Annotated in this window: 98 protein-coding genes and 1 pseudogene (1 of these 99 running past the window's edge); 59 read left to right on the top strand and 40 right to left on the bottom strand. The window is 57.7% G+C overall.

What is annotated here, in order from left to right:
- On the bottom strand, positions 1–582 hold the beginning of the coding sequence (locus B0B09_RS11790) for an ATP-binding protein (protein WP_076660030.1). It extends 2430 nt beyond the left edge of the window; the window shows 582 of its 3012 coding nt (coding positions 1–582); its start codon is at positions 580–582; its stop codon lies off the left edge, out of view.
- Positions 583–702: 120 nt separating this feature from the next.
- Between B0B09_RS11790 and B0B09_RS17980 the strand changes: the two genes are divergently transcribed.
- Entirely contained in the window at positions 703–873 is a 171-nt protein-coding gene (locus B0B09_RS17980; RefSeq protein WP_165689331.1) for a hypothetical protein, read from the top strand.
- Between the two features lie 43 nt (positions 874–916).
- Here the strand turns inward: B0B09_RS17980 and B0B09_RS11785 are convergent, their stop codons facing one another.
- Complete coding sequence (locus tag B0B09_RS11785; protein WP_076660028.1) at positions 917–1816, bottom strand: sugar kinase; 900 nt, start codon at positions 1814–1816, stop codon at positions 917–919.
- Positions 1813–2544 carry a GntR family transcriptional regulator gene (locus B0B09_RS11780; RefSeq protein WP_242654419.1) on the bottom strand — a complete coding sequence of 244 codons (732 nt, stop codon included), beginning with the start codon at positions 2542–2544 and terminating at the stop codon, positions 1813–1815. The genes B0B09_RS11785 and B0B09_RS11780 overlap by 4 nt, the downstream gene beginning before the upstream one ends.
- 148 nt (positions 2545–2692) lie before the next feature.
- Between B0B09_RS11780 and uxaC the strand changes: the two genes are divergently transcribed.
- From uxaC to B0B09_RS11690, 18 genes are all read left to right on the top strand, one after another.
- Complete coding sequence (uxaC, locus tag B0B09_RS11775) at positions 2693–4099, top strand: glucuronate isomerase (RefSeq protein ID WP_076660023.1); 1407 nt, start codon at positions 2693–2695, stop codon at positions 4097–4099.
- A 23-nt stretch (positions 4100–4122) separates the two neighbouring features.
- On the top strand, positions 4123–5103 hold the full coding sequence (locus B0B09_RS11770) for a TRAP transporter substrate-binding protein (protein ID WP_055294931.1): 981 nt from the start codon (positions 4123–4125) through the stop codon (positions 5101–5103).
- A gap of 67 nt (positions 5104–5170) precedes the next feature.
- Positions 5171–5680, top strand: coding sequence for a TRAP transporter small permease (locus tag B0B09_RS11765; RefSeq protein WP_242654417.1), 510 nt, complete (start codon positions 5171–5173; stop codon positions 5678–5680).
- A 1-nt stretch (position 5681) separates the two neighbouring features.
- A complete protein-coding gene (locus B0B09_RS11760; protein ID WP_055294927.1) occupies positions 5682–6962 on the top strand; it encodes a TRAP transporter large permease in 1281 nt (426 codons plus the stop codon).
- An 8-nt stretch (positions 6963–6970) separates the two neighbouring features.
- A complete protein-coding gene (locus B0B09_RS11755) occupies positions 6971–7276 on the top strand; it encodes a cupin domain-containing protein (RefSeq protein ID WP_076660021.1) in 306 nt (101 codons plus the stop codon).
- Between the two features lie 18 nt (positions 7277–7294).
- Positions 7295–8119 carry a 5-dehydro-4-deoxy-D-glucuronate isomerase gene (kduI, locus tag B0B09_RS11750; protein WP_076660019.1) on the top strand — a complete coding sequence of 275 codons (825 nt, stop codon included), beginning with the start codon at positions 7295–7297 and terminating at the stop codon, positions 8117–8119.
- The gene (gene kduD, locus B0B09_RS11745) at positions 8116–8859 is read left to right on the top strand and encodes a 2-dehydro-3-deoxy-D-gluconate 5-dehydrogenase KduD (protein WP_076660016.1); all 744 of its coding nucleotides are present in this window, start codon (positions 8116–8118) and stop codon (positions 8857–8859) included. Before kduI ends, kduD begins: the two co-directional genes overlap by 4 nt.
- The gene (locus B0B09_RS11740; protein ID WP_076660014.1) at positions 8831–10273 is read left to right on the top strand and encodes a mannitol dehydrogenase family protein; all 1443 of its coding nucleotides are present in this window, start codon (positions 8831–8833) and stop codon (positions 10271–10273) included. Before kduD ends, B0B09_RS11740 begins: the two co-directional genes overlap by 29 nt.
- Positions 10270–11442, top strand: a complete 1173-nt coding sequence (gene uxuA / locus B0B09_RS11735) for a mannonate dehydratase (RefSeq protein WP_076660011.1) — start codon at positions 10270–10272, stop codon at positions 11440–11442. Before B0B09_RS11740 ends, uxuA begins: the two co-directional genes overlap by 4 nt.
- Complete coding sequence (locus B0B09_RS11730) at positions 11435–12958, top strand: UxaA family hydrolase (RefSeq protein ID WP_076660008.1); 1524 nt, start codon at positions 11435–11437, stop codon at positions 12956–12958. The genes uxuA and B0B09_RS11730 overlap by 8 nt, the downstream gene beginning before the upstream one ends.
- A complete protein-coding gene (locus B0B09_RS11725; RefSeq protein WP_076660006.1) occupies positions 12955–14340 on the top strand; it encodes a family 4 glycosyl hydrolase in 1386 nt (461 codons plus the stop codon). The genes B0B09_RS11730 and B0B09_RS11725 overlap by 4 nt, the downstream gene beginning before the upstream one ends.
- Positions 14340–15224: a carbohydrate ABC transporter permease gene (locus B0B09_RS11720; protein WP_055294912.1), complete on the top strand. Its 885-nt coding sequence runs from the start codon at positions 14340–14342 to the stop codon at positions 15222–15224. The genes B0B09_RS11725 and B0B09_RS11720 overlap by 1 nt, the downstream gene beginning before the upstream one ends.
- 4 nt (positions 15225–15228) lie before the next feature.
- Positions 15229–16140 carry a carbohydrate ABC transporter permease gene (locus tag B0B09_RS11715; protein WP_084190827.1) on the top strand — a complete coding sequence of 304 codons (912 nt, stop codon included), beginning with the start codon at positions 15229–15231 and terminating at the stop codon, positions 16138–16140.
- On the top strand, positions 16140–17285 hold the full coding sequence (locus tag B0B09_RS11710) for an ABC transporter ATP-binding protein (RefSeq protein WP_076660004.1): 1146 nt from the start codon (positions 16140–16142) through the stop codon (positions 17283–17285). The genes B0B09_RS11715 and B0B09_RS11710 overlap by 1 nt, the downstream gene beginning before the upstream one ends.
- Positions 17282–18544 (top strand): ABC transporter substrate-binding protein, encoded by a 1263-nt coding sequence (locus B0B09_RS11705; RefSeq protein WP_076660003.1) that lies wholly within the window; start codon positions 17282–17284, stop codon positions 18542–18544. Before B0B09_RS11710 ends, B0B09_RS11705 begins: the two co-directional genes overlap by 4 nt.
- Positions 18545–18610: 66 nt before the next feature.
- Positions 18611–20116 (top strand): polygalacturonase PglA, encoded by a 1506-nt coding sequence (pglA, locus tag B0B09_RS11700; RefSeq protein WP_207552151.1) that lies wholly within the window; start codon positions 18611–18613, stop codon positions 20114–20116.
- Positions 20106–21161 carry a glycoside hydrolase family 88/105 protein gene (locus B0B09_RS11695; RefSeq protein ID WP_076660000.1) on the top strand — a complete coding sequence of 352 codons (1056 nt, stop codon included), beginning with the start codon at positions 20106–20108 and terminating at the stop codon, positions 21159–21161. Before pglA ends, B0B09_RS11695 begins: the two co-directional genes overlap by 11 nt.
- Positions 21161–22462: a pectinesterase family protein gene (locus B0B09_RS11690; RefSeq protein ID WP_076659998.1), complete on the top strand. Its 1302-nt coding sequence runs from the start codon at positions 21161–21163 to the stop codon at positions 22460–22462. Before B0B09_RS11695 ends, B0B09_RS11690 begins: the two co-directional genes overlap by 1 nt.
- 48 nt (positions 22463–22510) lie before the next feature.
- On the opposite strand, the gene B0B09_RS11685 is transcribed toward B0B09_RS11690, so the two are convergent.
- The 7 genes from B0B09_RS11685 to B0B09_RS11655 all read right to left on the bottom strand — a co-directional run bounded on the left by B0B09_RS11685 (position 22511) and on the right by B0B09_RS11655 (position 28245).
- Positions 22511–23983, bottom strand: a complete 1473-nt coding sequence (locus tag B0B09_RS11685; RefSeq protein WP_076659996.1) for a nucleotidyltransferase family protein — start codon at positions 23981–23983, stop codon at positions 22511–22513.
- Positions 23980–24660, bottom strand: coding sequence for a glycosyltransferase family 2 protein (locus B0B09_RS11680; RefSeq protein WP_076659993.1), 681 nt, complete (start codon positions 24658–24660; stop codon positions 23980–23982). Before B0B09_RS11680 ends, B0B09_RS11685 begins: the two co-directional genes overlap by 4 nt.
- 3 nt (positions 24661–24663) lie before the next feature.
- On the bottom strand, positions 24664–25410 hold the full coding sequence (locus B0B09_RS11675) for a glycosyltransferase family 2 protein (RefSeq protein WP_076659991.1): 747 nt from the start codon (positions 25408–25410) through the stop codon (positions 24664–24666).
- A 1-nt stretch (position 25411) separates the two neighbouring features.
- Positions 25412–26416, bottom strand: a complete 1005-nt coding sequence (locus B0B09_RS11670; protein ID WP_076659988.1) for a hypothetical protein — start codon at positions 26414–26416, stop codon at positions 25412–25414.
- 47 nt (positions 26417–26463) lie between these two features.
- Positions 26464–26859 (bottom strand): PqqD family protein, encoded by a 396-nt coding sequence (locus B0B09_RS11665; RefSeq protein WP_076659986.1) that lies wholly within the window; start codon positions 26857–26859, stop codon positions 26464–26466.
- Positions 26860–26928: 69 nt separating this feature from the next.
- On the bottom strand, positions 26929–27828 hold the full coding sequence (locus B0B09_RS11660) for a radical SAM protein (RefSeq protein WP_076659984.1): 900 nt from the start codon (positions 27826–27828) through the stop codon (positions 26929–26931).
- A 147-nt stretch (positions 27829–27975) separates the two neighbouring features.
- Positions 27976–28245: a hypothetical protein gene (locus tag B0B09_RS11655; protein WP_076659982.1), complete on the bottom strand. Its 270-nt coding sequence runs from the start codon at positions 28243–28245 to the stop codon at positions 27976–27978.
- 42 nt (positions 28246–28287) lie between these two features.
- Between B0B09_RS11655 and B0B09_RS11650 the strand changes: the two genes are divergently transcribed.
- Positions 28288–28950, top strand: coding sequence for a response regulator transcription factor (locus B0B09_RS11650; protein ID WP_076659980.1), 663 nt, complete (start codon positions 28288–28290; stop codon positions 28948–28950).
- The gene (locus B0B09_RS11645) at positions 28947–30299 is read left to right on the top strand and encodes a sensor histidine kinase (RefSeq protein WP_076659978.1); all 1353 of its coding nucleotides are present in this window, start codon (positions 28947–28949) and stop codon (positions 30297–30299) included. Before B0B09_RS11650 ends, B0B09_RS11645 begins: the two co-directional genes overlap by 4 nt.
- On the opposite strand, the gene B0B09_RS11640 is transcribed toward B0B09_RS11645, so the two are convergent.
- Together B0B09_RS11640 and B0B09_RS11635 are read right to left on the bottom strand one after the other, a co-directional pair.
- Positions 30283–31266 (bottom strand): YcjF family protein, encoded by a 984-nt coding sequence (locus tag B0B09_RS11640; RefSeq protein ID WP_076659976.1) that lies wholly within the window; start codon positions 31264–31266, stop codon positions 30283–30285. The two genes, B0B09_RS11645 and B0B09_RS11640, sit on opposite strands and share 17 nt — an antisense overlap.
- Entirely contained in the window at positions 31263–32675 is a 1413-nt protein-coding gene (locus B0B09_RS11635) for a YcjX family GTP-binding protein (protein ID WP_076659973.1), read from the bottom strand. The genes B0B09_RS11640 and B0B09_RS11635 overlap by 4 nt, the downstream gene beginning before the upstream one ends.
- 94 nt (positions 32676–32769) lie before the next feature.
- Between B0B09_RS11635 and truA the strand changes: the two genes are divergently transcribed.
- The 3 genes from truA (at position 32770) to B0B09_RS11620 (ending at position 39700) form a co-directional block, all read left to right on the top strand.
- Positions 32770–33537, top strand: a complete 768-nt coding sequence (truA, locus tag B0B09_RS11630) for a tRNA pseudouridine(38-40) synthase TruA (protein WP_076659970.1) — start codon at positions 32770–32772, stop codon at positions 33535–33537.
- A 143-nt stretch (positions 33538–33680) separates the two neighbouring features.
- Positions 33681–35450, top strand: coding sequence for an autotransporter assembly complex protein TamA (locus B0B09_RS11625; protein WP_076659968.1), 1770 nt, complete (start codon positions 33681–33683; stop codon positions 35448–35450).
- Positions 35447–39700, top strand: a complete 4254-nt coding sequence (locus B0B09_RS11620; RefSeq protein ID WP_242654414.1) for a translocation/assembly module TamB domain-containing protein — start codon at positions 35447–35449, stop codon at positions 39698–39700. Before B0B09_RS11625 ends, B0B09_RS11620 begins: the two co-directional genes overlap by 4 nt.
- A gap of 10 nt (positions 39701–39710) precedes the next feature.
- On the opposite strand, the gene B0B09_RS11615 is transcribed toward B0B09_RS11620, so the two are convergent.
- The 5 genes from B0B09_RS11615 to B0B09_RS11595 all read right to left on the bottom strand — a co-directional run bounded on the left by B0B09_RS11615 (position 39711) and on the right by B0B09_RS11595 (position 45253).
- Complete coding sequence (locus B0B09_RS11615) at positions 39711–40718, bottom strand: oligopeptide/dipeptide ABC transporter ATP-binding protein (protein WP_076659966.1); 1008 nt, start codon at positions 40716–40718, stop codon at positions 39711–39713.
- Positions 40718–41683 carry an oligopeptide/dipeptide ABC transporter ATP-binding protein gene (locus B0B09_RS11610; protein WP_076659964.1) on the bottom strand — a complete coding sequence of 322 codons (966 nt, stop codon included), beginning with the start codon at positions 41681–41683 and terminating at the stop codon, positions 40718–40720. Before B0B09_RS11610 ends, B0B09_RS11615 begins: the two co-directional genes overlap by 1 nt.
- A gap of 2 nt (positions 41684–41685) precedes the next feature.
- Positions 41686–42612 carry an ABC transporter permease subunit gene (locus tag B0B09_RS11605; RefSeq protein WP_055294876.1) on the bottom strand — a complete coding sequence of 309 codons (927 nt, stop codon included), beginning with the start codon at positions 42610–42612 and terminating at the stop codon, positions 41686–41688.
- A gap of 12 nt (positions 42613–42624) precedes the next feature.
- On the bottom strand, positions 42625–43548 hold the full coding sequence (gene oppB, locus B0B09_RS11600) for an oligopeptide ABC transporter permease OppB (RefSeq protein WP_076659961.1): 924 nt from the start codon (positions 43546–43548) through the stop codon (positions 42625–42627).
- Positions 43549–43618: 70 nt separating this feature from the next.
- A complete protein-coding gene (locus tag B0B09_RS11595) occupies positions 43619–45253 on the bottom strand; it encodes a peptide ABC transporter substrate-binding protein (RefSeq protein WP_076660644.1) in 1635 nt (544 codons plus the stop codon).
- A 308-nt stretch (positions 45254–45561) separates the two neighbouring features.
- On the opposite strand from B0B09_RS11595, the gene B0B09_RS11590 reads away from it, so the two are divergent.
- Positions 45562–46131: a hemerythrin domain-containing protein gene (locus tag B0B09_RS11590; protein ID WP_076659960.1), complete on the top strand. Its 570-nt coding sequence runs from the start codon at positions 45562–45564 to the stop codon at positions 46129–46131.
- 1 nt (position 46132) lies between these two features.
- Here B0B09_RS11590 and B0B09_RS11585 read toward each other — a convergent pair whose 3' ends face one another.
- Positions 46133–46495 carry a dihydrodipicolinate reductase gene (locus B0B09_RS11585; protein ID WP_076659958.1) on the bottom strand — a complete coding sequence of 121 codons (363 nt, stop codon included), beginning with the start codon at positions 46493–46495 and terminating at the stop codon, positions 46133–46135.
- A gap of 620 nt (positions 46496–47115) precedes the next feature.
- Between B0B09_RS11585 and B0B09_RS11580 the strand changes: the two genes are divergently transcribed.
- A complete protein-coding gene (locus tag B0B09_RS11580; RefSeq protein ID WP_076659957.1) occupies positions 47116–47868 on the top strand; it encodes a hypothetical protein in 753 nt (250 codons plus the stop codon).
- A gap of 146 nt (positions 47869–48014) precedes the next feature.
- On the opposite strand, the gene rpiB is transcribed toward B0B09_RS11580, so the two are convergent.
- Positions 48015–48464, bottom strand: a complete 450-nt coding sequence (gene rpiB, locus B0B09_RS11575; protein ID WP_076659956.1) for a ribose 5-phosphate isomerase B — start codon at positions 48462–48464, stop codon at positions 48015–48017.
- A 24-nt stretch (positions 48465–48488) separates the two neighbouring features.
- On the bottom strand, positions 48489–49298 hold the full coding sequence (dapB, locus tag B0B09_RS11570) for a 4-hydroxy-tetrahydrodipicolinate reductase (RefSeq protein WP_076659955.1): 810 nt from the start codon (positions 49296–49298) through the stop codon (positions 48489–48491).
- A 97-nt stretch (positions 49299–49395) separates the two neighbouring features.
- Between dapB and rbfA the strand changes: the two genes are divergently transcribed.
- Together rbfA and B0B09_RS11560 are read left to right on the top strand one after the other, a co-directional pair.
- Positions 49396–49791, top strand: a complete 396-nt coding sequence (gene rbfA / locus B0B09_RS11565) for a 30S ribosome-binding factor RbfA (protein ID WP_055685217.1) — start codon at positions 49396–49398, stop codon at positions 49789–49791.
- Complete coding sequence (locus B0B09_RS11560; protein ID WP_076659954.1) at positions 49791–50507, top strand: phosphodiester glycosidase family protein; 717 nt, start codon at positions 49791–49793, stop codon at positions 50505–50507. Before rbfA ends, B0B09_RS11560 begins: the two co-directional genes overlap by 1 nt.
- 18 nt (positions 50508–50525) lie before the next feature.
- On the opposite strand, the gene B0B09_RS11555 is transcribed toward B0B09_RS11560, so the two are convergent.
- Positions 50526–50930 carry an NUDIX hydrolase gene (locus B0B09_RS11555; protein WP_076659953.1) on the bottom strand — a complete coding sequence of 135 codons (405 nt, stop codon included), beginning with the start codon at positions 50928–50930 and terminating at the stop codon, positions 50526–50528.
- Entirely contained in the window at positions 50927–51565 is a 639-nt protein-coding gene (locus B0B09_RS11550) for a GDSL-type esterase/lipase family protein (RefSeq protein WP_076659952.1), read from the bottom strand. Before B0B09_RS11550 ends, B0B09_RS11555 begins: the two co-directional genes overlap by 4 nt.
- 108 nt (positions 51566–51673) lie before the next feature.
- Here B0B09_RS11550 and B0B09_RS11545 point away from each other — a divergent pair, with 108 nt between their 5' ends.
- From B0B09_RS11545 to B0B09_RS11535, 3 genes are read left to right on the top strand one after another with little or no spacing between them, the layout of a single operon-like run.
- On the top strand, positions 51674–52591 hold the full coding sequence (locus tag B0B09_RS11545; RefSeq protein ID WP_076659951.1) for a thioredoxin family protein: 918 nt from the start codon (positions 51674–51676) through the stop codon (positions 52589–52591).
- A 27-nt stretch (positions 52592–52618) separates the two neighbouring features.
- On the top strand, positions 52619–53260 hold the full coding sequence (locus B0B09_RS11540) for an LON peptidase substrate-binding domain-containing protein (RefSeq protein ID WP_076660643.1): 642 nt from the start codon (positions 52619–52621) through the stop codon (positions 53258–53260).
- Positions 53257–53439: a Trm112 family protein gene (locus tag B0B09_RS11535; protein ID WP_055294857.1), complete on the top strand. Its 183-nt coding sequence runs from the start codon at positions 53257–53259 to the stop codon at positions 53437–53439. Before B0B09_RS11540 ends, B0B09_RS11535 begins: the two co-directional genes overlap by 4 nt.
- Before the next feature lie 562 nt (positions 53440–54001).
- Here the strand turns inward: B0B09_RS11535 and B0B09_RS11525 are convergent.
- The 4 genes from B0B09_RS11525 to B0B09_RS11510 form a co-directional block, all read right to left on the bottom strand.
- Positions 54002–55234: a fimbria/pilus outer membrane usher protein gene (locus B0B09_RS11525; RefSeq protein WP_076659950.1), complete on the bottom strand. Its 1233-nt coding sequence runs from the start codon at positions 55232–55234 to the stop codon at positions 54002–54004.
- 39 nt (positions 55235–55273) lie between these two features.
- Positions 55274–55852, bottom strand: a complete 579-nt coding sequence (locus B0B09_RS11520) for a polysaccharide biosynthesis/export family protein (RefSeq protein ID WP_055294851.1) — start codon at positions 55850–55852, stop codon at positions 55274–55276.
- 128 nt (positions 55853–55980) lie between these two features.
- Entirely contained in the window at positions 55981–58368 is a 2388-nt protein-coding gene (locus tag B0B09_RS11515) for a tetratricopeptide repeat protein (RefSeq protein ID WP_165689328.1), read from the bottom strand.
- A 78-nt stretch (positions 58369–58446) separates the two neighbouring features.
- Entirely contained in the window at positions 58447–59124 is a 678-nt protein-coding gene (locus B0B09_RS11510; RefSeq protein ID WP_076659948.1) for a sugar transferase, read from the bottom strand.
- A 411-nt stretch (positions 59125–59535) separates the two neighbouring features.
- On the opposite strand from B0B09_RS11510, the gene B0B09_RS11505 reads away from it, so the two are divergent.
- Genes B0B09_RS11505 through B0B09_RS11495 form a run of 3 tightly spaced genes read left to right on the top strand, consistent with a single transcriptional unit; the run spans position 59536 to position 62861 of the window.
- Positions 59536–60381, top strand: a complete 846-nt coding sequence (locus tag B0B09_RS11505; protein WP_076659947.1) for an ExeA family protein — start codon at positions 59536–59538, stop codon at positions 60379–60381.
- A 39-nt stretch (positions 60382–60420) separates the two neighbouring features.
- Complete coding sequence (locus B0B09_RS11500) at positions 60421–61971, top strand: GumC family protein (protein WP_055294843.1); 1551 nt, start codon at positions 60421–60423, stop codon at positions 61969–61971.
- 17 nt (positions 61972–61988) lie between these two features.
- Entirely contained in the window at positions 61989–62861 is an 873-nt protein-coding gene (locus B0B09_RS11495) for a CpsD/CapB family tyrosine-protein kinase (protein ID WP_055294841.1), read from the top strand.
- A 76-nt stretch (positions 62862–62937) separates the two neighbouring features.
- On the opposite strand, the gene B0B09_RS11490 is transcribed toward B0B09_RS11495, so the two are convergent.
- Positions 62938–63588, bottom strand: coding sequence for a VPLPA-CTERM sorting domain-containing protein (locus tag B0B09_RS11490; protein ID WP_076659946.1), 651 nt, complete (start codon positions 63586–63588; stop codon positions 62938–62940).
- A 333-nt stretch (positions 63589–63921) separates the two neighbouring features.
- Positions 63922–65466, bottom strand: a complete 1545-nt coding sequence (gene xrtD / locus B0B09_RS11485; protein ID WP_242654412.1) for a VPLPA-CTERM-specific exosortase XrtD — start codon at positions 65464–65466, stop codon at positions 63922–63924.
- Positions 65467–65755: 289 nt separating this feature from the next.
- Here xrtD and B0B09_RS11480 point away from each other — a divergent pair, with 289 nt between their 5' ends.
- The 10 genes from B0B09_RS11480 (at position 65756) to B0B09_RS11435 (ending at position 84752) form a co-directional block, all read left to right on the top strand.
- Complete coding sequence (locus tag B0B09_RS11480; protein WP_076659944.1) at positions 65756–66331, top strand: hypothetical protein; 576 nt, start codon at positions 65756–65758, stop codon at positions 66329–66331.
- Between the two features lie 33 nt (positions 66332–66364).
- A complete protein-coding gene (epsE, locus tag B0B09_RS11475) occupies positions 66365–67576 on the top strand; it encodes an exopolysaccharide biosynthesis GT4 family glycosyltransferase EpsE (protein WP_076659943.1) in 1212 nt (403 codons plus the stop codon).
- A gap of 196 nt (positions 67577–67772) precedes the next feature.
- Positions 67773–69221 carry a hypothetical protein gene (locus B0B09_RS11470; RefSeq protein WP_076659942.1) on the top strand — a complete coding sequence of 483 codons (1449 nt, stop codon included), beginning with the start codon at positions 67773–67775 and terminating at the stop codon, positions 69219–69221.
- A 150-nt stretch (positions 69222–69371) separates the two neighbouring features.
- Positions 69372–70220, top strand: coding sequence for a hypothetical protein (locus B0B09_RS11465; protein WP_131825026.1), 849 nt, complete (start codon positions 69372–69374; stop codon positions 70218–70220).
- A 30-nt stretch (positions 70221–70250) separates the two neighbouring features.
- The gene (locus B0B09_RS11460) at positions 70251–71099 is read left to right on the top strand and encodes a glycosyltransferase (protein ID WP_076659940.1); all 849 of its coding nucleotides are present in this window, start codon (positions 70251–70253) and stop codon (positions 71097–71099) included.
- 122 nt (positions 71100–71221) lie between these two features.
- A complete protein-coding gene (locus B0B09_RS11455; protein WP_076659939.1) occupies positions 71222–77662 on the top strand; it encodes a type I polyketide synthase in 6441 nt (2146 codons plus the stop codon).
- Positions 77663–78655 (top strand): glycosyltransferase family 2 protein, encoded by a 993-nt coding sequence (locus tag B0B09_RS11450; protein WP_076659938.1) that lies wholly within the window; start codon positions 77663–77665, stop codon positions 78653–78655.
- Position 78656: 1 nt separating this feature from the next.
- A complete protein-coding gene (locus B0B09_RS11445; RefSeq protein WP_076659937.1) occupies positions 78657–83207 on the top strand; it encodes a MupA/Atu3671 family FMN-dependent luciferase-like monooxygenase in 4551 nt (1516 codons plus the stop codon).
- Positions 83207–83833 carry a 4'-phosphopantetheinyl transferase family protein gene (locus tag B0B09_RS11440; protein ID WP_084190824.1) on the top strand — a complete coding sequence of 209 codons (627 nt, stop codon included), beginning with the start codon at positions 83207–83209 and terminating at the stop codon, positions 83831–83833. Before B0B09_RS11445 ends, B0B09_RS11440 begins: the two co-directional genes overlap by 1 nt.
- Positions 83826–84752, top strand: coding sequence for a hypothetical protein (locus B0B09_RS11435; protein ID WP_076659935.1), 927 nt, complete (start codon positions 83826–83828; stop codon positions 84750–84752). The genes B0B09_RS11440 and B0B09_RS11435 overlap by 8 nt, the downstream gene beginning before the upstream one ends.
- Before the next feature lie 27 nt (positions 84753–84779).
- Here B0B09_RS11435 and B0B09_RS11430 read toward each other — a convergent pair whose 3' ends face one another.
- From B0B09_RS11430 to rfbC, 7 genes are read right to left on the bottom strand one after another with little or no spacing between them, the layout of a single operon-like run.
- On the bottom strand, positions 84780–86876 hold the full coding sequence (locus B0B09_RS11430) for an NAD-dependent epimerase/dehydratase family protein (protein WP_076659934.1): 2097 nt from the start codon (positions 86874–86876) through the stop codon (positions 84780–84782).
- 7 nt (positions 86877–86883) lie between these two features.
- Entirely contained in the window at positions 86884–87855 is a 972-nt protein-coding gene (locus tag B0B09_RS11425; RefSeq protein WP_076659933.1) for a glycosyltransferase family 2 protein, read from the bottom strand.
- A complete protein-coding gene (locus B0B09_RS11420) occupies positions 87852–89099 on the bottom strand; it encodes a glycosyltransferase family 4 protein (RefSeq protein WP_084190823.1) in 1248 nt (415 codons plus the stop codon). The genes B0B09_RS11425 and B0B09_RS11420 overlap by 4 nt, the downstream gene beginning before the upstream one ends.
- Positions 89056–89925, bottom strand: a complete 870-nt coding sequence (rfbA, locus tag B0B09_RS11415; protein ID WP_076659932.1) for a glucose-1-phosphate thymidylyltransferase RfbA — start codon at positions 89923–89925, stop codon at positions 89056–89058. The genes B0B09_RS11420 and rfbA overlap by 44 nt, the downstream gene beginning before the upstream one ends.
- The gene (gene rfbD / locus B0B09_RS11410) at positions 89922–90800 is read right to left on the bottom strand and encodes a dTDP-4-dehydrorhamnose reductase (RefSeq protein WP_076659931.1); all 879 of its coding nucleotides are present in this window, start codon (positions 90798–90800) and stop codon (positions 89922–89924) included. Before rfbD ends, rfbA begins: the two co-directional genes overlap by 4 nt.
- On the bottom strand, positions 90797–91834 hold the full coding sequence (gene rfbB, locus B0B09_RS11405) for a dTDP-glucose 4,6-dehydratase (protein WP_076659930.1): 1038 nt from the start codon (positions 91832–91834) through the stop codon (positions 90797–90799). The genes rfbD and rfbB overlap by 4 nt, the downstream gene beginning before the upstream one ends.
- Positions 91831–92400, bottom strand: a complete 570-nt coding sequence (rfbC, locus tag B0B09_RS11400) for a dTDP-4-dehydrorhamnose 3,5-epimerase (protein WP_076660640.1) — start codon at positions 92398–92400, stop codon at positions 91831–91833. Before rfbC ends, rfbB begins: the two co-directional genes overlap by 4 nt.
- Before the next feature lie 196 nt (positions 92401–92596).
- Here rfbC and rffA point away from each other — a divergent pair, with 196 nt between their 5' ends.
- The 3 genes from rffA (at position 92597) to B0B09_RS11385 (ending at position 96610) form a co-directional block, all read left to right on the top strand.
- Complete coding sequence (gene rffA, locus B0B09_RS11395) at positions 92597–93736, top strand: dTDP-4-amino-4,6-dideoxygalactose transaminase (protein WP_242654411.1); 1140 nt, start codon at positions 92597–92599, stop codon at positions 93734–93736.
- Positions 93737–94116: 380 nt separating this feature from the next.
- Positions 94117–95166, top strand: a complete 1050-nt coding sequence (locus B0B09_RS11390) for a glycosyltransferase family 2 protein (protein WP_076659929.1) — start codon at positions 94117–94119, stop codon at positions 95164–95166.
- Positions 95167–95245: 79 nt separating this feature from the next.
- Positions 95246–96610: an oligosaccharide flippase family protein gene (locus B0B09_RS11385; protein ID WP_076659928.1), complete on the top strand. Its 1365-nt coding sequence runs from the start codon at positions 95246–95248 to the stop codon at positions 96608–96610.
- On the opposite strand, the gene B0B09_RS11380 is transcribed toward B0B09_RS11385, so the two are convergent.
- On the bottom strand, positions 96562–97665 hold the full coding sequence (locus B0B09_RS11380) for a hypothetical protein (protein WP_076659927.1): 1104 nt from the start codon (positions 97663–97665) through the stop codon (positions 96562–96564). The genes B0B09_RS11385 and B0B09_RS11380 overlap by 49 nt on opposite strands.
- 307 nt (positions 97666–97972) lie before the next feature.
- Between B0B09_RS11380 and B0B09_RS11375 the strand changes: the two genes are divergently transcribed.
- Positions 97973–99049, top strand: coding sequence for a hypothetical protein (locus tag B0B09_RS11375; protein WP_076659926.1), 1077 nt, complete (start codon positions 97973–97975; stop codon positions 99047–99049).
- 144 nt (positions 99050–99193) lie between these two features.
- Positions 99194–100486 carry a glycosyltransferase family 4 protein gene (locus B0B09_RS11370; RefSeq protein WP_076659925.1) on the top strand — a complete coding sequence of 431 codons (1293 nt, stop codon included), beginning with the start codon at positions 99194–99196 and terminating at the stop codon, positions 100484–100486.
- 11 nt (positions 100487–100497) lie between these two features.
- Here the strand turns inward: B0B09_RS11370 and B0B09_RS11365 are convergent, their stop codons facing one another.
- Together B0B09_RS11365 and B0B09_RS11360 are read right to left on the bottom strand one after the other, a co-directional pair.
- Positions 100498–101304, bottom strand: a complete 807-nt coding sequence (locus tag B0B09_RS11365; RefSeq protein WP_076659924.1) for a WecB/TagA/CpsF family glycosyltransferase — start codon at positions 101302–101304, stop codon at positions 100498–100500.
- Between the two features lie 42 nt (positions 101305–101346).
- Entirely contained in the window at positions 101347–102591 is a 1245-nt protein-coding gene (locus B0B09_RS11360; protein ID WP_076659923.1) for a UbiH/UbiF/VisC/COQ6 family ubiquinone biosynthesis hydroxylase, read from the bottom strand.
- Between the two features lie 42 nt (positions 102592–102633).
- Between B0B09_RS11360 and B0B09_RS11355 the strand changes: the two genes are divergently transcribed.
- The 4 genes from B0B09_RS11355 (at position 102634) to B0B09_RS17975 (ending at position 108516) form a co-directional block, all read left to right on the top strand.
- A complete protein-coding gene (locus B0B09_RS11355; protein WP_076659922.1) occupies positions 102634–103962 on the top strand; it encodes an amidase in 1329 nt (442 codons plus the stop codon).
- Positions 103963–104107: 145 nt separating this feature from the next.
- Positions 104108–105283, top strand: a complete 1176-nt coding sequence (locus B0B09_RS11350) for an aminotransferase class I/II-fold pyridoxal phosphate-dependent enzyme (protein WP_076659921.1) — start codon at positions 104108–104110, stop codon at positions 105281–105283.
- Between the two features lie 12 nt (positions 105284–105295).
- Positions 105296–108214 (top strand): DNA translocase FtsK, encoded by a 2919-nt coding sequence (locus tag B0B09_RS11345; protein ID WP_076659920.1) that lies wholly within the window; start codon positions 105296–105298, stop codon positions 108212–108214.
- 14 nt (positions 108215–108228) lie between these two features.
- Positions 108229–108516: a hypothetical protein gene (locus B0B09_RS17975; protein ID WP_076659919.1), complete on the top strand. Its 288-nt coding sequence runs from the start codon at positions 108229–108231 to the stop codon at positions 108514–108516.
- A 455-nt stretch (positions 108517–108971) separates the two neighbouring features.
- On the opposite strand, the pseudogene B0B09_RS18235 reads toward B0B09_RS17975, so the two are convergent.
- Positions 108972–109610, bottom strand: a pseudogene (locus B0B09_RS18235) (RHS repeat-associated core domain-containing protein); the annotation flags it as partial.
- A gap of 112 nt (positions 109611–109722) precedes the next feature.
- Here B0B09_RS18235 and B0B09_RS11330 point away from each other — a divergent pair.
- Both B0B09_RS11330 and B0B09_RS11325 read left to right on the top strand, forming a co-directional pair.
- On the top strand, positions 109723–110130 hold the full coding sequence (locus B0B09_RS11330) for a universal stress protein (RefSeq protein ID WP_076659917.1): 408 nt from the start codon (positions 109723–109725) through the stop codon (positions 110128–110130).
- Positions 110131–110168: 38 nt separating this feature from the next.
- Positions 110169–111071 carry a DMT family transporter gene (locus B0B09_RS11325; protein WP_076659916.1) on the top strand — a complete coding sequence of 301 codons (903 nt, stop codon included), beginning with the start codon at positions 110169–110171 and terminating at the stop codon, positions 111069–111071.
- Positions 111072–111077: 6 nt separating this feature from the next.
- On the opposite strand, the gene B0B09_RS11320 is transcribed toward B0B09_RS11325, so the two are convergent.
- On the bottom strand, positions 111078–111659 hold the full coding sequence (locus B0B09_RS11320) for a hypothetical protein (protein WP_076659915.1): 582 nt from the start codon (positions 111657–111659) through the stop codon (positions 111078–111080).
- A 418-nt stretch (positions 111660–112077) separates the two neighbouring features.
- Here B0B09_RS11320 and rpsL point away from each other — a divergent pair, with 418 nt between their 5' ends.
- The 4 genes from rpsL to B0B09_RS11300 form a co-directional block, all read left to right on the top strand.
- Positions 112078–112449: a 30S ribosomal protein S12 gene (rpsL, locus tag B0B09_RS11315; RefSeq protein WP_055294782.1), complete on the top strand. Its 372-nt coding sequence runs from the start codon at positions 112078–112080 to the stop codon at positions 112447–112449.
- Between the two features lie 104 nt (positions 112450–112553).
- Positions 112554–113024, top strand: coding sequence for a 30S ribosomal protein S7 (gene rpsG, locus B0B09_RS11310; RefSeq protein WP_055294780.1), 471 nt, complete (start codon positions 112554–112556; stop codon positions 113022–113024).
- A 15-nt stretch (positions 113025–113039) separates the two neighbouring features.
- Positions 113040–115157, top strand: a complete 2118-nt coding sequence (gene fusA, locus B0B09_RS11305) for an elongation factor G (protein ID WP_055294778.1) — start codon at positions 113040–113042, stop codon at positions 115155–115157.
- A gap of 91 nt (positions 115158–115248) precedes the next feature.
- The coding region (locus B0B09_RS11300; protein ID WP_018590913.1) for a GTP-binding protein at positions 115249–115343 on the top strand (95 nt) is incomplete at its 3' end.

The following is a 115343-nucleotide window of genomic DNA, read 5'->3' as shown; positions in this document are numbered from 1 at the left end:
AAATAGGGATTGAGCTTCGGCAAAGCCTTTCAAGGTCTGGTTGCTGATCTCTTTGGTGGCGATGCTGCCGCGCAGCAGGGCCTTGGTGCTGGCCGAAATCAACACGGTGCCGGGTGTGGCCTTTTGCTGGATGCGCCGCGCAAGTGTGGTGACCATGCCGGTCGCCCGCGGCAGGTTTTCACGCCCTCTGTCGATGCGCACAGCGGCGTCACCTGTCGCGACCCCGATACGCAGCTGGATCGTGATGCCCTGGCTTGCGCCGGCGTTGATCTCATCTAGCGCGGTCATCGCGGCACTGACGGCCTTTGATGCCGCGAGTTCATCTGCGCGGGCGAGACCAAAAAGCGCGACAACCCCGTCCCCCAGATACTCGGTGACTTCGCCGCCCTGCGCCTCGACGATGCGGCGTGCCTGACCGTAGAATTCTTCGAGCCAATGTTCGAGATCTTCGGGGTCGGCTTTGCTGGCGATGCTGCTGAAGCCGACGATATCCATGAAAACAGCTGTAATCTGCCTGCGCTCACCTTGTGCGTGGCCAGATGTCTGTGATGTGGGAGCGCTGATCGCGTTATCTGTTCTCATGCGGTTGCCACTATATGCGTGTTTTTGCCGCTTCCAAGTGCCGAATGCATACGGACCCGCTTACAACCGCTGGGCGATCACCTTGGCCGCTCTGGAAAAAGGTTCTGCCAAGGTGGTGACATGAGCAGCGCGCGTGGATCGCTAAATGCCCCGCAGGGTGATCTTGCACCAGATGACCTGATTTCCAATGGTGTCGTGCTGAGCAAGGCCGCAGGACCAAGCGATTGCTGCACAACTGCGGAATGCCGCACATCTGTCGAGGCGTTCCTCGACACTAGTGGCGCGAGTTGACCGGACGCCGCTAACTTTGCGGATCAATGGCCAGAGATGATACTTACGACATCTCGACCAGCGCACCGCGTGACTGGATAACCTTTGATGCCAGCTGCGCGCCACTGCTGACGGCCTCGGAGAGTGGTTCACCACCGATGACCGATGCCAGAAAGCCTGCGTTGAAACTGTCACCGGCGGCTGTCGTGTCGACTACGGATTTCACGGTAGCAGGGTCATGCCACGCCATTTGGCCGCAGTCATAGGTGAACATCGCGTCCGCACCGTTCTTGACGATAACCGTCGGCGCGCCTGCGGTGGCATAGCGCATTGCGGTTGCTTCGGGATCGCCGTCTTCGAACCAGGTTGCTTCGTCTTCATGCGATGGCAGGACGATCGTGCTGATCGCAGCAGTCGCCATGATTTCATCGCGCATCTCTTGCGGATCGGACCAAAGCGCGGGTCGCAGATTGGGGTCGAAAACGATCTGACCGCCCTGCGCACGCAGCGCGACGAGGGCGTCCCGCAAGCGTGCGCGGTCTTCGGGCGGGAGGATCGCGAGGGTTATTCCAGAAAAATAGGCGTAATCGGCATCTTTGAGGACGGCTTCCAACACTGTCTTGTCCTGCGCCAGCGTGCGCGCAGCACTTTGTCCGCGCCAGTAGCTGAAACTGCGTTCACCGTTGTCCAGCTGAATGACGTAAAGACCGACACTGCGGTCATCGCGCTGCACGATATGGTCAACGCCAAGCCCTGCGGCGCGCAGGAAGGCCAGCATTTGTCGGGATGCAGAATCGCCCCCCAAGGCCGTAAAGTAATCCACCTGATGCTCCGCGCCGAGCAAGCCGCGCAGGTACCAAGCGGTGTTCATCGTATCGCCCGCAAATCCCATCTGGAACTGGCCGGTGATATCGGTGGGGGCCATTTCGATCATGCACTCACCGATGCAGACGGTGCGTGTCACGTGTCAGTTTCCTGAAAGAAGCTATGTTGCTGTTTCTTGACCTCGTCGATCAGGACGACAATGCGCGACAGGTGTTCTGTCATCGCGGCTTCGGCTGCATCCGCATTCCCCGCAGCGATGGCATCCAGAATCGCAATATGTTCCTGAAGCGCTAGTTGCTGGGATGTTGTGTTCAGTGACAACATGCGAATGCGATCCATATGCGCCTTGCTTTCATGGATCAGATCCCAAACGAAGCGGACACCGGCCAATTCACAGATGGCGATGTGGAATTCCTCGTCCAGCGCGTGAAACATGTCGCGGTCTTTTGCCGCGAAGGCGTCTTTTTGGCGGGCGATCAGACTATGCAAGGGGGCGAGGGCCTGGGCCGTTGCTGTCTCACATGCTTTGCGGCAGGTCTTGACCTCAAGTGCTGTACGGATGAATTGCGCGCGCAGCACAGCTTCTTCCGAGATCAGGCTGACGGTTGTGCCGCTTTGCGGGCGAATTTGCAGAAACCCCAGTTTGGCCAGCCGTTTGAAAGCTTCCCGAACGGGTTGACGCGAAACCCCCATCAACCTTGAGACTTCGGTTTCGGAAATCTTGGTTTGCGGGGGTAACTCCAGTGTCAGGATGCGTTGCTGGAGCGTGTCGAATACCTGATCTGCAACAGTGGGTTGTGGCTGCTGTCTGATCAAAGGCAAGGAAATGTCCATCGTCCCCGGTAGAATTGGACCGTTCATTGTCATGGCCGTCTCTCCATTCGGCAGGCTTTGTCCCAGTATCCTGCAGAAACTTCCAATATGCAACTAGGATATTAGTTGACAGGAATTTTGGCGCCAACTAGGATACTAGTTAACGACGGACCAAAAGCATGTCCGACGGCCGGGGGGATTGATGGCTTTACTTGACGAGAATCGTTTATTTCCGACGGATCCGGTGGTTCGTGGGCTGGCCCGTGAACTGTACGAAGGGGTCAAGGACCTGCCGATCATCAGTCCGCACGGCCATACCGATCCGCGCTGGTATGCCGAAAACGACGCGTTTCCTGACCCTGCTAAACTGTTTGTCACGCCTGATCATTATGTTTTCAGGATGCTGCATAGTCAGGGTATCGCCCTGGAAGACCTCGGTGTACCCCGCGTTGACGGCGGGCCGACGGAACAGGACCCGCGCAAAATCTGGTCGCTGTTTGCCAGCAACTATCATCTGTTCCGCGGTACACCGTCGCGCATCTGGATCGATCACGCGCTACAAGAGGTGTTCGGCGTGACAGAGCGCCTGTCGGCAGGGTCGGCGAACGCGATCTATGATCATATTGATGCCTGTCTGAAACAGGACGCATTTCGGCCGCGCGCCCTGTTTGAGAGATTCAACATCGAGGCGATCTCGACGACCGAGAGCGCCATTGATGATCTGAAGTGGCACAAGATGATCCGCGACAGCGGGTGGAGCGGCAACGTCGTGACGGCCTATCGTCCCGATTCCGTCATTGATCCGGAATTCGACGGGTTTGCGGACAACGTCGCAAAGATGGGGGACATGGCGGGTGAGGACGCAACCACCTGGGCGGGCTATCTGGCGGCACACCGCAATCGCCGCGCCTATTTCAAGCAGTTTGGCGCGACCTCTTCAGATCACGGTCATGCAAGCGCGCGCACCGAAGACCTGCCGCAGGATGAAGCGGCGCATTTGTTTGATCGGGCTTTGCGGGGCAAATGCAGCGCCGAAGAGGCCGACCGCTTTCGCGGTCACATGCTGACCGAAATGGCGCGTATGTCGCTGGACGACGGGTTGGTTCTACAAATCCATCCGGGCGCAGTCCGCAACCATGCAGCGGGCGTGATGGCGCGCTTTGGCCGCGACAAGGGATACGATATTCCCATGCGGACCGATTATGTCACAGCCCTCCGCCCGCTTCTGAATGCGGTTGGCGGAGAGGCCAGCTTGACCATCATTCTGTTCACGCTGGATGAGACATCCTATGCCCGCGAACTGGCCCCTTTGGCGGGTGTCTATCCCGCGCTGCGTCTGGGCCCGCCGTGGTGGTTTCATGACAGCTATGAGGGGATGATGCGGTTCCGTGAAATGGCGACGGAAACGGCCGGTTTTTACAACACAGTCGGGTTCAATGATGACACCCGCGCCTTTTGTTCAATTCCCGCGCGGCACGATGTGGCGCGCAGGGTTGATTGTTCGTTTCTTGCCACACTGGTCGCCACTGGCCGGTTGGGCAGGGATGAAGCGCCCGAGGTTGCGTATGACCTCAGCTACCGGCTTGCAAAACAGGCCTACAAGCTCTGACGAGCATTTTCTGGGAGGAAAAAATGACTTACACCAAGACACTCGCTGCGGCCTTGCTGGCCACTGTCGCGACCGTCTCTATCGCGTCCGCCTGCGAGACGACACTGCGGTCGTCCGACACGCATCCTGACGGGTATCCAACGGTTGCGGCGGTCGCGGAAATGGGGCGGCTTCTGGAGGAGCGTACCGGAGGCCGTTTGTGCATCGAAGTGTTCCACTCTGCCCAACTGGGTGAGGAAAAGGACACAATCGAACAAACACAGTTCGGCGTAATCGACATGAATCGTGTCTCGCTTGGGCCGTTCAACAACATTATCGAGGAAACGCAGATCCCGTCGCTGCCCTATATCTTCCGTTCGACCGCGCATATGCACACGGTCATGGACGGTCCTGTCGGCCAGCAGATCCTTGACGCGTTCACTGATCACGATCTGGTTGGTCTGGCCTTCTACGATGGCGGATCGCGCAGTTTCTACAATTCCGAGCGCCCGATCAGATCAATCGAAGATCTGGCGGGAATGAAGTTCCGAGTCATGCAGTCGGATATGTTTGTCGACATGGTTTCGGCGCTTGGGGCCAATGCCACACCGATGCCTTATGGTGAGGTCTATTCCTCGATCCAGACCGGCGTGATTGACGGGGCAGAGAACAACTGGCCGTCATATGACAGTTCAGGCCACTTCGAGGTGGCACCTTACTATACGCTCGACCAGCACCTGATCGTGCCCGAAGTCCTTGTCATGGCGAAATCTACCTTCGACGGGCTGAGCGCAGAGGATCAAGAGATCGTGCGGCAGGCTGCCAAGGACTCTGTCCCGGTCATGCGCGAGCTCTGGGCTGCGCGTGAAGCTGAATCCGAAGCACGCGTGCGTGCGGCGGGCGTCGAGATCATTGCTGATATCGACAAGACGCCGTTCATTGAGGCGATGGTGCCGGTCTACCAGAAGTATGTCACTTCGCCGGTGTTGCAGCAAATGGTCGCCGATATTCAGGCCACCCAATAATCGCACAATCGGCCCGCCGCTTTCACGTGGCGGGCCGGTTTTCACGGGGAACATCATGCAGCGGACAATGGAAAAAATAGCGGTCTGGACAGGGCATCTTGCCAGGCTTGCCTTGTGGGCCGCAGGCATCGGGCTTGTTCTGATGACCGTGCTGATCGCCGCGCAGGTGGTGTGGCGCTATGTCCTGAACGACAGCATTGTCTGGACCGAACCCGCCTCTGTTATGATCATGGGGTGGTTCATCTTTCTGGGTGCTGCCGTGGGTATCCGCGAAGGCTATCACCTGTCCTTTGACGTTCTCCTATATTTGCTCCCTTTGCGCGCCAAGCTGGTCCTGTTCTCGATTTCGGATATTGCTGTGACGGCTTTCGGGGCCGGAATGATCTGGTACGGATGGCAACTGGCTGCGCGCACAGCAGGTAATATGCTGCCAAGCTTGGGGATATCGGGTGCGTTCGATTTCGCGCCGATTGTCGCCGGTGGTGTTCTGATCGTTTTATTTTCTATCGAGCGCGTCTTCCGCCGTGCGGCGGGCCTGCCCACGGCGCGTTTCGGCGACGATCCGGGGCCTGCATAGCATGGAGCTGTATGTCCTCTTCGGGTCCTTCGTTGTCCTGCTGTTGATTGGCACGCCTGTTGCGTTCTGCCTCGGGATCTCCAGCTTTGCGACGATCGTCTATCTGGACCTGCCGCCCGTCGTGGTGTTCCAGCGGTTGAATTCCGGCGTATCAGTTTTTGCCCTGATGGCCATTCCGTTTTTCATCTATGCGGGCGATCTGATGGTCCGTGGTGATATCGCACGGCGCTTGGTGGCGCTTGCCAGCGGTTTTGTCGGGCATCTCCGCGGCGGTCTGGGGCAGGTCAATGTGCTTTCGTCCGTCATGTTCGGCGGCGTGTCGGGGTCTGCGGCCGCCGATGCCAGCGCGGTGGGCGGCCTGATGGTCCCCCAGATGAAAGAGCGCGGCTATGACGTGGATTACGCCGTCAATATCACGGTTGTGTCGTCGATTATCGCGCTACTGCTTCCCCCGTCACACAATATGATCATCTATTCGATTGCCGCAGGCGGGCGTATTTCCATTGCCGACCTGTTCACTGCGGGGATCATTCCGGGCTTCTTGCTGGCGCTTCTCTTGATGCTGACCGCATGGTGGGTTGCAAAGCGCAAGGATTACCCCGTCCAGCCCTTTCAGGGGTTTCGCATGATCGGCACGCTCTTTGTCTCGGCAGCACCGGGTCTGATCCTCGTGGCGATCATTTTTGGCGGGGTCCGTTCCGGTATCTTCACGGCTTCTGAATCGTCGAATATCGCGGTTGTCTACGCACTTTTGGTGACGTTCTTTGTCTATCGCAGTCTGAGCTGGCACGACTTCAAAGAGGCCACATTCGCCGCTGTCCGAACCACGGCAATGGTCCTTTTGGTGATCGGATGTGCCGCCTCTTTTGGCTGGCTGCTGGCCTATACCAAAGTGCCTGCTTCGATGGTCGCGCTGTTGCAGAACGTGTCGGACAATCCGATCGTGATCCTGCTGCTTTTGAACCTGATCCTGCTCATCCTTGGCACGTTCATGGATATGTCACCGCTGATCGTCATCACGACGCCGATCTTTCTGCCCGTTGCCACGGCCTTTGGCGTTGACCCGGTCCATTTCGGGGTGATCCTGATCCTCAACCTTGGCATCGGGCTGTGTACCCCGCCGGTGGGGGCCGTCCTCTTCGTGGGCTGCGCTGTTGGCCGGATTCCCGTCTGGGATGCGGTGCGCACAATCTGGCCCTTCTACGGGGCTGCGTTCTTTACCCTGATGCTTGTCACTTACATTCCCGCGCTGTCCCTGTGGCTGCCAGCGCTGTTCAGATGAGGCCCGCTATGTCCTATCCCGTCGTTCCAACCGACCCCGGCGTGACCCGCCAGATCCTTGCCGAGAACCCACAGCTTATGGTGGTGGCCTTTGAGTTCGACGCAGGTGCCGAAGGCAAACTGCACGCCCACCTCCATGTGCAGGCCACTTATGTTGAAAGCGGTTATTTTACCTTCACAGTTGACGGCACCGCGCATGAACTGGGCCCTGGCGACAGTCTTGTCATCCCATCAAATGCACGCCACGGTTGCATTTGCGCCAAGGCGGGCAAACTGATCGACACCTTCACACCCCGTCGCGACGATTTCCTCTAAACCAGAAAGATCAAGAATATGCTGAGAACTGAAACACGCCACGCCATTGATCCTGCCACGGCCAAAACGCTCGACACCGATCAATTACGCGACCATTTCCACGTGGCCGGTTTGTTCGCGGATGGCGAGATCAATCTGGTCTACAGCCACTATGATCGTCTGATCCTGGGTTCAGCGGTGCCAGCAGGCAAGGCACTGACACTGGACAAGGTCGAGGCGACGGGAACGGCCACCATTCTGGAACGCCGCGAAATGGGCGTGCTCAACATTGGAGACACCGGCACAGTCAGCGTCGGTGGTGAGGACTATGAACTTGAAACAGGCGAGGTCCTCTATATTGGGATGGGCGCTGGGCCGGTCACATTCGCCGGTGCGGGGCGGTTCTATGTGCTGTCCGCACCTGCGCATCAGACCTATCCGACAACCCTGATCAAACTTAAGGATGCCCGCCGCGTCGAGATGGGCGCGCGCGAGACCGCGAACGAGCGGGTGATCATTCAGTTCCTGCATCCCGAGGTCTGCAAATCCTGCCAATTGCTGATGGGCTATACGCAGTTCGCCGAAGGGTCGGTGTGGAACACCATGCCTGCGCATCTGCATGACCGCCGGATGGAGGCCTATCTTTATTTCCAGCTTCCCGAAAACCAGCGCGTTTTTCATCTGATGGGTGAACCCAGCCAGACCCGCCACATCGTGATGGCAAATGAGGAAGCGGTGATTTCGCCACCTTGGTCGATCCACGCAGGGGCCGGCACGTCGTCCTACACCTTCTGCTGGGCGATGGCGGGCGACAACGTCGATTTCACGGATATGGATATGGTCGCTATGGGGGATTTGCGGTGAGCAACCCCTTCGATCTGACAGGCCGCCGCGCGCTGGTCACGGGTGCCAACACCGGCATCGGGCAGGCGATTGCCCTTGGGCTGGCGCAGGCCGGTGCCGAAGTGATCTGCGCCGGGCGTCGCACCTGTGATGAAACCGTGGGCATGATCTCGGATGCGGGCGGCAAGGCGTCTTCTGTGCGGGTTGATTTCACTGATCCGATGGCGGGTCGGGGGCTCTTTGATGATCAGGCGATTGATATTCTGATCAACAACGCGGGTATCATCCGCCGCAACGACGCGGTCGACTTTACCGAAGAAGACTGGGACGCGGTGATGGACGTGAACCTCAAGGCGCTGTTCTTTACCACGCAGGCCTTTGCCAAGGCGGTCTTGGCGCGCGGCGGCGCCGGTCGCGTCGTCAACATCGCGTCGCTTCTGTCATTCCAGGGTGGTATCCGCGTGCCAAGCTATACCGCGTCGAAACACGGCGTGGCGGGGCTGACAAAGCTGCTGGCCAACGAATGGGCGGCCAAGGGGATCAACGTGAATGCCGTAGCCCCCGGATATATCGAAACCAACAACACCGAAGCACTGCGCGCCGATCCGGATCGCAACAAAGCGATCGTTGAGCGTATTCCGGCAGGCCGCTGGGGTGATGCCTCTGATATTGCAGGGGCTGCGGTCTATCTGTGTACGCCCGCAGCCGGCTATGTGCACGGTGCCGTTCTCAATGTTGATGGAGGCTGGCTTGCCCGCTGACGGTCAAACCCCAGCCGCCACGCGCCCCGCCACCGGGATCGTGCATCTCGGACTTGGTGCGTTCTTTCGCGGCTTTGGCTGTGTCTATGTTGCTGATGCCATGGCCGCGTCAGGGGGTGACTGGGGCATTGCCGGTGTGTCGCTCCGCAGCCCCGCGACCCGCGATGCGCTGCGCCTGCGCGATTGGCGCTATACGTCTGTGACGCTGGCACCCGAAGGCGAAGCGCCGCGTGATATCAGTGTTTTGAACGATGTGCTCGTCGCGCCGGAAGATCCCGAAGCGGTGCTTGCGATCATGGCCGATCCTGCCGTGCGGATTGTCACGCTGACCGTCACCGAAAAGGGCTATTGCCACAATCCGGCCACCGGAGAGTTGAACCTCGACCACCCGGATATCCAACATGATCTGACGCATGAGCTGCCCGTTTCCGCGCCGGGTTTTCTGGTGCGCGCGCTGGCACGACGCAAGGCGAATGGCACGGCGCCATTCACGGTGCTGACCTGCGATAACCTGCCAAAGAATGGCAAGCTGGTGCGCGGCATGGTCCTGCAACTGGCCAGCCGGATTGACCCCGCGCTGGCGGACTGGATTGCAGCCAAGGGCAAGTTTCCCTCCACGATGGTGGATCGGATCACCCCCGCGACGACCGACGCCGACATTGCGCGTATCGCGCTACTGACCGGCACACCCGACGCTGCCCCCGTGCTGCACGAGCCGTTTTCCCAATGGGCGGTTGAAGATGATTTCGTCGACGATGCCCGCCCCGCCTTGGAAGATGCAGGGGTCGAGATGGTTGTGGATGTGACCGCGCATGAGGACATGAAGCTGCGCATGCTGAACGGCACCCATTCCGCACTGGCCTATACCGGCTATCTTGTCGGGCACGAAACCATTGCCGATACAGTCGCGGATCGCGACTTTGCCCGTTACGCGCACGCCTTGTGGGATGAGATCATGCCCGCTGTCACAGCGCCCGAAGGCGTCAGTCTGACGGACTATGCCGATGCGTTGATGAGCCGCTATGCCAACCCTGCAATCCGCCACCGTACATGGCAAATCGCAATGGACGGGAGCCAGAAACTACCGCAGCGGATCCTTGGGACCGTAAGGGACAATCTTGATGCAGGCCGCAGCGTCGCGGGGCTTTGCACGGCGATTGCGGCATGGATGCGCTATGTCAGCGGGACCGATGAGGCAGGCAAATGCATTGATGTGCGCGATCCGCTTGCCGACCGCCTCTTTGCGCTTGCAGAGGCACAGAGCAGCCCCGCAGATATCGTCGCCGCCTTGCTTTCGGTCGAAGAGATATTCCCCGCTGATCTGGCCGCGCGTCTGCAAGAACCGGTGACACGCGCGGCGACAGTGATCTGGGACGAGGGCGTGCGCGCTGCGATCACGAGGGCCGTATCATGATCGAAAGCTGGCGCTGGTACGGTGAATTCGACAGCATCTCACTGGCAGAGGTGGCGCAGACGGGCGCACGCGGTATCGTTACCGCCCTGCACGACATCCCTTATGGCGCGGCCTGGCCACAAGAAGCCATCGCCGCACGTAAGCGCCAGATCGTGCAAGCGGGCTTTGACTGGGTCGTGGTCGAAAGCCTGCCAATCCATGAGTGCATCAAGAAAGGTGAGGGCGATCTGTCCGCCTTATTCGCAAACTACCGCCAGTCCATGGCCAACCTCGCAGCCGTAGGTGTGAAGACGATCTGCTACAACTTCATGCCGCTGCTGGATTGGACCCGCACCGATCTTGCCGCCCCCGTCACGGGTGGGGCCACTTGTTTGCGCTTCGATGCTGTCCGCATGGCTGCCTTTGAGATCCACATGCTGGGTCGTCAAGCGGCCGAGGCCGCCTATTCCGACGCCGTCCTTGCGCAGGCGGGGGCGTGGTTTCAGGTGGCGAGCGACGATGAGCGCAAGGGTCTTTTGTCGGCGATCATGGCAGGTCTGCCCGGGGCTTTTGACCGTTACGATATTGCTGGTCTGCGGGTTGCGCTTGCGGCCTACGACGGGATTGATCGTGCGGCTTTACGCGCCAACTACAAGAGGTTTCTGGACGAGGTTGTGCCCGCAGCCGAGGATTTGGGTATACGTCTTTGCGTGCATCCCGACGATCCGCCGCTCGACATTCTGGGCCTGCCGCGCATTGTCTCGGATGCCGACGATCTGGATTGGGTTTTGAAGGCTTATGACAGTCCTGCCAACGGGATTACGTTGTGTTCCGGCTCGCTTGGCGCAAACCCGAAAAATGATGTGCCCGCGATTGCGGCAAAGGTGGCCGACCGCATCCATTTTGCCCATCTGCGCAACGTGCGCAAAGACGCGGACGGATCGTTCGAGGAAGCCGCACATCTGGACGGTGACACCGATATGGTCGCCTTGATCCGCGTGTTGCTGGACGAAGAGACGCGCCGCCGCGATGCCGGCCGCGCGGATCACGCAATCCCGTTCCGGCCCGATCATGGCCACCATATGTTGTCGGACCTGACGCGCGATGTGATCCCGGGCTATCCGCTGATCGGTCGTTTGCGGGGGTTGGCGGAATTGCGTGGGGTGATAAGGGGGCTTGCGCATGCCTGAGCCGTTGATCCTGCACCCGAACGATACCGTCGCCGTTTTGACTGATCGCGCGCTTGTCGGTGCTGATCCTTTGGGTCTTGGCGCGCCTTTGCCAGCGGCGGTGGCATCAGGCCACAAGATCGCGCGGGTGGCGATGCCTGCGGGTGCGCCGGTCATCAAGTTCGGACAGTTTATCGGGCGAGCATCGGTGGCGATTGCCGCAGGCGAACACGTACACACGCACAATTGCGCCTTTGCCGATCGCGATCAGGATTATGCCATCGGTGCGGATCTGAAGGCAGCTTTAGCGGCTGTCCCCCAGATGGAGGCGCTGCGTTTCGCGGGATATGCCCGCGCGGACGGCCGCGTTGGCACGCGTAACTACATTGCACTGGTGGCCACCGTGAATTGCTCGGCCACTGTGATCCGCCGCGCCGCAACCGAGATCGAGGCAAGCGGACTGCTGGCAGATTATCACAATGTCGACGGAATCGTGGCGCTCGCGCATGGCTCCGGCTGCGGGATGGCGGACAGCGGACGCGGGTTCGACATCTTGAACCGTGTCTTGTGGGGCCATGCGACACACCCCAATGTCGGCGCGACAGTGTTCGTGGGTCTCGGTTGCGAGGTGATGCAAATTGCGCGGATGCAGGCGCAGTTCGGTGATGCGGGTACCGACCGCTTCCACGCGCTAACCATCCAGGACACCGGCGGCACACGTGCCACCATCGACGCAATCAAGGCGCATGTGACGCAGATATTGCCGGAGGTGAACGCAATCACCCGCAGCCAGCAACCGATGAGCGCGTTACGGGTTGCGCTGCAATGTGGAGGGTCAGACGGATTTTCCAGCATCACAGCGAACCCTGCGCTGGGCATTGCAGCCGATCTGATCGTCGCACAGGGTGGTACCGCGATCCTGTCCGAAACGCCCGAGATTTACGGCGCGGAACAGTTGTTGCTGCGCCGCGCAAGCAGCCGCGCGGTTGCTGACAAGCTGATTGCGCAGATCAGGTGGTGGGAAGACTATGCCGCGCATAATGGTGGTTCGATGGACAACAACCCCAGTCCGGGAAACAAGCAGGGCGGCATCACGACAATCCTTGAAAAATCGCTGGGGGCTGTGGCGAAGGCTGGTGCGACCCCGTTGATGGCGGTCTATGACTATGCCGAACAGGTTGCTGCGTCGGGCTTTGTTTTCATGGATACGCCCGGATATGACCCTGTGTCGGCGACCGGGCAGATCGCGGGCGGGGCCCAGATTGTTGTGTTTACCACCGGCCGCGGTTCGGCCTTTGGATCGAAACCCGCACCCACCATCAAACTTGCGACTTCGGACCGCCTGTTCAAACAGATGCCGGACGATATGGACCTGAACACCGGTGACATCATGTCCGACGGGATCAGTCTGGCGGAAAAGGGCCACCAGATATTCGATCTGATCCGCGCGACCGCTTCGGGCCAGACCACCAAGTCAGAGGCCTTGGGCCTTGGCGACAATGAATTCGTACCTTGGCAAATCGGAGCAGTGATGTGAGCGCAACCCCTGTTACCATAGCCTACATCGGTGGCGGCTCGCTGAACTGGGCGACCAAGCTGATGGCCGATCTGGCCCATGACACGACGCTGGCGGCACAGGTGCGGCTTTACGATATCGACCACGCGGCCGCGCAAAGAAATGCCAAAATCGGGATGCGTTTTGCCGATGTCTCCAAGGGAACGCCAGCGCGCTATGCGGCCGTGCCCTCAATGCAAGAGGCATTGAGCGGGGCTGACGTCGTTGTCGTATCAATCCTACCTGGCGCCTTCGATGATATGGCCTGCGACGTAGACATCCCCGCGCGCTACGGGATCAAGCAGGCCGTGGGTGATACCGTTGGGCCTGGCGGGTTTGTGCGGGCGCTGCGTGCCATTCCGATGATGATCTCGATTGCAGAAGCAATCCGCGCAAATGCGCCGCGCGCTTGGGTCTGCAATCTGACAAATCCCATGAGCGTGCTGACCGGTGCGATGTATCAGGCCTTTCCTGCGATCCGGTTGTGGGGCGAGTGCCACGAGGTGACGAAGCTGCGCCATCAGGTGGCGTGGATCGCGAACCAAGAGGCGGGCGCGGCGCGCTACAGCCACCGTGATGTTGAGGTCAACGTTCTGGGCATCAATCATTTTACCTTTGTCGATGCGATCGGCCTTGAAGGGCGCGATATGTTGCCCGCCTACCGCGCCTTCGCCGGTCAGCACGGCAACAGCGGCTGGTCCCCGCGCGAGATTGATCCGACGGACGAACATGATCTGTATTTCATGGACCGTAGCCGTGTGAAGTTCGACCTGTATCGCCGGTTTGGCATTCCCGCAGCCGCAGGCGACCGTCACCTGGCCGAGTTCATGCCGCAGGGCGAATACCTCGACGTGGCCGCAGATTGGGAATTCACGCTGACGCCGGTGTCTTACCGCATCCGTGACCGTGCAGAAAAACAAGCACGTGCCGATGCTTTGGCGGCGGGGCAGGGCGTGCCCTATGCCGACCGATCGGACGAGGCCCTTGTTGACCAGATCAAAGGATTGCTGGGTCTGGGCCAATTCGTCAGCAACGTGAACCTGCCCAACCGGGGGCAGATGGATGGTCTGCCGCTGGGCACGATTGTGGAAACCAATGCACTGTTCTCGTCTCTGGGTGTGACACCTTTGGTGGCGGGGCGGATGCCGGATGCTTTGCTGGCGATCACAGCGGATCATGCGGCGCGTCAATCTGCCTTGCTGCAGGCGGTTGCTGACGGGCGCTGGGACGATCTGTTTGATCTGTTCCGCACCGACCCGCTGGTGGTGCCACTCCCTGCGGAGACGGCGCGGCAAATGTTTGATGAAATGGTGCAGGCAACCGCGCATCATTTACCCCGTGATCTGTTGAAGGAGGCATCGTAATGGGTGGTGACAGCAAGTTTTTGGGGATGGCCTATGTTTCGCCTTACGTGATCGGGCTGTGCATCTTCACAGCGTTTCCGTTCTTGGCGTCGCTCTATCTGTCGTTCACCGATTACGATCTTTTGTCGACGCCGGAATGGGTTGGCCTTGATAACTACGAGCGTCTTTTCACCCGCGACCGGACGTTCAGCAAATCCCTGAGCGTGACACTGCTTTATGTGTTCATGACCGTCCCGCTCAAGCTGTGCTTTGCGCTGCTGGTGGCTGTGGTGCTGAACTACAAACTCAAAGCGATCGGGTTTTTCCGGACGGCCTACTATGTCCCGTCGGTTCTGGGGGGATCCATCGCGATTGCGGTCCTGTGGCGCTACATCTTTGCTGATGTAGGCCTTGTGAACATGGGGCTGACGGCCATCGGCATGGAGCCTGTCAACTGGTTTGGCGATCCGCAGAATGCCCTGTTCACCCTGACGCTTTTGCGCTGCTGGCAGTTCGGATCGGCGATGGTGATCTTTCTTGCCGCGCTGCAATCGGTGGACAGATCGCTCTATGAGGCCTCCAGCATCGACGGTGCAACCAAGTGGCAGCAATTCCGCTATATCACCGTACCGCTGATCACACCGGTCATCTTTTTCAACCTGATCATGCAGACAGTACAGGCGTTTCAGGAATTCAATGGCCCTTACATCATCACCAACGGTGGCCCGCTGAAATCCACCTATCTGTTGCCACTTTATATCTACGACAAGGCCTTCAAGAGCTTCGACATGGGCTATGCCTCGGCCATCGCTTGGGTCCTATTCGTGATCATCATGGTTTTGACCCTGATCGCCTTCTGGTCGTCGAAAAAGTGGGTCTATTACGCCGGCGACAAGAGGAGCTGAAACAATGGTATCCTTACCTGACCTAGAACCAATGCCCCTTGGCGAACGCACGCGTTCAGCGCAAGAGCTCAAGATCCAGCGCGCGCAGCGCCGCGGTGCCATCATCCGCTATGTGATCCTGACGTTGTTCGGCCTTTTGATGCTGTATCCTTTGATCTGGCTGGTGGGCGCATCCTTCAAAACAAACGAGGAAATCTTCAGCTCGGCGTCATTCTGGCCGGAAAATCCAACCGTGCAGGGGTATATCGACGGCTGGGAAACGTCGACGCCCTATACCTTCGGGCGGTTCTTTTTGAATTCGCTTTACATCGTGATCCCCAAGATGCTCGGCACGGCATTCTCGTCAGTGATCGTGGCCTACGGCTTTGCCCGATTTGAATTTCCCGGCAAGAAGATCCTGTTTGGCATTCTGATCGCGACGTTGCTGCTGCCCGATGTGGTTACGCGCATTCCGCAGTATCTGTTGTTCCGCGAGTTGGGCTGGCTTGACACCTATCTGCCGCTGTTCGTGCCGCAGTGGTTCGCGCTTGAGGCTTTTTTCGTCTTTATGCTGATCCAGTTCATGCGGTCGATCCCGCGTGACATGGAAGAGGCCGCGCGCGTTGACGGGGCCAACACCTTTCAGGTGCTTTGGTATGTCGTGATACCGATGCTGATGCCTGCCATCATTTCGGTCTGTCTGTTCCAGTTTATGTGGACCATGAACGACTTTCTCGGGCCGCTTATCTACATCTCTTCGGTCGAGAATTATCCCGTGTCTCTGGCGCTCAAGCTGAGCATCGACACGACCGAGGCGTTCAACTGGAACCAGATCCTTGCGATGACTGTGCTTGCACTGACGCCGTCACTGATCGTGTTCTTCATTGCCCAGAAATATTTCATCGAGGGCATCTCAACAGGGGGGGTCAAAGGCTGATGGCTGATCTTCAACTTACATCTGTCGAAAAGATCTATGGCGGCGGTTTCAAGGCCGTGCATGGTATTGACCTGCATGTTGCAGACGGCGAGTTCATGGTGCTGGTCGGCCCATCGGGATGTGCCAAATCCACAACGCTGCGGATGATTGCAGGGCTGGAGACGATCACGGGCGGTGAAATCCGCATTGGTGAAAATGTCGTCAATGATCTGGTGCCTGGCAAACGGGGTATCGCGATGGTGTTCCAGAACTATGCGCTTTACCCGCATATGAAGGTGCGACGGAACCTGTCGTTCGGACTCAAACTCAAACGTGAACCGTCAGCCAAAATTGAAAGCGCGACGAAAGAGGTCTCCGGTATCCTCGAGATTGAGGAGCTTCTGGACCGGTTGCCAAAGCAGTTGTCGGGCGGGCAGGCGCAGCGTGTCGCTGTCGGCCGTGCGCTCATCAAATCGCCCGAGGTGTTTTTGTTCGACGAACCTTTGTCGAACCTTGACGCCAAATTGCGTGCCTCGATGCGCATGCGCATTACCGACCTGCATAAGCGCCTCCGCGATGAAGGGCGCCCTGCGACCGTGGTTTATGTGACCCACGATCAGGTCGAGGCAATGACCATGGGCGACCGTATCTGCGTTATGAAAGATGGCCATATCATGCAGGTCGCCGATCCGGTGACCCTCTATGAGCGCCCCGCCAATGCCTTTGTTGCAGGGTTTATAGGGATGCCGGAAATGAACCTTGCGCCTGCGGTTCTGGCCAATGATGGCAAGCTGACGATCACACTTGCCGGTCAAACGATTGCGGTGCCCAAGGGGCTGGCTGAACGGCTCGAGCCGCATGAAGGGCCTGTGACCTTCGGCATCCGGCCGCAACACGTCGAGATCGTGGCTGCGGACACCGCCGATGCGTTCTCGGGGACGGTCCATAACATCGAGTTCATGGGACATGAAGTGAACCTGCATGTTCACGTGGGCGAGAGCAATTTCATTGCCGTTATACCGACCGATAAATTCGACACGGAAATCCAACGTGGTGACGCCGTCTGCCTACGACCTGACGGCGCACGTATTCATCTTTTCAACGCGGAAAGCGGTGCGAACATCTCACTTGCCGACCAAACCACTGTCATAGGGAGGAACACATGACATATTTCAAGACATTTATCGCAGCAGCACTTGCCACAACGACTGTGGCCGGTACGGCATATGCCGAGGAATTGCGGATGAGCTGGTGGGGGGGCGATAGCCGCCACGAGGCCACTCAGGCGGCACTTCAGGTTTGCGGTGAGGCGCTGGGCCATACGATCAAGCCCGAATTCACCGGTTGGTCCGGCCACTTCGAAAAGGTCGCCACTCAGCTGGCGGGCGGCACCGAGGCCGACATCATGCAGATCAACTGGCCATGGTTGCCGATTTTCTCGGAAAACGGTGACGGCTTTGCCGATCTGCGGGATTTTTCCGACACCATCGACCTGTCCCAGTGGTCTGACGAAGAGCTTGACGCGTCCAGCCGCAACGGTGCGTTGAACGGTCTGCCCGCGTCTGTTTCAGGCCGGATTTTCTTTTTCAACAAGACCACATTCGACAAGGCCGGTCTGGCGATCCCGACCACCTTTGAGGAACTGATGGCCGCAGGTCCTGTCTTTGCCGAAAAGCTGGGTGACAACTATTATCCTCTGGAAGGCATCGGACTCGATGCGTCTTTGCTGATCCAGATGATCGTGACCCAGCAGACTGGCCGCTCCTTTATCAATCCTGAAACCAACGCAGTTCAGTGGTCACAGGATGAATTGCAGGCCGGTATCGACATGTATCAGGCGATGGTCGACAACCACGTGATCAAGGGTTGGCCAGAGCGCGCTGCGCAAGGGAACATCGCACTGCATGAAAACGCTGACTGGACCTCTGGCCAGATCGCGGGCAGCTACCAGTGGGATACGACGTTCTTCAAGATCTCTGATCCGCTTGCTGAAGGACAAGAGCTTGTGCCTGCAGGGCTGTTGCGGGTCGCGGGTGCACAGAACGACGGGGTGTATCGCAAGCCCTCGATGGTGTTCTCGATTTCGGCCAATTCGCCGAACCAGCAGGCGGCTGCCGAAGTGCTCAACTGCTTGTTGACCCAACCCGAAGGGATTGCGGCAATGGGGTCGGCACGTGGCGTGCCATCATCGGATGTGGCCGCAGCGCAGCTTCTTGCGGATGGTGGTATTCAACAGATCCAGGTGGATGCGCAGAACATGGTGATGTCAGCCAATGCGCCAGCAATCAGCCCATTCAATGAAGACCCTGATGTGCGTGCCGGGATTGAAGACACGCTGGAGTTGTTTGCCTACGGTGAATTGGATAGCACAGAAGCCTCAGAAGAAATCCTGATGCTTGTGAATGAAGCGCTGGAAGACAAGTAAAAACAACTGCGGGCGCCGGTCTGGTCCGGCGTCCGCATCATGCCCCATGGCAGGAAGAAACCGAACGTGCTTAGCGCCCATTCAGTCACGCCTTACACGGTGACCATTCTTATCCACGCAGATACGGCGCGGTATCATCTGGAAAGGCCCGTCTCATGGCGCCTTGAAGGGACGGAACTGCGCGGCGTATCGGACATTGTTCCAGTATTTCTTGAAGGCCTCCTTCCAGACACGGTTTATACCTTCTGGGCAGGTGAGGAGAAATTGTTCTTTCGCACGGCGCCCTGTGCGGGTTTGATCGACGCGGCTGATTATGGCGTCTCACCCGATGCGGCAGACAACGCCTGCGCCTTTGCCGCGGCGGTAGCCGCCGTGCCAAAAGGTGGGACCTTGCGCCTGCCAGAAGGGCACATCGCCAGTGGCCCGGTATTTTTGAAATCAGACATGACCGTTTGGCTGCCGGAAGGCGCGAGGCTTGCCGCTATTGCCGACCGTGGTGGCTGGCCGATCCTGCCCGACCATGATGCTGACGGTCGCGTCGTCGGCACGTGGGAAGGGTTGCCCGCGGCAAGCTTTGCTTCGCTGGTGACAGCGATTGGATGCAAGAACCTGGCCATTACCGGGCGTGGGACGCTGGACGGTGGTGGCGATCGTGGCGATTGGTGGACTTGGCCCAAGGAAACCCGCGAAGGTGCCCGCCGCCCGCGCACGCTGTTTCTGGCCCATTGCACGGATATTCTCTTGTCCGGTATCACGGTGTGCAATTCCCCATCCTGGACTGTGCATCCCTACCGTTGCGACCGGCTCACTGCCACCGCCATGCAGATCACCAACCCTGCCGATAGCCCAAATACCGATGGATTTGATCCTGAAAGCTGTACGCAAGTGAAGGTGTGCGGGCTGCACATCAGCGTGGGGGACGATTGTATTGCGGTCAAAGCCGGTAAGCGTGGGACCGGAGAGGACACCCGCGTCGATCACATCGCCCCGACGCGGCATCTGACAATCGCCAACTGCCTGATGGAGGATGGCCACGGTGCGGTCGTCATGGGATCGGAGATGAGTGGTGATATCACGGATGTTGACATCACGCGGTGTGAATTCAAAGGCACAGACCGTGGCTTGCGGATCAAGACGCGGCGTGGGCGCGGTGGTCAGGTTGCCCGCATTGCGATGAATGATGTCGCGATGGACGGGGTCGGAACGGCCCTTGCCATCAATGCTTTCTACTATTGCGATGCGGACGGAAAATCCACGGAGGTCCAATCGCGCGATCCCGCGCCGGTTGATGACAGCACGCCGCTGATTGCCGACATTACTGTCACGAATGTCCAGTTGCGCGGTGTGCGCCACGCGGCGGGCGCATTCCTTGGTTTGCCCGAAGCGCCCCTGCGCGGGCTGCGCTTGACCGGCGTGACGGTGGGTTATGACGCCGACGCGGAGCCGGGCGAAACGCTTATGGCCTGTCATCTGCCCAGCGCCCGACACGCAGGATTGCTACACCGCTTCGCGCAGATCGAAACGGATGCCGCTTTGACAGATTTGCTTGAGGATATGACCGATGTTAGCTGAGTTTCTTGACGATTATGCGCGACGCTATCAACCCTACAAGGGGGGGAAGTGGTGCTATGAGGATGGATGCCTCTATCGCGCATTGGAGCTCTGGCACGTCGAGACCGGAGAGGCGCGCTGGCTTGATCATCTGCACCGGCTTGCAGATCCTCAGATCGGCCCTGAGGGGGACCTTTTGGGCTACGGGCTCTCTGATTACAACATCGACAACATCCTGCCTGGCCGCACGCTGCTGTATCTGTATGGGCTGACGGGCGAGGCGCGGTACAGGAAGGCCGCTGATTTGCTGGCGCGCCAGTTGCAGACACATCCCCGCACGCAAAGCGGCGTTTATTGGCACAAACACCGCTATCCATGGCAGATCTGGCTGGACGGGTTGTATATGGGTCAGCCGTTCCGGATTGCACATGCGCAGTTGAGCGGGGATGAAGCCGATGTCGCGGACAGCCTGGCGCAGCTTTCGACCGCGCTCGATACGCTTATTGATCCTGCAAGTGGCCTATATTGGCATGCCTATGATGAAGCCCGCGAGCAGCCGTGGGCAGACCCCGGAACCGGGTTCAACAAGGCGTTCTGGGCCCGCGCTATCGGCTGGCTGGCGATGGCATTGGTGGAAGTTGCGGATCTGGTGGGTGAGGATTTCGCCCCCTTGCGGGCGCGTACGGTCGCTCTTTTGGAGAAAATCGCGGCCTTGCGGGTTGCAGATGGCATCTGGCTTCAGGTCATCGACCGGCCCGATCTTGAAGGCAACTATCAGGAAACCTCGGCGTCGGCGATGTTCACCTATGCGCTGTTGCGCGGGGCGCGCTTGGGCCTGACCGACATCGCCGACGGTTTGGCCCCGATGGTCATGGATAAGGCGTTGCGCCCCAAAGCGGGCGGCGGGCACGAAATGGTCGAGATTTGCGAGGTCGCGGGTCTTGGTTGGTATGAAGACAGGTTCCGCGACGGCAGCCCGGAATACTACCTGACAGAGGCGCGCGTGAAGGACGACATCAAGGGCGTCGCTCCGTTGATGATGGCGGCGGCGCTGATGCAGCGCTGATGCGACCGCAGTTGACGGAAGACGCGGCGGACAGATTTCGCCGCGACAACGTCTTGCGTTACGTTGGAACGGCCGGGGCCGAGCGGGATGATCCGTGGTGCCCCGTGCCCCTTGATGCAGCGGGGCTGAGGCCGGACTATGTTGTTGGGCCGGGTGGCGGCTATGCATCTGTGCAAGAGGCGGTGAACCGTGCCCTGCAAGAGCAGCGTCATGGCCGCGTGGTGATCGGGGTGGCGGCAGGCGTCTATTGCGGACTTGTCTATGTGCCGCGTGCATCTTTCGCGGTGACCCTGATTGGCTTGGGGGCGTCTCCGTCCGATGTGGTTCTGGCCGAGAACATCGACGCTGAAATGCAGGGCCCCGAATATATCCGTCGCTTTGCTTCGCATTTTGCAAATGCGCCTGAGAATGTCGCAAAGCTCTATCGGCGCATCGCAGGTCTATCCCCGATCAGTACGGCTCATGCCTCTGTGCTGCGCGTCGAGAATGATGGCTTCCAGCTTTTGAATCTGACCGTACAGAATACCTACAACTGCGACCGCTCTCAGGGCGGCGATCTGGCTGTGAATGCCCTTGGGCAATTCCGTAATGGTCAACATCAGGCTGTGGCGCTGCTGGTGGCGGGGGCTGATCGTGTGCAGGTCCAGAATGTCGTTTTGAGCAGTTTTCAGGACACGCTGTATCTGCAATCCCCAACCAAGGGCGAAACGGTCCGCTCAAGCTTTGTCGACTGCGACATAGAGGGCGATGTCGATTTCATATTTGGCCAGTCGACGGCTTGGTTCGAGCGCTGCACCATCCGCACGCTGACCAGTCGCGCTGCGAAATCATGGGCCACCGCGCCGAGCACTGACTTACGCACCCCATACGGATTCGTATTCAATGCGTGTAACTTTACGCATGATGGCAAGGCCCAGCAGGGCCAGTGCTATCTTGGTCGGCAATGGTTTGAAGGGGTTCGCGCCACCCCGTTTGGCGCAGCGGATATTCCGGGTTACCGGGTCAATGTCGGGCCAGTCTCGTTCTTTGATCCGCCTGTCGGAACGATAAGTCGCGCAACACTCAATTCAGTTGGCAAATGTGTGATCCTCCGCTCTCTGATCGGGGACCACATCGACACGACAGCCCCGTGGGATGCATGGAGCGGCAATGAATGGAACCCCCGACATCGTCCGGCTCTTTATCGTGCATCAGATATGCTGAGCCCGCTCGCCGACTGGCTACGAGAACAGGGGCAGACCTATGAAGACATTTGCCCGGACATGCCTTTTCTGGCGGAATACCAGAACAGGACCGCCTGAGGCCGCACGTCCTTGCGCACCGCTTTCTGCAGTCGTTTGCGTCGTGTCTTATCCGTGCCTTTGGAAAGCTGCTGATCGGATGGAAAATGGTAGCGCCGCGTACTTGTCGTGGTCTTCTGCACCCAGCCCCTCTTCCATCAACTTTCCCGGCAGTGCGGATACTGTGATGGGTGGATCACCGGCCTTGATGTCGACCTGACCACGGAAACGCACCACAACATGCGCGGCCGTAGATCGGATATGGAATGCCTGAAGATGAGAGAGATTTCGGTCCTGCCCGTTCAGTTCCAGTTCGATGCGCCGGGGTTTGCGCGGTGAAGGCATCTCGAGCGTCAGGTTGAAGGCCCACACGCCGGGTCGAAGTTGTGTTGGCAGAGCGACTTGCTGTTCAAGTGCAGGAGTTGCATCGGGGGACGGCACCGCCTTCCAGGTAAGTGCCCTGAAAATCGGCGTGTCATGCGACGTGTCTCTGCCTGAAAACCGGATTCTCTCGACACCTTGCACGATACCTCTTGCGATCTTCTGTCCACGGTTCAGGGTATTGGTGTCCTTGGCCAGCAACATCGCGGATATCTGGGCCGCTTTGGAAAAGCGGCGCTGGCTGTATATATCGTCGAGAATGCTGTCGGGTATTTGTAGTCCCATTTCCTGCTGCAGATAGGACAAAGCGATGGCGGCGGGGCCAATAAGCCGTCTGGCCTTGATGATCTGTATGAACTTCGCCCAATCGACGCTTTCGCGGTCGAGAATACGCGCGGCGTCTACCAACCAGTCACTGTGGCTGTGGCCATCCCAGCCACCATGGCCAATCGCCATGGTCAATCGTTCTTCGACGCTCGGGATGTACATGGGCAGGCCATAGTAGCTGACCGGCTGGATGTCGTTGAGCAGCGCTTGGTCACAGGCGTCGCTTGAACTTGCCAGATGATAGGCCGAGCGATGCAGGTCGATATCACCAAAGCGACCCTTCTTGAAATTGCGGGCTCGGATGCTGGAAAGCCTTGCGCGCAGACCAAGCACGCTTTCACCACGGGTGCTTTGCCACCCGCCGGCGGCAAGTATTTCGAATGCTTTCTCAAAGTCGTCGGGATGAAAAAGAAGATCGAGATCGTAAGACGTTCGGCTTTTCTGTTCGTCCATGTCGAGCGCGACCCGGCATGCACCCTTGAGCAGGATGATCCTGAGGCCGGCATTCACCATCTCTTTCAACGCAGGGCGTGAAATCGCTATCGCCATCCGCGACCGTGTCCAGTTCAGACGTTGCAGACCGCAAAGCCGTGCATATTCGGGCATTTGCGCCAAACCATGCGCGAAACGCGTTGTGATCGCAGACAAGAGCCGATGTTCGGCGAATGTCGCATCATCCAGATCCGTCTCATTGAGCCAGTCTTTGATTGCAGCGAAGGCGGTTTCATCATTCAGGTGGATCGCCGCCGTGATCAGCTTGTGCCTGCTGCCATTGGGCCAGGCCCAGGATATATGCGGAAACCGGCGCGATGCGGACGAAGGTTGCGATGTCATTGATCCTGACTGCCCTTGATACGCTCTTGACGCCGCTGGATCGCCCGGTGCGCGACGGCAAGATATCCTGCGTCCTTGGTTGCATCACGGCCATAGGACAGGCTGCCGGGGATAATTCGCCGCATCACCAGGACATCATCTATGATCTTGAACGGGCAGCCAATTTCACGCGCCCTCGCAAGCCAGTCAACCATATCGCCGCGCCCTCCGGGCGGGTCGAAAATAGGGCCCACTTCCTCAAAAACCTTGCGCCTGAACACAAGGTCCGATCGTGTCAGGCCGGGACGCAGAGCACCAGACGTCATATCTGCCGTGCCGTGGTGAAACTGCCGGTGCTTTGCGAAGGCCAGCGTTCGGACGTCGCTTGCCTGTAGCAGGTCCAACTGTTGTTGCATCTTGCTGGGAAGCCAAAGATCGTCGGCGTCGATAGTGGCGACAATCTCGCTGGTTGTCGCACGGATGGCGCGTGTGCAGGCCCTGCCACAACCGGCGTTCGGCTGCGTCAGGACGGTGACGTCAGGCGATACCTCGCGTGCTATTTGGGCTGTGGCGTCTTCTGATCCATCGTCGACCACGATGATTTCGTTTGGCGGCACGGTCTGCGAAAGCACGGACTTTAGCGTCTCGGAAATTGTTTCGGCGGCATTATAGGCCGCGATGGCAACGCTATAGGTCATCAGTCATATCAACTCCGGTGGGAGCATAAGGTCGAACGTAGGCTTATGCAGTTTCCGCGTCGGATCCGCCTTGCGCCGCTGCAGGCTTTTCATGACGGCGCGCGCGAAGTACTTTCGCCCCAGATCGAAATCCTGTGTCATGCCGCCATCGTGCCGCAGGTAGTAATGACAGATCGTGGAGGTCTGGACGAAACCTGTGCCGGTTTCGAAAATACGCAGAAGATAATCTGTGTCTTCGGCCTGTATCAGGGTCTCGTCAAAGCGACCGATCCGCGTGATCAGACTGCGACGCATCAGGGCGCATGACAAATGAATGCCAGTGATTTCTTTCTGCGCGGCACCCTGCACAGGCCGCAGTGTAAGCGGGTCTATTTGCGTGGTCGCGACCATGTTTCCATAGGTCAGTGCGATGTCCGGCTGCGCTTGGAGAATTGGCATATCAGTGGCAAATCGATCGGCAGCGAGCGTATCATCGGAATCCAGAAAGGTCACAAACGCGGTTTCGTCGTGCAGGTTGTCGAGCCCGGTGTTCCGCGCTTTGGTTACGCCGCCATTATCCCGGCGCACAGCCCTGATCTCGGGATGACTGTCCGCCAGACTTTGGATCACATCCGGGGTCTGGTCTGTTGATCCGTCATCCACGATGAGAATATCCATATCCACGGCATTCCGCTCACGGATCAAGGACCTGATCGCAAGGACCAAGCTGTCGGGTCGGTTATAGACCGGGACGATCACCGTCGTCTTCATTTCAGATGCCTTCGATGAACTGGCGAATGGTGGAGGAAACCTCATCGGGATCACCGCCCAGATCAAGCCTGAAACAAGGCAAACGCCGTGATATTTCCGCAGCCGTTGCATAAAGCAGCGGGCGGTCTCCCGGGATTTGTGTGACGCCTGACGGGGCCAGCGCAAGAAAAGCCTCCTTGGCGGAAACCGGGTAAAGTCCGGTTTGCGCCTGTCCCGTTATGCGCGGGATAAGGAGTGCTTTCAGCGAAAGGCTGCTGGGAAGATCAGGCAGGCCAAGGTCATGGATGTAGAACTGGTATTTGTCCTGCCAGTTGGTCTTGGCCGGTATGGCTGGATGGTCGGTAAGGCCAACCCGCGCCAGCCCGTCCGCATCCTGTTTCAGCGTCTCGAAGAGAGGATAGGCACGCAGCGATGACGGTGTCACGAAGACGTAGTCGTCACCAACGGTGGTCAGCCCCGCCATAATCCCCGAAAGTACGGTGCCCGACTTGCCGGACCCGCCGGCGCCAGCCAGCAAGACGCCTTTGTCTGCGACACCAAGTGTGCCCGCATGGATCAGTGCCCCATCCCGCGAGGCAAGTTGCCATTGCAGAAAATTGCGCAATGGGGATCCAAGGTCCCATGGAGGATACTGGTCCGCCCTGTTCAGAATCTGAAGACCTGTCGCGGTTTGTTTATCGAAGACCTGCCAGTATGAAAGCGGGTGATAGTAGTGCATGCGGTACCGTGTCGGCGCGAGAAACGCCTCGACCTGCCGTTCTTCGAACTGCGCAGCGCGCCAGGCGATCGACGGACAATCGTTTTCACCCGCCACGCCGACAAAAATACGCGTCGATACGGCGGTGTCAGGGGTGTGTGACCAGATGGCCCGGTCCACTGCGTTCAGGTAGCCCTTTTGATCCGAGGAAACGGTGAATGTCTCGCCCGCCACGCCGTAGGTGCGGCTGTATCGTGCGCTGTCAAAGGCTGTCTCGGCCCTTGAAAACAGGCTTGCCAGATCTTCCAAAAGTGTTTGGGGGGTAAGGGACAGTCCCGACAATGATTGACCTGAAATCACTGGGCATCTGGTAATTTCGGCCATCCCGCGTTTTGGTCTACGTCGTGAATGGGGTCAGCGACGATCAGGTCAGAAAGATCGTCATAGGCTTCTATCGTTGGCGGGGTCAGAAGGGATATGGATGCCGTGGGTGCACCCTCACCGGCAAGGTCATCCCGGATAATGAGTTCGTGATCAAGAAGCTGCGTCACAAAACCAGACGCCATTTGCTTTGTGGTGTCATCAGCGCTCAAGCCGGCGGCATCCTGCCCCGCGATGATGGCAGACCACAGTGCCGCACCTGATGCGTTCAGACCAAAGTATTGACCCGAGCGCAGATTCAGAACGACAAGATCGCCACCAAAGCTCTCATGGACGATATCCGGACCTGCTATTTTATATCGTTCTGTCATATAGTTACTCCGTCATTTCTGCCGCGACATTTGTCTAGCGCTTGCGCTGGACGCGTACAACTTCTCGTGTCAGCCCGCCCAGAGCGCACGAACCTTTTGCAGAATCCGCTTCGCTTTGCGAGGCGGCTTGACCGGCTGACGGCAGTCGTCGATCAATTGTATCGCGGTCTTGGATTTTTCCATAAGTTCAAAATCGATCATATCCCTGAACGGCACATCGAGGTCTGCTTTCCATGCTCTGCGGTCAAGGCCTGCCTGCTGGACCTGCTTTCCACAGGAACCGACGCAGTGTGCGCATGACTTCAGTGGTCCGGGCGCGTTCAGAAAGCGCAGCAGATCTTCTTGAAGTGTTGGGCCGTCAGAGATCTTGAACCCCTCTTCCTCGAGCTGTCCGCCCGTGAAACCGGGGACGTAAATGGATTGCGGACAACGATAGAGACGACCCTGTCGCAGCGCATGACAGCCCCAAACATTGGCCATCTTGCAAGCGCTCCAGATGTCTTCGACCAAACTGGTGCTTTCCGCCTTTTGCGACGAAAACGTCATGCGAAAATTGGGGTAACGCGAAACGTTCACTTTCGTACCGAACCGCTTACCCTTGCGCCGCAGCTCTTCAATCTTTGCATCTGAGAGTTTCGAAATTTCGTAAAGCGAGATTTCGATCTCATCCAGATCAACCCACCCTTCGTCAGGAAGGCGATCCAAGAACATCCCGTTCGTAGTCAGTTGAACGACGTCGCCAATCCCCGAACGCTTTGCGATCTTGATCAAGTCTACGATATTTGGGTTCAGAAGCGGTTCGCCACCGATCAGCCGCAACTTTTTGCAGTGATAGACCTCAGCAAGCAGCCCCAGAGAGTGCTCGGTTTCTTCGACCGTTGCATTCCATTTTTTCATGATCGGTGAAGCGTGATTGCATTGGCGGCAGGTGATATTGCAATGGTCGGCAACGATCACCTCAAGGTTCATTGGCGGAATGATCTTGCCCGCGTCTATAAAAGACAGACGCCTCGGCTTTAAGTCGGTATCACTCACTGCATACGCCTTCTGTTGTTTGCCGGACCGCGACCTACGGGCGACGTCTGTCCGCTTTTCTCATATCTCCTGCGAGCGCAATCAAGCTTCTTCCGGCCACGCAATATTCAAAATCTTGGAGCCGTACAAACCGTGGTCGGTAAAATACAAATCCAGCATCACCTCACGGATCGCGTATTTGATTGACTTGCGGAGACCAAAAGTCCGCTTTTTCTTTGGATTGTCAATCACAAGGCCTGTGCAGCCAAGTCCGCCTTCGGGTCTTGCCAATGGCGGGGTGTCTTCTGCGCATTTTGTGCTTTCGAATCCGCCACGTTCGCGTGCCACAAAGGACGGTGTCTGGTGACTCATATTCGCCCAAATTTTGCCACCTCGCGGCATTAGGGAAATAACATGCGAATCCTAATTGCCGAAGACGAGCCTGTGCTCGCCAGCCAACTAAAGAAAACACTGGTGTCCGAGGGGCTCACCGTTGACGTAGCGATCGACGGGGCCGAAGCGCAGTATCTTGGTGAAACTGAACCCTATGATGTCATTATTCTGGACCTTGGCCTGCCCATTCGGGATGGTCTGACGGTGCTGAAAAACCTGCGCAGTGGTGGAAATGATACCGCGATTCTGATCCTGACGGCGCGCAACGACTGGACGGACCGTGTGGATGGTCTTGATGCGGGTGCGGATGATTATCTGACCAAGCCTTTCCACATGGCGGAACTTTCGGCGCGGGTGCGTGCCCTGATCCGCCGCAAGGCCGGAAAAGCGACGCCGGTTTTCTCAAAGGATGATGTGACCTTTGATACCCGTAACAATCAGGTTACGGTCCAAGGTGTGCCAGCCAATCTGACGTCACAGGAAATCGCGGTGCTGTCCTATCTCTTCCACAACTCGGGTCGGCTTGTGTCGCGGACAGAGCTGTCTGATCATATCTATCAGCATGAAGGTGACCGTGATTCCAACACGATCGCTGTCTTTGTGAACCGGTTGCGCAAGAAGCTGGGCAGTAACCTGATCGAGACTGTGCGCGGCAGGGGCTACGTTATCAAAGCAACCGCATGACATCGTTACGCGCCCGCGCAGTGACAGGCGGCATCCTTTGGGCGGTCGCGATCATCGTTTTGGGTTTGGCAGGCCTGTCGTCCTATATGACATCACAGGCCCAGGCCCGTTTTCTTGATGTGCTGGAAACACGCCATTCGCAGGCGGTCGTTGCGGTTACAAACAACAGCGACACCACCGATGGTCTGGACCGCGCGATCGGTGATCTGGTGTATCAGGTGCCGCTGTCGGGGCAGTATTGGCAGGTCGAGACCGAGGATGGTAAGATCTATGCCTCGCCTTCGTTGGTAGAGGCGCGTTTGCCCGCGGCCATCGGGCGCTCGGAAGTTGCCCAACGGCGTGAGTTTCTGGGCCCCAATAACGAATCCCTCTTGGGCATTGGCAGGTGGGTCCGCGTCCGTGATGGCTCGCTTTGGCATGTGCAGGTTGCCGCATCCTTGCAGAGCTTTGATGAAGAGCAGATGGACTTGCGACGCACGCTTTTGACGGCCTTTGCTTTTGTTGCCTTCATGGGCGTGTTGGGTGCGTTGGCGCAGGTTGCGGTGGTGTTGCGGCCACTCAACAAACTGCGACAGGATGTTTCGGGCAAGTGGGAACAGGACGGCGGGATGAAAGTCGCCGACTATCCGGTTGAGGTTGCGCCTTTGGTGAATGACATCAACACCCTGATGGAGCGCAACCGCGATATCATGCGCCGCTCACGCAGGCAGGCTGCAGACCTCGCCCATGCAATCAAAACCCCGTCGGCCATCATGCGCAACGAGTTGGACATGCTCATGATGAACGGCCACGATGTGCATGAAGCCGTGGATGCGTTGGATCGGCTGGATGCGCAGCTTAAACGATCCTTTGCGCGGATGCGCGCGGATGGCACTGACAGCACAATGGTTGTCGCAACGCCGCTGGATGTCGCCCTGGGCCGCATGCAGCGTGCGTTCAACGCGCTTGCACAAAACGAGGGCAAGACATTCACCGCGAGTTTTGATCCCGGCATGCGTGTGCGCATGGATCAAAGTGACTTTGAAGAAGTGATGGGCAACCTTCTGGACAATGCGCTGAAGTGGGCCGCCTCTGAGGTGCGGCTAAAAGCGGACCTGACGAAAGACGGCCAGATCATGATTACCATTGCGGATGACGGCCCTGGTATTCCCAAGGAAGAGATCGCGAAGGCCACCCAGAGCGGGCAGCGGCTTGATACATCCAAGCCCGGTACCGGTCTCGGGCTCGCGATTGCGCATGATCTTGTGCATGCCTATGGCGGAAAGATCCTGCTGTCCAAGGATGAAGCCCTCGGTGGGTTGGCCGTGCATCTGCGTTTGCCTGTCGCGGCCTCTAAGCGCCCCGATTAAAGAGTCCGCTCATCGCACGGCTGACAAGGCCGCTGACCGAGGGTTTCCTGGCGGCATGGAAAGGCAGCGGGCGGCAGACCTCGATCGCGGCAACGCCGACGCGCGCGGTCAGTGCGCCATTGATGACGCCTTCGCCAAAGCGCCGAGAGACCTTTGACAGAACCCCGCCGCCGGCAACCGAGCTGATCAGATCATCACCTACAGCGACGGCACCGGTTGCGACCAGATGGGTCAGTACGGTGCGCGTCAGCCGCCAGCTGCCTAAGGTTCCGGCGCGGCCGCCGTAGATTTCTGCGATCCGCCGGATCATGCGCAGGTTCGCGGTGAGGGCCGTAAACAGATCAGCCAAGGCGATGGGGACGATGGCAGTGACAGTTGCGACCTGCCTTGCGGCGGCCTCGACTTCGCGCTGGGCGCGGGCGTCAAGCGGGGCAAGCAGTGTGGTTTCAGCAAGGCCAAGCAGGCCGTCGGCATCAAGCACTTCGTCGCGGCGGGCCGTCAGTTCAGCGCGTCCCCAAGCGGTGTCGTCGCGGTTGCCATAAAGCTTTTCCAGTGAAGCGATGACGCCGCGCGCCTCTTTAAGGTCGTGAGACAGCAGGGCGGATTGTGCCTGATGCTGAATGCGGTCGAGTTTGCGCAAGCGCCCAAAGGCTGCCAGTTCGCGCAGGGCGATGATGGCAAGGACGGCGATGAGCAGAACGACAAGCGCGGTTGCGATGCCGCCCAGAATGGGCGAGCGCGCCAGAAGTGTGTTGATGTAATCCCATGCGGCCAGTGACACCACAAAGCCCGTCAGGGCGATTGTGACAGACCAGAACCAGCGCGCGAGGCGTGAGGGGCGGCGCGCCGCGATCGCCGCGACCTGTTGCATGGCGGCACCATGCGGCACATCGGGCACGGCAGGGGCCATGTCGGGCTGTGCGGCTTCAGTGCCTTCGAGGTCGATCAATACTGGGCCGCGGGTCATAGGCGGTCTCCGAACAAAAACTGCGCGGCTTTATCCAGACGGATATGGGGTGGCCCGTCGCCGGGTTTGCGGGTCAGGGGCGCGGGGGCAAAGTTCATGATACTGTAATCCGCGTCCAGCCATTTGTCGGACCCTTCCCTTGCCGGTGCAAGCAGATGGGCAGGATCGTCAGGAAGCTTGCCGGGATAGAAAGCGGCTTGCTTATTGGTGTCGCGCAGGCGGCCGCGCACCACGTCAAGCGGGCCGTCCTTGTGATCAACCGTTTCTTCCACGGTCGTGCGCAAGGCGGCAATCGACATCGCGGCGGTCTGTGCGCCTGCGAAATCGGCGCGGTCCTTGGCCTCGCGCAAGAGCGCTTGGGTAATCGCGGTCAGTTGCGGGTGCTGGCTGTGGTGCAGGTGGTCGGCTTTGGTGGCGGCGAAAAGGATTTTTTCGACGCGGCGGCCTTGGAAAATACGGGTCAGGAAGGCGTTGCGCCCGGGGCGGAAGGCCCCGAGGATGCGCGCCATGGCATTGCGCAGATCATCAAGTGCTGCGGGTCCTGCATGGATCGCGCCCAGCACATCGACCAGCACGATCTGGCGGTCGATTTTGGCGAAATGGTCCTGAAAGAACGGGCGCACGACATTGCGCTTGTAGCTTTCAAAGCGCCGTTCGAACTCGCGGCCCAATGACCCGCGCGGATAGCGCGCGTCGGGCAGGGGGGCGAAGGTCAGGACAGGCGATCCGGCAAGATCACCGGGAAGCAGGAAGCGACCGGGTGAGCAATCGGAAAAGCCTGCTTCGCGGGCCTCTTTGAGGTGGGCGGTAAAGCGTTCGGCCAGTACCTGCGCTTGGGGTTCATCCAGCGCGACAGTGGGGTCGACACCTGCCGCAAGAGCCGCGTAATGGTCACCGCCAGGCCGACCTTTGGCGCGGTCCAATGCAGCCGTCGACCATTCCGCATAGGTTTGATCAAGCAGGCCAAGATCAAGCAACCATTCACCGGGGTAGTCGACGATGTCGATATGCACGGTGCGCGGGCCGGAGAGGCCTGACAACAGCCCGCTGGGCTGCACACGCAGGGAAATCCGCAGTTCGCTGATCTGGCGGGTGCCTTGCGGCCAGCTTGGGTCGGGGGCGGTCAGTTGGGTTAGATAGGTCTCGTAGGCAAAGCGCGGGACGGTATCGTCAGGCTGAGGTTGCAGATAGGCGGTGCGGATGCTGCCCGACGCTGCGGCCTCTAGCTGGGGCATGCGGCCGCGGTCCATCAGATTGGCCACCAGTGAGGTGATGAATACCGTTTTGCCCGCGCGCGACAGGCCCGTGACGCCGAGGCGGATCACCGGATCGCTGAAAGGGGCGGTCAGCGTGTGGCCCACACCCTCGATGGTGCGTGTGATCTGATCTGCGATTGTTGCGATAACCAAAGTCGGCCCCTTCAGTGCTTTGTTTGAAGATAGGCACGCTGTGACGGGATGTGTAGGGATTGATTTTGGCTGTTGCTCCCCCTAATCCGGTCCAATGCCCCGTTATGCCCTTCTTGTTGAATATTCTGGCGCACCCTTCGCAGGGTGGCAGCGGCAGAATGATCAGCCATCCGTACAGGGCGCGATTGAAGCGGCTTTGGCCAAGCTGGAGCCCCGCGACCACACGATTGCCGCCGCTGGGCGCACCGACGCGGGGGTCCATGCCACAGGGCAGGTGGCGCATTGTGATCTGGAAAAGGATTGGGACCCGTTCCGCTTGTCAGAGGCGTTGAATTTCCACCTCAAGCCGGCGCCTGTCGCGATTGTGGCCTGTGCTCAGGTTGCCGATGATTGGCATGCGCGGTTTGATGCACTGGAACGGCGGTATCTCTTTCGCCTGATGTCGCGGCGTGCGCCGCTGACGTTTGAGGCGGGACAGATGTGGCGGGTCAACCATCCGCTGGATGCAGCAGCGATGCAGGCGGGGGCGGATCAATTGCTGGGCCAACATGATTTCACGACCTTCCGCTCCTCGATCTGTCAGGCGAAAAGTCCCGTGAAGACCCTGGATGAATTGCGGATCGAGGTGGTGCCGCATGATCATGGCACCGAATACCGGTTTCATGTGCGGGCGCGGTCTTTCCTGCACAATCAGGTCCGCAGCTTTGTCGGCACGCTTGAGCGCGTCGGTGCAGGCGCGTGGACACCGGACGATGTCGGTGTGGCTTTGGCGGCAAAAGACCGCGCAGCCTGTGGGCCTGTTTGCCCGCCGCAGGGGCTCTATCTGGCGGGGGTGACTTACCCGGAAGACCCGTTTGCATAAGGTGGGCGCTCCAGAAGCCGCTCGACGCGGATGGAAAACATCCTATCATCCGGTTGTGATTGGAAAGTCGGGGCCGACACCTGTAGGCCACCCAACACGAGTGGAAAGAAAAGCCGATCCGACGTTGGAGGCGCGGTAGAAACATGTTGAAACGTTCCTGTGCGATTGTGCTTTTTTGTGCCAGTTCCGCTTCTGCGCAAGACGTGCGGCTGGTGACGGATGCCGCCGAAACCGCATTGAACGACGCGTCTCTGCTGGTTGCACTGGAAGCAGGGTCAGCGCCGCAAGACTATATCGCCGCCGCCCGTGCAGACTACCGCCGCTTGCTGACGGCGCTTTATGCGTCGGGGTACTATGGTGGGACAATCTCAATCACTGTTGACGGGCGCGAGGCCGCGAATGTCGCGCCGCTGGATGCGCCTGCTGCAATCAATGAGGTGCTGATCACGGTTGATCCCGGTCGGAGGTTTACTTTTGGCGATGTGCGGATTGCCCCGCTTCCGCCTGCGACGACGCTGCTTGATGATCTTGGCCCACGTCGGACTGCGGAGTCGGCTGTGATCGGCGATGTGGTGCGGGGCGGAATCAACAGTTGGCGCGATCTGGGTTATGCCAAGGCGCGTGTCTCCGATCAGCGCGTCATTGCGCGCCATGCGGATGCGAAACTGGATGTCGATGTTGCCCTCGATACCGGGCCGCGTCTGCGGTTTGGGCCGCTTTCGGTGTCGGGCAACCGCAACGTGGATGATGATCGTGTTCGTGAAATAGCGGGTTTACCTGTAGGAGAGGTTTTCTCGCCGCAAGAAATGGCCGCCGCTGAACGCCGTTTGCGTCGGACCGGTAGTTTTGCAAGCGTCGCGCTTTCCGAAGCTGACCAGATTGCTGCGGACGACACGCTGCCGATCAATGCGCAAGTGTCCGAAGCCAACCCCCGCAGGATCGGTTTCGGAATCGAACTTTCGTCGATCGAAGGTGTCACGCTGTCCTCTTTCTGGCTGCACCGGAATCTGCTGGGTGGCGCGGAACGTATCCGCGTGGATGCAGAGGTGTCCGGCATCAGCGGTGAAACCGGCGGCATTGACTACAGTGTGGGCGGCACGTTCACGCGTCCTGCAACTTTTGGGCCTGACACCGACTATTATCTGAGCGGCGAAATTTCGCGGCAGGACGAACCGGAGTTCCTGCTTGACAAGATCAGCGTTGAAACTGGCTTTTCACGGATCCTGAGCGATGATCTGACTGTCCGCGCGGGTGTCGGACTATTGCGGGCACGTGAAGAAACCGCACTGGAAACCCGCGAATATACGTTGTTCACCCTGCCCTTGGACGCAACACTGGACCGCCGCGATGAGCCCTCGAATGCATCAAACGGCTACTATCTTGATGTGAGCACCACGCCGTTCATCAGCACCGACGGTGAAATCAGCGGTGCGCGGTTTTATAGTGATGCGCGGGGGTATGTGACCTTGGGCGAGCAAGAAAAGCTGACACTGGCCGGACGTGTACAACTGGGGAGCGTTCTGGGTGCTGACCTGACCGAAGCGCCCGCAGATTTTCTGTTCTACTCGGGCGGTGGTGGTACGGTTCGCGGACAGGCCTATCAATCATTGGGCGTTGAAACAGTAGAGGGCCTTGAGACCGTGACAACAGGGGGGGCATCCTTCCTCGGGACACAGCTTGAGGCGCGCTATGCGATCCGCGAGAACATCTCACTTGTCGGTTTCTATGACGTTGGTCAGGTGGGTGCTGCGGCCTCGCCTTTCGAAGATGCAGAATGGCATGCAGGTGCGGGGGTTGGTTTGCGATACAACACTGGCATCGGGCCGATCCGTCTTGATCTGGCGACACAGGCCAATGGCGATAATGCAGGCCAGGACTTGCAGGTTTACATCGGTATCGGACAAGCGTTTTGAAACGATTTTTGATCATAGGTGCGCTTTGCGCCGCCCCTTTTACCGCGTCAGCACAAGAAGATGACGACGAGGGCTATCTGGCGGGTTTGATCGAGGAAAACCTGTCCGGTGTTAGCCGTCAGGTGAACATTCAGGGGTTCGAGGGCGCGCTGAGTTCCGAGGCAACCATTGACGTGCTGACGATTGCCGATGCGGAAGGTGTCTGGCTGACGCTCGAAGACATCGTACTGAACTGGCGACGAACAGCACTGTTGCGGGGGGTCATTGATGTCAGCGAATTGAGCGCTGCGCGGATTATCGTATCACGCCCGCCCTTGTCGGAAAACACGGGCCCCGCGCCGGAGGCACAGCCGTTTTCCTTGCCGGAACTGCCGGTCAGCGTGTCCCTTGATCAGCTGCGTATCGACAGCGTCGAGCTGGGCGAGGCGTTTTTGGGCGAACCGATCACGGTGTCGCTGAACGGATCTGCGCAGCTGGCGGATGGCGAAGGGACTGTGGCGCTCAACGCCGAGCGCTTGGGCGATAAATCGGGTGTCTTCGAGATCAACGGCAGTTTTGTGAACGAGACCCGCCTGCTCGATCTGTTCCTGAACCTTGATGAGGGGCCCGATGGCATTGTAGCGCGGCTGATTGATTTGCCCGGCAGGCCCGCAGTCAAATTGGAAGTCGCGGGTGCAGCGCCGCTGGACGATTATGCGGCGACTTTGGCAATTGCGACGGATGGACAGGACCGCCTGACGGGTAACTTTGGCCTGTCCAGCGCAGGGGACGCGCGCCGCATTTCGCTGGATATTGGTGGTGATATCAGCCCGCTGTTTTTGCCCGAATACCAAGGGTTCTTTGGCAATGACGCCAGCCTGTCTGCGCAGGTCGTGCAGGCGGCAGACGGGCGCATTGATGTGCAGCAGCTTGCGCTGGATGCGGGCCGCGTGGCGTTGATTGGCGCGGTACAGATTGACAGTGCGGGTTGGCCCGCGGTGATTGATCTGAACGGGGGCATTACCGCTTTGGACAATGATCCCGTTTTGTTGCCGCTCAGTGGCCCACGTACCTTTGTGGATGGCATGGATTTGGCGATCAGCTATGACGCGGCGGTCGCAGACACGTGGCGCGCTGATATCAGCGTTGCGGGTCTGGAACGCCCCGGTCTTGGGATTGATACGCTGCGCCTGCAGGGCGGGGGTTTGTTACGCTCTGGCGAAGGGGCGCAACAGGGACTTTTCACAGCTGATCTTGCCTATGGCGCGACCGGCCTGCAACTGGATGATGCAGGTGCGGCGCAGGCCTTTGGAGACGAGATTGGCGGCGAATTCAACGCGTCGCGCGTTGAGGGCGCGCCGATAGAGATCACGCGGTTCACGCTGGGTGGTGCCGGGCTGGACGCGCAGGCGCAGGCGACGATCGAGGGCGCGGATGCCGGTTTCCGCACCAATGCCACAATGAATGTCGGTATCGCTGGGTTGGGGCGGTTTTCCACACTCGCGGGGCGCGATATCGGGGGAGCGGCCGAACTGGCCGTGCTGGCGAATATGACGCCGCTGGATGGTCTGTTCAATTTCGTGGTGTCCGGGGAAACCAGTGATCTGTCTGTAGATATTCCCGAGGCAGACCGCATTTTGGCCGGCACGGGGACCTTCGCGGCGACTGCGGTGCGGGATACCGAAGGCACGCGGCTTGAGGGTCTGCGGGTAAACACTGATGCGGCCAGCATCCGTGCCAGTGCGGCGTTGACCAGCGACGGGGCAGATGCACGGATCAATGCAAGCCTGCGCGATGTCGCCCTCGTTCTGCCAGCGCTGTCAGGACCCGCCGCCGTGGCGGGTGACGTGACACGGCGTGCGGATGGCAGGATCGAATTTGCCCTGAGCGGTACCGGCCCTGCGGCGACATTTGAAACCAGCGGAACCGTTAATCCCGCTGAAACAGGGCAGACGCTCAACGCAGCCCTCGCCGCCGAGATCAGCGATCTGACGCGCTATGCCGGTTTGGCTGGGCGGCCCTTGGCCGGTGCTTTGTCGGTTGAGGGCAATGGTGTGCTGCTTGCGGATGGGCAGAGGTTTGACGTGGATGTGCGCGGTGAAACACGCGATCTGGTGACGGGTGTCGCGCGCGTCGACCCTTTACTGAGCGGCGACGGCAGTTTTACAGCGGCACTTTCGCATGTGGGTGCCGGACGGTTCGGGATCGGTGATCTGCTGGTCCAGACGCCTGCAATGTCGCTGCGCGGTGATGCAGATGTGTCGCTGACGGGCGCGAACACGGCGGATCTTTCGTTCCGGATCGATGATGCCGCCTTGCTTGATCCCAGCCTGAGCGGGCCGGTGACCGTGGACCTGACTGCTGTGCCTGCGCCGATGGATGCAACCGATGTGACGCTGCGCGCTTCGGGGCCGGGGACAGATGTGGGGCTGACCGCAACAGTGGCATCCCCCGAAAATGCGCGCGAAGTCACCGGTGATCTGGACCTGCAGGTCGAGAGCCTTGGAGCTTTTGCCACGCTGATCGGTCAACCGTTGGCAGGCAGTGTTGATCTGACAGCATCAGGGAGCCTGCTGCCTGACCTGACCCGCTTTGATACCCAAGTGAACCTGCGCAGCGAAGACCTGCGTATTGGCAACCCGACTGCTGACGCGCTTTTGGCGGGAACAGGCCGCATTAACGCGACTGTGTCATTCGCGGATGAGGTTCTGGCGGTGCGGACATTAGAGGTGTCCACCCGTGAATTGTCGGTCGTGGGCGCGCTCAACGGGGCGGCCGGTTTCGGTCAGGGCCGGTTCAACGCCAGTTTGCGCGACGTGGGCATTCTGACAGATCAGATCAGCGGACCGATCCGTGCGCGCGGGTCAGCCTCTTTGGATGAAAACGGCACGTGGGGCATTGATGCAACGGGCACCGGCCCGGGCGGGTTGAATGCACAGATTGTGGGGGATGTGAGCCAGAATGGCACGCTCGCGATTGATGTCGATGGCAGCGCGCCTTTGGCCTTGGCAAATACAGCGATTGATCCGCGGCGTCTCAGCGGACTTGCGAATTTCGATCTGAGTGTGAACGGACCACCCGCCCTGTCGTCTTTGGCAGGGCAGATTACCTTCTCGGACGGGCGTTTGGCCGCACCGAACCTGGGTGAGGCGCTGACGGATATTGCGGGTGGTATCAGTATGGCGAATGGCAGTGCGCAGATTGATTTGCGGACCCGTGTCGAAAGTGGGGGCAGTATTTCGATTAGCGGACCTGTTGCGCTGACGGCGCCCAATCAGGCAGACATCACGGTCGCGTTGAACGATATGGTATTGCAGGACCCCGACCTTTATTCGTCACGTGTTGCGGGCGCGATTAACCTCACCGGTCCGCTAAGCGGTGGCGCACGGATTTCAGGGCGATTGCAGCTTGGCGAGACAAATGTGCAGGTGCCGTCGTCTTCAATCAGTTCACTGGGCGATTTGCCCGATGTCCGGCATGTCGATGCCTCTGCCGCAGTCCGGCGCACGTTGCAGCGGGCCGGAGTGGTCAACGGCAACGGTTCACAGAATGCCGGTACGGGCGGCAGTGGACCGGCGTTTCCGCTGGATATCGTCATCAATGCACCGTCGCGTATCTTTATTCGCGGCCGTGGCCTTGATGCAGAATTGGGCGGGAGCCTGACAATTGGTGGCACCAGCAATGATGTGATCCCTGTGGGCCGGTTCGAGCTGATCCGCGGGCGGATCGACATCTTGCAACAGCGCTTTGAACTGGATGAGGGGACGGCTACGCTTCAGGGCGATTTTGCCCCGTTCCTGCGCCTTGTGGCGACCACGGAAACAGATACCGGCACAGTGATCAGCATCGTTGTCGAGGGCCCCGCCGGTGCGCCCGAGGTCAGTTTCTTGTCGGTGCCGGAACTGCCGCAGGACGAGGTGTTATCGCAGCTGATTTTCGGACGTGATCTGGAAAGCATCAGCCCTTTGCAAGCTGTGCAACTTGCCTCGGCCATCAGTACTTTGGCAGGGCGCGGGGGTGGTGCGCTTGACAGTTTCCGCCAACGGGTCGGACTTGATGATTTTGATGTGACCACCGACGACGAAGGCAATGCCGCCGTGCGGGCGGGGGCCTATGTGTCGGAAAACGTCTATACCGATGTGACGGTCACAAGTACCGGTGAAACAGAGATCAACCTGAACCTTGATGTCACCTCGGAGGTGACGGCCAAAGGCAGCGTGAATCAGGCGGGTGATACCAGCATCGGGCTTTTTTACGAGCGTGATTACTAGCGTTGCTTCGCTAGGTGCCGACTGCCAGGACTTGTTCTGCTTCGTGGAACGGGCAAGCCACAAGGTGGTTGCCGCCGATGTCTTCAAGCATGGGTCGTGCGCCCGCGCAGGAGGGTTGTGCCTTGGGGCAGCGGGTGCGGAACACGCAGCCTGAGGGGGGTGACAGCGGTGATGGCAACTCGCCCTCAAGGACGGGGCGCGGGCGTGCGCGTTCGAGTACCGGATCGGGGATCGGGACCGAGGCGATCAGCGCCTGCGTATAAGGGTGTTCCGGCAACGTCGTGAGTTTGCGGCTCTCTGCCATTTCCATCACGCGGCCCAGATAGAGCACCAGCGTGCGGTCACTGATGTGTTTTACCACGCTCAGGTCGTGCGCAATGAAGATCATCGACAACCCCATGTCGCGCTGCAATTCCATCAGCAGGTTGATCACTTGCGCCTGCACCGACACATCGAGCGCCGAGACGGGTTCGTCGCAGATGATCAGTTTCGGTTTCAGGATCAGCGCACGGGCGATCCCGATCCGCTGACATTGGCCGCCCGAGAACTCATGGGGATAACGGTTGATCAGATTGGGCAGCAGGCCGACCCGTTCCATCAATGCACCGACACGTTTTTTGACCTCGGCGCGGGGGGTGTTCGGCTCATGGGTGATCAGTGGCTCAGCAATGATCTCGCCCACGGTCATCCGCGGGTTCAGCGCGGCAAGCGGGTCTTGAAAGATCATCTGCACATCGCGGCGGTGCACGCGGCGGTCGCGCGTATCCATGTTGGCAAGGTCCGCGCCTTCGAAGAAGATGTTCCCGCCAGAGGAGGGGATCGTGCCGACGATGGCGCGCGCGAGTGTGGATTTGCCCGAGCCGCTTTCGCCCACTATGCCAAGGCATTCCCCCGGTTTCAGCTCGAACGATACTTCGGAAACGGCGTGTAGTTTGCGCGGTGGTGTCCACGGCCATGCGCCGGGTTTTGCGACATCGAAAGTGACCGAGAGGTTACGGACTGACAGAAGGGGGTCCATTATGCGACCTCGCTTGCGGGAAGGTGACAGGCACGGCGACGGTTGCCGGTGGTTTCCATCGCGGGGCGCTGGTTGCTGCAGTGATCAAGGCTGACCACGCAGCGCGGCGAAAAGGGGCAGCCAGTGGGCAGGTTCGACATGTCCGGCGGTTCGCCGGCGATGGTCAGAAGGTCGCCATCATCGCGATCCAGACGCGGCACGGCCTTGAGCAGCCCGCTGGTATAGGGGTGGGCGGGGGTGGCGAAAATATCATCGGTGGTGCCTTCTTCCATGACCTGCCCGCCGTACATCACCAGCGTGCGGTCGCAAAAACCAGCGACGACACCAAGGTCATGGGTAATCAGGATCACAGCGGTGCCGAAATCCTGACGGATATCGCCCAGTAGCTGCATGATCTGTGCCTGCACGGTTACATCAAGCGCGGTCGTCGGTTCATCCGCGATCAAAAGGCGGGGTTGGCACAGAAGCGACATGGCGATCATGATCCGCTGGCGCATCCCGCCCGAAAATTCATGCGGGTACATGGTGATCCGTGCACGCGCATCCGGGATGCGCACGGCGTCAAGCATGTGCGCTGATTCCTGCACCGCCTGGGATTTGCCGATGCCTTTGTGCAGCATCAGCACCTCGGCCATCTGGTCGCTGACCTTGAGATAGGGGTTGAGCGAGGTCATGGGGTCTTGAAAGATCATCGCGATGTCCTTGCTGCGGATCGCGTTGAATTCGCGCTGCGACATTTGCAACAGGTCCTGACCGTCAAAGCGGGCCTTCCCCGTGGCGCGCCCGTTCTTGGCCAAAAGCCCCATCGTGGCAAAGGCGGTCTGGCTTTTGCCGGACCCGCTCTCGCCGACAATCGCAAGGGTTTCGCCCTTGTCGATATGGAAGCTGACGCCGTTCACTGCGTTCACATCGCCATCGGCCGTAGTGAAGGTGACTTTGAGGTCTTCGATTTCCAACAGGCTCATATCTAGCGGTCCTTGGGGTCAAGCGCGTCGCGCAGACCGTCGCCGACAAAGAAGAAGGCGAAGATGGTGATGATGAAAAAGAAAAGCGGGAAGGCGATCTGCCAGTAATAGCCGAACTGCATGGTGCGCGAGCCTTCGTTGATCAAAGCACCCAGCGAGGTGGCGGGTTCTTGAACGCCGAGGCCCAAGAAGCTGATAAAGCTTTCGAAAATGATCATATTGGGCACCAGCAACGTGGCGTAGACGATCACGATGCCCAGAAGGTTCGGTACGATATGGCGCAGGATAATCTTGCTGGGGCGCACGCCGGTGGCTACCGCCACTTCGACGAATTCCTTGTTCTTGATGGTGAGTGTCTGCCCCCGCGCGATCCGCGCCATATCAAGCCAGGAGATCAGCCCGATGCCAAGAAACAGCATAAAGATCGAGCGGCCGAAGATCACCAGCATCAGGATCAGCACGAACATGAACGGGATCGACATCAGCACATCGACGATCCGCATCATGATCCCGTCAATGCGTCCGCCATAGTAGCCTGCGGTTGCCCCATAAAGCGTGCCGACGATGACGGCGACCAAGGCCCCTACGACACCGACCATCAGTGAAATACCGGTTCCCTGCACGGTGCGTGCGAACAGGTCGCGCCCGTTGCTGTCGGTGCCGAAATAGTGCCCTGTCTCAAGGGACGGGACGCCAAGGTATGCGTTGCTGCCGATCAGGCTGAAGTTGACGAAATCACCCTCGTATTGCGCGACAAGCCCCCCGAAGAGCGCAAAGCCTGCCACGGCACATAGCATGATAAGCGAAATCACAGCGGCGCGGTTGCGCAAGAACCGTGTGCGCGCATCGGCCCAGAGTGACCGGCCTTTGACCTCGGCCAGTTGCATATTTTCGGCAATGCCTTCGACGGCTGCTCTGTTGGGTAACATCACACAGCCCCCTTAGTAGCGGATCTTGGGGTCGATCCACGCGTAGAGGACATCGACCAGAAGGTTGAACAGGATTGTCAGGGTGCCCACCAGAATGGTGATCCCCATGATAACAGAATAGTCACGGTTGAAAGCAGAGTTCACAAAGAACTGCCCAATGCCGCCGGTGGAAAAGAACACATCAATGATAACAGAACCGGTGATCATGCCGACGAAGGCTGGCCCGAGATAGGATAGCACCGGCAGCATTGTGGGCTTCATCGCGTGTTTCCAGATGACGCGGCGCATCGGCAGGCCTTTGGCGCGGGCGGTGCGGATGAAATTGGTGTTCAACACTTCGAGCATCGATGAGCGCGTGATCCGCGCAATCGAGGCCATGTAGGATGTTGAGAGTGCGATCACCGGCATGATCAGGAATTGCCACTGGCCACCGTTCCAGCCACCACCGGGCAACCATCCCAGCCAGAGTGTGAAGACGAGCAGCAAAAGCGGGGCCATCACGAAATTCGGCAGGACCTGCGCGCCGATGGACACACCAACGGCGAAATAATCAACCCATGAGTTTTGTTTGATTGCGGCGGCAACCCCCAGTGACACGCCCACTGTGACGGCCACGATAAAGGACCAGAACCCGTAGGTCAGCGTGACCGGGAAGCCTTGCGCGATCACGTCGTTCACGCTGCGGTCTTTGTATTGGAAAGAAGGCCCGAAATCGAATTGCGTGACCACGCTGACCACGTAATTGACGATCTGCCTCCAGAACGGCTGATCCAGCCCGTATTTTGCCTCGATATTGGCAAGCACCTCGGGGGGTAGCGGGCGTTCGGAATTGAACGGGCCACCGGGGGCTGCGTACATCAGGAGAAAGGACAGGACGACCAATATCAACAGGGTCGGCACGGCCACGGCAAGGCGGCGGAAGACGAAGCTCAGCATGTCAGGGGTCCTCACAGAATGGGAAAACCGCGCCCCGTAAGGGTGGGGCGCGGTCCATCACGTCAAGCGATTACTCGGAGATCTTGTAGAGATCTTTGGAGTACCATGTCTGTTCAAAGTTCTCGTAGGGCCAGCCTTCGAGGTTCTCCGCAAACATATCGACTGCGGCGTAGTGGTAGATTGGAATAATCGGCGTATCCTGCGCGATGAATTCCTCAACGCGGTCATAGTTGGCTTGCGGGTTCGCGGATGTCTTTGCCTCGGCCAGCAGCGCATCAACCTCGGGGTTCACGTATTTGCTGTCATTATAGCCCGATTCCGACTGCATCAGGTCAAGGAAGGTCGAGGCCTCGTTATAGTCTGCACACCAACCGCCGCGCGCGACCTCAAAATCACCGTTCGAGCGGGCTTCGAGGAAAGTCTGCCATTCCTGATTGGCTAACGTGGTGTCGACACCCAGTGTCTGCTTCCACATCTGGCTGATTGCGATTGCAACAGAACGGTGGGAATCGTTGGTATTATAGACCAGATCAATGCTGAGCGGATTGTCAGAACCATAGCCGGCCTCGGTCAAAAGCTCGACCGCCATCGCGTTCCGATCGGCCTGCGTCATTGTCGCCATCGGGATGTCGGGTGTCTCGAAGCCAGCGGTCGCCCAGTGTGTAAACGTGTACGCGGCCTTCTGACCACCGGCGAGCACGTTGTTTACGATGATGTCGCGGTCGATGGCGAGGCTCAGGGCTTTGCGTACGTTGGGGTCCTGAATTTCAGGCGATGCACCGTCGCGCAGGTTGAACATGTAATAGTAGGAACATGCCATTGGCACGGAAACGGCCTGGTCGGGATATTGCTCCGAAAGGCGCGGGAACTGGCCTGCGGGCACGTCGGTCATGTCCAGTTCACCAGCGAGATAGCGTGTCAGAGCGACGTTCTCATCGGGCACCACCAGTTTGACCACACGTTCGATGATGGTGTTGTCGTTGTCCCAATACATCGGGTTACGCTCGCGGACGAGACGCTCTTGCGGGACAAACTCGGTCAGGACATAGGCGCCGTTGGATACCATGTTTTCAGGCAGCACCCAGTCGTTGCCGAATTCTTCGACGGTCGCTTGGTGGACGGGGAACGTTGTGCCATGTGTCAGCATTTGCGGGAAATATGGCAAAGGCTGTGACAGGCGGACCTCGAGCGTGGTGTCGTCGATGGCTGTGACGCCAAGTGTGGATGGCTCCATGTCACCTGCAATGACGGCGGCACCGTTTTCGATCGACATCAGTTCGATGTACCAGCTGTAGGGCGATGCCAGCGCGGGCGACGCGGCGCGCTGCCATGCGTAGACGAAATCACCGGCCGTCACCGTGTCACCGTTGGACCACTTTGCATTGTCGCGCAGCGTGAATGTATAAATCAGACCGTCGTCGCTGACCTCGTGGCTCAGTGCGACGCCAGGCACCAGATTGCCTGCGGCATCCTGATTGTAGAGACCTTCAAAAAGGTCGCGCACCACAGCGGCGCCATCCACGTCTTCGACCAGACCCGGGTCAATCGACGGGCTTTCATCACCCACGCGGTAGGTAAACGTTTGATCCGAAGCCAGCGCCTCGCCGGTCACGGGGTGTGTGGCGTGCGCATCTGCAAAGACCATGCCGGAGGTCGCAATCAGCACCGCGGCTGTTGTTACGAAAAGTCTGGATTTTAGTGCCATCATTTTTCTCCCTGAAGTTGCATCTTGGCGACGCAATCGTTGAAGTGTGAGCGTATCAGCTACGCCTCTGGCACTATCTTTTGTCTCCAAGCAGGAAATGGCAAGGTTAATCGGCAGTTGACCCCGCGACACTGGGTTCTACTTGGGGGGAAACGATAAACGCGCACAATTGTGACTTGAGTCACCATCAATCAAGAAATTTTCTAAGGTGGTCCGATGATTGTCTCCATGGACATACGGGGTGCTTGTGTCGGCATCACCCAGCAGTTTATGCCCAAAGATGCCCTGTTGTTTGGAAAGGCCTCTTTATGAAGAAACTTGCACTTGCCGAACGTGATGCCTTGCCGGACGCGTTGCGCGTTCTTCTGGCGGAATACCCGCGTGACGGTTGGGAGATGGACCCGGGTTTTGACGGGCTGATCCGGTTCTGGCTGGACCGCCATTTGATGTTTCGCAAGCTGATGGGCGAGTTGCGCACCGGGACTGAGGCGCTTTTGGACCGCAAGATCGAGGCGGATCGTTTCGCGGGGCTGACTTCGCGCTATGGTGGTATGCTGGTGAACGGGTTGCACGAACATCACACCATCGAAGACACCTATTATTTCCCGAAACTGGTGAAGAAAGACGCGCGGATCGCGAAGGGTTTTGCCATTCTCGACAAGGACCACCACGATCTGGACGAATTTCTCGCCGATTTTGTGGGACGCGCGAATGAGGTGCTTGGCCTGACAGCAAACCGCGACAAGCTGCAGACCGCGGCGGGGCATTTCCAGAACGAATTGGCCAAGCTGGAAGGCCTGCTTGACCGCCATTTGATTGATGAGGAAGAGCTGATTGTGCCGGTGATCCTGCGCTATGGATCACGTGATCTTGGCTAGATTATCGCAAGCGGAAAGACGCGCTGTCGCCTGCGCCCTGATCGACCGTAAACCGCAACCTGTCATCGCCACGTGCTTCGACCAGTTGGCAATTATAAGGGATCGGATCGCCGCCCCAGCTTAGCTCGCGGCAGAAATAGCCGTCTTTCCACGTCCAGTTGCCGACGATGTCCCAGCCGATTGCTGAACCCGCGATGTTTCCGTCTGGCGAAACACTGAGGCTGACGCCGTAGAAGAAATTGCTGAGCTCACGGCCCTCAACGAGCGAAACAAAAGTCGCCTCGTCTTTGACCGGAACATAGCTGTCAGCGAGCGCTGGCGCAGCGGCGGTGGCGAGTACCAAAGCCAAAATCGCATGTTTCATCGGGTCCTCCGCATGTCGTCGAACACTTTTTGTACGTGGCACCGTGCGATTTGGTTCACTTTAGAATATGCCTAGACATACAACGCTATTCTCGGTGTCCAAGAAGCTAAGGCTGTCCAACGAACATCGGGAAGTAGGTATCCCCGCAGCGCTCGAATCTTCAGAGCCCATGATCGATATCCTTTGCGCATTGCAGGCGCACTTAAATGTAGTCTGACGACGTAAGCCTAAGGCCAAGGTCACGTTCCATTCAGACAAATGGTCACAGTTCATTAGTACAGAGTGGCGTTCGTTCGTTGACAAACATAATTCAAATGCGAGCGGGAGCTGTTGCAGAAACTGTCATGTCAACGCCTTCGCAGAGAGCTTCGTCTAGCTCTTGAAACGGGAGTGGAACAAGCGGAGGACGTGCCTTACATGTTACGCGTTAATACAGAACGTCGTCGGCTATATTGAGACGGTCTATAATCCGACAAGCAAGCATCCGAACAACAACATGCCCTCACCAATTGATTATGAACCGAGAGAGTCGAATCTGAACGAGGCAGGTATTTCGGAAACCAACGGCACCTCAATCAGTCGAAAATGACATTTGCAGAATAAGCTATTGTATTAAAGCCATGAAAGCCATTGTATTAAGTTGTGACAAGTACCATCCGATGGCTGACAACATGATTCAAAGCTACAATGATTTGTGGCCCAATCATCCATTCACTTTTCGTGTACCTTACCAAGTTCATCCTAGCCTCTTGGTTCAGCGGCACGGTGAACTTTTAGAGCCTATCAATACTCCACCAGACATAAAGGGCACGCTTCTGGCCCTTTTAGAAGATCTACCTGATAATGAATGGGTTTATTGGTGTATCGACGACAAATTCCCAATTGCTCTGGATATTTCAGTGGTTTCTGAAATTTTTGAGTATGTGAGAAAAATGAATAACGAAAACGTCCAAGGCGTTCTTTTTTGCAGGTGTCGGGGATTACTAAAAGATCAGAACTTGAGGATGGATACTATTGTCGATGGGCCAGCAGGCACTAAATTCGTCGAACGAAAAAACTACTGGCAGTTCTGGATTCATCAATTCATGCGTGTGTCTGTGCTCAGAAATTTATTCCTGTCTTTTCCGGACGAAAATTTTAAAGCCAAAGAAATGGACACTTTCATTAAGGGTACCTTCACTGGTATCAAGAAGTATAAACGTAAACAGAAAATGTACCTTACACTCCAAAACTACGCACAGTTCGGTGAGAGCACCCATCGCGGAATGCTTACTTCTCTTTGCAATCAAAGCATGTTGGATAAAGGTATCGAAAATTCAACGAACATGGATGTTTGCGAGTTTTCGCCGATTATGGGCGATATGGAAACGTAGCTACTCTGAGACACTAATGCTTTGACCTTGCGTAACAAATTTGTTCGTAAACACGAATTGGATTACCTAGGAATTCCCTCTATAACCGGTTTGCCCCGCTTAGCAGATGTTGACACGTCATGCTGCGAAGGTCGGCTGGCGCCGCCTTACCCCTCTTCTATTGCAGTTATCATGTCCACGCGGGTTGCGTGGCGGCCACCTTCGAAATCGGCATTCAGGAAGGCATCGACGATATCGAGGGAAAGGGCATCGCCGATCACGCGTGCCCCGAGCGAGAGCATGTTGGCATCGTTGTGCTGCCGGATCATGCGTGCGGAAAACGCATCGGAACACACCCCGCAGCGCACGCCTTTGACCTTGTTGGCGGCCATCATGATGCCTTGACCGGTACCGCACAGAATAATTCCCAGCGCGCAATCACCAGAGGCGACACGCCGCGCGGCGGCTTCGCCATGTTGCGGATAGGGCGTGCTTTCGGGGGTCGTGGGCCCGATATCGACGGCCTCGTATCCCAGCGCCGTGATGTGATCGGCGATGGTTTGGCGCATGCCGATAGCGGCGTGATCAGAGGAAAGCACAATGCGTTTGTTGGTCATGGAAAGGTTGCCTTTTGTTGTCGGTTAGATGCCCAGAACGTCCATCATATCGTATTCACCGGGCGCTTTATCCTGGCCCCAGAGTGCGGCTTTTAGCGCGCCGCGTGCGAAAATCGCGCGGTCTGTCGCAAGGTGGCGCAGCACGATCCGTTCGCCAGCGGCCGCAAAGAGCACGTCATGTTCGCCCACGATATCGCCGCCGCGTATGGCGCTAAAGCCGATGTCGCCACGTTTGCGTGCGCCGGTGATACCGTCGCGCCCGCTGTCACTGACATCTTTGAGGTCCACACCGCGTCCTTCAGCGGCGGCTTCCCCCAACATCAGGGCCGTGCCAGAGGGGGCGTCTACCTTTTGATTGTGGTGCGCTTCGATGATTTCGATATCAAAGTCTTCGTCGAGAGCGGCTGCGACCTTTTTGGTCAGTTGCACCAACAGGTTCACACCCAATGACATATTCCCCGCCCGTACGATGACCGCATGGCGCGCAGCGGCGTTGATGGCTTTGAGGTCGTCGTCGGACAGTCCTGTTGTGCCGATCACGTGCACCGCGCGCGCCTGTGCGGCCAGACCGGCAAAGCCGACGGTGGCGGCGGGGGCGGTAAAGTCGATGACGGCTTGCGCCTTGGCGAAGACTTCGACGGCATCGTCGGTGACCGCAACGCCGACTGGCTGACCGCCTGTGGCGGTGCCGATATCCTGACCGATCCAGTCATGTCCTGTCCGTTCCAACACGCCGACAAGGCGGCATTTGTCCGAGGCCAGCACGGTTTTGATGAGCATCTGGCCCATGCGGCCCGATGCGCCTGTGATCACGATGCCTGGTCTGTCTGTCATGGTCCGTTTCCTTTATCCGTGCCTTCTCTTAGCGGCGGATTGCCGTGGACGCAAAGGCTTGCTTGGCAATGACGCGATCAAGGATTACATGAAGGCCATGGCAAAGAATGCAAACAGAGACGGCAAGGCCCCCACCCAGCGTATGTTGCGCGTGGGCGAGGTGATCCGCCGCACCCTATCCGAGGTCCTGCAACGCGGTGACGTGCATGACGATGAACTGGCGCGCATGTCCATTACTGTGGGCGAGGTGCGCATGACATCCGATCTGCGGATTGCGACGGCTTTTGTGCTGCCCCTTGGCGGGCAGGGCAAGGAAGAGGCGCTTGAGGCCCTGCGCCGCAATCGGCACGAAATCCGCCACCTTGTTGTCAAAGGTGGCACGATGAAATTCGCGCCTGAACTGCGGTTCGAGATCGACGGCACGTTTGACCAGATCGACGCGACCCGCGCTTTGCTGGCCAAAGATCACGTGCGGCAGGATCTGGACGACTGATGCGCTGGCTCGCTGTGGCATTGCTCTTTTGGGCGCTGCCGGCAGCGGCGGTAAGTTGCGAGGACGTTGATTATCTGGGGAACAGCTATACGGTCTGCACCGTGGATGCGACCCAAGAGGATTTGCGTCTTTTCTACAAGGATGTGGACGGTGGCGTGATTGGGAGCTTTGGCGCGCTGGAGGATCTGCCGTCGGTGGGCAGCCTTGCTTTTGCGATGAATGCGGGGATGTACCACGATGACCGCTCTCCTGTGGGTCATTACGTCGAAGGCGGTATTGAGACGATGCGCGTGATCCCGAATGCGGGGCCGGGGAATTTTGGCCTGCTGCCCAACGGGGTTTTCTGCATCACGGATACTTCGGCACAAGTCTATGAAACGCTCGCCTATGTCGCAAATGCGCCCGCCTGTCGCGATGCCACCCAATCAGGGCCGATGCTGGTGATTGACGGTGCGCTGCATCCGCGGTTCCTGCCCGACAGTACATCACGGTTTGTGCGTAACGGTGTGGGCACAAGTACCGATGGGGCGACCGCGGTCTTTGCGATTTCCAACAATAGTGTCACGTTTCACGAGTTCGGGTCTTTCTTCAAAGACTATCTGGCTATGCCGAACGCCCTCTATTTTGACGGCAAGGTATCGCGGCTTTATTCGCGCGCCCAAGGGCGCAGTGATTTCGGGTTCCAGCTTGGGCCGATGGTTGGCGTTGTCGAGTAGGGTGGGTTGAAACCCACCTTACCTGCAGCACAGGTCGATTACGTATTGCAGGTTCGGGCTTTGTGGGAGAGCCTTCGCCTGATCCGCTGTAAACCAGCCTGCATCAAGAGCATCATCGGCCGCACATGGCGTGCCATGTTCATAGGTACAGACCACCACCGCCAGGAGGTAGTGGAACAGCACCACACCGTCCGCGTCGCGTGTGATGACATCGAGGTTGGTCAGGTAACCCTGTGCGGTCGCGACGACGCCGGTTTCCTCGGCCAGTTCACGCACAGCGGCGTCGCGCGCTGTTTCGCCCAGTTCCACATGGCCACCCGGAAACCCCCATGTATTGGCGTTGGGTTCCTTTTTGCGTTGCACCAAAAGGAACCGGCCTTCGTGCTGCACAACGGCAATGGCGCCAAGTTTCGGATGCGTCACAGGCTTGCGACTTTCGCGGCTATCGCACGCCCCAGCGTGATGTGGTCCTGTGCTTCGAAATGCAGCCCGTCAACAGGACTGGGCCTGATATGCATGCCCGCATCCAGAAACGGCAGCCCCCAGTGATCGGCCAGTTGTGCAATCGCAAAGGGCAGGTCGCGGGATTTCGTCTGCGCACCCAAGAGCCCGTCACGATATGTTCCTTGTTCGAGTACGACCGCCGGGGCGATCAGCAGAATGTCAAAGCCGTTATGTCGCGTCTGGTATGGCTCGGAGCGGGCGATACCAACCAGCCCTGCGAGCCCCGCGACTACCTGATCCACGCTTGCGCCGTGATGAGTTTTAAGGTCATTCGTACCCAGCATGATGGTCAACAGATCAATCGGTCCCTGGCTTTCCAATGCGATCCGCAGCCCCAGCTGCCCATCCATATGCGCGCCCATCACAGGGTCTGCGCGGCTGGTCGTGCGTCCGGGCAGGCCGTCTTCGATCAGCGCCCAGCCTTCCCCGAGCTCGGAGAGCATCACCGTGGGCCATCGGGTCTCGGGCCCGAAGCGCCGGTTCTCACCCCGCGCATGCGCCGGAGGCGTGCCGTAGGTGTTGCTATCGCCGAACGTAAGGATGGTTTTTGTCATATCGCCAAGCTAAGCGCAGTGCTTGGTTTGGTAAAGCGGCATTGCCCCTTGGACTTATGGCGCCGAGCGCACATATAGGGGCTAACAGAAAGTTGAAGGAGACAGGCCATGCTGGAATTGGACGCAAATGCAAATGCAGGTGCCCCCGCTGATCTGATCAAGGACGGAACCGACGCAAGCTTTGCCAAGGACGTGATCGAAGCATCGCAGACCGTGCCGGTGATTGTGGACTTCTGGGCGCCATGGTGCGGCCCGTGCAAGACGCTGGGCCCCGCGATTGAAGCGGCGGTGACCAATGCCAAAGGGCGGGTCAAGCTTGTGAAAATCGACGTGGACGCGCATCAGGCCTATGCGGGCCAGTTGCAAGTGCAGTCGATCCCGACGGTTTATGCCTTCTATCAGGGCCGTCCTGTTGACGGGTTTCAAGGCGCTTTGCCGCCCTCCGAGATCAACGCCTTTGTCGACAAGATCGCAGCGCTTGCCGGTGATCCCGAGGCAGAGGGCCTGAGTGCGGCCATCGAGGCCGCAGAGCAGATGTTGGCGGAAGGTGCGGCAACCGATGCAGCCGAGACCTTTGCCGCGATCCTGCAGGAAGAGCCGAACAATGCGCCTGCTTACGCAGGTCTAGTGCGCGCCTATCTGGCGATGGAAGACGTTGATCAGGCCGAGGCGATCCTGAATGGCGCACCTGCCGAAATCTCTACCGATCCGCTGCTAGAAGCCGTTCATGCGCAGATCATGCTGGCGCGCGAGGCTGCGAATGCAGGGCCTGTGGCGGAATTGCAGGCGGCGGTTGAGGCGGAACCCGACAACCATCAGGCACGTTTCGATCTGGCAACGGCGCTGCATGCCAGCGGTCAGGTGGAAGAGGCCGTGAATACGCTGCTGGAACTGTTTCGCCGTGACCGGGAATGGAATGACGGTGCGGCCAAGGCCCAGCTGTTCAAGATTTTCGATGCGCATGATGCCAAAGATCCGATTGTACTGAACGGGCGGCGAAAACTTTCTTCGATGATATTTGCCTGACCACGGCTTCGGCCTAGATTGATGGTCATGACATCATCATATGATCTGCCTGACACAATTCCCGTCTTTCCGCTGCCGGGGGCATTGCTTTTGCCGCGCGCGCGTCTGCCGTTGCATTTGTTTGAACCCCGTTATCTTGCCATGCTGGATGATGTGCTGAAAACGCCATCGCGCTTGATAGGGATGGTGCAGCCGTATGATGCGCCCGGCAAAGGCGGGAAGCTGCATAGCATTGGCTGCGCTGGCCGTGTGATGGCGTTCTCCGAGACCGAGGACGGTCGCTATATGATTACCCTCGCAGGCATGTCGCGATTCCGGATTACGCAGGAAGTCGAAGGGTTCACGCCCTACCGCCGCTGCAACGTCAGCTGGCAGGGATTTGACCGCGATCTTGGGCCGGTTGAGCGCGACGACAGTTTCGACCGTGAGGCCTTTATGGAGGCGTTGGGCCGTTATCTTGTGGATCAGGGCCTATCGACCGATTGGGAAAGTCTGGGAGAGGCGGAAGACGAGTTGTTGATCAATTCACTTTCAATGCTTTGTCCCTTTGCACCCGAGGACAAACAAGCCCTGCTTGAGGCACCGTCCTTGACCACACGGCGCGAAACGCTCATGACGTTGATCGAATTCGCACTGCGTGGCGGATCAGGTGAAGAGGTGATGCAATGAGTGGGACAGCATTCGACCCCAAAATGCTCGAGGCGCTGGTATGCCCGTTGACACAAGGGACGCTGCGCTATGACGCGGACAAGCAGGAGCTTGTTAGCGAGGCTGGCAAGGTCGCATTCCCGATCCGCAACGGGATACCTGTCATGCTGGTGGATGAGGCGCGTCCGCTAGAGACGTAGCGGACTGTCCGCTGCCGCAGGTAGCGGGGCGGGTGTGAAGCAAAAAGCTGGTAAAATCGAGTTGCCCAGTGTTCGCGTGGTCGCGTCGTACACGTTAATGCAAAACAGAAAATCAGTTAGCTGCGTTGTGCCGCTGCATGCTTTTCCGCGCATTCTTGCCGCGGGACATGTACCCATAGAAGACCAGCAACAAAACCGATCATTCCGCCGACGATATACGCCAGAATTGCCAGAAAAATGCCAGCACCCGAGAGCAATGCAACAGTCGCTGCAACCATCCCTAAGGCTATTCCCAGTATGATATACAAGATGAACATCAACGGCTCTTTTCTGCTTGGCGGTATTCTCGCGCTGCTATCCCACCAACCTAGGCTGGCTTAGTGTCAAAACTTTGTTCCAATTCTGACGAGCTTGCAGGGCAAATACTAATATTTCATTAACTTCGTGTTGCCCAGCTTCTAAGCACGCTTTGGTTCTTGCGAAGATATAGGATGCAGATTGATCTTGCCAAGCGCACTGCCTCTGCTGTCCTGGAAAGGGCAGAAATCAGCCGATAAGGGTGTTATGGCTGGAAGGAAAATTGCCGATCAAGCGCCAAGAAGACTGACGTGCTGTCAGTCGCCACACCTGCATCTTCGCGGAAATCAAAGCTTGCACCGACGTTGACCTGCCAAAACGCGTTGATGCTGTAACCATAGCTTGCCGAAAGGCTACCAGTGGCAAGGACATCGCCTCCGTCAGGATCGCTTGTTTGGCCAAAATCAAAACCAACCTGCATGCTACTGACGGGGCTGAGTTCCTGAAGATAATTGGCGCTGAACGTCGTTGTGGCGCGGTCGTCACCCGGGGCAAGGCTGTGGTCTGCACTGAGGGTAATCTCGGCAGCGGGCAGCGGATAGCTGAAGGCAATTCCCCCGGTCAGGCGTATATCACCAAATTCATCTTCAACGGCGCCTAGTTCGCCCCGCAGGCTGCCATTGGGCAATGCATAATCACGGGCGACTGTGGCAGCCCAGAAGGTCTCATCCTCTTCATCACGCGACATGCTGATACCTGTTGTCAGTGCCCCGAGCGGGCGCGCAAAGGTCAGTGCGCCGGACAGCGTTGTGGTGTCTGTCGCTGGTTCGCCGGTGTCTTCCGACTGTGTATAGGACAGCCCGATATTGCTTGTGACGACTTCATTGATGTTCAGGCGCATTCCAAGTGCAATCGTGCTGGTGTCATTGTCCAACAGTGCGGCGCTTGCATCTTCGTAGCGGAGTCTTGTCTGACTGCCGCTCAGGCTGTAGCCCACCGGGGCGGTATCGCCCCATGTCAGCGCAACCGAAACCGTTGTTTGATTGCGGAAGCCGGTCCCGGTCAGATCATCAAAATCATCCGGCAGGACGATCACACCATCATCATTGATAAAGTCTGTGGCGTCGCGCAGGAACGCAATATCTTCGCGCCGTCCCTCGAGGGCGAAATCGAAAGAGGCATCAGCGCTGTTTCGGTTGTAGGCCAAACGCGCCACGATACCCTCATCTGCGAATTCATCTTCGGTCAAGCTGAATGCAGTGTCCAAATCGAACGACAGGCGTTGTTCGCGTGTTTCCGTCACCACCCCAAAGCTGAGGTCGGTCACGCTCTCGAACCCGTCTTCGGCCTCTGTCGTTTCAAGGTCACGGTCGGTTGAACCGACAAAGGTCTGACCCAAGCCAAATGTGAAGAACACACCGCCGGGTTCGGCCTCTTGCGCGGACGCCGCAAGAGGACAAAGGCAGGTCAAGAAAGCAAGGCTGACTACAGGTTTCATATTTATCCGCCCCCAAGCGGAAGCTAGGGGTCTGGGTTCTTACTCGAACAGTTTGCGTTGCGGAATGACGATGACGTCACCATCGCGCATCCGGACGGCACCGTTTTCGCTGCTGCCATCAAGGATGCTGTTGTAGTTGATCGTGTAGACGTCACTGCCGCGGCGCAACTGGATGCGTTTGACCGCAGCAAAGTTTGTAAAGCCGCCGAACTGGGCGATCGCCTGCATCAGGTTTGTGCCCGGCTCAATCTCGATCCGGCCAACAGTCGCACCTTCACCGACAACAAAGATACCGATTGTCCGCGGCTCACGTTCGGGTGCGAGCCCTTCAATGCCCACAAAAACGTTTGGAGGGCTGACAAAACTTGCGGCCAAACGGCTGGTCAAAGCGGATTGGATTTGTGCTGTCGTAAGCCCGCTTGCGCGAACGTTCCCCGTGCCGGGCAGTGCGATACGTCCGTCAGGTGCCACCAGCACCACGCGGTTCAAACTGGCATCTTCGGCCACTTCAATACGCAGGGTATCACCGGGCTGTACCCTGTATTCCTGCGCAAGTGTGATCGTGGAAAATAGCATCAGGGTCAGAAGCGACCCAAGAAGGGTAACAATACGGGACATAACGCGGCCTCTTTTTACAGTACAATGACGCGGGCAACACACTCCCGCTCTTGGAAAAGGTTAACCTATGCAGGTCAATTCCCCAACGTAAAAACACCGGAAAACATCGTAAAACGGCGATTTTTGCGCTATTGACCGAATTCGTTCAGTTTTGTGCGGGCAATATCGAACTGGGGAAGGGACTGATCACCAGCAAGCATTAATGCGCGCCGCAAATGGGTTGTCGCGTTTTCGGTTTGTCCCAGATCTGCGTAGACCATGCCAAGATGGTATTGGACTAGCGGATCATCGGGCAAACCGGCTGCGGCCGGTGCAAGATGGGTCAGGGCCTCTTCCGGATTGCCCTGACGATAAGCAATCCAGCCATAGGTGTCCTGAAACGCCGGTACCTCAAGATCACGCAAGCGTTTCGCGATCGCGGCAGCCCGGGCGAGGCTGGCGTCGTCTTTCTTATGGGTTGCGATCAAGGATGCAAGATTATTGGCGATGACCACCGCATCCGAGTTTGCCGCATACATCTCTTCATAGATCGCGATGGCGGCATCAATGTCTCCACGTTCCTCATACCGCGTGGCGCTGAGCCAGCGCAGATTGAGCGAGTTTGGAAGCGCATCAAGACCAGCCTCGAGCACAGCATCTGCTTTCGCGGGTTGGTCTGTCGCGACAAGAAGGTTGTAGAGACGCAGGAACGGGGCCTCGGATTGCGGCGAGGCGGCGATTATCCGGCGGAATGCCGCTTCGGAGGTTTCGAAATCGCTGTCCATCGCGAATAAGCTGGCGCTTAGCATTTGTAGTCTGTCGTCTTCGGGAAAACGGGTCAAAGCCTCATTGAGTGTGCTGCGTGCTGAGGCAAGGTTGCCGGCGAGAAGATGGATCTGCACCAGTTGTGTGACGGCTTCAACATCCCCGTTCCCCTGCTCTATCTCGGCTTGGAGAAAGGCAAGGCTGTCTTCAATTCTGTTCTGGCCGAGCAAAAGCGCGGCTTGCAGCGATGTCGCGGCTTTCTGCGCTGCTGCAGTTTGAATGGCCCTTAGCGTCGTGGCAATGCTTTGCGCTTCGATCCAGGCACCTTCGCCAAGCAGGATACCGGCCAGACTCGTCATCACGGCAACGTTGTTCGGATTTGCGGCGCGTGCATCCGTCAGGACCGAACGCGCGGCGGCTGTCCGTCCGTCTTCAAGCAGGAAGTTGGCATAGCGGATCGCCTCATCCGGCGCGCTATTTGTGACATCGACCGCCAAAGCAAGTCGTTCGCCGGCAAGGGCGCGATTGCCCTCACGCTGGTGGGCCTGCGCCATCAATGTCAGTGTTTCCGCGTCGCGCGGTTGCTGGCTCAGGGCCTGACGCAAAGCGAGGACCGCTTCACCGGCGCGATCATCCGCAATGAGCCATGTGGCATGCAGCTTCAGCGCATCGACGTTCGTTTCATCTTCCGAAAGGATCATGTCCACCTGCGCGCGGGCGGCGGCCTCATCACCTGTCGCGATAAGTAGGCGGGCGTAAGTATTGCGGATCTGCCGCGTCTGGTCCGAGGGCGCAGCATCTGAAAGCACAGCCTCAAAGGTCGCGATGGCCGCGTCCCTGTCGCCTGCTTCAAAACCGAGCGCTGCAGCGAGTGTGATATAGACATCTGCGTTCGGAGTACCCGCATTGGCAGCGGCGAGGCGGTCAAGCTCTTGCCGTGCAACATCTGGGCCTTGTGTGTTCTGCAAGAACCGGACGACAGCGATATGGCCGTCAATCCGGGCGGTATCCACACCCGCGAGTTCACGCAGGTACCCTTCCGCGCCTGCCAGATCGTCCTGCACAAAGTACCAACCAATGAGGGCTTGCTTCAGATTGGGATCATCGGGAAACAGCGCCACCATCCGCCTGAGCTGCTGGCCAATATTCGGCATGTCATCGATCTGCGTCAAAACCTGCAGGCGGGCTGTATGATAGGCATAGCTCTCGGGGTCACGTGCGAGCGCATGGTCAATTTCCGGCAAGGCGTCGCTTGGTGTGTCACTGCGCATCAGGTTGTCGATCACGACACGTCGCGCAACCTCATCGTCTGGGCTTGCATCCAACAGCGCCCGCGCGCGGGTTGCGGCCTGTGCAAGCGCTGTGGTGTCATTGATTTGCGTCGCGTCGCGGTAGGCAAGTGCCACAGCAACTGCCTGCGCGGCCGCGTTATCCGGTGCAAGAGCGATAGCGGCCTGACCATGACGACGCGCCTCGTTCCAGTTGCTGATATCAATGGCCGTTCTGGCCAGTATGATGCGGACGTCTGCGGTATCGGGGTATTGTTCGATCAGCCGCAGGTACTGGCTATAAGCTGCGCCGATATCCCCTTGTTCAAGGCGTATTTCGGCCAGCTTGCGCCGCGCGTCTTCATGGAACCCGTCATGTTGAAAGACATTCAGGAACTGGATCGCCGCGCGGTCCATGTCTCCGGCCTCAAGCAGCTCAAGCCCGGACTGGTAAAACGCGTCAGCCTTTTCTTCGTTTGTTTTGCAGGCTGAAAGCGCAGCCATACTTAGGCAAATCAGACAAACGCGCAGAAAATGTGGCATGAGTTACCTAGTGTACCGGCCTCACGTAAAGACCTTGGATTAATATCCGGTCCCTTTTACCACAACACGAACGGTCGCCAACAACAGCTTCACGTCATTCGCAAAGGACATATTGGCGATATAGGCGGTGTCAAAGCGCGCACGGTCCGCAAAAGTACATTCGTTGCGCTCGGATACCTGCCAGCTGCCGGTAATGCCCGGGCGTTGGGAGTAATAAGCAAGGCCAGGATAGAGTGTCTGTTGCTCAGGCAGCATCGGACGCGGGCCGACAAGGCTCATGTCGCCGATCAGGACGTTCCACAGCTGGGGCAGTTCATCAATCGAGCTTTTGCGCAAGAGCGCCCCGATTTTCGTAATCCGTGGATCGCGCTTGAGTTTCTGTGTCAGTGTCCATTCTGCAGCGGCTTCAGGGCTCTTTGACAGGTGATCTTGCAGTTTGGAGTCTGCGTTCACCACCATCGTGCGCAATTTCCAGATACGATAGAAGCGGCCATTCCTCCCTACGCGATCCTGCCGATAGAAGGCGGGGCCCCCATCCCGCTTTACCACCAGCGCGAGCACACCAATAAGTGGTAGGATAAAAGGAATTGATGCGACGACGCACAACACATCAAAGATGCGCTTCAGCCCAAGCTCATAAGGCCCCTTGATCGGAAGCGACGGTCCGATCAGTCTTGAATTCGTATGTTTTCTCGCGTCAGAATAATCTGTCGACATGTAATTGCTCACTCGTTAACCAAATTTACTCGCCAGAAATAACAACAAATTCTGCAGCACCGGATGACCGAAAAAAACTAGTCGCCCTGCGGTGCACTGGCAAAAGTTAATATATCATTAAACAATGATCACGTGAACCGGTCCTTTAGATTTCGAAGGTAAAAAAGAACGTTTTTCGCCATAGTTGGCGGTAGTGTGTTCACAATCTAACCAGTGGTTTTATAAAAGCATCATCATTGTTTCGACATGCGAACCAATGAGTCTATAGAATCGCCTTACCTTAGGGCAGTTTGCCAAAGTTTGAGGGTTCTGGTGGTCTGAAAACCGCTTTTCCTTTAGACATCATCGAGTGCCGAATCGTGTTTGTTTCGGATGTAGTTGGAACGAGAGTGACTGTGTTTCGGGGTCTGAATGAACCAAGCCATCAGTATCTACCTTAACCATTTCGGGTTGAGCGAACGCCCTTTTAGCTTGGTGCCGGACCCTGACTTTATCTATTGGTCACCTGCGCATGAGCGGGCCTATGCGATGTTCGAGTTCGGTCTTGTGACCCGTGCGCCGATCACGCTGATAACGGGCGAGGTTGGTGCCGGTAAGACCACGCTTTTGCATCACTTGCTGAAGTCGATCGATGACGAGCTTGTGGTTGGTCTGATCTCAAACGCACATGGCACGCGGGACGAGCTATTGCGCTGGGTTCTGCAATCGCTTGATCAGCCGGTGCCACCAGGGGCTGACTATGTCACGCTCTTCGGCCAGTTTGAGGAATTCCTGATTGCGACTTATGCCAAAGGTCATCGCGTTGCCCTGATTTTTGACGAGGCGCAAAACCTCAACCGCGAGTCACTTGAAGAATTGCGGATGTTCACGAATATCAACGCCAACAAGGATGAGTTGTTGCAGCTTGTCCTGGTTGGCCAACCCGAGTTGCGCGAAAATGTCCGCCATCCCAATCTGACGCAATTCGCGCAGCGGGTCGCCTCAAGCTTCCATCTGCCCACACTCGACGCCGAGACCGTCGCGGAATACATTCATCACCGCCTGAAAGTTGCCGGCGCCAAGGACGAGATCTTTAGCCCCGGCGCATGCAAGCGAATCTATACCGAGACCCGTGGCGTGCCGCGACTGATTAACCAACTCTGTGACTTTTCGCTACTTTATGCGTATACAGACGACAAACATAAGGTGAACGAAACTATCGTGAAACAAGTGCTTAACGATGGTGTCTTTTTCGGCGGTGGGGTGTCCGCGAGTTAGCAGTTTCTTGAGCCCGACCTCGCATGTGAATGGTAAACGATGGATCTTAAATTTTATCTGGCAGTCTTTTGGAGGCGCTTTCCATATGTCCTGATCCTGCTGGCCCTTGGGACAGCAGCAGGGCTGACGGTGGCGCTGACCCAGAAACCGATTTACGTGGCCGAAGCCCGTTTGGTTGTTGAATCCCAGCAGATCCCAGATGAACTTGCCGCATCTACCGTGCGCACTGATGCCGCCGAACAGTTGCAAATTATCCAGCAGCGTATTTTCACGCGGGATAACCTGCTCGACATGGCCAACCGCCTTGGGGTTTACACCGAAACCGATGCCACCGAAGACCGTTTGCGTCCTGATGAAAAAGTGGAGGACATGAGCGCGCGGATCAACGTTGACCTTGGCGGTCGGTCGGCAGCGATTATCGTAAGGGTCAGCTTCGACGATCCGCTGCCAGATCGCGCGGCTGCGGTGGTCAACGAAATCGTCACTTTGATTCTGCAAGAGAACATCGAGATGCGCACGACGGTCTCGGGACAAACGCTGGACTTCTTCGCGCAAGAGACAGAGCAGCTGGAGCAGGAACTGTCCCAGATGCGCGGCCAAATTCTTGCGTTCCAAGAGGCCAATCTGGAAGCGTTGCCGGATAGCCTCGAGTTTCGCAGGTCACAGCAAGCAGCAGCGGCGGAGCGCATTCTGGAGCTTGATCGTGAACGGATACAATTGCGTGAACGTCGCGACCGCCTCGTGCAACTTTTTGAACAGACCGGAGAAGTCGGCCTGCTTGGCGTCGCTGCGCGCACCCCTGAGGAGGCGGAACTACAGGATTTGCTGGATGAATTGACGCGTGCCTCGGCACTGCTTTCGCCTGACAATCCACGCATCGGAATTTTGCAGGCACAGGTCGCTGCATTGGAAAGAATTGTCGCCGCCCAACAGGCCGCTGCGAGTAACGGAACACTTGATACCGAAGGCGCGCCATTGACCCCGTTTGCTTTGCAGCTAGCAGATCTTGAGGGCCAGATCGCCTTTATTGACGAGCAAAAGGCACTTATTGAGCAGAATCTGGATGAGCTGTCGGCGTCTATCGCTGCGACACCCGGAAATGCGCTTACGCTGGCAACGCTTGAGCGGAACTTTGAGAACCTGCGGACACAATATGACCGCGCCGTACAAAACCGTGCGATTGCAGAAGTGGGCGATACAATCGAGGCTTTGTCCAAAGGGCAGCGCATCACAGTTATTGAACAAGCTATTCCGCCAACAAGCCCGACACGACCAAACAGACGTTTGATAGCGGCGACGGGCGTTGCAGCAGGTCTTGGGATGGGGTTTGGATTAATTGTCTTGCTCGAGCTTTTGAACACTGCCGTGCGACGCCCAGCTGATATTGTGGATGGTTTGAAAATCACGCCCTTCATGACGATGCCATACATCCGGACCCGCGGTCAGATTTGGCGGCGGCGGCTTCTTGTCCTTGCGGCTTTGGCTGTGGTCTTTTTGGGTGTTCCTGCGGCGGTTTGGTACATTGACGAGAATATCCAGCCGCTGCAGCCGATCTTTGACGAAATGCTGCGCCGCGTCGGTTTGGAATAAGGGTAGGGCGAGACGATATGGACAAGATACAAGCCGCAATCGCCAAAGCACGCGCTGCCCGCGAGGAAATCACCGGCAACGCGAAGACGAGCCAACGGCAATCCTATATCGCCAGCAGGCGCCGGGCCCTTAACAAAGAGCATGATGTCGCTATGGCTGACCGTGCCGCAATCTGGCAACCGCTTGCCACTTTTGCGCCACCGGCCAAGCAAATGGCAAAACATCGCGTCGTGACGTTCGAGACAGGGCCGCAATCGGATCAGGGTGTCATGGCTTTTGACAAGCTGCGTACCAAGGTGTTGCAGGAGATGCGGATCAATGGATGGCGCCGCCTTGCGATTACGTCACCCAGCGCAGACTGCGGGAAAACGACAGTCTCGATGAACCTTGCCTTTTCGCTGGCAAAACAGCCCGAGATATTCACTGTTGTCGCTGAAATGGACATGCGGCGTCCGTCGATGGCGTCTATCTTTGGCCTGTCCGGCGAGACCGGTTTTTCGACTGTCCTGGGTGGCCAGGCCGCGTTTTCCGACATCGCGAAACGCCCGCGGCCCAACTTGGCCTTTGGTCTGAATTACACACGCACGCGCAATCCTGCGGAGCTTTTGCAGAGTTCAACGGTGGGTCGCGCTTTGGCCGATATCGAAGAGCAGTTCGCACCGGACCTGACAATCTTTGATATGCCGCCGATGTTAAGCAGCGATGACACGATGGCCTTTATGGGTCAGGTCGATTGCGTGCTTTTGATCGCTGCCGCCGAGTCCACCTCGATCGGTGAAATCGACGTCTGTGAGCGTGATCTGGCATCGCAGACAAATGTAATGGGTGTTTTGCTTAACAAGTGCCGCTATTTGGACAAAGAGTCCGGCAGTGCCGGTGCCTATTACTAATCCAGTCGCTTTGGATCAGAACAACAAAAAAGCCGGCAGAGAGCCGGCTTTTTCTTTTCGAATTGTATGCGTGTACCTAGGCAGCGACGGTTTTGCGCCGGCGCAGCACCAATGCGCCACCAAGTGCCGACAGCAAGAGCAAGCTGCCTGCGGGCAGTGGGACCGCAGCCACATCAATGCGCACCACGATATCGTCAAAGTCGCGGTCACCGCGTGCGATATCGTCAAAAAGCACATAGAAGGCATTCGCACTGATCGCCACAAAGCCCATTGCATAATGGCGCGTTGCCTCATCGGCGACGCCATCGTTGTTGAACAAACCCGTCGCCCAAGTCGGGGCGTAGGTTCCGAATGCAAAGTCGAGGAAACCGCTCACGGCCTGCGTGACGGTCACGGTTGCATTTGTCGCGGTGTAAGTGGGGCCGCGGTTATCAAATACTTCTGTCCCCATGACAGCAGCATAGTTGCTGTTGCCGGCTTCGGCGCCAAGGTAAGTGTATGTGATTTGCGCCATACCACTCACAATATCGAGGAAAAGACCGTTTGATGCGTTCTTGCGCGACCCATCAATCATGTCGATTGTTGTGTTATTCAAAGAGCCCAAAACGTCGTTGTTCGTGACAACATGCGTCTGGCCTGTACCGTGCAGGCTCAGCGTTGCCGCACTTGCCGCCGTTGCTGTGAGTGCAACTGCTGTAATAACGCCTGCGAAAAATTTCTTGAACATTTGATCCACCATTAACCGTCAAAAACTGCGACGATACTAATTAACTTATCGTTAACACTATAGCGCCTCCTGGGTGGGCGGGTGCAAGGAGAAAGTAGTGAAATATGGCAATTTCGCCCATCTTTGCGTGCGGCTAGCATTTGGGAAGGTACTTTTTTACAACAATTAGTGTTTGGAGTGCGCATTGTGGCGCAAGGCGAAACAAATATGCTGAAGCCCCTGACATTTTCAAAAGCGCACTCTGAGTCGCAATGCCAGATCCGAACTGCGCCCAATCATGCCGTTATTGTGCTGGGCTGTGCTCTCTTTGCGCGTCTTGATGTGTTGCGGCGGCTAGGCGTCCAATCCCGGTACAAATCGCGGTAATATGTCAACTGTTTCACGGAACATGTCTTGCAGGCGGGCTTCTGCGTCTGCCTCGGTTTCGCCCGACATGATCGGGGTTGTCAGGCGCACCAACGCACCGTCCGTCCGGCCGATGGTGATGCTGTCCCACAGTAAATACATCTTCGCAGCAAAGTCCCACGCGGTGTGCCGTCCGTGTTGTTCAAACCAGTAATAGACCAGCATCCGCGTTTGGTCTCTTTGAATGACAGCGCGGTTGAGGTTGTAGGGCGCGGCAAGGCCCATTTGTGGCGCGATATCTATGCGGTCCAGTTTTGCGATCTCCCAACCGGCGCCGGGCAAGCATATCTCGGGCGAATGGATTCCGCCTTGGGTTTGATCGTCATACCACGCGATGAAGAGTTGCACAGGCGCGGTCCGGGCGCTGTGGGTGAAATGGACTGACAGGTAATCATCCGCCGCTAAATTCTCGGCGACATCGGGCGCAAGCACTTCCGGGATATCGCCGTCCCATGCGCCCAAACGCGCGGGGAAGACGGTAAAGGGTTCACGATCAACGGTGGTCGTTGCGGTTTGTGGTCGTATCTCCCATGCAATGGCCCCCGCGCCAAGCAAGAGGGCCGAGAAGATCAGGGCGCGTGAAGGCGCGATGAAGCGAATACGGGCAACCTGTGAGGCCCAGCCGGAGGTATCGAGGTCGAGCGCGTCAACAAGGCCCAGTCGTGAGCCCGAAAAGCGCAACATGACCCACGCAAGTAAGAAAAGCAGGACCACGCAGATCATGAAAATGATCCAGCCTTCGAAGAAATGTGTGAAGCCTTCAAGGTAGTCGAGGCCAACATAGTTCACCAGCCACCCCGCAAACGCGATCCGGACCGAATTCATCACGATCGTGATCGGGACTGCCGCGAGCAGCAGGACCGCCTTGTGCCAGACCGACCCTTTGAACAGCACCGCAAAGACATAGGAAAATGACATGATAGGGAACAGGTAGCGCAGCCCAGAGCAGGCCTCGGCGACGTGGAGCTTATAGACCCCCAGATCAATGATGTTGCCTTCCAGAAAGACGGGAACACTTAGCAATTGCAGCATCCAGACGCCCAACTCGGACGAGAACACCTGAAGCGAGGTCGAAATTTTGTAATAGATGACGCCCGGTAGCGGCAGCATATAGACCAGATGCAGCACAGGTGGCCAGAATTGCTTGCCCTGCTGCCACCCCCATGAAATCAGCAAAAGCGCACCAACCCAAAGAATGATCGCATAGGTAACGACTTCGTTGATCTGGCTTAGCTTGCCAAGTGCGCCAAGCGTCATTGCTACGAGCATGAGTGCAATACCCGGCCCACGGTCTGTGACCGGCGCAAGGTTGACAGGCACATCTTTTAGCTGCCGCAGAAAAAGCAAGAGCGACAAGACCGGGATCAGTGGACCGTGGCTATACTCGGGAAGTTCCCATGCAGCCAGCAAGGCATTGAACCCCTCATGAAAGAACACCAGCCCGGCAATGAGGAAGAGAACCAGCCAGAACATGCCTGTCGTCAAAAAACCAGTTGGGACGGAAGACAGATTTTGTTCTTGGGTCAAGGCCATCTGGAATCACTCGTAAACTGGAATCACTCGTAAAGTCGTATGCGTCTGCTGCTATCACATTCCTAGAGCAGTTAGATCGTGGCATAGATGATAATTATGCCATTTTTTGGGGCAACCCTTGCTGAATTGTGAGAGTACTTATGCATGATTGACGGCTTCATGCCTTCTTTCTCGCGCAGCTCTAGAACGCTAGGCTTGTAGTTTGGGCGGCTCAGGGTAAAGGAAACCGATGGGTTTGAATGGTCTTCTTGCGTGTATTTCTGCTGATTGGTCTCCGACGATCGGTGATCCGACACTGACAGGTTGGGTGACCGCAGTTGCATATCTGGCGGCAAGTTGTCTTTCTGCGATCGTGGCATACCACCATTCGGGCAAACTGCGTCTCTTCTGGTTGGGGCTTTTCGTCGTACTTTTGTTGTTGGCTGTGAACAAGCAGCTCGATTTGCAGTCCGCCCTCACGGCTGCTGGACGCTGTGCCGCTAAGGCGCAAGGATGGTACGAGAACCGTCGCTCTGTCCAGATTGCGTTTATTCTGGCGATTCTCGTGATCTGCGGGGTTGTCGCAGCAGGCCTGCTTTGGGTGATGCGGCGTGAAGTTTCCCTTGTCTGGCCCGCGCTTATCGGGATTGTCAGTTTGCTGGCATTCATTGCAATCCGCGCTGCGGGCTTTCACCACTTTGACCAGTTCATCGGTTTTGAAGTTGGCGGGGCCCGGATGAATACTTTCCTTGAATTGGGCGGCATTTCAATGATTGCTGTAAATGCATTCAGTCTCCTGTGGTTCAAGCGGGAAACTGAACGATAATGCCCCGGCTGCTTTTGTAGGAATGGAGAACCCATGACGAACCCAAGTCCCATCGGTTATCTGGTCCCAGAGTTTCCCAGCCAGACACATGCTTTTTTCTGGCGCGAACTGACCGCGATCGAAGCGGCGGGTGTTGGTGTTCATATATTTTCGACGCGCAGACCAAAGCGGGGCAGTTGTCCGCATGCATTTGCAGAAACTGCTATTTCACGCACCACCTATCTTTTCCCGCCAAACTGGGGCCGCGTTCTAGTTTTCTTGGCGCGCAAACCTGTGGCTGTTGGCAAGGCGCTGAAGTACATTGGGGGTCTGAAGGAAACCCCACCGCACCGTCGTGCGATGCTGACGGCGCTCATCGGATCTGCCGCTGAACTCGTCATCGCTTGTCGTGCAGCGGGGATTGAGCATGTTCATATCCATTCATGCGCCAATGCTGCGCATCTGGGTGCCTTGGCCAATATTCTGGGCGGTTTGCGCTATAGCTTGACCCTGCATGGTGATTTGCAGGTTTACGGGTCTGATCATCATGCCAAGATGGCGAATGCCAGCTTTGTCAGCTCTGTGACTGTGCCGCTGCAGACCACCCTGAAAGAAAAAGTTAACCCCGATGGGCACTATCCTGTGATCTGGATGGGCGTTGATACGGGCCGCTTTGTACCAAACACCACAAAAAGACGCAGCCTGCAGGATGGTAGATTTACCGCGGTAAGTGTCGCGCGTCTGAATTTTACGAAAGGGCACCATTTCTTTCTTCAGGCAATGGCGAAACTGCGTGATGAGGGGTTGCACATACACTACCTGATTGCTGGTGAAGGATCCCAAAGAGAGGTAATTGAGGCCGAGATTGTCAGGCTCGGATTGACTGAACACGTTGAAATGCTGGGCTCTGTTGGCGAGGATCAGGTTCTGGAGCTTTTGCAATCGGCAGATATGCTTGCCCTGACGTCGGTGTTTCACGGAGAGGCAGCGCCAGTTGCAGTCATGGAAGCAATGTCATGTGCCTTGCCGCCTGTCTGTTCCATTATTGGCGGGACAGCGGACATGATCGAAGACGGTGTTGACGGGTATCTGGTGCCACAAGAAGATGTAAGTGCTATCGCCGATGCGACACGGAAGCTCGTTTTGGATCCGGTTTTGCGCGACGCGATGGGCGCGCGTGCGCGGCAAACTGCGCTGAGACTCTTTGATCACAATACAAATGCGATGGCGCTTTATAATGAGATCGTTGCGGCGGGGTCTCGTTAGGGTGTGTCACGCGCTCGTGTGACGCTGGCGCGACTGCGCTATCAACCTGATGGGTTCTGATCCTTGAGTGCAAGAAAGACGTATCGGCATTCGAGGGGGAATGACCGTCGTTTTGCGAAACTTGGCAAAGCCCATAAGTGTGATATGAACTTTCAAACGAATTGCGACCTATCATCACAAGAGAGGTGCACCAGATATGGCAGCTTTCGCTCTCGTGTCTTGGCTATTTATCGCCATGATCTTTTTTGCGCAGAGAGCGATTGTTCCCGCGTTATTGATAGCGACAGTATTTCCTTACCTGTTTTTGCCGGAAGCCTTTGCAATCGAGCTTCCCGGATTGCCGGATCTGAGCAAGACGTCCGCGATCTCAGCGGGTCTTATCGCTGGTCTGCTTTTGTTTGGGGCCCGAAGCCGCAGCGCGGTTCAGTTGCCGGTTCTTAAAGTCGAAGGGCGCAAATTTCGGTTTGTCTTGTTTTCGCTGCTTGGTGCAGTTGTGATCGGGATTGTACTGACAGTCCTTAATAACGCTGAATGGCTTGTCTATGGGCGGGTTGTACTGCCGGCCATGAGACCTTGGGATGCGATTGGGCGGCTGTTTGATCTCATTATCCTTGCGACGCCGTTCTTCTTGGCGCGCAAGTATCTCGCCACACCTGAAACGCATCGTGCCCTGTGTAAGGCTTTGGTCCTGTCAGCTTTGGTTTACTCTCTCTTGATGTTGGTTGAGTTCCGATTGAGCCCGCAATTGCACAATTGGGTATACGGCTACCATCAGCATTCATTCTTGCAGCATATCCGCGATGGCTATCGCCCCATGGTGTTCTTGGAACATGGTCTCTGGGTTGGCTTCTTCATCTTTTCGGCAGTGATGGCCGCGGCAGCGCTTTGGAAGGCAGAAAAGAAGTCGAAATGGCTCTGGGCTCTGGCGTGGATCTTTATCATTTTGATGTTCAGCGAGAACCTAGGCGCTTTTGCCATCGGGGTGATGTGCCTTGCTGTATTTTTTGTTGCCAACAGAAAGATGCAGATTTTGTTCGTCAGCCTTCTTGCACTGGCGGTTGTGACTTATCCCGCGCTCAGGCAGGCCCAGGTCATTCCTCTTGATCGCATGATTTTAGCCGCTGGGAGCATTTCGGAGGATCGCGCCGGGTCGTTGATTTTTCGCATCAATAATGAAGATCGCCTGCTCGAACGTGTGGCGCAAAAGCCGCTTACAGGCTGGGGGAGCTGGGGGCGCGACCGGATATATGATGATACCGGATCGAATATCGTGGTCACCGACGGGCTTTGGATCATCATGCTTGGTGGATGGGGGTGGATTGGCTATATCGGCTTCTTTGGTCTGCTGGCCGCACCCTTGTTGTTCATGTCTGCGACGGCACGCCGAAAGGAGATGCCTCCTGAAACGATAGCATTGGCGTTGATTTGTGCGGGCAATCTCATTTACCTGATTCCAAACGCTACGTTGACGCCCATTGGGTTGTTGTGCTTCGGGGCACTGGCGGGGTTCGCTGAATTCGACCAGTTGAAGCAGACGGCCGATGCTGTGGATGAACCCCTTCAAACAAGCCGCTCAGCTTACGGATATACGCGGTTCCCGCAAAAGCAGACGCTGGGTCAAACGACAGCAGATCTTCAAAGCTGATGGGTATGCGCCCGTTGATCAGGGAAATCGCTTCAATTGCGCCATGATTCTGGAGTAATGTGATACGGGATTATCAAAGGTTTTACGGCCAGCAATCCGATCCGTGATCAGCTGCGTCGGAAATGGGTTCGTTTTAGAGTAGGAAGTGTTATGTCGCTTAGATTAAAGCCGTCTTTCATCACAAGCATCGTTATGGCGCTCATGGTTACGTTGGCTGCGATGGCGCAAGCGCAGGAAAGACCTCTTACACAGCGCGTTATCCAGTCAGGCCATAGTCTTACGGACGGGGTCCTGCCGCCGCTTGCAACACTTGTGAAGTTGGCGGGAAATCCGTCTGTCGTGATGGATAAATCGACTATCCCCGGTAGCCCGATGGAAATACGTTGGCGCGAGGCGCCAGGCTTTGATGCGCCTGACGCGCGCCATGATATTGCAGACTATGATACGCTCGTTTTGACCGAGCGCGCCTCTTTATCGAATACAATGCCTTATCACAATTCACTCGAGCAATCGCTGCTTTGGTTCGAAAATGCATGGACCAATGGCAATGGTGGGAATGGCGCAGAAACCATCCTTTACGCCACTTGGGTTGATATCGAGAGCGGCCCCGATTTCGACAACCCGCATAAGGACTCGGAAGGTAATATTCCCTTCCGCCAAAGACTGGACCTGGAAATGGCGCGCTGGGAAGAAATGCGCACCTACGTCAACGAAAACCGCCCCGAAGGTTCGCCTGAAATGCGTATGATCCCGGGGCCTTTGTTGATGGCCGCAATCTATGATGACATTGCTGCGGGTACTGCGCCCGGGTTGACAGATATTTCTGATCTCTTCGCGGACACAATTCACCTGAACGACTTGGGGGACTATTTTATCGCGCTGGCGCATTTTGCGGTGATCTATGGCCGTGACCCACGAGGTTTGCAAAACCTCGATGGTGTGACGCCGGAACAGGCACGATATATGCAGGATCTTGTGTGGAAAGTTCTGTCCGAGTGAGGCGTACTGCAGCTTGTCAAAGGGTCATCCTTGCTCACTGTCATTATCCCCAGTCACAATGAAGAAAACCACATCCCCGGGTGTCTGGATGCGGTGATCGCGCAGCGTGATCTGCCGCCCAACCATGGCGTTCAGGTGATCGTCGCAGCGAACGGGTGCAGTGATCGGACCGTTACGCTTGCGCGGCAAAAAGAACCTGCACTGAAGGCTGTAGGTTTTGATCTTGTCGTGCTGGATATTGCGCGGGGCAACAAGATGAACGCCTTGAACGAGGCCGAGGTTGTGGCCTCCTATGGCAACCGGATTTTCCTTGATGCCGACGTGATTATCGGGCGCAGAATGCTTGCCGAAATGGCAGAGATTTTGTCCAATGATGCACCCGTCTACGCCAGTGGGACCGTCCGCATCCAGCGCGCGCAAAGCCTGATCACACGGGCCTATGCCAAGGTCTGGACGCAGATGCCTTTCGTGCGGGACGGTGTGCCGGGCATCGGGCTTTATGCGGTAAACGCCAAGGGCCGTGCGCGGTGGGGCGCTTTTCCTGCGATTATTGCCGATGACCGTTTTGTGCGGCTTCAATTTGCCCCGCAGGAACGGCGCAAGACCCGCGAGACCCATGATTGGCCACTTCCGGAAGGGTTTGGCAATTTGGTCAACGTCCGCCACCGATGGCGTGAGGGCAACCTTGAACTTGCCGAAAAATACCCCGCATTGTTGGCCAACGACAGCGAGATCAACGCATCGGGAAGCAACATTCCTCTGCTGCTCCGTACGCCGTTTTCGTCAGCCGTCTTTGTCCTGGTTTATGTGGTGAGCACAATCCGGGCGAAACGCAGTCTCGGGGATGGCAGGGATGTCTGGCGCCGTGGCAGGAACTGAAAGGCTGTTGGGCGACAAGGAGGGAAAGGTAAACCTTCTTGTGACATCAAGAAAACTGACATAATTTGAACTATTATTGCTAGTATTTGTATTGCTTCTGTTCATGAGGCTGTTTGGTAGTTGTGTTGCCCCCATCACGAGATGATATCAATTTCGCCGAAACCGACATCGCCATTGTCGGCATGGCTGCGCATTTACCGGGGGCAGATACGGTTGCGGCCTATTGGGAAAACCTCAGGAACGGGATCGAATCGATCCGCCATTACAGCAAAGAAGAATTGCTGGCGGCGGGCGAGGCCGCGCATCGCCTGAACCGGCCTGATTACGTGCCAGCTGCGGCCCCGCTGGCGGGCTATCAGGACTTTGACACAGAATTTTTTGGCCTCTCCGCCAAAGAAGCCGCCATCATGGACCCGCAGCACCGCCGTTTTCTTGAGGTCGCATGGGAGGCGATGGAAAACGCGGGCCATATGCCGGAAAACGCGAAAGGCCCGATTGGTGTTTTTGCCGGCTGCGGTATGGGCAGCTATTTCTATTTCAACATCTGCTCGAACCCCAAACTGGTCGACAACGTGGGCATGTTCCTGCTGCGCCACACCGGCAACGACAAGGATTTCCTGTCCACGCGCCTGAGCCATATTTTTGACCTCAAGGGTCCGAGTGTGAACGTGCAGACCGCCTGTTCCACCTCTTTGGTGGCCACCCATTATGCCACGCAGGCATTGCTGTCGGGTGAATGTGACATGGCGCTGGCGGGCGGGGTCACGATTGAGCTGCCACAGGACCGTGGGTACATCTACAAAGAGGGTGAGGTGCTGTCGCCTGACGGCCATTGCCACGCTTTTGACCATCGCGCCCAAGGCACGGTTTTCGGGTCAGGTGCCGGCGTTGTTGTTCTGCGCCGTCTGAAGGATGCGATTGCCGATGGCGATCATATCTGGGCAGTGATCAAGGGATCGGCGATCAACAACGATGGCGCAGCCAAGGCCGGTTATCTTGCGCCGTCAGTAGACGGCCAGGCCGAGGCGATTGCCGAAGCGCAGATGATTGCCGAAACGCCTGCGGACACCATCGACTATATCGAATGCCACGGCACCGGCACCTATCTGGGCGACCCGATTGAGGTGGCCGCACTGACGCAGGCGTTTCAGGAAACCACGGACGAGGTGGGGTTCTGCCGGATCGGGTCGGTCAAGACCAACATCGGGCATCTGGATACAGCGGCGGGCGTGGCCAGTCTGATCAAGACCTCGCTCGCGCTGCATCACAAACAGATCCCTGCTTCTCTGGGCTATGAAAAGCCAAATCCTGCGATTGATTTCGAAACCTCGCCTTTTCGGGTGAACGATACGCTGACCGATTGGGTCAGCCATAAAGGGCCAAGGCGCGCCGGTGTGAATTCACTGGGGGTTGGGGGGACCAACGCCCATGTCGTGTTGCAGGAAGCGCCAGAGCTGCCGCCATCAGATGCGTCGGATTGGCCGTTTCAAATCCTGACAGTCTCGGGGCGCAACAAGGCTGCCCTTGATGCCAACTGTGCCGCTTTGGCCGCACACCTGCGCGCAAACCCTGACCAGCCTCTCGCCGATGTCGCGTGGACCCTGCAAAAGGGCCGTCGCGCCTTTGAGCGCCGCCGCGTGATCGTGGCCGAGACCCATGAAGACGCCGCAGCCCGGCTTGAAGCAAACGACCCCCGCCGCGCGTTCAGTCATACGGTCGTGGGTGAAGACCCCGATTATGTCTTCATGTTCCCCGGTGGTGGCGCACAATACGCCGGCATGGCGCGGGACCTCTACGAGACCGAGCCTGTCTTTGCGGAATGGATGGATCAGGGTCTGGCCATCCTGCAACCCAAGCTGGATTACGACATCCGCGCGCTTTGGCTGCCCGAACCAGGGCAGGAAGCCGCCGCTGATGCGAAGCTGACGCAGCCGTCCGTGCAATTGCCGCTGATCATGATCGTGGAATATGCGCTGGCGCAACTCTGGATGAGCTGGGGTGTGCAGCCTGCCGCCCTGACAGGTCATTCGATGGGTGAGAACATCGCCGCCTGTGTCGCCGGTGTCATGTCTTTCGAGGACTGCATCGGACTGGTTCATTTGCGTGGCAAGCTCTTTGATACCGTCCCTGCGGGGGGCATGCTGTCGATTGCGCTGCCTGCGGATCAGCTGGAACCGTTTCTGGGCGATGAACTGGATTTGGGCGCTGTGAACGCCCCGCAACTGAGTGTCGCAACAGGCGCGCAATCCGCGCTGGATGATCTTGAAGCGCGGCTGAAGGCCAAGGATATCGACTGCCAGCGCATTCCGATTGATATCGCCGCACATTCGCGGATGCTTGACCCGATCCTGAAGGATTTCGGCGATTATCTGCGGTCGATTGAGCTACACGCCCCGAAAATTCCGTTCACATCTAACCGAACAGGCCAACTGATCACTGACGCACAGGCGCAGGACCCCGAATATTGGGTCGGCCATTTGCGCGGTACGGTCCGCTTTGCCGATTGCCTGACCACGTTGGCGGAAAAAGACGACCGCGTCTTTATCGAAGTCGGTCCCGGCAAGGCGATGTCATCGCTCGCGGGCCAGCACGGGAAAGTCACTGCGAACCAGGTGATTTCCAGCCTGCGTCACCCTAACGACAATATTGCCGATGATGCGTATTTCATGGCGATGCTGGGCCGTGTCTGGGCCGTGGGCGGCACCTTTGACTGGGGCCAGATCTGGGGCGAAGCGCGGCGTTTGCGTGTGCCGCTGCCGACTTACGCGTTCCAGCACGCCGCCTATTTTATCGAACCCGGCACAGTGACGGCAGATCAGGCCAGCGAATGGCTGACCCGCAACACACCGCCCGATGAATGGGGTTATCGGCCTGCATGGCTGCCGCGTTATGCGGCATGCGATGTGGATGTGACCGGTGATCTGTCCGAAGCGGACAAGCAGACTTGGTTGGTCTTTGCTGATGATGCGGGACTGACCGCCGCCGCCGCAGACCGGTTGCGCGACGCGGGGCATGATGTGATCACGGTGCGGCCTGGTGATACCTTCGCGCGGGATGGTGAGGGGGGATATTTCCTTGCGCCTGAGCGTGGGCGTGAAGGCTATGATCTGCTGATAGCAGACCTCAACACCCGCGATTTGATCCCGACCCGTATTTTGCATGGCTGGATGATTACGGCGGATGAGAGTTTCCGCCCCGGTTCAAGCTTTTTCCACCGCGTGCAGGAACAGGGGTTCTATAGCCTGTTCTTCCTTGCCCAAGCGATTGGGGGCGAAGACCTGCCGGGCGACATCCACATGACTGTGCTCTCCAACGGCGCCGCCCAGCACAAGGGCGAGGCCCTGCCGCACCCCGAAAAAGCCACGCTTGCAGGGCCTGCACGTGTCATCCCGCGTGAATTTCCGCATCTGACGGTTGCGACGCTTGATCTTGAACTGCCCCAGCCTGAGACGCGCAAGAAGCGCCGGCTGGCCAAGGCCGATAGCGACCGTTTGGTGGGCCATATCCTTGAGGATGCGCTGGCCGATCCGGGCAATGGCACCGCATTGGTGCGCGGGGGGAAGCGGTTTGCGCTCACCTATAAACCTGCAGCGCTGATGGAATTGCCTGATGATGGCCCCTTGCCTGTGTTGGAAGACAAAGGTGTCTATCTGATCACCGGTGGTTTTGGTGGCATCGGCCTGACGCTGGCCGAGGCGCTGATCAAACGCTGCGGCGCGCGGATTGCGCTGTTGTCGCGCAGTGGTTTGCCGCCGCGTGAGGCGTGGGAGACGACGCTGAAGAATACTCCGCCGACCGCATCACTGGCGCGGCGCATCAGGGCGGTGCAGGCGCTTGAGGCGCTGGGCGGTGAGATCCTCTCGGTCGCCGCAGATGTCAGCAATGTGGAAGATATCCGCTACGCCCGCGCAACGGTTGAGGCCGCTTTCGGGCCGATCAACGGGGTGATCCATGCCGCGGGCCATATTGATGACGCGCCGATCATGGCCAAGGATGTGACTAGCATCGAAGACGTCTTCGCCCCCAAAATCCACGGCACCCAAGTGCTGGACGAGGTCTTTCCCGACGGCGATCTGGATTGGCTGGTGTTGTTCGCCTCAAGCTCGACTGCGACCGCCCCAATCGGGCAGGTCGATTATGTGGCGGCGAACGAATACCTGAATGCCTATGCCAAATCGCGCAGCGGCGGTACGACGGTGGTGCGTGCGATCAACTGGGGTATCTGGGCCGATGTGGGCATGGCGGCCGATGCGATGGAAGAACGCACAGGCGCCGCCGCCCCCGCCGAAGTGACCGATGTCAGCGCACCAATGCTGGATCACGCGACGTTTGACCGTGCGGGCGCGCGTGTCTTTACCGCGACATACACCGTGGCCGACCGCTGGTTTCTAGATGAGCACCGCACCAAGGCGGGTGATGCGCTTGTCCCCGGGACCGGCTATCTGGAAATGGCGGCAGAGGCGCTTCAAAGCATGGGTGAAACGGCGGCCTTTGAAATCCGTGATCTTTATTTCCTGCGCCCCTTTGCCGTTGGCGATACGGGATCGGTGGACCTGCGCCTGACCTTGCCGCGCAGTGATGCGGGCTATGAGTTTTTGGTGGAAAGCGGCACAGACGGGGCCTTTACCCAGAACGCACAGGCCAGTTTGCAGATATTACCAATGGGTGCGCCCGCGCCGCTAGATATTGCCGCCATCGCCGCGCGCTGTGCGGCACCGATTGAGGCGGGTGATCTGGGCTGGATTGCGTCACCGCAAGAGGCGCATCTGAAATTCGGGCCGCGCTGGCGCGTCCTGCAATCCACCGCCCTTGGCGATGGTGAAGGGCTTGCCACGCTGGCGCTGCCGCAGGCCGCGGCGGGTGATGCCGATACGGGGTACCTGCTGCATCCCGGCATGATGGATCTGGCCACGGGCTGGGCCATGAAGCTGATCAAAGGGTACACCGCGCAGCACCTTTGGGTGCCGGTGTCCTATCGGTCGGTCAAGGTCTATGCCCCGCTGCCCGCACAGGTGGTCAGCTGGGTGCGCAACGCGCGCGACAACACATCAGACAGCGACATCGCCAGTTTTGATGTCACGCTGGCCGCACCGGATGGGACGGTCTGTGTGGATATCACCGGATTTACGATCCGCCAGATGGCTGAGATGACGGGGTTTGGCGCGCAGGAGCCAGCCCCTGCAACGGTAGGGCAGGATGATATCGCGCGCCCCTTGTCGCCTGCCGAAGAACGGCTGCGCCATAACCTGTCGCAAGGCATCCGTGCCGAAGAAGGGGCGGACCTCTTCTTGCGCGCGCTCATCAGCCCGCATCAACAGGTGATCCTGTCGTCGCTTGATCTGGAGGCGCTGATTGCGCAGGCGGGCCAGAGCGATGAAGATGATGCCGAAGACGGGCAGAAATTCTCGCGCCCGCAACTGGATAGCGATTTTGTGGAACCCGAAGGCCCGATCGAAGAGCGGCTGGCGGGGTTCTGGCAGGACCTGCTGGGCGTCGATCAGATCGGCGCTGAGGACAGTTTCTTTGATCTGGGCGGGCACTCCTTGATTGCGGTCCGGCTCTTTGCGCAAATCCGCAAGGCGTTTGCCGTCGATTTCCCGATTTCGGTGCTGTTCGAGGCCCCGACAATCCGCAAATGCGCGGCCCTGATTGCCGCGCGTGGCGTTGCCGTCGAAGGCGAGGATGCACCGACCGGCGCCCCCAAAGCGCCCACCCGCCGTTTCACCCATCTGGTGCCAATGCATCAGGGCGAAGGCGGGCGCAAACCGCCCTTCTTCCTTGTGGCGGGCATGTTCGGCAACGTGCTGAACCTGCGCCATCTGGCGCATCTGATTGGCAACGACCGTCCGTTCTATGGTTTGCAGGCTCGCGGCCTTTTGGGCGATGAAGATCCCCACCGCACGATTGAGGCCGCCGCCGCTGATTACATTGCCGAGATGCGGCAGGTCCAGCCGCACGGCCCCTATTATCTGGGTGGCTTTTCCGGTGGCGGCATTACGGCCTATGAGATTGCCCATCAACTGCGCGCGCAAGGTGAAGAGGTTGCCGCACTTGTGTTGCTGGATACGCCTTTGCCGGTCCGCCCGACCATGGATCGCGGTGATCGATTGCGCACGAAATTGCAGGACATTCAGCGCGGTGGTCCGATGTATCTGGTGGACTGGTTCAAGTCGCGGATCGCATGGGAGATCGCCAAACGAAAGGGCCGCGAAGAAACCGCTGAGGAAGGCCAGCAATTTCACAATCTGGCGATTCAGGATGCGTTTCTGGAAAGTGTTGGTGCCTATCATGTCAAACCTTGGGATGGGACGATGGCTCTGTTCCGCCCGCCTTTGGTGCCGAAATGGACCGTTGGCGATCGCCTGATCAGTTCCGAGCGCACCTATCTTTATCCCGACAATGACTGGACCCAATTTGTACCGGGCTTGGATGTTTTCGAGGTGCCCGGTGACCATGACAGTATGGTCCTGGAACCTAATGTGCGCGTTCTGGCCGCCCGTATCCGCCGCTATTTGGAACGACCGGTGGGTGCTGCGACCCAATATAAGGAAGCTGCTGAATAGATGGCTGATCCGCGCATCCTGACAATCGTGCTGAACTACAAGACAGCACAGATGACGCTGGAAGCGGCAGACGCCGCGCGGGTGGCGATGCAGGGTTTACCGGGCGAGATTGTGATCGTCGACAACGACAGTCAGGACGGATCGTTTGAGACGATGGCGGCGCATGTCGTCTCTGCGGGCTGGGACAGGACCCGCGTGATCCAGTCAGGCCGCAACGGCGGCTTTGGCGCAGGGAATAATGTGGGTATTCGCGCGGGGCTGTCGGATGGCGGCAGGCCGGATTACGTCTATATCCTGAACTCGGACGCCTTTCCCAAACCCGATGCGATCCGCGTGCTTTATGACCATTTGAATACGATCCCGAGCACCGGTTTCGCCGGAAGCTTTATCGCCGGTGAAGACGGTGTGCAGCACACGACGACCTTCCGCTTCCCCTCAATCTGGAGCGAATTGGAAGGGTCCATCAATTTCGGCCCTATCAGCAAGGTGCTGAAATCCTATCGGGTGCCCAGAGAGTTGATGGAGACAGCCCCTGTCGATTGGCTGGCCGGTGCCAGCATGATGATCCGGCAGGACGTGCTGGATGAAGTCGGGTTGTTTGACGAGACATTCTTTTTGTATTTCGAGGAAACAGATCTGTGCCGCCGTGTGCAAAAAGCGGGGTATCAGGGTATGTTTCTTGCAGATAGCGTGGTCACACATCTGGGGTCTGTTTCAACGGGCATGAAGGAATGGCGGCGCGTGCCGGATTACTGGTTCGATTCGCGCTGGTATTACTTCGCCAAGAACCATGGGCGCGCTTATGCTGCCTGTGCCACGATCCTGCATTTGACAGGCGGCAGCCTGCACTGGCTACGCTGCAAACTGACCAGCAAACGCCATGGCGCGGCCCCGCATTTCCTGCGGACCATGGCTGCGCATGACTTTGCAGCAATGTTCAAACCTACGCGCGGGCGGCCTGTTCTGGCACGAACGCAAACCGGAGGAGAGTGACATGTCCACATTTCGCGCGGTTATCATCGGCAATGAATCCCTTGCCATGCAATGTGGCGAGATGCTGCGCGATGCGGGCCACACCCTTGCCGCAGTTGTGACGCGTAACGCGGATGTGGCGCAGTGGGCCAAGGATGCGGGCCTGCCGGTTGTGTCCTCTGACGATGATCTGTTGGAGGCCCTGTCGGGCCTGTCTTTTGACTGGCTTTTGTCTATCGCCAACCTTGATATGATCCCCGATGCCGTGCTGGCCCTACCTACGCGCGGGGCTGCAAATTTCCATGACGGCCCTTTGCCGCGCTATGCGGGCCTGAATGCGCCGGTTTGGGCGCTCTTGGCAGGTGAGGCCGAATACGGCATCAGCTGGCACTTGATCGAAGGTGGTGTGGATGAAGGCGGACTGCTGGCGCAGAGCTTTTTTGACGTAGCCCCTGATGAAAACGTCCTGACGCTGAACGCGAAATGCTATGCCGCCGCCATCGACAGTTTCGAGACTGTGATTGACAAGCTTGCCAGCGATGCCCCCGTCGTCACTGCGCAAGACCTGACGCAGCGGACCTATTTTGCCAAAAATGACAGACCGCCCAACGCCGCACGTCTGGATTTCACCCAAACTGCGCGCAAGATTATGACACTCGTGCATGCGCTGGACCACGGCGACTATTGGAACCCGCTGACCTGTCCCAAGATCGCGACGGATGCAGGTGTGTTCCTTGTGGCGAAAGCGGCTGCTGAAAAAACCGCGTCTGATGCGGCCCCCGGTACGGTGATTGCGGTGGGTGATGACAGTCTCACCATTGCAACGGCCACCGCGCCGGTCACCTTGCGGGGGTTGCGTGACGCGGTGGGGCGCGCTGTCGCTGTCGCAGATATTGTACGTGCCGGCGATGTGCTTCCAAAGCTTGTTTCCGAAGAAGCTGAGGCGCTGACCGCAGCGCTCAAAGCCACACTGAAACACGAGGGGACATGGCGCAAAGCGCTTGCGGCGATGACCCCTGCCAACTTGCCGCTGATCGACATGGGGGCGGGTGAAGGCGAGATTATCAGCCTGCCGTTGACGGGTAATGCCGATGATTTGGCCCGTGCGCTTGGGGCGTTGGGGGCCGCGTTGTCCGATGATCCTGTCACGCTGGCGCTGGGCGTAGCTCATGAACATCCCGGGTATCTGAATGACTGGGTGCCCGTAGGCGCGGACGATGATTTTGATGCCGCCGCCGCCCATGGCCCATTTGCCGCTGATCTTTGCGCCCGTATTCCCGGTGGCGTGGCGATGCCTGCCTTGGGCCTGTCCAAAGAGGGCCACATCAAAGGGACTGCCCTGACGGTGGCGGGGAACACGCTCTACGCCGATACGGGCAAGATGAGCGCGCAGGCCGCGCAATTGATGGCCGCGCGCCTTGATCATATGGCTGCACAGATCGCCAAGGACGGGACCCCCACGATCCTGTCCGAGGCAGAGCGCCAGACCCTTCTTTATGACTGGAACGCGACCGCCACGGACTACCCTGCCGACCAGTGTATCCATCAGGCATTTGAAGCGCAGGTCGCCCGCACCCCGGATGCCGAGGCGCTGGCCTTTGAGGGCGAAAGCCTGACCTATGCGGAACTGAACGCCCGCGCCAATGCGTTAGCCAATGTGCTGCGCGCCAAAGGCGTTGGCCCTGACGCGATTGTCGGCCTGCACCTGCGGCGATCCTCGGCGCTTTTGATCGGGGCCTTGGCGATCATGAAGGCAGGCGGTGCCTATCTGCCGATGGACCCTGCCTATCCCGCCGACCGGACCGCGCATTTTATTGCAGACAGCGGCACCAAAGTGATCGTCACCGACAGCGCGCTTGCCGCCGATTTGCCGCCCTCCGCCGCCGAAACCGTGCTGGTTGATGCATTGCCCGCAGGCACCGAGACGGGTAATCCAGATAGCGGCGTCACAGGCGCGCATCTGGCCTATATGATCTATACCTCAGGCTCGACCGGGAAACCTAAAGGCGTGATGGTCGAACACCGCAATGTCGCGAATTTCTTTACCGGCATGGACGACCGCATTGCGCATAACCCGCCCGGTGTGTGGATGGCGGTAACATCGCTGTCGTTTGATATTTCGGTGCTCGAACTGTTCTGGACCCTCGCGCGGGGCTTCAAGCTGGTGGTCTCTGGCGATGAAAACCGTGCGCTTGTCGCAGGTGAAGGCAGCGCGCCGGGTGTGGGTATGGATTTCAGCCTGTTTTACTGGGGCAATGATGACGGGATCGGACGCGACAAGTACAGGTCGCTTCTGGAAGGCGCGCAGTTCGCCGACAAGAACGGGTTTTGCGCTGTCTGGACGCCTGAGCGGCATTTCCACGCCTTTGGCGGCCCTTATCCCAATCCTTCTGTGACAGGTGCGGCCGTTGCCGCCGTGACCCAGAATCTCGCAGTGCGTGCGGGGTCTTGCGTGGCACCTCTGCATCATACTGCACGGATTGCCGAAGAATGGGCGGTGATTGATAACCTGACAAACGGGCGGACGGGGCTTGCCATTGCCTCTGGCTGGCAGCCCGATGATTTTGTGCTGCGGCCTGAAAACACGCCGCCCAAGAACAAGCCCGCGATGTTCGATGCGATCCGCGATTTGCGCAAACTCTGGGTTGGTGAAACGGTGGAATTCCCGCGCGCGAATGGCGAGATGCACGGTGTCGTCACGCAGCCGCGCCCTGTTTCAAAGAAACTGAACGTGTGGGTCACGACCGCTGGCAACCCCGAGACGTGGAAAGGGGCCGGCACCAATGGCTGTAACGTGCTGACCCACCTGCTGGGCCAAAGCGTGGATGAAGTCGCCGAAAAGATCGTGATCTATCATGATGCCTTGCGCGCGGCAGGCCATAATCCGGATGACTTCACCGTCACCCTGATGCTGCACAGCTTCCTGTCCGATACCCGTGACCATGCCCGCGAAATCGCCCGCGAGCCGATGAAGGACTATCTGCGCGCCGCTGCTGGCCTGATCAAGCAATACGCCTGGGCGTTTCCTGCGTTCAAGAAACCCAAGGGCGTCGAAAACCCGATGCAGATTGATCTTGGCTCGCTCGACGAAGACGAGATGGACGGGATTCTGGAATTCGCCTTTGAGCGCTATTTCAACGACAGCGGGCTTTTCGGCACGGTCGAGGATGCCATTGAGCGCGTGAAAGAGGTCAAGGCCATTGGCGTCACCGAGGTTGCTTGCCTGATTGATTACGGCATTGACGTGGATCTTGTATTGGAGGGGCTGAAGCCGCTGGCAAAGGTCGTGGCCGCCAGCAATCAAGAGGTGACACAGGGCGACTATTCTATCGCCGCCCAGATCGCCCGCCATAAAGTCACGCATCTGCAATGCACGCCCTCGATGGCGCAAATGCTGACCATGAACGATGAGGCGCGCGCGGCCCTTTCGGGGATCAAACATATGATGGTCGGGGGCGAGGCTTTGCCGGGCGCGTTGGCGGATGAGTTGCGCAGGGTTACCGGCGGGCATGTCGAAAACATGTACGGCCCGACGGAAACGACGATCTGGTCAACCACCCAAACCGCTGAAGCGGGCCAGGGTGCTGTGCCCATCGGCACGCCCATCGCGAATACGCAGGTTTACGTACTGGATGACGACATGCAGCCGGTGCCTGTTGGCGTTCCGGGCGAGCTTTATATCGGCGGCGCAGGTGTGACGCGGGGCTATTTCCAGCGCGATGAACTGACTGCCGAACGCTTCCTGCCCAACCCCTTTGCTGATGGGCGGATGTATCGCACGGGTGATCTGGCACGCTGGCGGCCTGATGGGCGGCTGGATTTTCTGGGGCGCGCTGATTTTCAGGTCAAACTGCGCGGGTACCGGGTGGAACTGGGCGAAATCGAAAGCATCATCGACCGGCATCAGACGGTCCAGCAATCTGTTGTCGTCGCGCGCGAAGACACGCCCGGGGTGGTCCAGCTGGTTGGCTATCTGTTGGCCGATGGCAAGGTGGACGAGGCCGCATTGCGCAAAGAGATGCTGCAATCCCTGCCGGACTATATGGTGCCGCGCCATTTTGTGACGTTGGATGCCTTTCCTTTGACGCCCAACAAGAAGATCGACCGCAAAGCGCTGCCGGCACCCGCCCTTGGGCAGGCCCCCGCTGCACCCGCGCCGGTCGTTGCACCCACGGCACCGGCAGCCCCTGTTGATCTGGGGTCAGAGGCCGAGATCAGCGACAGGATCGCAGCGATCTGGTCTGCGACGCTTGGTGTTCAGCAAATCGGCGCGAAAGACAGTTTCTTTGATCTTGGCGGGCATTCCCTGCTGGCCGTGCAGGTCCACCGCGAAATTCGCGCGTCGATGGGTGTGCAGAAACTGTCGATTACAGATATTTTCCGCGCGCCCACCTTGGGCGCATTGGCAAGGATTGTTGCGCAAAAGGCCGGTGCACAGCCCGCACCGGCGCAACCCGCCCCTGAAACGCCTCTGCCAGCGGCAGCACCTGCAACAGCGCAAGCCACAGGCAACAACCTGCAAGACGCGATGGCCCGCCGCCGCGAAATGCGTGAGCGCAGGCGTAATCGCTGATGGAAGGGGTCAGGGCGGCTTTGCGGCAGATGCTTGGCCCCCATGCCGGGATCGGTGTGACCGATCCGGCCCAAGACACCGCGCTTTGGGATGAAGAGGCCGCCGCAGTCGCCCGCGCAATCCCGAAACGGCGCACCGAATTTGCTGCGGGGCGCTGTGCCGCGCGCGCTGCAATGGCCGAGATTGGGTTTGCGCCCACCGCGATCCTTCAGGGACGTGACCGTGCCCCGATCTGGCCTGCAGGGCTTGCGGGATCGATCGCACATTGCGACACCTGCTGCGTATCTATTGTTGCTTTGCAAGAACACTATGCCGCGCTTGGCGTCGATGTCGAACCGGCAACGCCGCTTGCCGATGATCTGATCGCGGTCATCTGCACCCCGGCAGAACGCGCATGGCTTGCGGGTGAAACTGATCCGGGCCTTGCCGCGAAGATGATTTTCAGTGCGAAAGAGGCCGTCTATAAGGCGCAATATCCGCTGACAGGTAAGGTCATCGGGTTTGACGCGGTGACGCTTGAAATGATCGACTGTGCCTATCGTGTTGCGGGTAATCCCACCCTTGCAAACATGAAAGGTGCGATCTTGATCGAAGACGGCCTGATCCTATCTGTTGCCTATGTTTAAACGTATCGTGTTACGCGTTATTGCTCCCGCCCTCGCTGTCATGGCCGCACTTGGCCTCTATGCGCGCGATCCCGCGCCGCTGGACAAAGACACCTTCGAAGCGCTTTACGCAGAACCTGCCCCAAAACCTGACGGCCCACGGCAGGTCTTTCATATCGGTCATAGTCTCGTGGGGCGGGATATGCCTGCGATGCTTGCCCAACTGGCAGGTGAAGGGCACGACTATGCAAGCCAGTTGGGATGGGGTGCGACGCTGAAATCTCATTGGGAACCGGATGTTGCGATCAACGGGTTCGCCGAGGAAAACGCGCACGAAAAATACCGGGACGCGCATGAAGCGATGGAGTCCGGCGATTATAATGCGCTCGTGCTGACCGAGATGGTCGAGATCAAGGATGCGATCAGGTATTTTGACAGCCCAACCTATGTTTATCGCTGGACCGACAAGGCCCAATCCCGCGGTCTGCCAGTCTATCTCTATGAGACATGGCACCAATTGGATGACGCGAGCGGTTGGCTGTCACGTCTTGATCAGGATCTGGGTCTATATTGGGAAGATGCCATTCTGCGCCCGGCACTTGCACGGGCCGAGATCCCACGACCGGTTTACATCATCCCAGGTGGTCAGGTCATGGCGGCCTTCGCGCGCGCTTTGGAAGCACAGGGACCGGTGGGGCCTTTGGCAAGCCATGAAGATCTGTTCAGCGATGATATCCACTTCAACGACTACGGCGCCTATCTGATGGCGCTGACGCATTATGCGGTGCTTTATCAGCAAAGCCCTGTCGGGCTGCCGCACCAGCTTTCGCGTGCAGATGGCACACCTGCGGATGATCCGGGCGCAGAGGCCGCGCGTCTGATGCAAAACGTCGTTTGGGATGTCGTGACATCCCTGCCTCGTACGGGGGTGCGATCCTAGCCGCCGGTCTTGGGGCTGTCAGACTGATCAGAACCCAAACAAATTGGCATTTGTGATTGCGCCACGAACAAGCGTCTCGCGATCTGCGGCTGGAATCCAGCCCAGCTCGTTCTTGGATTTGGAAATATCAAATGGGGTAAAATGTGCGCGTGACTTCCAGTCTTTGAGCGAAGCACGCGACAACCCTTTGCGGCGCAACAAGGTGACCTTCATGGCATGTTTCACCAGATCAGCCACAAACAGCGCGTGGAGTGAACTGGTTGAGACAGCCAATTGCGCCCCCATCTGATCATGGATCGCGCTAAAATAATCGCGGGCTGACATAAGCGGTTCACCCACAAGATTATATGAACGGCCTTCAATCCCTTCCTTTTCCATCATGCGGATCAGGCCGTCCGTCAGATCATCGATCAAGACGAATGGCAGGATATTCCGGCCGTGCCCCCAGATGCGGACAGCGCCGGCACCGTGCCAACGCCCGATCCCCCAGTGTTGTAGGGGGCCGCCTTCGCCAACAACGATCCCGGGGCGCGCGATCACCAGCGGCAGGCCTTGTTCTGCATGCATTTGCAACAGGCGCTTTTCACATTCAGCCTTGGACCGTGCATAAATGTTGCGGTCGTTCATATCATTGCGAAAGCCGGTGTCTTCGGAGATCTTCCTGCGCGGGTCCGACATGTCGTATGATGCGATTGTGCCTGTATAGATCAGGCGGCGCACACCGGCTGTCATCGCGGCCTTTGCCACCCCGACACTGACATCAACATCGTTGGCTAGCGCATCTTCCCAAGTTTTGTCGGTAGATTTGGCTAGATTATAGACGGTGTCGATACCCTCCATCGCCTGCGTCAGGCCGTCTGTATCCCGCATTGACACCGCCACCGTTTCAACGCGGTTGGCGATATCGGCAAATGGGCCGGTCCTGCCGCGGCTCAGCACGCGCACATCGTACCCCCGTTTGACCAGATCACGGGTCAGCGCGCGTCCGATGAACCCCGTGCCACCAATGACCATCACCGTCGGTTTTGGGGTGCCCTTTGGCCGCGCAGGCACTGTTTGTGCTGGCATCATGGCCAATGCATCATCAATGCTTGTCATCACAACCTGCGCTGTTTTCATGTCAAATCTGGGATCGAGGGGCTTTTGATTGCGCAAGCTGTCGTAGAAGGCTCCGATCGCGCCAGCAAAGCTGAGTCCATATGGGGATTTTCGGTTCAGGGAGATCAACTGCCGTCCGAAGTTCACACCACCTTCGCGCAGATGCTGCCATCCCTGAGAAAGTTGTTTGCGCAATGGATTGAGAACCAGATCGGCGTTGTTTTCGCGGCGGACCACCAGTGTATCTGCGGCGTAATCAAACCGGGCCTGCGCGGTGGAACCCCTGAGTGTGACGCTGCGATCATCGACTGTTTCAACCAGCGAAATATTGAAGGTCACATCTACATCACCGGCGCGTGCCAGAATGCGCCATCCCTGATGCCGCGTTTCGCCGCCCGGCAGGGCGATCGGCTTGCTCAATGCCAGATGACATACTTCAACCTTGCCGAAAAGATCGGTCGCAAAGGCAAAAAGATGCGGCCCCAGTTCCAGCAAAAGGTTGCGCGGTTCCCGCAAGAGCCAAAGCCCGAATGGGCCCGACCGTAATGGCGGCAGTGGAAAACACCAATTGATCTCGGCCATGGAGATACGGCCAAGATTACCGCCCTGCGCCGCTTTTTTTAGGCGTTCATAGCTGGGCATCCCAAGAAAATTGTGTCCCGCAGCCATCAGCCGGTCTGCTTTTTGGCCCGCAGTGACCATTGCTGCCGTCTCTTTCGCAGAAACACCGACAGGTTTTTCAATAAAGCAATGCAGGCCCGCCGCGGCTGATTTCTCGGCCAGAGCGCGGTGGCTATCCGGAGGTGTCAGAATATGAACGGCATCAAGGTTTTCCTGCGCAACCATTGCATCGAAATCTGTGTAAGGCTTTGCGCCAAAGCTACTGCCCAAAGCATCGGCAGCACTAGCAGACATGTCGCAGACTGCGACGAGATCGACATCTGTCAGTGACTTGATGGTATCGGCATGCCAGGTGGCGATGTAACCCGCGCCAACGATCCCGACCCGCAAGGGTGCTTTTGCCATTTGGTCCTCACTTATACTCGATAATCGCCATGTCCGTGTGGCGCATGACACGCCAGTGATAGGTTAGCAGCCCAATCAGATTTGGAAACTTGGACAAACTCAGAAATACAGAGTGATGGACTGCCTTTCGCGGCGCAAGCCCGCTTGCCATCAGGCTGCGCGCCGTCCGGAGATAGGAAACCACATACAGCCCCAGCACCGGCAAGAGAAACCAGGCGGAGACACTCATCGCGACCACTGCCAACAAAGGCAAAATCGCCCCATAGACCCAAACCCTCTGACGGGCGCGCAGGAAATGTTCGGGGTGCAATGCGCCCACTTGCGCAAATCCATGCCCTGCGCGTACCGCACGCTGCCACCACTGTCCAAAGCGCATCATATCCGCGTCATGCAGCGTCATGCGCACTGGCAAACGATGCACGCGCCAATGCGCCTTGCGCACACGGATGCAAAACTCGTCGTCTTCTGCTGCAATGACATGCGGGTTGAAACCACTCACTTTTTCGAAGACAGACGCGCGCACCATCATATCGCCTCCGCAGGCGTCGATATCGCCCGCTGGCCTGTGCCACTCAACATCGGCAAGCGCGTTATAGACGCTGGCATCCGGATGGATTTCCGACCGCCATCCCGTGACGATCCCTATTTCCTCGTGCTGCATCAATGCCTCTGCACCAGCATCAATCCAATCCGGCTCAACCATGCAGTCCCCGTCGATGAACTGGACAAATTCCGGCACGGGATCGAGGGCTGCAAACCCTGCGTTGCGCGCCCTTGCAGCGGTGAAAGGGACGCTGAGGTCCAGCTCGACCACCTGCGCGCCCGCATCACGTGCAGCCTGCAGGCTGTTGTCGGTCGAGCCGCTATCCACATAGACAATGCGCGAGACGACACCTTGCAGCGACGCAAGACTGGCAATCAGACGCGCGCCCTCGTTGCGCCCGATGACCACCACGGCAATGTCGGGCGCTGCGGTCATGTGTCGGTCATTCCCGCGGGAAATAATGCACGCAGGCGTGCCGCATTCAGTGTTTGATCGTGCGCATCCGCAACGCGCGCGCGCCCTGCTTTGCCCAGTGCTGCAAGTGTCGCCGTTTCCGCCGAGAGGGCTTGTGCCACAGCGTCCTGCAGGGCGGGCACATCGCCTTCAGGAACGATCCAGCCGACCTCTGCATCGACGAGTTCCGGAATTCCGGTGATCTGCGTGGTCACAACCGCGCGGCCCATTGCGAGGCTTTCCATCAAAACGATCGGCAGGCCTTCGGCGAAACTGGGCAAGGCAAAGATGCGCGCGCCCTGAATGGCGGCGCGGACTTCATCACCGGTGCCCCAACCCGCCAGTGTCACGTGGTTCTCGAGGCCTAATTCGGCAACGCGCTTTTCGATCGAGGCGCGGTCTTCGCCATCGCCGATAAAGACAAGTTCAAGGGTCGGAAAGTCTTTGACCAGTGGCGCTACCGCTTCCACCAAAAGCGCCTGCGCCTTGGCCGGACACAGGCGGCCGACACAGACGATCCGCGCGTTTTCCGGTGGCGGGGTCAGTTCGAATTCGTCGAGATCAATCCCGCAGCGCACAACATGCACTTTGTCCGCACCGGTCCCGCCCGTCGCTGTCAGGATCACATCGCGCGCGTAATCGGTGATCGCGGCGACAAAGGCGGCATGTGCCACTTTCATCGGCAGGCCATTGGCAGCTGGATCGTCGAATTCATCTGGACCATGGGCCGTGAAACTGTAGCTGGGGCCGCCCATCCGGCGCGACAGCAAGGCCACCGCCGCCGAATTGGTCGAGAAATGCGCATGCACGTGATGGATATTTTTCGCTTTGGCGGTCTGCTTGAAAAACACGGCTTCGACGAGATAGGCCACGTTCCGGAGCCCCGTGCTGCCTGGCCGTGTGGCGAGATGTAGCATTGTCTTTGCCGCGCGGACAAAACCGATCGGGTTGGTAACGATCTCGGACACGGTGCGCCCCGCCAGCGCCAAGGCGCCCTGTTTGAGGATGTAGGTCGTCTTGCCAACCTCGTCGCGGTCACGCGGATCGACGGGTACTTCGGCCCAGTCGCGGATCGCAAAGCGGGCAACTGGCACGCCAGCCGCCTCATGCGCCTGAATTTCGCGGCGCACAAAGGTGGTCGACGTGATGGGGTAGGTGTTCATCAGATAGGCAAGGCCCATGTCAGAGCAGTCCGCGCAGATAGGCACCATACTCGGTCTTGGCATAGCGATCTGCCAGCGCGATCAGTTCCGCATCAGTGATCCAGCCAGCGCCATAGGCAATTTCTTCGGGGCATCCGGTTTGCATCCCTTGCCGGCTTTGCAGGGTGCGTACGAAATTGGCGGCGTCCAGCAGGCTGCCATGGGTGCCGGTATCAAGCCACGCATAGCCGCGCCCCATGGTCTCGACCTTGAGCGCACCCTCGGTCAGATAACTTTCCAGCAAGCTCACGATTTCCAGCTCGCCACGTGCGCTGGGCTTGATGGCGCGTGCGCGGTCGGGGGCGGTGCCATCGAGGAAATACAGCCCTGTCACCGCGTAGTTGGAAGGCGGCACATCCGGCTTTTCGATAATCCGTGTCACACGCCCGTTGTCGTCCATACCGACCACGCCATAGCGCTGGGGATCAGCCACGCGGTAGCCAAAGACGGTGCCACCTTCCGTCTGCGCGTCTGCGCTAGAGAGCAGTTCCGGCAGGCCGTGTCCGAAGAAAATGTTATCCCCCAGCACCATGGCCGAGGGCGCGCCATCCAGAAAGTCCTCGGCGATCAGATAGGCCTGTGCCAGACCATCGGGGTTTTCCTGCACCAGCCATGTGATCTGCAGGCCCCACTGCGCGCCGTCGCCCAGCAGGTTCTGGAATTGCGCCTGATCCTGCGGGGTCGTGATGATCCCAATCTCGCGGATGCCGGTCAGCATCAGCACCGACAGCGGGTAATAGATCATCGGCTTGTCATAGATCGGCATAAGCTGTTTCGACAGCCCTTGGGTGATCGGCCAAAGCCGCGAACCGGTGCCGCCTGCGAGGATTAGTCCTTTACGTGTACTCATACAATTGTCCTACGCGATGAGGTCCGTTGCGTCAGCATCTTTGCCAGTGCGCTGCGCCAATCGGGGCGCGCGATGCCAAAGGCGGCTTCGGTGCCGGTGCAATCAAGCCGTGAATTGGCGGGGCGTGTGGCGGGGGTCGGATAGTCTGCGGTTGTGATATCGGTGACGGTTACGTCGCGGTCTGCGATGTCAAAGATTGCGCGCGCGAAATCGGCCCATGACACATCGGGTGCGCCGCTGAAATGATAGATGCCGCTAGCCTCCTGCCCTGCGGCCAAGGTCTTGGCTATGGTCAAGCAGGCAGCGGCGATGGCATCAGCGGGTGTCGGGCCGCCGATCTGGTCGGCCACAACGGTGAGCGCATCGCGCGTCTCGGAGAGCCGCAGCATCGTGGTGACGAAATTTTTGCCGTTCGCGTCAAAGACCCATGCCGTGCGCAGGATCGCGAAGGTGCCGCCGGCGTGCGTCACACCTTTCTCGCCCGCCAGTTTGGTCCGCCCGTATGCGCCAAGCGGGCCGGTCGGGTCTGTGGGCTTCCACGCAGCACCTGCGCTGCCGTCAAAGACATAGTCGGTCGAGATGTGCACGAAAGGGATATTCTTGGCGGCACAGGCCTGCGCCATTGCGGTGGGGGCGTCGGCGTTGACGATCCGGGCTGTCGCTTCGTCGGTTTCGGCGGCATCGACGGCGGTATAGGCGGCGGCGTTAATGACAGCATCGGCGTCACTGGCGGCGATGATCGCGGCACAGGCGGCGGGGTTGGTCAGATCGGCAGCATCGCGCCCGAGTGCGGTGATCTCGACCTCCGCAGCAGGGCCAGCGGCGATGAGCGCGCGGGCGACTTGGCCTGTTCTGCCGAAAACCAATATCTTCATGCTTTGCCCAATCGCGCGCCGACACCGTCGCGGTCCAGAAGCGGCTGCCACCAGTCAGGGTTATCAAGATACCATGCGACGGTTTGGGCGAGGCCTTCTTCCAGCGTGACCGAGGGCCGCCAGCCCAGTTCCGTGCTGATGCGTGTGGGGTCGATCGCGTAGCGCAGGTCATGGCCCGGGCGGTCGGCGACATAGGTGATCAGATCGGCATGCGGGGCAGCATCAGGGCGGTGCTGATCGAGCAGGGCGCAAATCATCATCACCAGATCAATATTCCGCGCCTCGTTTTCGCCGCCAATGTTGTAGCTGCGGCCCAACTGCCCGCGTGTCAGGACAGTCAGCAGGGCATCCGCGTGATCTTCGACATAAAGCCAGTCACGCACGTTTTCGCCTTTGCCATACACGGGGATCGGTTTGCCATGCAGGGCGTTCAGGATCACGACAGGAATCAGTTTCTCGGGGAAATGGTAGGGGCCATAGTTGTTGGAACAGTTCGTCAGCACCACAGGCAGGCCATAGGTTTCCGCCCATGCACGCACCAGATGGTCACTGGCGGCCTTGGAGGCGGAATAGGGGCTGCGCGGGTCATAGGGCGTGTCTTCGGTGAACTGCCCCTCGGCACCAAGCGAGCCGTAAACCTCATCCGTAGAGATGTGGTGAAAGCGGAATGTGTCGGGTTTGCCTTGTGCGTCCCAATAGCTGCGCGCAGCCTCAAGCAGGGTATAAGTGCCGGTTATGTTGGTCTGGATAAATGTGCCTGGCCCGTCGATTGAACGGTCTACATGGGATTCCGCGGCAAGATGCATGATCGCATCAGGCGCGTGCTGGGCCAAAATACGGTCGACCGCGGCACGGTCACAGATATCGGCCTGTTCGAACGCATAAAGTGGGTTGTCCGCGACACTGGCGACATTGGCCAGACAAGCGGCATAGGTCAGCGCATCCAGATTGACGACGCTATGCCCCTCTGCCACCGCCTGCCGCACGACGGCTGACCCGATAAAACCTGCGCCACCGGTGACAAGAATTTTCATGTCGCATCCCTATAGGTGAAGGGTGATGTCAAACCGGCAAAGCTGGGCGCCGCTGCATCTTTGTCGGAAAGCACGGCGTCTTGCACATCTATCCCCCAATCAATCGCCAGATCGGGATCGTCAAAGCGGACAGACCCTTCTGTAGCGGGCGCATAGGCCGCCGAGCACTTATAGGCGACCATGCAATCGGCTGTGCGGGTGACAAAGCCGTGCAGGAAGCCTTCGGGAATGAACAACTGATTGCCTTTCTCGGCGGACAATTCGCACCCGACCCACTGGCCATAAGTGGGAGAACCCTTGCGGATATCGACAGCGACATCCCAGATGACGCCCTGCAGCACGCGGACAAGTTTCGCCTGCGCAGAGGGTGGCGCCTGAAAATGCAAGCCACGCACAGTGCCGATGTCCCGACTATAGGACTGGTTGTCCTGCACAAACTGCGTGGTGATCCCGTGCTGGGCCAGCGTGTCTGCGTTATAGGTTTCGCTAAAATGGCCGCGGCTGTCTGCAAAACGGCGCGGGGTAAGTTCGATGACGGCAGGGAGGCCTGTCAGGGTGATGATCATCAAATTTTCCACGCATACGCATTAGATACTCGGTTCAACCTTTTCTATAAGGTTTCATTGATCAAAAATCTATCGCCGGTTTAAGGTGATGATAGGGATGGAAAGCCGTTGATTGCTTTTCCTGCTCACAATTACTGATGTGTATAAGGCCGAAAACACGCTACAGAACTGGTAGAGCCCGTGAGGAGTGGACACCATGACGCGGAACATGACGCCCTTTAACAAGCCGTCCTTGGTCGGGGATGAAATAGCCAATATGCGCGATGCCATCGTGCGTGGCCAACTCTCGGGGGATGGTCATTATACGAAGGTTTGTAACGCGATCATTGCCCAAATGACTGGATCCAGAGCGGCGTTGTTGACGAATTCCTGCACCGCAGCGCTAGAGATGGCGGCAATCCTGTGTGATCTTCATCCGGGAGACGAGGTGATTATGCCGTCCTTCACTTTTGTGTCGACGGCCAATGCAGTCGTATTGCGAGGAGCTATCCCCGTCTTTGTTGATATTGACCCTCGTACGCTCAATATTGATCCTGAAAAAACAGCGGCTGCTGTTACGCAGCGCACAAGAGCAATAATAGCGGTGCATTATGCGGGCTTTCCTGCTGACATGGATGCATTGTCTCAGATCGCAAACGACCATGGTCTCGTGTTGATCGAGGATGCAGCCCAAGCCTTTGGATCAACCTACAAAGGGCGTCCGGCTGGCAGCCTTGGGGATATGGCGGCGTTCAGCTTTCATGAAACGAAGAATATTCTGTCCGGTGAAGGTGGGGTACTGACGTTAATGCGCCCGGATTTGCTGGAACGCGCCGAGGTGATCCGAGAGAAGGGAACGAACCGTTCGCAGTTTTCGCGTGGTCAAGTGGACAAGTATACATGGGTCGATATTGGCTCTTCCTTTTTGCCCGGAGAGTTGGTCGCATCCTTCCTTTATGGCCAGTTGCAACAGGCTGATAAGATTTTGGCGCGCCGGCTTTCCTTTTTTGACCAATATAACGACGCTTTCGCGGATCTTGCCGGATCTGGGCGTGTTACCCGCCCTGTCGTGCCGTCAGATACGACCGGCAATGGTCATATGTACTATCTGATGCTCAGAAACCGTGCGGACCGCGATGCCTTTATCACGCACATGCAGAAAGAAGGCGTGAACACACCTTTCCACTATGTTCCGCTTCATTCAGCGCCTGCTGGACTGAAATACGCACGCTTTGAAGGAAAGAGCCTGCCTGTGACAGATGATGTTTCAGCGCGCCTTGTCCGATTGCCGATGTTTTTTGAACTGGGCGAAGACATTTCCAAGGTCATCACAAGCGCAAGAAGCTATCTGTGTTGAAGGCGGGCAGGGAGAGCAGTTCGTCAGGGTCATTGCTCGCGGGCACGGGGATCAACAAAGCGGCATGCGCTGCGCAGCAAACCAGCTGTTGGGCCAGTATCCTTTACGAAAGGTGTCGTTCAGGTCACCGGCGTGCAACTTACTGACAAATAATGAATTTTCGTCTCTTGCGTAGGTTGTGGGTCTTAATATCACGGCATGAGCAATAGTTTTGTCGCATTTCCAGAAGTATTGTTGTGTGCAGCATAGTCCGCTATTACTGGAACCTACTGCGGAAAATTTGGCCGTAAGAAACCTCTATCTCAAGGAATGAGGCGTTAGCTTATGACAATTGCGCCAAAGGTATTGAAGCACATGCTTGTCAGGCAGTGCTGCGATTGATGACCAGATCACTATTCTCTCGGATCAGGGACAAGATCAGCGGAGTCTTCGTCACGACCTACGCCAAGGCATTGGTCGCGTTTCGGACGAAACATGTCTCTGGGAACAAACAGATCACCGTCGGAGCAGATGACGTTGTCTTGGTGAGTTTGGTGAAAGATGCAGAGTACTACCTTGAAAAGCTGATTGATCACCATCGTGCTCTTGGGGTGAAGCATATTCTTCTGATAGATAATGGCTCGACCGATAGGACCAGAGAGCTGTTCGTTGACGCGGATGATGTAAGTGTCTTTCTGAATACTTTGCCGGTCAAAAGATTTGAGTGCTTGTTGCGCTCTCGGATTGCGAGGCGTTTTGTGAAGGGTGGTTGGTTCTTGTTTGTCGATAGTGACGAATTAATCTCGTTCGGAAGGGGGCAGGGGCGGCACATCTCTCAGTTTGCCGCATACTGCAACATGCACAATTATGATGCGGTGATCGGTCAATGCCTCGATCTGTTTTCGCCATTCGCAATAGAAACGACAGCTGACTGGTCATACGCGGAAAGCGTGCACCGTTTTGATCAATATAGCTTGGAAGACATTTCGTATTATGACTACTTTGAGGCGGAAAACATAGATTTCTCGTGGTTTTTGAAAGGCAATGTGATCTCAAATCACGACATAAAGTTCATGTTTGGAGGCATTCGTAACGAAGTCTTTGGGGAAAACTGTTGCCTGACCACACATAGAATGGTCCGAAACACGGGCGGGATTGATCTCTACTCCCACGCGCATTGCTCGGGCAATGTCCACTGTGCGGATTTTGCCTTCTTGATCCAACACTACAAGTTCTGCGGCAACCTTCTGGAGCGTGATCTTGAGATTCAACGAAACATGGCCTGGGATCATGGCGAAAACGCAAAGCGGATATCGCGATTACAGAGTGAAGCCGGTTTTGTTATATCGGGGCGACATCAACAGCTTTTCGTTGATACAGAAGACTTGATTTCAAAGGGGTTTTTGGTGTGTTCCGATCGCTACCTGCAGCAGTTTCCCAAAATCGAATGAGTTATTTTTTGTCGCATTTTCTGAGACAGTGCATCAGGGGTGAAGGCCGGCTGATCCCAACTCTGACAAGTGACAGGCTATGTTGAGAAATCTTGTGAGCGGAGCTGGCGTTGGTGCCCGGCTCATCCGCAGTTCAGGTTGGATCACCGCAGGTCACTTCGCATCTCAGTTCATTCGGATGGGGTCAAATCTTATCCTGACCCGACTGTTGTTTCCCGAAGCCTTTGGCGTGATGGCATTGATCACCGTGTTTCTGGTAGGATTGACGATGCTGTCTGACATAGGCGTGTCGCTTTCAATCCAGCAAAGCCCAAGAGGTGATGATCCGGATTTCGTTGATACAGCATGGACCATCCAGATTATCCGCGGTGTCGTGCTCTGGATTGCATGTTGCTTTTTGGGCATCTTCGCCGCTTGGATTTATGACAACGAACAACTCAGGGCAATGTTGCCCGTTGCGGGCCTGTCATTGCTGGTTGCCGGTTTCAACCCAACGCGGATTGATGCCGCAAGTCGGCATTTGACCCTTAGGCGTGTTACGCTTCTTGATTTTGTCTCTCAGGTCATCAGCGTTGGTATGCTTTTGATACTCGCATGGCAGATGAAGACTGTATGGTCGCTGATCATCGGCGGTGTGCTTGGCGCCTTGGTACGGCTTTTCATCATGAATATGTTCCTGCCGGGGCCGCGCAACAAGTTGCGTTGGAGTCCCGATGCTGCTTCCGAACTGATCAAGTTCGGAAAATGGATCTTCCTGAGTACTTTATGTGGCTTTCTTCTGACGCAGGGCGACAAAGCCATTCTTGGGAAATACCTGTCTTTGACGACACTTGGTATCTACAACATTGGCTATTTCATGGCCAGTTTTCCGCAGGCTTTGTCTGCGCGCATCATGGGGCAAGTCATGATCCCGATGCATAGAGAGCGACCACCCGACGCATCCGCAAGCAATTATGCCAAGGTCCGCCAAGCGCGATTTGCAATGACGGGCTTCATCTTCGCTATGCAGTTTGCCTTAGCCTTCTTGGGCGTTTGGATTGTGGAGCTGCTGTATGATCCGCGGTTCCATGCGGCAGGAATTATCGTTGTCGCCATTGCGTGCATGAATGTGCCGTATCTCATTGGTATGACATATGACTTTTCAGCTTTGGGCAACGGTGATTCACGCGGCGTCTTTTATCTTCTCCTGATCAAGGCCACGGTGCAAACCATTCTATTCATCGCCGGAATGGAGTATTATGGACTTGCAGGGGCGGTGATCGGTGTATGGTTATCGCAGATCATCGTTCACCCTCTGGTTGCCAGACTCGCCTATAAACATGGCGCTTGGGATCCTTGGCATGATCTTCTGTACGGCGTTGTCGGGCTGAGCCTCACTGTTGCTGTGCTGTGGTTTCATTGGGACAGTCTCTCGGTATTGCAGGTTTTCGCGTCTGCCCAATAGCCGCGCCAGCGGTCTCGCAGCTCTGGCTTCATCCATACTTGTTGGTCTATCGCCCCTTCTGTGAAAAGATGGAAATCATGTCTAATTCCAACAGGCCGTTCTTGACTCAGAGCCCACTGCAACAGGTTCAACGAACGATCTGCCCATACATTCGCGAGCGCAGCGTCGGTATTGCGTAGTGCAAGACCCGAAATATAGGCCGTATAGGCCGCGCCGTACTCAGGCCCTGCGCGCCGCTGAAGCCTTTTGATACGCGCGGCAATACGAGACGAAAGTGTGCCTTTCAAATCTTTGCGCAGAGGCTCTAGTTGCATCGCGACGTCCTTAATCCCGGCCCCTTCCAGAACGCCCGGAAACATGCAGTTCATCTGATGCTGGTAAAATATCCGGGGACCATCCCAATAATGCTCAACGTTGTCTTCACAAGTCGTAATCTCGGTATGATGGGAAAGCACGATTGACGTCGCGAGTTGTTCGGCTGTGAACATGTCGCTGAGTTCGACGATGCGTTGCATAACAGAGATCGCGTCTGCGATATGGCCAGCATCCTGCGGGTCTATACCTACGACGCCGCTGTTATACATTTTTGTCGCAGGTGAAAACTTGTAGCCGCAAAGGTCGCCTCCACTGTTTGCCACTGCAGTCTCCCATTGATCCCACGCGGGGCTATCGATCAAGGGACCTTCACACCTGTTCATCAGGGTGCGACCGGGACCTACACTCTCGAAGAGGCGGGCGAGGTCTGTGTGAAATATGGTGTCGGTATCCATTTGTATTGTTGGGGCGCCAAAAACATCAAGCGCATGCGCAAGGATGTGAGGCTTCACCGCATGATTATATTTTCCGCCCAGCTGCCATTCATAAAGCATCTTCGGCGTCATCAGGAGGTGTTCGACAGGGAGGTCGGGCCGCATGTTGGCCTCATCGGCCGCCAATACAATTTGTATGTCCGCATGACGATCCTTCAAGAACCGGAACGCGGAGAGAATGCTGTAAGTGAGCTCCAAATGATAGGCGCGTCGATTGCCATACATTTGGAAAAGCAAAACCTTCAATGAACTTCCTCTCTTTGCCCCGACCACAAGCAAGGCTGAATATCGTCAAAATATATAATTTTGAAATGCTAGCATAATTGCGCAATGAGTGACTACTACGACAAGATAGCTGTTGCGCCTTCGCCAATGATCGGTTCCGCGGGTTCGCTTTAAACGCTCTCCTCTGGTTTGAATTGTGGCGTATCAATAGCCCAACGTGTTGCGCCGATACCGGCGTTAGGGTTACATGCGGCGTTGTGCGGTCATGCTGTAGAAACGTAGATGGTTTATGTTCTTCACGTAGAGCGCTGTAGCAGGACCGTGTTATATGAGAACTCTGCTTTTTTTCTTGTACGGATCGGTGGGGCGCGAGTACCATCTCGAGCTGAGTTACAGTGTCCTTTCAGCACAACAATTCTTGCGGCAAGATCCAGCTGATATAAGAGTGGTATTTGCTTCTGATCGCAGAAATATGCGGTCGGATCTCCCTGCCGAGCAGCTTCTGATCGAAGACCAAGTGATCCACGACTGGCAATTGGGAGGAACGTTTGCCCACGCGGCCAAGCAACATGTGCTAGCCTACGCGCTTGATCTGTTTGATACACCCATCGTCATGGTGGATGCTGATACAATATTTCGGGCACACCCTAAGTACCTTTTCGACCGCGTGGGGCCCGGCCGCGCGCTCTTGAACGAAAGAGAGCACTCTCTCGTCGACAGCTCTGCGTGGCGACAGTGGGAAGCATTGATACAGGACAGCGGCGGTGCTTTAGCGGGATACGAAATTGCGCCTTCGACGTTGATGTACAACACAGGTGTTGTCGGTCTGGATCCATCCGATGCGCACTACATGGCAGATGCAATCGCGATGATGCGGGAAATCGTACGCCTGTGCGATATGTTCACTGCAGAACAACTCGCAACTTCCATTGTCCTTACGCAACACACTGACGTTGCTACTTGCGAAGACTTAATCGAACATTATTGGGGTGGTCCACGCGCCTACTACCACTATCAGATAGCCAAATTGTTTCCCGAGGTGATGGTCGGCGAACCAATTAAGGGCGTGGAAGGGGACTTGCCACGCTTGCAAAAGATGCCACCAATCAAGCGCGTCAACAGTCTGCTCGCAAGGTTGAAACGTTTCCAGTTTGGTGGCGATAAGGAATATCAATTTGCATATGTGGCATACCGCAGCGCGCTTTCCTGCCGGCATAACGATCCTGCGCTTGCAAATGTCTGGGCGACGATGGCGCTGAATATACTTTTGTGGGGTGCGAAGAACCGGCTGCCAAAGGCCGAGACGGCATTTAAGGATTTCAGACCAGAGAAGCTTAAGGCGCAACAGTGGATGGGACCGCAATTGCAGCAGCGTTGGCAGGAGTACTGGAAGCAGCGCGCTTGATCATGCATTGCGGATCAGACGGCCGATGGTGGCCCGCTTTGCTTGCAAAAGCGCGATCTGTTCGAAGTGAGCAACGATCAATGAATTGCTCCAATCTGCCGCGCACTGTAGCCTTGAAATCAAATATAGTGATTAAGGTAACTAATGACACGTCCACTGCGCATTCTTGTTCTGGCCGAGCACTGTAATCCCGAGTGGCCTTCGTTGCCGATTGTTGGCTACAAATATGCGCGTGCACTCAGCAAAGTTGCAGAAATCACCGTCGTCACCCATGTGCGGAACCGTCAAAACATTGAGAAAGCGAAAGAGCTTTCTGATCGCGTTCGGTACATCGACAATGAATGGCTCGCAGCGCCGATGTATCGCCTTGAGCGTATTCTGCGCGGTGGAGATGAGGTTGCATGGTCAACGAGCCAGATTATGTCCTATTTGCCTTATCTTGCTTTTGAACGTCAGGCCTACACTGGTTTTCGTTCTGCGTTGAGCAACAATGAATTCGACATTGTGCATCGTGTCACACCCATGTCCCCGGCCATGCCCAGCTATCTATCCGGCCGTACGAACACGCCATTCGTTATCGGTCCGCTGAATGGCAACCTTGACTGGCCTGCGGCCTTTTCCGGAGAGCAGAAACGCGAACGTGAGGGTTTGCGCAAGCTGCGCGGTCTTTACCGCTATCTGCCTTTTGCGCGTTCGACCTACAAGAATGCGGCCTGTGTTATGGCGGGCTTTCAACATACGATAGATGATCTAAGATCGACGAACCCGGCAAAGATTGTACCATTCCCCGAAATCGGTTTTGACCCCGGTGTTTTTCATGCCAATGGCCGAACGGCCCCTTTCTCCGGTTCCGGCCCGAAACGATTCTTATTTGCGGGCCGACTGGTGCCCTATAAAGTACCAGAGGCGGTCGTGCGCGCTTTTGCGACGTCTGAGGTTCTGAAAGAACATACGCTGCATATTGTCGGAGATGGACCCGAGCACGCGCGACTGGCGCAAATCGTTTCTGCTGCAGGTGCCGAGGAGCGGGTGATCTTTGAAGGGCGCAAGACTCAAGCTGAGGTCGCTGATTTCATGCGTCAGTGCGATGCGTTTGTCTTCCCATCAATCCGAGAACTGGGGGCAGGGGTGGTGATTGAGGCCATGGCCTCTGGCATGGTCTGTCTTGTAACCAATTACGGGGCGCCGGGTGATCTTGCGTCAAATGGCAGGGGCGTTGCCATTGGCTTGCAGCCGATGGAGGGTTTGGTCAATGATTATAGGAAAGCAATGGAAAGATGCATTGCTGATCCCGAACCACATGCCACGATGGCACAAAAGGGTCATGACTATGCGCACAGCTACTATGACTGGGATGCGAAGGCTCGGTATACACTCCGCGTTTATGAAGCAATCCTTGGTGGCCGTGACCTGAGCAGCTTTACGGAGTATCGATAGCTTGGCTGCGCCTATGTTGGTCTATTGTCTGCCTTTGTGCCGCAACGCGCCATCAGCGCGGACCAAAACAACTGTGGCAGCACCGCGATGCACCGCGCGTATCGCAGGCCCAACCGCCTAGGGTTAGTCATAAGCCGCCACACCCATTCGGCCGCAATGAGACGAATGAATTTCGGCGCGCGCTTTTGCGTCCCCGCAATGAAATCCAGTCCGGCGCCGATGGACACAAACCCGACCGTGTCAATTTTTGAAACTGCATGCGCTGCGAAGAGTTCTTGCTTGGGCGCGCCGAGTGCGAGGAAGCACAACCCGATGTCGGCATTAGCGAGCTGTGTAATATAGCTATCTGCGAGGCTGCCTGACGGATCAAAACCCATCGGGGGGGACACGCACAAAGCAACGTCAAGACCGGCATGGCGGGCCATCAACGCGCGGGCTGCTGCTGTCAGCGTTTCCTCTGTGCTGCCCAAAAGCGCCACACGCACTTTCGTGGTGGCCGCCAGATCGCAAAGCGGTGCAATCAGGTCTGCCCCCGGCAACAGGTCGACGGGGGCGCCCGCAATACGCGACATCCAGACGATCGGGTTGCCATCTGCCGTGACATGGCTGTGTGCAAGATATGCTGTCCGAAACGCGGGGTCATCGCGCAATTTCACGACATGATCGAGGTTCAGCGTGGCGAGGGCAAAACCTTGCCTCCTTTCAAAACGGGTTTTCAGATCGGAAAGCAGGCTGTCCAAAGACGGCACTGTGACTGCAACTTTTCTCGGGGCCTCGTCCGTTAGCGCGCTTGAATTTGGCAACCACTCTACTTGCATTTGATCTTCACCATCGCCGTTCAGCGCAACACCTACCCCAGATCAGCGCATCAGTCGCGGTAAATCACCCGTCAGGCCCGCCGCTTCGCGGATAAAGGTGCGCCGCAATCCCGGGGCAGCGTTGACCAGACCCATGCCGATATCGCGCGCGGCGCGGAGCAGTGGGTTGTCATTGGAAAAGAGCCGGTTGAACGTGTCGGTTGCCAAAGCGAGTGTCGCGGTATCGAATCGCCGCCATGTCTGATACCGCGCCAGCGTTTGCGCACCGCCGATGTCTTCCCCGCGTGCGCGCGCGCTTTCCAGCACCTCGGCCAAGGCCGCCACATCACGCAGACCGGCGTTCAGGCCCTGTCCTGCAATCGGATGCACACCGTGGGCAGCATCGCCGATCAGCGCGGTGCGCTCTGCGATGAAACTGTTGGCAAGCGTCAGGCCCAAAGGATAGCTGAAGCGTGCGCCAGTCAGGCTGATCTGCCCCAGAAAGCTGCCAAAGGCAGGGCGCAGGGCGTCGAGGAAATCTTCATCGTTCATCGCCATCAGTGCCTGCGCGCGCGCATCGCTTTCGCTCCATACAATCGAACTGCGGTCCTTGGTCAGGGGGAGGATCGCCAAAGGGCCTGCGGGCATAAAGAACTGATGCGCGATACCGCCGTGGGGGTGTTCGTGCTTTACGGCGCAAACGACCGCCGTTTGCCCGTAACCCCAGCCCGTGCGCTTGATCCCGGCGCGCTCGGCGGTGCCGCTCTTGCGCCCGTCGGAGCCGATAAGCACCTTGCCGCTGATCTGCGTGCCGGAGGCCAGTGTGACCTGCGCCCCGCCGGCATCAACCGATTGGGCGACAACGGTTTCGCCCGACAGATGTGTAATCCGGTCGTCTTTTACCATGGCATCCAGAAACGCGCGGCGCAGGTGGCGGTCCTCGACCATAAAGCCCATCGGCCCTTCTTCGATCTCGGCATGGTCAAAATGCATCATCCAAGGGGACGGCCCTTCGCCGGCACGCCCGTCGGTCACCTTGATCTCCAGCATCGGTTGGGCGTTGTCGGCAATGTGCGGCCAGATGCCGATGCCGCCCAAAAGCCGTTTGGATGCCAACGCAAGTGCATAGCTGCGCCCGTCAAAACCGACCCGTTTACGGGTATCGAGGGGGAGGCTGTCGATAATCGTGACGGTAAATCCTGCCTGCGCTGTTGCCAGTGCCAGGGCCGGCCCGTTGAGCCCGCCGCCCACAATGATGAGATCTGTTTTCATACCGTGCAATATGCGTGTCAGGACGGGATTGTCCATGCGCTGCTTGGCCGCTACCGTGGCCGCGAACAGGAGAATGATATGCAAGACTGGCGATGGATGACAGCGGCGGATCTGGGCCGTGCGATTGGTGCGGGCACGATTGATCCGGTCGCCTTGGCCGAGGTCTATCTGGACGCGATTGATGCGCACGAGCACCGCGACCGCATCTACGCCCGTGTGACGCATGATCGCGCCCGCGCCGAGGCTCAGGCGGCATCGGACCGCGCGCGGGCAGGGATGCGCCGGAGTGCGCTGGACGGTGTGCCGGTGTCCTGGAAAGATCTGTTTGATACCGCAGGTGTGGCGACCGAGGCGGGAACGGCACTGATGGAAGGCCGCGTGCCGGACACGGATGCCGAAGTCTTGCAAAACGCCACGGCTGCGGGGCTGGTCTGCCTTGGCAAGACGCATATGTCCGAGATCGCGTTCTCCGGCCTTGGGCTGAACCCGATCACCGCAACACCGCCTTGCGTGAATGACCCCGATGCCGTGCCGGGGGGGTCTTCGTCAGGGGCTGCAGCCTCGGTTGCATTTGGACTGGCTGCCGCCGGTATCGGCTCTGATACAGGGGGGTCGGTCCGCATTCCTTCGGCGTGGAATGATCTGGTGGGGCTCAAGACGACCCACGCCCGCCTGTCGCTTGAGGGTGTCGTGCCGCTGTGTCTGACCTTTGATACCGTTGGTCCGCTGTGCCGGTCGGTTGAGGATGCGGGGCTTTTGCTTGCTGCGCTAGAGGGCAGCCGCGTCGTTGATCTTGCAGGGAGCAGCCTTGAGGGGGTCCGTCTGATGGTACTGGACACAATCGCGCCCGACGATGTGCGCGACGCCCCGCGGGCGGCGTTCCTAAGTGCCGTGGAACGCCTTCAGGCCGCCGGTGCGCGTGTTGAGCACCGTGCCTTTGCACCCTTGATGGAAGCCTTTGACGTCGCAGGCCCGCTCTACGGTGCGGATAGTTACGGGTGGTGGCGCCCGCTCGTCGAAGCGCACCCCGAGAAGATGTTCCCCCAAATCCTTGAGCGGGTGCGCGGGGGCAAGGCTGTCAGCGGTGCCGATTATTGCGCGGGCTGGAACCTTGTGCGCGAGATCCGCAAGAAATACTATGCTGCCACAGCCGGATTTGATGCCGTGATCATGCCGACTGCACCCAACCTGCCACCCAATGCCGCGCGGCTGCTGTCGGATGCTGAGTATTACAAGACCGAGAACCTGCTGGCTCTGCGCAACACCCGGATCGCGAATTTGATGGATGTGTGCTCCGTGACGCTGCCCACCGGCGTGCCGTCCTGCGGGATCATGTTCAACGGACAAAACGGGACCGAGGCGGCGCTGTTGCGGCTGGCGGCGGCGGCAGAGCGGGCTTTGGGGTAGCTAAAGGGTTGTCGCATTCTTCCCCCTAACTGACCGAAAAGCCACAAATTCCGCGCAGACTGATCCCTTCTTCTGGACAGAACGCCCACTGCCGCGTTAGTTTGGAAAAAAGCGGGGCGAAATGATCCCGTAAATTGAGGCAGTTATGGTATTTCCTGAGCGGTTTTCGGACCTTCCGGCAGCGACGTGGCCACGCTTGCGTGCTCTTTTAGACGTGCCGACACAGGCGTCCGAGACGATCAACATGACGATCGGCGAACCACGCCATGCGTTCCCCGGTTTTGTGGGCGATATCATTGCGGACAATCTGGCAGGTTTCGGTAAGTATCCCGATAACTATGGCACACCCGCTTTGCTGGACGCGATCGGCGGTTTTCTCAAGCGGCGTTATGATCTGGATATGCCGCATCACCAAATTCTGACGCTGAACGGCACCCGCGAGGGGCTGTATAACGCCGCCATGGCGCTTTGCCGCGAAGAGAAGAACGGCGCACCAGTGATCCTGACGCCAAACCCGTTTTATCAGGTCTATGCGGTGGCGGCTCTGTCTGTGGGTGCCGAGGCAGTCTATGTCCCTGCGGTCAAAGAGACAGGCCATTTGCCTGATTTCCACGCGTTGCCTGCCGATGTTCTGGACCGCACGGCGATTGCCTATATCTGCTCGCCCGCCAACCCCCAAGGCGCAGTTGCAGATGAGGCTTATTGGCGCAGTCTGATTACGCTTGCCGAAAAGCATGATTTCATCATTTTCGCTGATGAGTGCTATTCCGAAATATACCGCGACACACCGCCCCCCGGTGCCTTGCAGGTTGCAACGCAGATGGGGGCCGATCCCGAACGCGTTGTGATCTTTCACTCGCTGTCCAAGCGCTCGAACCTGCCGGGGCTGCGGTCCGGTTTTTGCGCGGGTGGGCCAAAGTCGATGGAGCGTGTGCGCTTACTGCGTGCCTTTGCCGGTGCGCCGCTGCCCGAGCCGTTGCAGGCGGTTGCAGCTGCCGCATGGAACGATGAGGCGCATGTGATCGAGAACCGCGCCCTCTATCACCGCAAGTACGAGATCGCGGATGATATTCTGGGCCATGTTGACGGCTACCAGTCTCCGCAGGCGGGCTTCTTTTTGTGGTTGCCGACCGAGGATGGTGAAACATCCGCCGTCAAGCTGTGGCAGGAAACCGGCGTGCGTGTGCTGCCCGGCGCATATCTGAGCAGAGAGATAAACGGGGACAACCCCGGCAAGACATACATTCGGGTCGCCATGGTGGCCCCAACACAAGAAATGCAGCGCGGTCTGACCCTGATCCGCGACTGTCTATATGGTTGAGGAACAAGAGTAATGGCATCTTACCAATCCCGGCGGCGCGATCCGCTTTTGGACAGCACCACGCAGGCCGCGATCGAGAAACGCAGCAAAGAGCTCTTGGGCATTGGCCTGATCTGTATCGGTCTGCTGATTGCGGTGATGGTGGGCAGCTATTCTCCGGATGATCCCAGCTGGATTTCCGCAACAGATGCGCCTGTGCAAAACTGGTTGGGCCATTTTGGTGCGTCGGTCGCTGCCCCGCTGATGATGGTGATCGGTCTGGGCATTTGGGTCATGCCTGTGATCTTGCTGACATGGGGGTTGCGCTTTGTTCTGCATCACGGCCAAGAACGCGCCATCGGCCGTGTGATCTTTGCACCGGTTGCGATTGTGCTGGCGTCTGTCCATGCGGCGACCCTGACGCCGGGTGTGGATTGGCCTGCAAACTTTGGTCTGGGCGGGCTGTTTGGCGATACCGTCCTTGGTGTTATTCTGACGATCGTGCCCTTTGGTGCGATCTTCGGGGTGAAGCTCTTGTCCTTCCTGACCGGTGTGGCGCTGCTGGCGCTCATGGCGTTTGTGCTTGGATTTACGCGCCCTGAACTGAAAACTGGCGGGCGTTTTGCCTTTCTGGGCACAGTGATGCTTTATGCGATGGCGCTGCGTGTCCTTGGCAAAGGGGCCGCACTTTCCGCGCAGGCCGCACAAGGCATGACCGCGACCGTACAAGCACGCCGCGAACAAATGCATGAAATCCGCGCGGCCCGCGCGCAGGAGCCTGCCGTCGACGATCCCTTCTCGGTGCCGCCACTGGCCGACGATGCGCGCGCGCGCGCCGCAGCCGTTGTGCGTGCGAACCCCGTCATGCCCACATCTCAGCCACCTGTGACGGTCCCAAAAATGCCACCGGCACCACCGCTTGCTGCTCCGGCCCGTGCCACCGCGCCAGAGCCGCAGGGTGGTTTCCTGTCTGGTCTGTTGAAACGCAATGACCCGATGCCGGAACCTGAATTGGTGACGCGGGAACCTGTCGCGCACGGTGTGCCGGCCGCGGGCGGCGCAGACCGTGTGAGTGCGCGGATCGCGGATGCGATCAAGAACCGCGCCACACCGCCATCCCCGACGGGTGTCCGGATCGAGCCTTCGCTGACCGCAGGGCGCGGACCGAAGCCGCTGGTCTTCGCGCCACAAGAAGAGCCGGCGCTGGAAAGTGTCGACGACGCAGTGCTGGAAAGCGCCGACGAGACGGTGATGGACCGTGCGAATGAGATGGAATGCATGGCGGCACCGCATATGCCAATCCCCGAGGTGCGGGTGCCTACACCGCCCGCGCCAGAGCCGCGCAGCGTTGTTCAGCATCCGCCCAAGCGCCCGCCGCAACCCTCGCGTCAGGCACAGGCCGAAGCACAACCTGCACTGAAGTTTGACGATAAATATGCGAGCTATGAGCATCCGCCGCTGGGTCTGTTGATGAACCCGATCGAAATCCAGCGCCATCATCTGAGCGATGAGGCACTGGAGGAAAACGCCCGCATGCTGGAAAGCGTGCTGGATGATTATGGCGTGAAGGGCGAAATCGTCTCGGTACGCCCCGGTCCTGTTGTGACCATGTATGAACTTGAGCCTGCGCCGGGTTTGAAAGCGTCGCGCGTCATTGGTCTGTCCGATGATATTGCGCGCTCCATGTCGGCGCTCTCGGCGCGTGTTTCCACCGTGCCAGGCCGGTCGGTGATCGGCATCGAACTGCCGAACGAGAACCGCGAAAAGGTGGTTCTACGTGAAATTCTGTCGCACCGTGACTTTGGTGATGGCAACCAGAAACTGCCACTCGCGCTGGGCAAGGATATCGGCGGTGAGCCGATTATCGCGAACCTTGCCAAGATGCCTCACCTGTTGATCGCGGGTACCACGGGTTCGGGTAAATCGGTGGCGATCAACACGATGATCCTGTCGCTCTTGTACAAGCTGACACCCGAAGAATGCCGGATGATCATGATTGACCCCAAGATGCTGGAGCTTTCCGTCTATGACGGCATCCCCCATCTGCTGTCGCCTGTTGTGACTGATCCCAAAAAGGCGGTTGTCGCGCTCAAATGGGTCGTGGGCGAGATGGAAGAGCGTTATCGCAAAATGTCCAAGATGGGCGTGCGCAACATTGATGGTTTCAATGGCCGCGTGAAGGACGCGCTGGCCAAGGGCGAAATGTTCAGCCGCACCGTGCAGACAGGTTTTGACGATGAAACCGGCGATCCGATTTTCGAGACCGAGGAATTCCAGCCCGAGGTCTTGCCCTATATCGTCGTGATCGTGGACGAGATGGCCGATCTGATGATGGTCGCCGGTAAAGAGATCGAGGCCTGCATCCAGCGTCTTGCGCAGATGGCGCGCGCCTCGGGCATTCACCTGATTATGGCGACACAGCGTCCGTCGGTCGATGTGATCACCGGGACGATCAAAGCCAACTTCCCGACGCGCATCTCGTTTCAGGTGACCTCGAAAATCGACAGCCGCACGATTTTAGGTGAAATGGGTGCCGAGCAGCTCTTGGGCATGGGTGACATGCTTTATATGGCGGGCGGGTCCAAGATCACCCGCGTGCATGGCCCCTTCGTGAGCGATGAAGAAGTCGAAGAGATCGTGAACCACCTCAAAGGCTTTGGCCCGCCTGAGTATATGTCTGGTGTGGTCGAGGGACCATCTGACGATCAGGAAAGCAGCATCGATCTGGTGCTGGGTCTGGGCGACGGATCGGATAGCGAAAATGCGCTCTATGACACCGCCGTGGCGATTGTGATCAAGGACCGCAAATGCTCGACCTCTTATATCCAGCGCAAACTGGCAATCGGCTATAACAAGGCCGCGCGTCTGGTCGAACAGATGGAAGACGAAGGTGTTGTCAGTGCGGCCAACCACGTCGGCAAACGCGAGATTCTGGTACCGGAACAGCACTGATCAAAAAAACCAAGGTGAGGGAGGTCCCCGCCTTGGCCCGCGCGGATCAGGCTGCTGGTGCCGGCACTCTCGTCATAGAGATACTCCGCAATCCGGTTGCCATCCGTGTCGTGGATAGAATGGATCGTCTGCCCCGCCTGCGTCAGCCGTCGGATCACCTGCTGGCCGAGGGCGTTGTATTCATACTCCGCCTGTATCACCCCGTTGATCGTAAAGGCTCTTTGCTCAAGAGTGCCCCTGAAGTGAAGCTAGACAACTTCTGGCGCAAACCAACCAAGTTTCCCAAACATGTCGGATATTGAGACGCTTTCATTGATCGCATTACGCACTAAGTCCAAAGACACTATGTCGTCATTGTTCCACCACCAATTCTTCTTGCTTGCAAGATGCCTCAAAATTATCTCTCCTATTTCATGTTTGTCTAGATTACCTATGAGTTTGAATGAAAAGGAGTAATTAGAGTCTTTTCCTAAAAATGTTCGCGACCAAAAACTAGCGTTTCTTTCCTCAGCAGACTGCAAAAGAAACTCATCACCGTGCGTGCCAAAAATCCGCCAGCCAGTGGAACCGTATTTTTCAAAACAGTATCCTATTCTTTCCGAGAGCTCCGAATCTGTCGAGACGTCCGTAACAAGAAAGTCAGGGCAAACAACAGCTATTGGTAGTTTCGGTATGTTCATTTCCGCAATCACTCTCTTTTTGCATCTAAGCATAATCTGAAGCCGCTAGACTACTGTTGATCCCAGACTTGCAAAGTCTAGCTTCTACAGCCACATCCGTCATCTGCCATCTCGACAGCAAATCCGGTAGCTGCGGAGGCTTCTGCACCCATCAGCCATCTAGGAGTCCCATGCCACCATCTCCCAAACCGGCCAAACGGACGGGTACCCCTTCGAAGAAATTGATTGTGCAGCTTATTGTGATTCAAACGAGTCATTGGAGTAAGGTTCCACCATCCATTCCTCCAACCAGGGGGATGACCTTTCAATGCGCGTACAATCGCGTGATGTGATATATTTCCACTCGACACGCCGGAGGACGACTTGAAAGCTGAGGTAACCTCGCTCCATTTCATGGCGCGTGCTCCCCGAAGCCCGTGTCGAGCCCAACCACCTCCGAATGCACCTAAGGCTCCGCCCAAGCCGACTTCGGCCCAGTTGACACAGTTAATGTCGCCGCCATTGCGCCACAATTGTAGCGCTAGATCGAGACCTGCACCAAGCGCAATTCCGGCAAGAATAGGTATAAATTCCCCTGTCGGATCCACATACCGCCCCGGGTTCTGCAGCGCATAGCCATACACACTCGCCCCATCCACGGGCCCCAGCGGGTCGGCCTGCATGTACCGCCCCGTGGTCGGATCATAATCCCGTATCCAGTTCTGGTGCAGCCCGGTCTTGGACTGGAACCATTAGTCAGTGGGGGCGCTGTTCCTGTGTGTGACCCAGATCAATGCGTGTGTCATTTAGCGTGGCTAGACTGGGGTCAGCATGAAAAGGAAACACACCATGTACAAGAATATCCTTGTTCCCGTCTCATTCGAAGCCGACCGCAATGCCAAAGGCGCGATGGAAATCGCTACGGCCCTGTGCGGCGAGGGCGGTGCAATCACCTGTCTGCACGTGATCGAGCAGCTTCCGCAATATGCGATGCAGTACCTTCCTCCGGGCCATTTGGAGGGAGCGAAGGCCGAGATGGTCGAGACCCTCAAATCCTTGGTGGCGGATGTCGACAACGCGACCGCAGTTGTTGTGGATGGGCATGCCTCCCGCACCATCCTGGATTTTGCCGAAAAGAACGCTGTTGATCTGATCATCGTCGCCAGCCATCAGCCGGGCATGCAGGACTATCTGCTGGGGTCCACTGCGGCCAAAGTGGTGCGCCATGCCAAATGTGCGGTGCACGTCCTACGATAACGCTGGTCAGGTGTCATACGCGCTGATACGCCAACACCATGCCGATGGTATCAGACAATATTCGCGGCGCGCTTCTGATGATAGGGGCGATGTGCGCCTTTACGCTTAACGATGCTTTTATGAAGTCGTTGGCGGATGAAATTCCGTTGTTTCAGGCCATCTTCATCCGCGGTCTCGGGGCGATCGTATTCCTTGTCTTTATGTGCAAGCTGCTGGGGCAGCTGCGCTTTACATTCCCCGCGCGGGATTGGGGGCTCGTGATCCTGCGGACCATGGGCGAGATCGGCGGCACCTATTTTTTTCTGACCGCGTTGTTCAACATGCCCATCGCGAATGTCAGCGCGATCTTGCAAGTCCTACCGCTCTCGGTTGCTTTGGCGGCGGCGCTTTTCCTGCGCGAGCCTTTGGGTTGGCGCAGGCTTTCGGCTATTATCGTCGGTTTTTGCGGTGTTCTTTTGATTATCCAGCCGGGTGGCGCGGATTTCAGTGCATATAGCCTTTATGCGCTCGGGGCGGTGGCCTGTGTCACATTGCGTGATATCGCGGTGCGCAGGATGTCGCGTAGCGTGCCGTCTGTCTTTGTCGCCCTTGTCGCAGCGGTCGGTGTGACGGGGCTTGGCGGGGTTGGTTCGCTGTTCGTGGAATGGCAGCCCTTCACCGCGCTTTCTGGGTTGCAGCTAGTGGGCGCGACAGGGTTTCTGATCTTCGGATACATCGCCTCGGTCAGCGCTATGCGTTTCGGGGACATCGCGTTTGTGGCACCGTTTCGGTACACCAGCCTTCTGGTGGCGCTCGTCCTCGGGGTGCTTGTGTTCGGCGAATGGCCTAATGCGCTTGCGCTGACGGGCGGTGTCATTGTTGTCGCGACGGGGCTTTTTACGCTTTATCGGGAAACCAAGCTGCGGATCCGGACCCGGATGGTTCCGGACCGGATCAGATAGATAGCCCTAGTTCGCGGTGCCGAAGAACACGCCGTTCACGTCCATGTTGAAATCGCCTGTCGCAAAGCCCGTTGCAGACCCAAAGACGGCGTCGCCTTCATTGAAATCATCGCGCACAGTTCCGTCGAGTGTCAGCACCATCTGGCTGTCGACCGCGAAACCGTCGTTATCAACACCCGAGATCTGACCGGATGCAAAGGCATCGAGGTCACCACGTGTTTCGGTGCCGGTTATGCCAAGGCTGCCGCCGAACCGTTGGTTCGGGGTGCCGTCTGGATCAATCAGGTTGATATTGGTGACGCTGCCAGAAATATCGTTGTCGCCGAAATCGACCAGCATTGTCATATCGCCCAGAATACTGCCCTGCGCGTCCCCCGTAACATCAGCCCCGACGTGCCCACGGTATGTGACACCGCCAGAGGGCAGGTCCGACAGTGGAGTGAACGGCAGATCAGCGACGCGCTCTGCCTCGAACATCGCGTTGTCGACATCGCGCGACGAAACGGTTGGGGCATTGGGCGCTGCGGTGGTGGTGGCGCAGGCGGCAAGGGTAGCAAGTGCCATAAGGCTGACTGTAAACCGCATCATGTGGGTCTCCTACAAAGGGTGTTTGCATTGGATGGCACGACGGGCGCGCCTTGGCGCATGACCTGAGGCCAGTGTGATCTGCTAAGCAATAAAGCCTGCATGATATGGGATAACAGAGGTGGAATTGCAGGCATGCGACGCAGAAGTCGCGTCGCTGTCATGGCGCTGTTGACAGGCCAAGAGACTCCCCCTATACGCCGCTCATCCGGGCTGGGGGCAATCCCTCGTCGTCCCGATATCATACCACGTAGTGGCCAAGAACCGAGCGTTTTTATAGCTTTGTTCCTCTGGAGCTCACCGCACCGAACCTCCGGTAAGGGTTCGACTGCGGAATTTTTGTGCTTTCCGAACTGGAAGCATATTTTTTGAAACCCGCGTTTGCCGGACGCAAAATGTGAATAGATGGGAACATCAAACGATGCCAACGATTCAGCAGCTGATCCGCAAGCCGCGCCAGCCAAAAGTCACACGATCCAAATCTCAGCACATGGAAGGCTGCCCGCAGAAGCGCGGCGTCTGCACACGTGTTTATACAACGACACCAAAGAAGCCGAACTCGGCGATGCGTAAGGTTGCCAAAGTGCGCCTGACAAACGGCTTTGAGGTCATCTCTTACATCCCAGGTGAAAGCCACAACCTTCAGGAACACTCTGTGGTTCTGATCCGCGGCGGCCGTGTAAAAGACCTTCCAGGTGTGCGTTACCACATTCTGCGCGGTGTGCTTGATACACAAGGTGTCAAAGACCGTAAGCAGCGTCGTTCGAAGTACGGCGCGAAGCGTCCTAAGTAAGTTATGACGCAGTCCCGGACTTGATCCGGGACCTCCACGTCAACCGCCAAGAGGTCCCGGATCAAGTCCGGGACTGCGTAGAGAAACAAGAGAGAGACCGACACATGTCACGTCGTCACGCCGCTGAAAAACGCGAAGTTCTGCCAGACGCAAAGTTTGGTGATATCGTTCTGACCAAGTTCATGAACAACCTGATGGTTGACGGTAAGAAATCCGTCGCCGAACGTATCGTCTATAACGCTTTTGACCGCGTTGAAGACAAGCTGAAGAAATCCCCTGTGGAAGTCTTCCACGAGAGCCTTGATAACATCAAGCCAGCCGTCGAAGTGCGTTCGCGCCGCGTTGGTGGTGCGACATATCAGGTGCCTGTTGAAGTGCGCCCCGAGCGCCGCGAAGCGCTTGCGATCCGCTGGCTGATCGCAGCTGCGAAAAAGCGCAACGAAAACACCATGGAAGAGCGCCTTGCTGGCGAGCTGATGGATGCGGTCAACGGCCGCGGCACAGCCGTGAAGAAGCGTGAAGACACCCACAAAATGGCCGACGCGAACAAAGCGTTCAGCCACTACCGCTGGTAAGAGGAAAGCACCACAATGGCACGCGATTACCCCCTCGAACTTTACCGTAACTTCGGGATCATGGCGCACATCGATGCAGGTAAAACCACCTGTTCCGAGCGCATCCTGTATTACACCGGTAAATCACACAACATCGGCGAAGTGCACGATGGTGCCGCCACCATGGACTGGATGGAGCAAGAGCAGGAACGTGGCATCACGATCACCTCTGCTGCGACAACCACGTTCTGGGAGCGCACAGAAAACGGCGTTGAGCCTGACAGCCCAAAGCACCGCCTGAACATCATCGACACACCCGGCCACGTTGACTTCACCATCGAAGTCGAGCGTTCTTTGGCTGTGCTTGACGGTGCGGTTTGTGTTCTTGACGCCAACGCAGGTGTTGAGCCGCAGACAGAAACCGTTTGGCGTCAGGCTGACCGCTACAAAGTTCCGCGTATGGTTTTCGTCAACAAGATGGACAAGATCGGCGCCGACTTCTTCAACTGCGTGCGCATGATCGAAGACCGTACCGGTGCAAAAGCTGTCCCAGTCGGTATCCCAATCGGTGCCGAGACCGAGCTCGAAGGCCTGATCGACCTTGTCACCATGGAAGAGTGGTTGTGGCAGGGTGAAGATCTGGGTGCATCCTGGATCAAAGCGCCAATCCGCGACAGCCTGAAAGACATGGCTGACGAGTGGCGTGGTAAGATGATCGAAGCCGCCGTCGAAATGGACGACGACGCGATGATGGAATACCTCGAAGGCAACGAGCCTGACGTTCCAACGCTGCGCAAGCTGCTCCGCAAGGGCACGCTGGCGATGGCATTCGTGCCTGTACTGGGTGGTTCTGCATTCAAGAACAAAGGTGTTCAGCCTCTGCTGAACGCGGTTGTCGACTATCTGCCAAGCCCGATGGACGTCGTTGACTACATGGGCTTCAAGCCCGGCGACGAGACAGAGACACGCAACATCCCACGTCGTGCGGATGACAACATGGCGTTCTCCGGTCTGGCGTTCAAAATCATGAACGACCCGTTTGTCGGCTCTTTGACGTTTACACGGATCTACTCCGGTAAGCTGATGAAGGGTGACACCATGCTCAACTCTACCAAGGGTAACAAAGAGCGTGTTGGCCGTATGATGATGATGCACTCCAACAACCGCGAAGAGATCAGCGAAGCTTGGGCCGGTGACATCATCGCGCTGGGTGGTCTGAAGAACACAACAACCGGTGACACACTGTGTGATGCAGCCGATCCTGTTGTTCTCGAAACAATGACCTTCCCCGATCCGGTGATCGAGATCGCGGTCGAGCCGAAAACAAAGGCCGACCAGGAAAAGATGGGTATCGCTCTGGCGCGTCTTGCAGCAGAAGATCCATCCTTCCGTGTCGAAACCGATCTGGAATCCGGTCAGACCATCATGAAGGGCATGGGCGAATTGCACCTCGACATTCTTGTCGACCGCATGAAGCGCGAATTCAAAGTCGAAGCGAACATCGGTGCGCCACAAGTGGCCTACCGTGAGACCATCGGCCACGAAGTCGAGCACACCTATACCCACAAGAAGCAGTCTGGTGGTTCCGGTCAGTACGCTGAAGTGAAGATGATCATCTCGCCGACAGTTCCGGGCGAGGGGTATTCGTTTGAAAGCCGCATCGTTGGTGGTGCTGTGCCGAAGGAATACATCCCCGGTGTTGAAAAAGGCATCCTGTCTGTCATGGATAACGGCCCGTTGGCCGGCTTCCCTGTGATCGACTTCAAGGTGGCTTTGATCGACGGTAAGTTCCACGATGTTGACTCCTCGATCATGGCGTTCGAAATCGCGGCCCGTATGTGTATGCGTGAAGGCATGCGCAAAGCTGGTGCGAAACTGCTCGAACCAATCATGAAGGTCGAGGTGGTCACACCCGAGGAATATACCGGCGGGATCATCGGTGACCTGACATCACGCCGCGGCATGGTGCAGGGTCAGGACACACGCGGCAACGCGATTGTCATCGACGCGATGGTGCCTCTGGCGAATATGTTCGGCTACATCAACACACTGCGTTCCATGTCTTCGGGCCGCGCGCAGTTTACGATGCAGTTTGACCACTACGATCCAGTGCCAAGCAACATCTCGGAAGAGATCCAGGCAAAATACGCTTAATCGGGATGGCGGGGTGAACCCCGCCCTACCCACCACCCTGTAGGGCGGGGCCTGCCCCGCCGCCCAAACCTAAATTTGAAGGAGCCACACCATGGCAAAGGCAAAGTTTGAACGTAATAAGCCGCACGTAAACATTGGCACAATCGGCCACGTTGACCACGGCAAGACCACCCTGACCGCTGCGAT

Source organism: Yoonia rosea, assembly GCF_900156505.1.
GTDB classification, from domain to species: domain Bacteria; phylum Pseudomonadota; class Alphaproteobacteria; order Rhodobacterales; family Rhodobacteraceae; genus Yoonia; species Yoonia rosea.
This window is presented reverse-complemented; position numbering and strand designations above follow the sequence as displayed.

Bases quoted from the DNA above. Each gene is read 5' to 3' on its own strand.
- B0B09_RS17980 (WP_165689331.1), top strand. From the start codon at position 703: ATGAGCAGCGCGCGTGGATCGCTAAATGCCCCGCAGGGTGATCTTGCA.
- B0B09_RS11780 (WP_242654419.1), bottom strand. From the start codon at position 2,544: ATGACAATGAACGGTCCAATTCTACCGGGGACGATGGACATTTCCTTG.
- uxaC (WP_076660023.1), top strand. From the start codon at position 2,693: ATGGCTTTACTTGACGAGAATCGTTTATTTCCGACGGATCCGGTGGTT.
- B0B09_RS11770 (WP_055294931.1), top strand. From the start codon at position 4,123: ATGACTTACACCAAGACACTCGCTGCGGCCTTGCTGGCCACTGTCGCG.
- B0B09_RS11765 (WP_242654417.1), top strand. From the start codon at position 5,171: ATGGAAAAAATAGCGGTCTGGACAGGGCATCTTGCCAGGCTTGCCTTG.
- B0B09_RS11760 (WP_055294927.1), top strand. From the start codon at position 5,682: ATGGAGCTGTATGTCCTCTTCGGGTCCTTCGTTGTCCTGCTGTTGATT.
- B0B09_RS11755 (WP_076660021.1), top strand. From the start codon at position 6,971: ATGTCCTATCCCGTCGTTCCAACCGACCCCGGCGTGACCCGCCAGATC.
- kduI (WP_076660019.1), top strand. From the start codon at position 7,295: ATGCTGAGAACTGAAACACGCCACGCCATTGATCCTGCCACGGCCAAA.
- B0B09_RS11740 (WP_076660014.1), top strand. From the start codon at position 8,831: ATGTTGATGGAGGCTGGCTTGCCCGCTGACGGTCAAACCCCAGCCGCC.
- uxuA (WP_076660011.1), top strand. From the start codon at position 10,270: ATGATCGAAAGCTGGCGCTGGTACGGTGAATTCGACAGCATCTCACTG.
- B0B09_RS11730 (WP_076660008.1), top strand. From the start codon at position 11,435: ATGCCTGAGCCGTTGATCCTGCACCCGAACGATACCGTCGCCGTTTTG.
- B0B09_RS11720 (WP_055294912.1), top strand. From the start codon at position 14,340: ATGGGTGGTGACAGCAAGTTTTTGGGGATGGCCTATGTTTCGCCTTAC.
- B0B09_RS11715 (WP_084190827.1), top strand. From the start codon at position 15,229: ATGGTATCCTTACCTGACCTAGAACCAATGCCCCTTGGCGAACGCACG.
- B0B09_RS11710 (WP_076660004.1), top strand. From the start codon at position 16,140: ATGGCTGATCTTCAACTTACATCTGTCGAAAAGATCTATGGCGGCGGT.
- B0B09_RS11705 (WP_076660003.1), top strand. From the start codon at position 17,282: ATGACATATTTCAAGACATTTATCGCAGCAGCACTTGCCACAACGACT.
- B0B09_RS11695 (WP_076660000.1), top strand. From the start codon at position 20,106: ATGTTAGCTGAGTTTCTTGACGATTATGCGCGACGCTATCAACCCTAC.
- B0B09_RS11690 (WP_076659998.1), top strand. From the start codon at position 21,161: ATGCGACCGCAGTTGACGGAAGACGCGGCGGACAGATTTCGCCGCGAC.
- B0B09_RS11685 (WP_076659996.1), bottom strand. From the start codon at position 23,983: ATGACATCGCAACCTTCGTCCGCATCGCGCCGGTTTCCGCATATATCC.
- B0B09_RS11680 (WP_076659993.1), bottom strand. From the start codon at position 24,660: ATGACCTATAGCGTTGCCATCGCGGCCTATAATGCCGCCGAAACAATT.
- B0B09_RS11675 (WP_076659991.1), bottom strand. From the start codon at position 25,410: ATGAAGACGACGGTGATCGTCCCGGTCTATAACCGACCCGACAGCTTG.
- B0B09_RS11665 (WP_076659986.1), bottom strand. From the start codon at position 26,859: ATGACAGAACGATATAAAATAGCAGGTCCGGATATCGTCCATGAGAGC.
- B0B09_RS11660 (WP_076659984.1), bottom strand. From the start codon at position 27,828: ATGAACCTTGAGGTGATCGTTGCCGACCATTGCAATATCACCTGCCGC.
- B0B09_RS11655 (WP_076659982.1), bottom strand. From the start codon at position 28,245: ATGAGTCACCAGACACCGTCCTTTGTGGCACGCGAACGTGGCGGATTC.
- B0B09_RS11650 (WP_076659980.1), top strand. From the start codon at position 28,288: ATGCGAATCCTAATTGCCGAAGACGAGCCTGTGCTCGCCAGCCAACTA.
- B0B09_RS11645 (WP_076659978.1), top strand. From the start codon at position 28,947: ATGACATCGTTACGCGCCCGCGCAGTGACAGGCGGCATCCTTTGGGCG.
- B0B09_RS11640 (WP_076659976.1), bottom strand. From the start codon at position 31,266: ATGACCCGCGGCCCAGTATTGATCGACCTCGAAGGCACTGAAGCCGCA.
- truA (WP_076659970.1), top strand. From the start codon at position 32,770: ATGCCCCGTTATGCCCTTCTTGTTGAATATTCTGGCGCACCCTTCGCA.
- B0B09_RS11625 (WP_076659968.1), top strand. From the start codon at position 33,681: ATGTTGAAACGTTCCTGTGCGATTGTGCTTTTTTGTGCCAGTTCCGCT.
- B0B09_RS11615 (WP_076659966.1), bottom strand. From the start codon at position 40,718: ATGGACCCCCTTCTGTCAGTCCGTAACCTCTCGGTCACTTTCGATGTC.
- B0B09_RS11610 (WP_076659964.1), bottom strand. From the start codon at position 41,683: ATGAGCCTGTTGGAAATCGAAGACCTCAAAGTCACCTTCACTACGGCC.
- B0B09_RS11605 (WP_055294876.1), bottom strand. From the start codon at position 42,612: ATGTTACCCAACAGAGCAGCCGTCGAAGGCATTGCCGAAAATATGCAA.
- oppB (WP_076659961.1), bottom strand. From the start codon at position 43,548: ATGCTGAGCTTCGTCTTCCGCCGCCTTGCCGTGGCCGTGCCGACCCTG.
- B0B09_RS11595 (WP_076660644.1), bottom strand. From the start codon at position 45,253: ATGGCACTAAAATCCAGACTTTTCGTAACAACAGCCGCGGTGCTGATT.
- B0B09_RS11590 (WP_076659960.1), top strand. From the start codon at position 45,562: ATGAAGAAACTTGCACTTGCCGAACGTGATGCCTTGCCGGACGCGTTG.
- B0B09_RS11585 (WP_076659958.1), bottom strand. From the start codon at position 46,495: ATGAAACATGCGATTTTGGCTTTGGTACTCGCCACCGCCGCTGCGCCA.
- B0B09_RS11580 (WP_076659957.1), top strand. From the start codon at position 47,116: ATGAAAGCCATTGTATTAAGTTGTGACAAGTACCATCCGATGGCTGAC.
- rpiB (WP_076659956.1), bottom strand. From the start codon at position 48,464: ATGACCAACAAACGCATTGTGCTTTCCTCTGATCACGCCGCTATCGGC.
- dapB (WP_076659955.1), bottom strand. From the start codon at position 49,298: ATGACAGACAGACCAGGCATCGTGATCACAGGCGCATCGGGCCGCATG.
- rbfA (WP_055685217.1), top strand. From the start codon at position 49,396: ATGGCAAAGAATGCAAACAGAGACGGCAAGGCCCCCACCCAGCGTATG.
- B0B09_RS11560 (WP_076659954.1), top strand. From the start codon at position 49,791: ATGCGCTGGCTCGCTGTGGCATTGCTCTTTTGGGCGCTGCCGGCAGCG.
- B0B09_RS11550 (WP_076659952.1), bottom strand. From the start codon at position 51,565: ATGACAAAAACCATCCTTACGTTCGGCGATAGCAACACCTACGGCACG.
- B0B09_RS11545 (WP_076659951.1), top strand. From the start codon at position 51,674: ATGCTGGAATTGGACGCAAATGCAAATGCAGGTGCCCCCGCTGATCTG.
- B0B09_RS11540 (WP_076660643.1), top strand. From the start codon at position 52,619: ATGACATCATCATATGATCTGCCTGACACAATTCCCGTCTTTCCGCTG.
- B0B09_RS11535 (WP_055294857.1), top strand. From the start codon at position 53,257: ATGAGTGGGACAGCATTCGACCCCAAAATGCTCGAGGCGCTGGTATGC.
- B0B09_RS11525 (WP_076659950.1), bottom strand. From the start codon at position 55,234: ATGAAACCTGTAGTCAGCCTTGCTTTCTTGACCTGCCTTTGTCCTCTT.
- B0B09_RS11520 (WP_055294851.1), bottom strand. From the start codon at position 55,852: ATGTCCCGTATTGTTACCCTTCTTGGGTCGCTTCTGACCCTGATGCTA.
- B0B09_RS11515 (WP_165689328.1), bottom strand. From the start codon at position 58,368: ATGGCTGCGCTTTCAGCCTGCAAAACAAACGAAGAAAAGGCTGACGCG.
- B0B09_RS11510 (WP_076659948.1), bottom strand. From the start codon at position 59,124: ATGTCGACAGATTATTCTGACGCGAGAAAACATACGAATTCAAGACTG.
- B0B09_RS11505 (WP_076659947.1), top strand. From the start codon at position 59,536: ATGAACCAAGCCATCAGTATCTACCTTAACCATTTCGGGTTGAGCGAA.
- B0B09_RS11500 (WP_055294843.1), top strand. From the start codon at position 60,421: ATGGATCTTAAATTTTATCTGGCAGTCTTTTGGAGGCGCTTTCCATAT.
- B0B09_RS11495 (WP_055294841.1), top strand. From the start codon at position 61,989: ATGGACAAGATACAAGCCGCAATCGCCAAAGCACGCGCTGCCCGCGAG.
- B0B09_RS11490 (WP_076659946.1), bottom strand. From the start codon at position 63,588: ATGTTCAAGAAATTTTTCGCAGGCGTTATTACAGCAGTTGCACTCACA.
- xrtD (WP_242654412.1), bottom strand. From the start codon at position 65,466: ATGTTCTGGCTGGTTCTCTTCCTCATTGCCGGGCTGGTGTTCTTTCAT.
- B0B09_RS11480 (WP_076659944.1), top strand. From the start codon at position 65,756: ATGGGTTTGAATGGTCTTCTTGCGTGTATTTCTGCTGATTGGTCTCCG.
- epsE (WP_076659943.1), top strand. From the start codon at position 66,365: ATGACGAACCCAAGTCCCATCGGTTATCTGGTCCCAGAGTTTCCCAGC.
- B0B09_RS11470 (WP_076659942.1), top strand. From the start codon at position 67,773: ATGGCAGCTTTCGCTCTCGTGTCTTGGCTATTTATCGCCATGATCTTT.
- B0B09_RS11465 (WP_131825026.1), top strand. From the start codon at position 69,372: ATGTCGCTTAGATTAAAGCCGTCTTTCATCACAAGCATCGTTATGGCG.
- B0B09_RS11450 (WP_076659938.1), top strand. From the start codon at position 77,663: ATGGCTGATCCGCGCATCCTGACAATCGTGCTGAACTACAAGACAGCA.
- B0B09_RS11445 (WP_076659937.1), top strand. From the start codon at position 78,657: ATGTCCACATTTCGCGCGGTTATCATCGGCAATGAATCCCTTGCCATG.
- B0B09_RS11440 (WP_084190824.1), top strand. From the start codon at position 83,207: ATGGAAGGGGTCAGGGCGGCTTTGCGGCAGATGCTTGGCCCCCATGCC.
- B0B09_RS11435 (WP_076659935.1), top strand. From the start codon at position 83,826: ATGTTTAAACGTATCGTGTTACGCGTTATTGCTCCCGCCCTCGCTGTC.
- B0B09_RS11430 (WP_076659934.1), bottom strand. From the start codon at position 86,876: ATGGCAAAAGCACCCTTGCGGGTCGGGATCGTTGGCGCGGGTTACATC.
- B0B09_RS11425 (WP_076659933.1), bottom strand. From the start codon at position 87,855: ATGACCGCAGCGCCCGACATTGCCGTGGTGGTCATCGGGCGCAACGAG.
- B0B09_RS11420 (WP_084190823.1), bottom strand. From the start codon at position 89,099: ATGCCAAGACCGAGTATGGTGCCTATCTGCGCGGACTGCTCTGACATG.
- rfbA (WP_076659932.1), bottom strand. From the start codon at position 89,925: ATGAGTACACGTAAAGGACTAATCCTCGCAGGCGGCACCGGTTCGCGG.
- rfbD (WP_076659931.1), bottom strand. From the start codon at position 90,800: ATGAAGATATTGGTTTTCGGCAGAACAGGCCAAGTCGCCCGCGCGCTC.
- rfbB (WP_076659930.1), bottom strand. From the start codon at position 91,834: ATGAAAATTCTTGTCACCGGTGGCGCAGGTTTTATCGGGTCAGCCGTC.
- rfbC (WP_076660640.1), bottom strand. From the start codon at position 92,400: ATGATCATCACCCTGACAGGCCTCCCTGCCGTCATCGAACTTACCCCG.
- rffA (WP_242654411.1), top strand. From the start codon at position 92,597: ATGACGCGGAACATGACGCCCTTTAACAAGCCGTCCTTGGTCGGGGAT.
- B0B09_RS11390 (WP_076659929.1), top strand. From the start codon at position 94,117: ATGACCAGATCACTATTCTCTCGGATCAGGGACAAGATCAGCGGAGTC.
- B0B09_RS11385 (WP_076659928.1), top strand. From the start codon at position 95,246: ATGTTGAGAAATCTTGTGAGCGGAGCTGGCGTTGGTGCCCGGCTCATC.
- B0B09_RS11375 (WP_076659926.1), top strand. From the start codon at position 97,973: ATGAGAACTCTGCTTTTTTTCTTGTACGGATCGGTGGGGCGCGAGTAC.
- B0B09_RS11370 (WP_076659925.1), top strand. From the start codon at position 99,194: ATGACACGTCCACTGCGCATTCTTGTTCTGGCCGAGCACTGTAATCCC.
- B0B09_RS11365 (WP_076659924.1), bottom strand. From the start codon at position 101,304: ATGCAAGTAGAGTGGTTGCCAAATTCAAGCGCGCTAACGGACGAGGCC.
- B0B09_RS11360 (WP_076659923.1), bottom strand. From the start codon at position 102,591: ATGGACAATCCCGTCCTGACACGCATATTGCACGGTATGAAAACAGAT.
- B0B09_RS11355 (WP_076659922.1), top strand. From the start codon at position 102,634: ATGCAAGACTGGCGATGGATGACAGCGGCGGATCTGGGCCGTGCGATT.
- B0B09_RS11350 (WP_076659921.1), top strand. From the start codon at position 104,108: ATGGTATTTCCTGAGCGGTTTTCGGACCTTCCGGCAGCGACGTGGCCA.
- B0B09_RS11345 (WP_076659920.1), top strand. From the start codon at position 105,296: ATGGCATCTTACCAATCCCGGCGGCGCGATCCGCTTTTGGACAGCACC.
- B0B09_RS11330 (WP_076659917.1), top strand. From the start codon at position 109,723: ATGTACAAGAATATCCTTGTTCCCGTCTCATTCGAAGCCGACCGCAAT.
- B0B09_RS11325 (WP_076659916.1), top strand. From the start codon at position 110,169: ATGCCGATGGTATCAGACAATATTCGCGGCGCGCTTCTGATGATAGGG.
- B0B09_RS11320 (WP_076659915.1), bottom strand. From the start codon at position 111,659: ATGATGCGGTTTACAGTCAGCCTTATGGCACTTGCTACCCTTGCCGCC.
- rpsL (WP_055294782.1), top strand. From the start codon at position 112,078: ATGCCAACGATTCAGCAGCTGATCCGCAAGCCGCGCCAGCCAAAAGTC.
- rpsG (WP_055294780.1), top strand. From the start codon at position 112,554: ATGTCACGTCGTCACGCCGCTGAAAAACGCGAAGTTCTGCCAGACGCA.
- fusA (WP_055294778.1), top strand. From the start codon at position 113,040: ATGGCACGCGATTACCCCCTCGAACTTTACCGTAACTTCGGGATCATG.